Origin of the sequence: Carboxylicivirga linearis (assembly GCF_018271995.1) — a bacterium.
In the GTDB taxonomy this organism is placed as follows: domain Bacteria; phylum Bacteroidota; class Bacteroidia; order Bacteroidales; family Marinilabiliaceae; genus Carboxylicivirga; species Carboxylicivirga linearis.
Genome location: NZ_JAGUCO010000011.1, coordinates 1 through 115,343 on the forward strand (window position 1 = coordinate 1; position 115,343 = coordinate 115,343).

The following is a 115,343-nucleotide window of genomic DNA, read 5'->3' on the forward strand; positions in this document are numbered from 1 at the left end:
TTGGGTAATATAACGAAATTGAAAACAAGCTAATGAGCAGTAAATGAACCATTAAGCAATATTAAGAAATAAAAAGTAAGTAGTGTACAATGTATTAAGAACAATTCTGTTCTTTTGCTTTATTCTTTTAGTAAATAACATCATTTGCGGAACTACTGAACCATCGAAGATTTTATATATACATTCATATGATTATAGTTTCCCGACTGTTCAGGATGCCATGAATGGAATCCATTCTGTTTTTGACACTTGCAACATAATTGTAGATGTGGAGTTTATGGATTCTAAAAGACATGCGGAAGAAGAAAACATCCATAACTTTTATAAATCTATTGAATACAAATTACAAAATAGAAAAAAGTACAATGCAGTTATTGTAAGTGATGACATAGCACTACATTTTGCTTTAAAATACCAACATGAATTATTTCATCAACTACCTATTATATTTACAGGTATAAATGATGATCATCTGGCAACACAGCAGATTCAAAATGAATTAATTACAGGAGTAACCGAAGTCATTTCAATAAAAGAAAACATTGATTTGATGCTTGACATATTTCCAAATACTAGACAAATTCACTGCATTATTGATAATAGAATAAGTGGTAAAAGTGATTTTAAGTTATTAAAAAGCTACCAATCACATTACCCTAAGGTCATTTTTAATGCATTAGACCTATCCCACTTGTCATTTGAAGAATTGGCAAATAAACTAAGACTTATCCCTAATAACGAACCTACTCTGCTCATATCTGCTTATCAGGATAGTTTAAATCAGAACTTAAGTTTTTATGAAAGTTTACATCTAATTAAAACTAACCTTTCTTCTCCTTTATTTCATATGTATCAACATGGATTGGGCAAGGGTATTTTAGGAGGAAAAATGGTTTCTCATCTGGATATGGGAAAAGAAGCAGCCAATATTACCTATAAAATACTCAAAGGTAAGAACATCAAGGACATTCCTATTCAAAACCACGGACATAACAAGTTCTATTTCGATTATAACCAATTGAATAAATATAACATTTCACAGAACAACCTCCCTCGCCACTCAATCATTATTAATTCTCCTAGTTTGTTCTATAAAGTTAGTAAGAATTCACTAATCTTAATTGGCATTTTTCTCACTCTTCAAGGTGTTGTAATTATCTTCTTATATAAGAGTAATAAAACGAAAAAAAGAGTAAAGCAAGCATTGAGGAGTAATGTACAAGAATTAAAAAACTTAAATGAAGAACTTTCGAATTCTTTAAAAATATTAGAAATTCAAAAACAAGAGATTAAGAATAGTGAAGAAAGATACCGATTAGTTTTAAAAGCATCGAACGAAGGTATTTGGGAATGGGATTTATTAAGCAATGAAGTGTTTTTTTCTGAAAGATGGAAATCAATGTTGGGCTATAATAAAGATGAGCTAATCAATTGTTATCAAACCTGGGAAAACCTTCTTCATCCAGAAGATAAGAAAAAAACAGTCCAACAAGTTCAAGGCTTCATTGAAGGAGACAATCTTAAATATGAAGTTGAGTTTAGATTAAGGCATAAGAAGGGTACCTATGTTAATATCGAATCACGCGGCCTGTTAATGAGAAATGAAAAAGGGAAAGTATTTAAGTTAATAGGTGTACATAAAGATATCACTGCCCAATATAAATACGAGGAAAACCTAAGAACCCAGGCAAATAAAAATTTAGCCTTATACGAAAAATACAAAACGATAAGTGATGAATTATTGACTAAAAACAATGATTTATTGGCTATTGAAGAAGAATTAAGAGCTAGTAACGAAGAACTTTATACAACGAATGAAATCATTTCAATAAGTGAAGAAAAATACAGGATGCTTTTTGATAATATGTCTGAAGCATTTGCATTAATAAAAATGGTATTTGATAAAAATAACACCCCAGTTGATTATATAATAAAAGAAGCAAATATTAAGTTCTTTGAAACTTTCACTTATCTGGATGATACCATTATTAATAATAGTGTAAAACAAATTGATCAATTAGATCCAGAAAGGGCTAAATTATTTGGCGATGTTGCAAAAACGGGTATTCCCAATCAGTTTTGTGCATATTACTATCAAATTGATAAATATTTGAATGTAAACGTGTATTCTCACAAAAAGGGATATTTCGCAGTTGTTTTCACCGATATAACTAATTTAAGGTTATCGACCGTAGAACTAAAAAATAGCCTAAAACAATTAAAACAAAAGGAACAACTCTTTCAATCAGTTTTTAATCAATCACCTGTTATTATGCTGATTATAAACAACGACCTAACAATCACAAACATTAACCATTCAGGAATCCAACTTGCCCAAAAAGATTTAGCAAAAGCCCTAGACCAGCAACCGGGTAATTTTCTCTCATGCATAAAGGCCTCTTTACATCCTAAAGGTTGTGGGCATTCTGAAGAATGTCATCAATGCGATCTTAGAAACAGTGTCAAAAAAACATTCAAGCAAAAAAGAAATGTGAATAAATTGGAAACGAAAATCACTGTTTACAATCAGTCTAATCACCCCAGAACGCTAAATGTTCTGATCTCTACCCTATCATTACCCATTGAAAATGAAGACAGAACTTTGATTTACATAGAGGATATTACCGAGTTAAAGTGCAGAGAGATTCAACTTCAACAAATAAACACAGAATTAAATAAGGTAAACCAACGCTTTAAGGGGCTTGAGAATATAGTAAGTTATAAATCTAAATCTATTGCTGATCTCTTAGATTTTACTCTTAAAAACATAATTGACTTTACTGAGAGTGATTTGGGGGCAGTATATCATTACAATCAAAACTCGAAAGTATTAATTCTTAATAATGCTTCGCATGATTTTGAACTTACCTTGAACATAGAAGAAAACAAGATGAATTGTTTATATGATGCTATTCAAACTAAAGAACCTGTAATACTAAATGATCAAAGCATTAAATATTCATTTATCGACCAAAACCAAAAAGAGAAAAAGTTGAATTCTTTAACAATTCCAATTCTTGAGAATAAAGAAGTGGTTGCGATATTTTGGGTTGCCAGTGAAAACAACACGTATCATAATTTTTACGCACAACAAGTCAGACTACTTCTTGAAACAACTTGGATTATAGTAGAAAAAGAAAAACTAAGAACTAAAAACTTTATGAATTAAAGCGGTTTTCCTTTTGGTTCCAATTTATTTTAGGAAAATAACTAGAATTTGCTAAACAGAACTTCTAACTTTGGAACAATCTTTTCAAGCAATTCATCCGGTACTTTAAAGTCTCCTTCTCCAACACCTAATTTAATATGAGGTCTGTTTGCACCATGAAAATCTGTTCCCCCTGACTTAATAAAATCAAAATCCTTTATATAGTTTTCACATCTAAGTTGGTCATATTGCGAAAAAGAAGGATAATAACACTCTAAGCCATCCAAGCCCAAATCCTTTAGCTCTTTTAATTTTAATTGAACTTCTTCTTCTGAATAACCTTTTAAACCAATAGGTAAATGATAATGAGCTAAAAAAGCCTTTCCACCAGCGGCATGAATAGCTTTGAATGCATCTTCGGGTTGTATCAACTCTCCTTCAGTGTATACAATCTTATCTAAATATTTTATCCACGACTCTTTTACACTTGAAGTATAACCTTGAGCAACCAAACATTTAGCTATTGCCTGCCTATCCATATATCCACCCGAAACAAAGAGTTGTACATCATCAATTCCGATTGCAACTCCCATTGATTGTAGCTTTTCAAAGACGGTAGCAAGTTTTTCTGATCTTTCTTTCCTGTAATTACTGTAAATCTTGTCAAAACCATCATTATGAATATCAATACCTAAACCGAGAATATGAATCAAACGATTTTCACCAAATTTGGCACTAAATTCAATTCCGCTTACTAATGTAATTCCCAACTTATCAGCTTCTTCTTGTGCTTCAGCCAGTCCTGCAATACTATCATGATCGGTTATAGCAACTGCCTCCAAACCTGTTTCTTTAGCCAGATGAATAAGCTCTTTGGGAGTTAATGTTCCGTCAGAAATGGTTGTATGCGCATGTAAGTCAATCATGATATATTTTTGTGAAGAATCAAAAAACTAGCCGCAAAAATACATTATGATTCTCAAACAGATAAGTAAGTCAATTTAATTTTTTATTAAGTCGGCCTACAAAAGCAGCTAGAACTAGATAGTCAACTTTTAACTTAATACTCAACTACAGTTGTTTAGAAGAGATTATTAATCTTAGCAGCCAAAATAAAGTCATTGTCGTGCAAACCATCAATTTTATGAGTCCAAATACGGATAACTACCTTGCCCCATGTAAAGCAGATTTCGGGATGATGATTTTCTTGCTCGGCTACTTGTCCTACCTGATTAACAAAGTCCAGAGCTGACTGAAAATCCTTAAATTTTAAAGATCTTTGAAGGTGATGATTATTCACGGCCTTCCACCTCTCTAACTGTTCCATTCGCTTTGTAACCTCTTCTTCATTCAGCGGGGGTATTCCTCCTTTACAAGGAACACAGTTTCTATCGATAAAATCTTTCATTTTTATTAAAAGATAAGGAAAATGAAATAGTCATTCAACTTTAAAAACCGGATCGATTAAACCAATATTTGATCAAAAAAAAGAATGAATATGGCATACTCATTAAATAATTGAATGAATTCATAAAATAGTATGTTCTATCAAAAAACAATTATCCATCATAATTGTAAACTGTTATACAATTAATCAAAACTAACCATATAATATCTCTTTCAAATGGAAAGATCAGAAAGCAATACTATACCTGTTTCCAAAAGCATTGTAATAGTTGATGACCAAAATCTATTTGCAGAAGGAATATCAAAAATAATAAGCGGAATAGATCATGTAAAAGTCATTGCAACTTTAGATTCGGGTGAAAATATTGCAGATAAACTGTCAATCTTAAATCCTGATGTTCTTTTTCTGGATTTAAACCTGCCAGGTAAAAATGGTCTGGAAATATTAAAAGATATCAGATTTCGATTTCCTAAAATTGTTATAGCCATTTTAACCATGTATGAAGATGCCTACCTGATTAAAAAAATCAAAGAAAATAGAGCCAATGCCTACCTTTCAAAAAAAGCGAGCATTGATGAATTAAAGCAGGTAATATTCTCCTCTACAGATGATTCATTTTTCACCAGTGGCAATGTTGAGACACCTGATAATAAATCTTTTGAATTGGCAGAAGATTCCTTTACCATTAAAGCTCAAATAACCCAGCGCGAGAAGGAAATTATTCGATTAATTGTTGATGGCAGAAGTACCGAGGAGATTTCTGAAATGCTTATTATTAGTTATGAAACGGTAAAGTCACATCGGAAAAACATTTTTCGTAAACTCAACCTTAATAAAGTTACCGAACTTATTAAATATGCCTATGAACATCAGCTTTTATAAGTATACTTTAGTCGGTAAGAAAATACCTTTGATACTATTGATAGTGTCACTTTTTGCGTGTACCCCACAGTTTACTTCAAATAAGAACCAACCCATCAATCTTACAGAAGAATTTACGACTCAATCGCTTAACGACCACTATTTACTATACTCTTCTGTTGAAGATATATCAATTGAAAAAAGTATTGCAATTTTCGATACCATTAACCGCCCTTTTGATAAAATAAACTTCAATGAATACCAATGGATCTATTTTCAATTGAAGAATAGATCGACTCACAATAACTTTACATTTGAAATAAATAATAACTACCTGCATAAATATGAACTCTATCAAATATTTAATGACAGTATTCAATTAAAAGCTGAAGGAGGAATAGCTTATCCCTATCATCATCGAAATATTGAAAACAGACGCTTTATTGAAAAGCTGTCTATCCCCTATGACTCAACTTACACATACATACTAAAGATAGATGATAGAGAAAGAGAAACCAGCTTATCATTAAGAGTTTGGGATCAATCAGCCTTTAATAAAAATGAAGCTAAAGATTTATTGTTCTACAATTTGTATTTCGGAGGATTGGTATTTATCGCCTTATTTAGCTTGTTAATTGGCTTGATATTAAGGATGAAGGTTTTTTATGCATATAGTTTTTATACCTTAATTATGGCCTGGTTTATGTTTGACAACCTTGGGTTTGCCTATGAATTTTTCTATCCTACCCACCCAAATATCAAACGCTTTTTGGATACAATGTTAATTTCTCCTTTGCTATTCTCATTTTTAAACTTTGGAGCAACCTATTTTAACATACCTCAAAAACACCCTGTTTTGTTTAAACGCATTAAAGTGTATTATTGGGCCATGTTGGTATACATTATCTTTTGGGTTTTAAGTGGAGCTCAATTAACAATACATTATTATCTGCTTGCCAACTACACCTTTGTACTCATCACTTTTAGTTTACAGATTATTATTGTAATCCAAGGCGTAAGATACCAACGCCAAAAAGCATACTTTTTTATGTCTGCCGTTTTGGTATTATTGGTAGGTGCCATATTATTTGCCCTGTCATATGCAGGTCATATCCCCTACGAATGGTTTCCAACCAACCCACTTTTGATGGGATCAGTAATCGAATTCGGTATTTTTTCAATTGCCTTGATTTTTGAAGTACACCAGATTAATAAAACCAAAAATGATTTGCTGATTGCCAATGCCGAACATCAGAAAAAATTACTGGCTGCCTTTGTTGAAGGTAGCGAAAAAGAACGTGCCCGATTATCAGCTGAGTTGCACGATAATGTGGGCAGCCGACTGGCACTACTTAAACACAAACTTAACAACACTTCAAGCCAACCCAGTGAGGTAAATGATGATTTGGATAATCTATACAAAAATGTGCGCTCCATGTCACATGAGTTATCTCCTCATGAATTTGAAATAGTTAGCTTGCAAGAATACCTGGAGATTTATTTAAATGATTTTCAGAAAAACACATTCATTACAACTAAATCATACTTTAATAACCTACCACAACAGTTAAATGCTGAAATTACCCGACAAATATTCCGCATAATACAAGAAGCTTCACTCAATGTGCAAAAACATGCTCTGGCAAACTCTCTGGAGGTTCAATTAATAGGGCACCCCCACGAATTGATTCTCACCATTGATGATGATGGTAAAGGTTTTGATCCTCATACTGTGGACACTAATAACTCAAACGGCTTATTTAATATGAAGACTCGCGTTCAGGCATTGGATGGTACCTTCGAAATTTCATCTCAGCCTCAAAAAGGAACACATATCCTGATTTCAATCCCTCTGCAAGACCAATAAACAGAACTTTTTTCTCTTTTATGGTAATTTCCCCCTTTCGGGGGATAGCGCTTGGTTAGGTACTGATTTAATTTTGACTTAACAACAAGTATAAATTATGATTCTAATACACTAACTATGAAAAAACTTTATCTTTTTACAATTTTACTAGTCATATTACCAAATCTGGCAAAGGCTCAGGACTATACAATAAATTTCACAGCAGGAGGAGATGCTTCAGGCATTGATGAAATTACAGCTACTAACTTAACTACTAATGAAACGATAACCGTACCAGGAAGTGACGCAATTATTCTAAGAAGTGTATCAACTCAAATAGATGGTATATCAGCTTCAGAAACTTTACAAATTGCGTCCAATCCATACAATAGTAGTACAACTTTGAAATACCAATCAAAGAGTATTACAAGCGGCATAATTTCCATAAATAGTTTATCCGGAATGGTCATACAATCATTAAACGTATCTCTTAGTGCCGGGGATAACCAATTTAAAATTGCTGCCAATAATCCCGGAATTTATATTGTTACCTTAATTACCGAAGAGAGTCGAAACAATATAAAAGTAATACAAACAGGATCTGGGGTTGGGCAAATTACCTATGAAGGGTCGATAAATAGTATTCAAAAGGTCTTAAAGTCATCGCAGGCAGAAAATGTATTAAATATTTCTCCAGAAGATATAGTTTCCATGAAAATTAGACAAGGCAACCTGGTTACAATATTAAATGACGTACCTGAAGCATCAACAACCATTGATGTAGAACTTTACGAATGCAAAGATGGTGATAATAACACCTATCCCATTGTTCAGATTGGTAATCAATGGTGGATGGCAGAAAATTTAAAGACAACCACCTATTCAAATGGAACTCCTATCCCAAATATTACCAGTGATAATGATTGGAGTAATCTGGAGAATAGTAATTCAAACAAAGCTTACTGTTTTTTTAATAATAATGCCGATTTAAACTTTGGAGCACTCTATACTTATGGTGCTGCCGTGAATGGAGAAACTCAGGTTGGTGACAAACCGATTCAAGGTGCATGCCCTACTGGTTGGCATGTTCCAAATGACAAGGAATGGAATGAAATGTTGACCTATTTGATAAATAATGGGTTTAATTATGATGGTTCAACCGATGAGAATAAAGTAGCCAAGGCATTAGCTTCCAATCGTGAATGGGAATCATACTATTATGAAGAAGGATTTATCGGCATAGATTTATCGAAAAACAATAAAAGTGGATTTACGGCTTTATCAGTGGGAGTTCGTTATAATGATGAAGGGTTTTCTGGTCCTGATGGTGCATCTTGGTGGAGTTTTACCGAATCAGATAGCCAATATGCCTACAATTGGTATCTAACCTCTGATAGTTATGGATTGGGAACAGAAGACACTCAGAAGTCTCATGGACTATCTGTTCGCTGTATCAAAGATTAGAAATATCATCATTAATCAAACAACCGATTCAATAACATAAAATAAATCGATACAATTTCCTGCTTTTAATCTTATAACCTATTTACATTTTAGAGATATGAAAAAAAGATCAATCTTATTTTACCTGATCATTAGCATTATTGCATTGCAATCTAATGCTCAAAAAGGGACACAACAGATAAGTAAAGGTTTCATTCCTGGTGAAAATGATACGAAATCAGCATCTAACACCATACTTGAAATTAATGCTGCTGAAATTCATCAAGACAAAAAAAACACCTTACTTAAATCAGCAAACAGTACAGCTGAGTTACTTGATAGTATTGTGAGAACATATGATAATGGAGATTTTCGCTCAAAAACAATTTATGAGTATGATGAAAACGGGAATAGAACCCTTATTCAACACCATAATTGGGATATTGAAAATAAGGCCTGGTTAAATACCAACAAATATGTCTATGATTACAATTCAAACGGAGATCAAACTTTATATGAAACATATAAATGGGAAGATTCATGGATATGTACTCATAAAACAGAACGAGAATGGGGTGTTGATTCAGAAGGCAATACAACCTTGACAACCACTGTTTACGATTGGGATTCTGAATTAGAACAGCTTACCCCTACTCAAAAGCAAGACTTTGTATATTATAACAATAGTAATACCATCAAGCAACGAATTGGCTATTTATGGGGAAATGATACTTGGGAGCCTTATAGTAAACTTGATCAATTATATGATAACGAAGGATATGATTTAACAAGTACTGAATATTATTGGGATTCCGAAATTAATAGCTACCGAGGCAGTAAGAAAGTTGGATACATCTATAGTATTGATAAAGATTATACAAAAATCATGGCTAATTTCCACTGGGATGAAAATAAATGGGATTGGCTGACTAAAACAGAGCGAGAAAATAATGAATTTGGATCCATTTTATCGAATACTGAATTTATAAAAGAAGGTGATGTTTGGGTTCCTGTGAGTAAAATTGGATATGATGGAGGCTATATTGTATACTATAAATTTATTGACCAAGACTTTATACCTGATTATAAAGAATCCACTTATTATGAAAATAACAATTTAATTAACAGAATAATATACAACTGGGATAAAAACAACCAGGAATGGTATCTAGCATATTACTTAAGCAATTATTGGGATTATTATTACTCTTCAGAAGACGCCTCAATGGATACCTGGAAAATTATTCAAAAAGTAGAATTACAGTACGATAATAATGGCAATGAAATAGCACGTGTTCAATTAGTTCGTAACAGCCCATATGATCCATGGACAGAAAACTACACATATAAACAAATTTCTGAATATAATGAAAACAATCAAACCTTGTATAGTCTGGTATACCATTGGGCGGAAGAAGATTGGGATGATGAAAATCCAAATAAAGATAGTTGGATATATATTTACAGAAGTGACTATTATTACTCAGATCAAATGGCAACTAATACAGGTGAAACCTATGCTATTCAGTTTCAAACTTATCCTAATCCGGTAAAAAACAACCTAATTGTTTCAGGTACTAAAGAAGGAGAGTCAATCCGTATTTTTGATCTAAATGGTGGTATAATTGGAGTATATAAAGCCTCTACCAATGAAACATCAATAGAATTAGGGCACTTGCCCAATGGCATATATATGATTAACATTGACGGAACAAGTATTAAAATAGTTAAAGAATAAACTGTTGTATTCTTCAAATGAGAGGTGGACCGAATCAATTATCAAAAAACCTTTCTCATTAATAAATCACTTAATTATTTTATATTATCTTACTTGATATCATCTTTGATTTGGACTTTAAACAACAAGCAAAAATAATAAGCAATCAGAGTATCTATTTTATAGAAATTCCCTCGACTGCAAACAAAAAGGAAATACATAAAATCAATAAACACTAACCCTATTTTTAAATTTTCAGATGCAGGATACTAAAATAATTGTATCCTGCATTTGTATTTCTTAAAAATACCCTCTTACATTATTGATTATCATTTATCAGATTCTCATTTAAATAGTTTGCTTGAGAAATACTGTCACACTGCACATTTTCCAACACAACATTTCTAACCGGCAACTCCTCTTGCCCCTGAATACGTGATACGAACTTACCTTTTTTGGCACTAATATTCTTTAGGTAAATGTCAGATATAGGCGTTAATCGTCGTTCGATGGTAGGCACCAAATTTCGCCACTGATACAACACATCGGTTTCTATCCCCAACAATCCTTCACGCATTGAGTCGGCTGTTATATTACTAACATGTATATTTTTCACATATCCTCCGCGTCGCTCATTGGTTTTAATAAACACCAGATGAAACATACTGGCACCGTCAGCTACCTCGCAATTATCCATAAATACATTTTCAATACCTCCAGATAATTCACTTCCTACAGCTAATAACTGATGACCGTTTTTCACCTTGCAATTTCGGATAACAAGATTTTTGGTAGGAGTATCTAAACGCCAAGCATCTTGGTTACGACCCGATTTTACAGCTATGGCATCATCACCCTGATCAAACACGCAATTTTCAATCAGCATATTCTGCGTCATCTCCGGATCTACACCGTCGTTATTATGTCCGTGTGCATACACTGTGAGGTTACGCAACACCACATCTTTACACAAATATGGATGAATGGTCCAGAAAGGGCTGTTGGTGATCTTCACACCGTCGAGCAACACATTTTCACATCGGTTAAACTGAATAAAATGAGGACGAAGATGAGACGTATCATTCACCATTACTCTTTCTTCCACAGGCGCATATTCCGAAGCTCTCATATATAACCATTTCAAACTGTTCATGTGAGCTGGCGGACGCTTATACCAAACCTTCCAGGTATCCAGTTTAGCCTTCAACTCCCCCTCTCCTGTAATGGCTACATTCTTACATTCGTAAGCATATACCAATGGCGAATAATTATAACATTCCATACCTTCCCAGGTAGTATGAACAGCCGGCAAATAATCATCCGGATCATCCGAGAATAAGAGAACCGCATCTTTTTCGAGATGCAAATTTATATTACTTTTAAAATGAATGGTTTTAGTCAGCCACTCACCTGCAGGAATCAGCACTGTTCCACCGCCTGATTCATTTGCTTTGGCAATTGCCTGAACAATAGCTGCCGATGTCTTTTCTTTATCTCCGTGAACGGCTCCGAAGTCTGTAATCGGGAATACTTTACAACTGCCAAAATCGGGAATTGTTATATCAGGCATCTCAAAAGGAGCCTCAACCTGAACTTTCTTCAACAATACAGTATTCTTATCTTGCAGACAAGAAACCAACAAACCATTCATTAATACAGAAAGAGTTACAAGAAGCATTTTTATTCTTATCTCTTTAATGAGTAAGCCTTTAATCTTAACAAAAAATCTTTTCATAAAACTGTTTTAAGGATTTTTAAAGGTAAAAACCTAATAATCTAATAGCTATTAAAATTGTTCAATTTAATGTAAGATAGTACTTCGCACCTGCCCATATTATATATCGCAAAATCTAATAATTCTGTACTTTCAGATCATGCATCAAATACTTTTAATTAAATTATTGTCCATTTATTAAGTATTATATTCCATTCCACTTGTTTTTAGCATTCCTAATTTTATCCAATATATATCAATAAGCTTAAATTCATCAAAAAAAGTAAAGGTGGCAGCAATATGAAAAATCCAATAGCATTTATACTCATCCTGGTATTATCACTCTGCAGTTGTCGAAAATCAAATGAATTACAGATAGATTTAAATGGAGAATGGACCTATCAACTGGATGAAAAAGAAATTGGAATTAAAGAAAAGTGGTTTAATACCAATTTTAATAATACCATTTCACTCCCCGGAGCTCTTCGCGATTATGGCATAGGTCATGAACCTGATTTGCATACCAACTGGACGGGAAGTATTTATGACAGCTCATGGTATTTCAATCCTGCGATGGAAAAATATCGTCAGGCGGGCAATGTTAAATTCCCGTTCTGGTTAACTCCTGACAAACACTATGTAGGGAAGGCATGGTATCAGAAAGAAGTTGAAATACCTGCCAAATGGCAAGACAAAGATATTGTCATTTTTCTGGAACGTCCTCATTGGCAAACAACGGTTTGGTTTGATAAAGTAAAAATCGGATCAGACAACAGCTTATCTGTACCTCATCAGTTTATTATACCTGCTGAAGCTGTAACAGAAGGCAAACATCGTCTGACAGTGTTGGTCGATAATGCCATTCGTGATATTGATCCCGGAATTAATTCTCACAGTATCTCCGATCATACTCAGGGCAACTGGAACGGAATAGTTGGTGCCATGAAGATGTTTCCCAAATCAGATGTACGTATTCAGCAATTAAAAATCACTCCTAATTTACAAGGACAGTCAATAACAGCAGAGGTAATCCTGTCTTCAGCCTTGCCCAACGGTAAACTGACTTTTGAGGTCAAAGGAAAGAATCACAATCATCAGTTACCAGCACTGACTAAAGATTGTAAAGTTGAAAAGGATACGTTGGTTTACAACATTCCAATGGGTGATGATTTCAAAACCTGGAGCGAATTTTCACCGGATATTTATGAACTAAGCGTTCAATTATCTGATTCATCAGGATCTATCGATTCATTTGCATCATCATTCGGAATGAGGGAATTCACCATTAACGATAAACATTTCGAAATAAACGGCGTTCCTCTGTTTTTAAGAGGTACCACCGAATGCTGCGTATTTCCGCTGACAGGTTACCCGCCAACCGATGAAAAAGATTGGGATCGTATTTTCGAAATTTGTCAATCATTTGGATTGAACCATATGCGCTTCCATTCATATTGCCCGCCCGAAGCAGCTTTTAAGTCGGCTGACAGAGCCGGTTTTTATTTGCAGGTGGAAGGTCCGAGCTGGGCAAAATATTCCACTTCGCTGGGATATGGTAAACCCGTTGATCAATACCTGATGGACGAAACCAAGCGCATCATTGATACTTATGGTAATCATCCGTCGTTTTGCATGATGGCATATGGCAACGAGCCATCGGGTAAATATGTGCCATATCTCGAAAACTGGGTGGATCACTTCCGAAAATACGATCCACAACGGGTATTTACCGGCGCTTCTACAGGCAGAAGCTGGGCCATTATCGATAACAGCGATTTTATTGTTCGGTCTCCGCCACGAGGTCTGCAGTGGAAAACCAAACAACCCGAATCGGAATTCGATTACCGCGATAAAACCGAGAATCAAGAGCGCCCTTATGTAACATTTGAAATGGGACAATGGTGTGTATTCCCCAATTTTAAAGAGATTGAAAAATATACAGGATCGCTCAAAGCTAAAAACTTTGAGCTATTTCAGGAAGATCTGGCTGATCATCATATGTCTGATTTAGCCGATGATTTTCTGATGGCTTCGGGTAAAATGCAGGCATCGTGCTACAAACAAGAGATAGAAGCTACCATGCGAACGCCTAATCTGGCAGGATTCCAGCTGTTGTCATTGATTGATTTCAGCGGACAGGGAACTGCGCTAGTTGGTGTTCTGGATGCTTTTTGGGATGAGAAAGGTTATATTACAGCCAAAGAGTTTTCGTCGTTCTGTAACAAAGTGGTGCCATTAGTACGACTTCCAAAATTCACCTTCGAATCCAACGAAAATCTGGAAGCTGCAATCGAGATTGCTAATTTCAGTGGTAAAGCTATCAACAATGAACCCGTAAAATGGCAGTTGCTAAGAGATTCAGCCACCGTAGTTAAACAAGGAAGTATCAAAACCTCAACCATTTCGGTTGGTCACAACAATCCGATTGGTAATATTGAGGTCCCTTTAAGTTTTGCTGAAAAAGCCGAACAACTAACGCTTGCTGTATCTGTGGGCGAATATCAAAACCAATGGAATATATGGGTTTACCCTGTTGCTCAACCAGAAATTAAAACGGATGATCTGATTATTACCGATCAGATTAATGCAAAAACCTTACAGGCATTAGAAGATGGTAAATCAGTATTATTGCTTGCTGCAGGTAAAGTTGAGAATGGTAAAGATGTGGTTCAGCATCATACGCCTGTTTTTTGGAATACATCTTGGTTCCGCATGCGTCCGCCACATACAACGGGTGTATTAATTCAAAATGAGCATCCTGTGTTTAATGATTTCCCTACTGATTATTACAGCGATATGCAGTGGTGGGAAATTGATAACCTGCAACAAGCCATGAATCTGGAGTATTTCCCTGTAGATTTTCGTCCGTTGATTCAACCCATCGACACCTGGTTTATGAATCGAAGACTGGCAATGCTTTTTGAAGCAAATGTGGGAAAAGGTAAGTTGATGGTTTGCAGCATTGATCTATCAGACAATATGAATGAAAGACCAGTGGCACGTCAGTTGAAGCAAAGTATTCTCAACTATATAATATCCGATCAGTTTTTTCCTTCTTCTGATATTAATTATGAAGTGATAGAAGAACTTTTTGAGAAGAAAGAACGTGAGGGGTGGAAATCGTATGTACGGGAAGATCCTTAATACACCCAAATTAATAAGCTATGAATATGCGAAAGATAACAACATTTATACTGGCAGTTTTTCTGATATCGGGCATAAAAGCTCAAACCACCTATACCATCAATATTGATCAGCCGGAGCAGGAAATTATCCGTGGACATCTTGATTTAGGTGGTTCTAATCCTGCCGGAGAAGAAATTACAGTTAACAGTTATTATATCGAAAAAGACGGTAAACCTTTCTTTCCGATTATTGGGGAATTTCATTATGCTCGCTTTGATGAGAAATACTGGGAAGAAGAGGTCCTAAAGATGAAAGCCGGTGGTATCAATACCATTGCTACTTACGTATTCTGGAATCTTCACGAACGTAAGGAAGGTATTTTCGATTGGACCGGAGACCTGAACCTGAAAAAGTTTCTTGAGTTGATTAATAAACATCAGCTATATGCCATTGTTCGTGTGGGTCCGTTTTGTCACGGTGAAATGCGTAACGGAGGCTTGCCCGACTGGCTCTACGGAAGAACATTTGAAGTAAGAAGCAACGCTCCTGAATACCTTGATTACGTTGACCGTTTGTATGGAGAGATTGGCAAACAAACAGTCGGTCTTTTGTATAAAGACGGCGGACCGGTAATTGGCATTCAGCTCGAAAACGAATATCAGCATTCATCAGCTCCCTGGGAATTTATGTATCCAGGAAGTAAAAAAGACGGAACAGTTCCTGATCGTGAAGCTGCTTTTTCGCACACTCAAATTACCGTTACCGATGGTGTAAATCCATGGTCGGAATACGGAAAGCAACACATGGTCAACCTGAAAAAACTGGCTAAGAAGAATGGATTGGATACACCTATCTATACAGCTACTGGTTGGGGAAATGCCACCATAGTTGAAAAAGGAAGCTTACCGGTTACCGCTGGTTATGCCTACCCTTTCTGGTCTGATCCGCGACCTTCAAGCTTTTATCTCTTTAAAGACATCAGAAAAAAACCGGACTATAGCCCGGTAAGCTACAATACCGACCTCTACCCTTCCATCTCCGCCGAAATTGGTCCCGGTATACAGGTTAAATACTCACGTCGCCCGGTGGTTGATTACCGAAGTGTTAATCCTTTAATGACCCGCATTATCGGAAGTGGCTCAAATGGCATCGGATATTACATGTATCATGGTGGTTCAACCCCGGTGCTCGAAGGTAAATACTATAACGAAGAAGCAAACGGAATACCTCGGATCAATTATGATTTTCAGGCTCCCATTGGGCAATACGGACAAGTACGCTACCATTTTAAACATCTGCGTATGCTGCATCTATTTTTAGATGCATATGCTGATGTACTTGCTCCGATGAAGACTGTTTTACCAGAAACAAATACCGGTATCAAAGCTGATAACACAGAAACATTACGATATGCAGTCCGCTCATACGGTAATTCCGGATTCTTGTTTATCATCAATTTCCAGGATCATATCGATCTGAAGAATATTGAAGATGTACACATTGATATACATGCTAAAAACGAAACCTTCTCGTTCCCTTCTATAGGAACTTTTGATGTTAATGAAACCACCAGTGCCATACTTCCTTTTAATCTACAACTGGAAAAGGCACTGATTAAATCAGCTACCGTTCAACCGCTGACTATCCTTAAAAAAACGGAGATGAATTACTATGTATTCCATAGCATCACCGGAATAGATGCCGAGATTAATTTTCCAACAGACACTAAAATATCGAAACTAAATAACGCACGAGTTACAATGGTTAACGGTATACGTAAGGTAAGCTCCAATACATCGGGGCCTTTTTCGTTTACCGCAAATGAAACCAGCATATTAGTTATACCGGAAGATATGGCGGTTAATGCCACTAAAATAAACGAAGACTTATATATTTCGGATGCATTAATTCTGAAGGATACTAATAAATTGCAATTAATAACGCGCGAAACAGAAAATCAAATTCACATCTTTCCGGCTCAAAAAAGAGATTTAGCAGCTTCTTCGGCAAATATTAAAAAAGCGAACACTTTGCATAAAGGTTTTGATTCGTATACCGTGACTTTTGACGAAATAAAACCCGATGTAGTGATTGAAAAAGCAACCTCGCGAAAATATACTTTGCAACTGCAATCTATCATCTCCAACCTGAATGATGTATTTGTTGATATTGATTACATCGGCGATCGTGGTCTGGCATTTATTGACGGCAAAATGATTACCGATCATTTTTACCATAATCGCACATGGGAACTCAGCTTAAAAAACTTTGCTTCTGAATTGAATGATAATCAGATGGTATTTGTTTTTCACCCTATGTACTCCGACTATAGTTACTTGAAAGATCTGAATGAAGTTCCTGAATTTATAAAAGGGAAATATTTAGAGATAAAAGATTTTAAAGTCATTCCGGAATACAAAACAGTTATCTCTCTCTAAACCAATGATAAAAAACATGAATAACAGCATGCGGTAGGACTAATTATATTGTTGTTAGAAAGGTAGTTGTTGAACTATTGCATTTATTACTGTACCTTAAAAATCATAGTAATAACAAATTCTAACACAATGGAAAAATATCAAAATCTAATTGAGAAAGCTTATGAAGTAATATTAGTGTATGGCCCTAAAGTAATTCTGGCCCTTATTGTTCTTGTTGTTGGTTTGTGGGTTATCAATCGCTTCACCAAGATGGCTCGAAAGGTAATGACAAAACAAAATGTAAATATTTCATTAATTGGTTTTGTATCAAGCCTTACTAACCTTGGATTAAAAGCACTTTTACTGATTAGTGTAGCAGGAATGATAGGTATTCAAACCACCTCATTTATTGCCATTTTGGGAGCTGCGGGACTAGCTGTTGGACTTGCTCTTCAAGGTACCTTAGCAAATTTTGCTGGCGGAGTTATGGTTTTAATTTTCAAACCCTACAAAGTGGGTGATTTAATTAAAGCTCAAGGCCATCTGGGCGTGGTGAAAGAAATTCATATTTTTGTCACCATACTTTTATCTCCTGAGAGCAAAACCATTATTATACCTAATGGAGCTATTTCTAACGGTGATATTACCAACTACACAACCGAAGGTAAAATAAGGGTTGATATGACATTTGGCATTTCATACGAATCAAATATCAAGAAAGCCAAAGAACTATTATTAAATGTGATGAGTAATCATCCGAATGTATTAGAAGATCCCGCTCCTTTTGTTGGAGTCAGTGAATTAGGTGATAGCTCGGTAAATCTGGCTGTAAGACCCCATACTAAACCACAGGACTATTGGACTGTTTATTTTGACGTTTACGAACAAGGTAAAATTGCTCTCGATGAAGGTGGTATTACCATTCCATTCCCTCAAGTGGATGTTCATTTTGATAAAGATGCTCGTATTTCAAATTAGAATGATTACCAATAAACATAAACTAAGCCGGGTCCTCCGGCTTTTTTATTATCAGAATAATAAACACCTATAAAAATCTACTGACATACTGTTGTCACTACCGCCATGTTTCTTTGCATTATCAATCTAAAACAAACAAAAGATGGAAACAAAAAAAGTAGCACCCACAACAGTAGCAATTCACAGTATCAAAATTTCGTTATCAACCATTAGCAATGCCGTTGGAGTAATTCCGAATATGATAATGGAAGAAATTCAGAAGCAAAACATCAAGCCTACAGCTCCGCAAATCTGGCATTACATCGATTGTGATGGCCAGATGGATACTGAATTCAACCTTGATATTTGTGTGCCGGTAGCTGAAACCGGTAAGGAAAATAATCTGATATCCTTTAAAGAATTAAATGCCTTTAAATGTATTACAGATATGCATCATGGACCTTGGAGTGAGTTAGGTGCAGCCTACGAAAAACTATTTGGCAAACTGGCACAACAAGGCTTTAAACCAACAGGCCAATGTCGCGAAGTGTATCATCATTGCGATTTTGAAGATCAGAACAAATGTATAACCGAAATACAAGTAGAGGTACTCTAATTTAATTACATTTATACAGTCGAACGGTTTATTCTAGCCGTTTGGCTTTTAATCCAGACTAGAATGAAAACAGACAAACCAATTGTTAACAACCCTGAACTAGTAGCCTATTGCGGATTGTACTGTGGTTCCTGTTCAAAATTAAAAAATGGCAAATGCCCAGGATGTGCTGCCAATCAAAAGGCAACCTGGTGTAAGATACGTACCTGCAACATCGAAAATGGCTTTATCAACTGTGCTCATTGTACTATCACTGAACCTGAAAACTGTAAGAAAATAAACAATGCCATAGGAAAAGTCTTTAAATTTATCTTTAAAACCGATCGCATTGCCAGTCTGCAATACATTAAAACTAACGGAGAAGCACTTTATGTTGATAAGATGGCTGATCTAAAACAAATGTCAATCAAAACCAAACAAACTATTTAGAAGTGAACCGCATTGACCGCTTAAGTGCCATATTAATTCAGCTTCAGAGCAAAAGGGTTGTTACAGCTAAAGAAATTGCCGATCGATTCGAGATTAGCCTGCGAACGGTTTATCGCGACATCAGAGCTTTGGAAGAAGCTGGTATACCCATTGGAGCCGAAGCCGGAGTTGGTTACTTTATCAACCCGGGATTTCACTTGCCTCCTATCATGTTTACCAACGAAGAAGCTTGCGCCTTTTTACTGGCCGAGAAGCTAGTTGGACAGCTATCAGATTTAAATATAGCTGCATCGTTCGAGAGTGCTTTGTTTAAGGTTAAAGCTGTTTTGAAGCAAAATGATAAAGATCATCTTAATAATTTATCTGATAAAATCACCGTTTTTAATCATGGAAGTGAAGATTGTAAGCAAAACCTGTTTTTGCATGAGATACAGATAGCCTTAGCGAGTAAACAAATATTACAAATTGAATACACTGCCAATTATAATGGTAAACAAAGCGTTAGAACAATTGAGCCGATAAGTTTATGTAATTACGATATGCGATGGCATTTGATTGCCTATTGTCGATTGCGCAATGATTATCGAGATTTCAGACTTGATCGGATTTCTAAGTTAACCATACTTTCCGGAACCTATGATGAAAAGAACCATCTGTCGCTGAATGAATATTTCGAACGGATGACCAAAGAAACTGACCTAGTTACCATCGAAATAAGAGTTCATGAAAGTATTCTCGAAAAACTGGCTTCGTCGAAGTATTGGTTTGGTTTATTGGAAGAAACCAAAGAAGGCAACCATTACAAGATGCGATTTGCCAATTCCGATTTGGAATCGTTTAGCAAATGGACGTTAAGCATGGAGGATAAAGTGGAAATTCTTTCGCCTCCAGAATTGAGTGAAATGGTTATTAAGAATGTGGAGCTGTTAGCCAAACATTACCTTAAATAACCGGTAGAAAAGGCATTATTATTCCTCCTTTAATTTCTTCAGCGCCTTTATATCATCTCCCGTAAGAATTTGTACAGCTTGTGTTATCTTCTCAATATTCCAATCCCACCATTGTAGTTGTAAAAGAATCTCTATCTGTTCATCTGAAAAACGCTTTCGTATTGTTTTTGCTGGATTCCCTCCAACAATGGTATAAGGTTCAACATCTTTGGTAACAGTTGAATTGGATGCAATAACAGATCCATCACCTACTGTAACACCCGGCATAATGGTAGCATTATACCCAATCCAAACATCATTACCAATTATCGTATCTCCTTTTGTTGGATAACTCTTACCGTTCATAGCGTCTTTCCACGCACCACCAAAAATGGCGAATGGATAACTACTGATTGTATTACTTAAATGATTGGCTCCATTCATTATAAACGTAACATCTGAGGCAATCATACCGAATTTACCAATAATCAGTTTGTCACCAATAAAATCAAAATGGTACTTCACATTTTTCTCAAAATTATGCGGATCCTCAAAATCATCGTAATACGTATAATCACCCACCAAAATATTAGGATTGCGAATTATATTTTTAAGAAAAACCAGGTTTTGGTAATGTGCTAATGGATAAGTACTGTTTTTATCAGGAATATTCATTGTATTATCATGTTTTGTGAATGTTTTCATTTACTGAATTCATGACTTATGCCTTGGTAATAATCTTCCAATTTATGAACGCCATACTTAGGTGCAATCATATCCGAAGCCATAGCCGATAAGAAAAACTCAATTGGGCCATATATTTTCGAAGGTAAAAAAGTTCGTACCAAACCCAATGTAAAACTCCTTATCCAGTCAGATAAATGTACAATCTTTACTGGCTTATTTAGCGTTTTTAATGCCAGAGAAGCTATTTGATTTTGCGTAAAAACCTCGGGACCTCCCACTTCTATTTCTTCATCATCAACATGAATACTATCCAAACAAACTCTGGCTAAATCATCACCATGTATTGGATTTAAAGAATTTTCGCCAGTACCAAACAAATACACCTTGCCTTTTTGAGCCATATTCAAGAAATCCTTCATATCGGAGAAAAAGCCATTAGGCCGAATAATGGTATATTCTAGCCCTGAAGTTTTTAACTCATCAACAAACCGTTCTTTTGCCTCACATATTTTCAGATGCCTCATATTCTGACCATTTAGCACCGAAACATACACAAATTTTCTGACGCCTGCTTTTTTGGCTTCCTCCAGCAAATTATGATTGGCTCCATAATCAACATCCATATAGCTTAACCCATCTTTTTGCCGGGTTATACCTACAGTTGAGATTACAGTATCTACTCCATTCAACATCCCTTGTAAAGTTATGTTATCTGTAAACTCAACTTTTACTTTTGTAATATTTTCACCTTCGTAAACTGCTAACTTTTCCAGATTTCGGGCTAGCAATAAAGCATTGATGCTTTTTTGTGATACTACAGCTTCTGCAATGCATTTTCCTAAGTAACCGGTTGAACCGGCTATGGCTATCTTTTTCATATTACTGCAAGAAAGAATTTAAAATTCGTTATGTAAGATGGTTTCAATAATGGTATTGCGGATAATGGCTGTATTATCCTGCTCATTACTCAAAGCGATAATAACACCTTCCGATTCGGGTATAAATCCAATTAACGACGAAAAGCCATCAATATCACCTCCATGCCAAATAAAGGTTTTATTATTGATGTTGCTTACAAACCACGACATTCCGAAAACAGTTGTTTCTGCTGCAACATCTAATCCCCATATTACATTCTTCTCTTCTTCGGTTAACCATTCATCTTCCATCACAGCCTTGCACCATATTTCCATATCTTCAACACTACTGGTCCAGCAACCGGCTCCTATTGTAATGGCCATTGGATAATCAGAAACATTTTGGGTTCCATTATACCCTTGTGCATATCCTTGAGAAGGAATAGAGTTAGTACCCATTTCGGTATGCTGCATATTTAAAGGTTGTAAGATATTCTGATGAATGTAATTCTCATAACTACTACCGGCTAATTTCTCAATCAACACAGCCGCTAACAAATAATTAGAATTTGAATATTGCATTGAAGTGCCTGGTGTAAACACCAATCCTTCGGATGAAATGTGCTCTTCCAGCAACTCACAAATTTTTATTGGTGAAATAGCCTCACCTGTTTTTGCAGCATCTTCAACCATTGGAATATAATCAGGTATGCCACTTTGATGCATTAATAACTGACGAAGTGTAATTTCAGAGAAAGAAGAAAACAAAGGATCTAAATCGCTTAATGATTGATCAAAACTGGCAATTAAACCATCCCTTTTTAATTGAATAATACCCATTCCTGTAAGCGTTTTACTAACTGAACCAATCCTGAATTTTGTTGTAACAGTATTCGATTCACCTGTTTCGTGGTTTGCCATACCAAACCCTTTACGAATAATATCATTGCCTGATTTCGAAATCAGGACTGCTCCATGGTATTCCAATTCTTCAAAAAACAACTGCGGATTGGTATAATCTATACTATAGTTTGCCGGCACTTCATCCTTAGTACACGAAGCACAAACCAACAATATAGAGATAACTGAATATATGTACTTTTTCATAAGTTTATTAAGTAGCATGTTTATATTGCCTACTTTTTAATTTTTATTGAGTAACACTAATATCTTAACTAATAATTTCACCGACTCTTTCACCTCGTCAGTTTGATTCAATGTACCTGATAAATAAACATCTATCTCTGGACAATAGTACATAAACGAACCTGTAATACCCGAATGACCAATTAAAGTTAAATCAGGTAAGATGGGAAATAATTCTTTGAACACTATTCTTCTTAATCCGTATCCGTATTCCATCCCGTAGGTTTCCGGAATCCATTGTTGCATTGCCGCCAACGTATTTCCCTTAACTATTTTTCCAGAGAACAAAGTCTCCTGAAATCTAATTAAATCAGCACCTGTTGAAACCAATCCTCCACCTGCCCAGTCTGCACTTAAGCTTTTCATGCCTGACACCTCATTATCACCCACAAATATTTCGGACAACATCGCTGTTTGATTGATTGCTTTAGAGCGATATAACATGTAGGAATACTTCATATTCAAAGGAATGAAAAAATGCTCCCTGAAAAAATGATGCAAGGCCGTACTGCTTACTTTCTCAATAATAAGCCCCAATAAAACATATTCTGTATCGGTATAATGATAATCGGTACCGGGTTTAAATAACGGTTTCATCTTTGTTTTGGCAAACTCAATGGTTTCGGTTGGATACCAATATTTATCCGGATTAGAAAACAGTAATTCCATTACATTCGTACTTCCATCAATAGTTGAATCTTCAAAATAATCAGGCAGACCAGAAGTATGCTGAAGCAAATGCGCAATGGTTATTTCATGAGAATAATCGATACCCTTAAAATGATGCAGGTTTAACATTACCGAATCAGGCAAATACATATTTATCGGATCATTGAAACTGAGCTTTTGTTGATCAACCAACAGTGCTATGGCTGTTGCTGTAAATGTTTTACCAATGCTGGCGGTGTAAAATGGATTTGAGGCTGTTACCTCCCTCCCATCTGCAAAGTGACCTCCAGAAAAAGTCCAATCTATTTCTTTCGAAGGAGAATAAATAGTTAAGAATGCATTGTGTATATGCTTCTTCTGTAATTCATCACTGAAGTATTCTTCAGTTTTTGAATGGATCTCTTCCAGACTCATTCTATTTGTGCAACCGGAGAAGAGTAATGAAGTAATTGTGATTGCAAGCAACACCCAAATAATATGTACAAATATATTTCTCATTTTAGCCTGATTTACAAGATCTCCTAAAAGGCATATCCTAAGGAAAATTCTCCCAAAAAACCATTCATAAAAGTATAATCATCACGAAATACATCAATTGCATCCATGGCATCCTGACTGGAATTACTTACTGTTAAATTATCAATGGCATATCCATAACCCAGTGCGAAATTTAAGGTAATGCCACTTTTCCAAATCCATCTTTTTCCCACATTTAAACCAATAGTGTATTCGGGTAACGAAAAATTAAATTTACCGGACTCTAACGTTCCATCACCTTTTATTTTACGATAACGCGAGAAAATGCCTGCGTACGATGAATTCAGTCCTCCCCCAATATGGTAACGATAATTTAAAATCACGGCTTTGCCATTGGCGTCTATCTCAGCATCGGAATAGCTTTGCGGAATAGTTTCCAAATCACCTCTTAAAACCACCCCATGATTTTCACCAAATAAATGCTCTACATTAGCCGAATAAAATCCCATAAAAAAACCACCTGGACAAACATTAATGGCTGTTTTAGCAGGGCTAATCCATTTCTCTTTTTCTTCCTTATTTGTATTTAGCGTGCTTTGTGCATTTACTTTAACACTGAACAATAAAACAGCTAGTGCTACAACATAACTTCTTCTTACTTTAGTAAAACCTTTTTTCATCTGTGTTATCGATTAAATTAATAATTTTCTACTTATCAACGATACAAAGATGGCATGTAAATAAGAGTAATTCGTCTTAATATATGATTCAGGACGCATTTATGAAAATCAGTACTTTTAAACACAACACAAACTAACGCTAACAGAACAATAGCATCACTTTATTTCCTTTAACCAATTACCAGGGGTAATACCTGTGGCTTTTTTAAAGTAGGCGTTAAAAACCGATTTAGAGTTAAATCCACTTTCATAAGCCAAACCAATAATAGTAAGGTGCGCATACTTATTATCTTTTGCTATGCTTTTAAAATACCTGAGGCGATACTGGTTTATAAACTCATTAAAATTCATCTGCGTTCTTTCATTAATAAGAAAAGATAGTTTATTGGGATGAATTTGAATGGCATCAGCCAGGCCAGTTAAACTAAGTTGAGGATCAAGATAAGGCTTTTTAGTATGAATAAAATCCTCCAATCTCTGCATTTGAATATCTAAATCCTTATGATGACTATTTAATGGAGCTTGTAAATTAGCATTACTAACATCAGCACCTTCAATTGTTAAGTTGGATTGATGTAATTGATGAAATTCTCCAAAGACCTGCAAAGCCTCAAGAGATGGATCGAACCGATAATTAATAATTTGTCCTCGCTTCTGATCAACATATTGCCTCAGTAATTGCAATGCTTCTGTTTTATGGTTAGAATTAGCCATGATAAACAATTCATAAGGTACCATATGCGACTTTATAGCAGCATCTTTCCACTCATCAACCAATGTGCTGTTTAATGAATTCTTCCCATTGTTAATAACATCAAAAAAGATCCTTTTAAGGTCAGCATCCTCCATCCCTGCTACCATCATATCAAATGCATCTTTTTGATTTAACCATATCAAACAAAGAGTTTTTAACTCGTAAGCCAATACAAAATCAGGATTGATAAAAAGAGCCTGTTCAACTAATTGGAGTGCTTTCTTAAAAAACTTTTGATAATAGCAGATATGCGCCTGCGTATAGTAATGATTGGCCGACATGGGATCTACCTCCATGGCTCGTTTGATATATTCTTCGGCTTTTGACCATTTACCATGAGCAATAAATAACTCAGCCATGGCTTCCAGTCCGTCTGTATATTTAGGATGCAGATGTAAGGTTTCTTTTAGTTGTTTGTAGGTGGCTTTAAAATCCCACTCCATCCAAAAGGTTCTCCCTACAAATGACTGCCCGTACTCAGGCAATGATTTATTCAAATCCTGAGCTATCATAAAATATTCGATGGCTTTGGCAAACCCTTCTTCTGATGGCATATAACCCCAGGCAGCCATTAGACCATATGCCTGAACCAGCCCATAATACGCGCGGGCAAATTCAGCATCGTGAACGATGGATTGTTTATAATATTCTGTGGCTTTTTTTATGGAATCAGGATCCCATTTGAGTTGAAAGAAATGTCCTTTTAAATAAAGCTCGTAGGCTTTGATATTTTTTGTTTCGGTAGATACCAGCTGATCCTGAATATTAAAATGCCCGTAATTCTCCCTTATTTTATCGGCTATCAGTAAACTTATTTCATCCTGTAGGGCGAAGATATCATCTATTTCTCTATCGAAATTATGCGACCAAAAATGAGTACCATCACTGGCATTTATCAACTGAGCTGTAATACGTACCCGGTTCTTATATTTTCTTACACTACCTTCCAATACCGCAGCAACGCCCAGTTGGCGAGCTATTTCCCGAATATCAATATTCTTACCCTTAAACGAAAAAGAGGACGTTCGGGCAATTACTTTTAACGCTTCAATTTTAGTTAAAGCATTTATTATTTCTTCGGTTATACCATCGCTAAAATACTCGTTATCCTCATCGTTACTGATGTTGATAAAAGGCAAAACAGCAATCGATTTATCTGCTGCCTTGTGGGCTCCCCTAATACGATTCATTCACACAATTTACAATGTCAGGTTTTTCTATTAACAAATGTGAGGTTTTAATGTTGAATTTCAATAACCCATTGTATCAATTTTTAAGTCGAAATAAATCTGGAATCATATGCCATATATAGACATGACATGAAAAGTAGAGAGGATAATATTTACCTTTCGCATGTTACAGTATATGGTTATTAAGAATATGGAGTTATTAGCCAATCATTACCTGAGGCACTAACTCCAAATCATTTAAAACATCCTACTTAATAAGCATTTCTTCCACATATTCACGCAAATCATTCATATCAAAACCATAGTCACGTTTTAAACGTCCTAATCGTTCGTCAGCCATAGAAACAGGAACATCAATTGCATTAGCCAAATCGTTAACAGGGATATTATATTTCTCGGAAACTTCTTTTAATGTCATAGAACCATAAATATCAACACCATACTCCTCGTGCTGTTTTACATTTTCGTTATTCTTAATGACTTTACTTTCTATATGATTCTCCGAAGAACGATTACCTCTAACACCACCATTATGATCACCTTTTCCTCCTTCCTGTATTTCAGGTTTTACAAAAATGGGGGCAACTGCAAGTATTAGTGTCAGAAATAGTAAAATAATACCCAGAACGATTCTTATACTTTTGCCAGATATCATTCTTCTATAAATAGCAACAATTAGTTTCCAATGAAAAATTATATGAAGTAACAGCAAAAAGATTAGAACAAAACCAAAAATCAAGTGAATATTGCCCCATTGATGACGATCCATATTCCAGAATGATAATTCAACATTCCTTCCGTATACCTCATGTCTTTCGGAGCCAGGAATAAGCACATATTCCATTAGGAAACCTATACCCACCACAATCATCATGCTGAGATACATTAAAATGTCAATAATAAAATTCAGTTTAACTTTACTAATTCGAATTTCATTTGTTTGCATAATATTAGGTTTAAGTTAAAGCAATTATTCATTATAAATACACTCTAAATTAGGCATAATTATTTAGGTAAACACTATGCTTAATAATGGATTTATCAACTTATTGGTCATTACAATTATTTGTAATTTCTTAATCAATATTTAAACTGTTTGGTCGGTACATTTTATATTTTCACAGCTTAATAGTAAAAGAAATGAAAAGAAGAGAATTTTTAAATACAGGACTACTTGCAGCTGTAACAGGTGCATTTGCTGCACCTACCATACTAAATGCCAAAAGTCCATCAGCAAGAAAAAAAGCTAAGAATATCATTTTTATGGTGAGTGACGGTATGAGTTCCGGAACATTAAATATGGCTGATTTATTGCTTCAGAGGAAGGAAGGTAGAGGAAGTACCTGGATTGATCTATACCGACAAAACCGTGTTAAGAAAGCCTTTATGGATACAGCTTCTGCCAATTCATTAGTCACGGATTCGGCTGCAGGCGCCTCGGCATGGGGCGGCGGTAAAAGAGTCAAAAACGGATCGCTGAATGTTAATCCCGACGGAACGTTTAATAAACCTATTCTGCAAAAATTTAAAGAGGCCGGTAAAGCTGTTGGATGTGTTACAACTGTGCCTATTACCCATGCCACACCAGCAGGATTTAGTGTTAATTTCAAGCATCGTAATATGCAGGACAAAATTGCATCGAAGTACCTGGATTTAAAATTTGATGTAATGATGGGTGGCGGATTGGAATATTTTGATGGTACCAAAAGAGATGATAAAAAGAATATTTTTGAAGATTTTAATCAGGCTGGATTTCAAGTAGTGAGAGATAAATCTCAAATGAAAAATACAATTAAAGGGAAACCTGTGATAGGTGTATTTCATGAAGATGGACTTCCGTATGATTTGGATCTACAGAATAATGCAGAGCTAAAAGATAAAATACCAACCTTATCGGAGATGACAAAAAAAGCCATTGAGTTAATGAGTAGTAATTCTGATGGTTTTGTTTTACAGGTTGAAGGTGGAAAAGTTGACTGGGCTGCACATGCTAACGATACTGCTGCTTTAATTTATGAGCAGGTTGCTTTTGACAAAGCAGTTGCTGAAGCAATAAAGTTTGCAGAAGGAAGAAATGATACTCTGGTTGTCATCACCACAGATCACGGAAATGCCAATCCTGGACTAATTAAAAGCAAGAAGGTTGATAAGAAGTTTGAAACTTTGTTTTCGGCAAAATACACCAACGACAAACTATTATTTGAAATAACTAAAAACGACAAGCCATCTGATGTTATTGAGCGAATTAAACATGCGCAAAACATTGTCATTTCTGATTCGGAGGCCAAGGAAATACTGAAAGCCTATGATTCACATGAAGAAGGATTGTATAACGCATACAATTTACCTTTTGAACCGTTGGCACAGATCCAACAAAACTACACTTCCGTTGGGTGGTCAGGAATGAATCATTCCGCTGATTTTGTTGAACTGGCTATGTTTGGAGCAGGTAGCGAAAAACTCACTCCTTTTGTTAAAAACTACGAGTTACATAACTATATGCTGCAAGTGGCTGAAGTAAATGACCTAGCTTTGGTTTAAAACACTTAGTCAAGTCATGAATATATATCAAAGAGGCATCTTTAATGGGTGCTTCTTTTTTATTTGACGCGATACTTTATTATCAATATTTTTTGTATATTAACATCTACTTAATCGGAAGAAATAATTGCAGGGTCATTAATTACTAACAATAATTAATACCTCAATTATGAAATTTAGAGAAACACAAGAAGTTAACGCAGGCTCAATGGCCGATATCGCGTTTTTATTATTAATCTTCTTCCTAGTATCAACTACAATGGAAGCCGATTTAGGACTTGGAACGTTATTACCTCCTTACCAGGACGAAATTGATACAAAAACTCCACCTAAAAACGATCGAAATGTTTTTGAAGTGTTAGTGAATGCTGATAATCAATTAATGGTTGAGAAAAAGCTAATGAAACTGGAGCAATTAACTGATGCTACTAAACAATTTATAGTAAACCCTACCAATGATCCTAACCTATCTGCCAATGAAATAAAAGACATAACTTTTTTTGGGCCGATAGCAGTCAGCAAAGGAATCATTTCACTGCAAACAGCAAACGACACCAAGTACCAAGTATACTTAATGGTTCAAAACGAGATAGTCAGAGCTTTTAACGAGCTCCGAAATGATCTGGCAAAAAGTAAATTTGGCAAAGACTATCAGAAACTAAATACGAAAGAAAAAGAAGCTGTTCGTCAAGTATATCCAAAGTTAATATCTGAAGCCGAACCTGTTAGACTTGCATCCAAATAATAATAAAACAGGACATGCTACTCAAAAAAATAGTACCATGTCCTGTTCTATTCAAATATCAATATGTTATTACATCTTCCAGGAAATTGATAGACTATAGTTGTTTTTCAAGGCATTATCCGCAATTAAATAGGCTAAATCAATACAAAAACCGCCCAAACGGACACCTCCTCCTAAACTATAAAAACTAATTCCAACATCTTTATGACTATTGAAATAACCAGTTCTAACATTAAAACGGGACAGATATGCATATTCTAATCCAAGGCCAACCGCTTGTCCTTTTTCATTCTCATCTCCATTAATATATGATGCATCAAACTGAGCTCTTATACTATGATTTTCTGATAAATCTTTAGTATACCCCACACCTGCTGCAAAAGTTAGAGGTAGAACACTTTCACTTATTGGGTAACTCAGTTTAGCCCCCAGGTTACGAACCATCACTCCATAATCTAACTGCTTTACTTTACTTTTAAATCCCAAATCGACATAATAAGTGCTGGCCGAATAATCTTTACTTAAATCACTATTGATATAGTTAAAGGTAACAGAAAGTGCACTGGTTGAATTTAATTTATATGCATAACCCAAACCTATGCTATAATCTTGCGGAGAATAGCTTTCTAAAACATTTCCATAATCATCTGTCAGGTCAAAGTCTGGTTTAGTGAACTTTTTATATCCAATGGAAAAGTAATGTTTAAATCCTGCAGAATAACCAGCCGTAAAACTGTTAAAACTGTATCCATCAGATATATTAGTTATCCAAGGACGATAATTATACCCAACATCAATTTTATTATCCTCTAAAGCATAAGCAGCCATATTAGTATATATACCGTTAGAAGAAGATGAAGTCAGATAAGTATTACCCAACGAAATGCTACGAGTATCGATGGGCACAGATAAAATGGAACCCGATTGGGCTGATATATGCGTACCCATTATAATGAATAGGCATCCAACGAATATAGATCTGATCATAATTTTACAATATTTCTTTCAAAAGTTTGGGATTTGTAATGAATCTTTAGGTTATAGCTTCCTGCCGAAAGATTACTAAGATCTAATTGTGCCGGCGAAAAAGTTGAAATATCAGTATCTTTAGTATCTCGAAGCACACCATCACTGTTAAATATTTCCACTGATATAGATCCTTCAACCGAATTACCCATTCGAATATTTAGTTTATCAACTACAGGATTTGGAAATACATCCACATCGCTGGAATCATCACGAATCATAATCTGAAAAGTAAAAGAAGCTGATTCTTCCAACGCATCAGATGCTGTAACAGTAAAAGTTGACAGTCCATAAGAAGTTGGCTTAATTGTTAATTGACCTGAATTAACACTTGCCGACATCATCGACTCATTATAGCTTATTGAGTAGCTCAATGTCTCACCGTCTTCATCATTAAAATATTCAGTCAGATTAAATGTATACTCTTTATCCGGATCACCTATATAGGTATCTTCCATAGGTATAGTAACTACCGGAGCATGATTTTCTTCAACCGTGTATGTAAAATTATAAGTTGATGAAGCCCCCCACTCATCCTGTGCAGTAATCGATGCCGAATAGGTACCTGCTGGAGTTGTTAATCCATTAATATAAATTCTGGCAACATAAGAGGAACCAGAAGAAATAGCATATCCCGACGGGTCATTCAAAGACCAACTAACCTCATGTGCTTCCGGATCTTGAATATTAAATACCAGTTGTTTAGTTTCATGAGCCTTCAAGGTTAATTCGCTTTCTTGTTCTGCTATTATTTTCGGTGGATTATTATCATCGGTTAAAACGGTGACAACATTAGATAAGCCAGATGAAATTCCAACCAGGTCGGATGCTACTACGCCTACATAATATGTTGTACTAAAATCCAATCCTTCAATAGTATGCGTTATAGATTGGCCAATTTCTTTATGAGGCGAATATGACAAATCATTCTGTATATCAGACCTTTCACTTAGCACATCGTCCATTGAGAATGATGAGTTTGAATAATAAAAAGTGTAGTTGGTAGCCTTTAACAAATCAGTATTGCCTGTAACACTCCATCTACAATCAATTGTATTCTGATAGGACTCAACATATAAATCACTAACAATAGCTGGAGCCGGAGCATTTAGGTCTGCTAAAGCAGCAGCGGCATTTACAATACCTATTCCAAGCTTACCCTCATAATCTGGATTATATGAATCAATATCAACAGTTCCTTGAAAGAGACGATCCTTTAAATCGCTGGGAGTAAAACCATCTCCACCAAATTCTGAGGCAATTAGTGCCGCAACACCTGAAACGTGAGGACAAGCCATTGAAGTTCCCATATTCCATACATATTCATCATTGATTGAAGTACTGGCAATCATATAACCTGCATCAGCATATTTTCCATTATCATCGTATGTTCCACCGGGAGCAGAAATATCAACCCAGTTACCATAATTGGTATAATAGGTTGCTTTAAAATCAGGAGCCACAGCCGCCACTGCTACAACGGGCTCATAACTGGCTGGTAATCCAGTCTCCAATCCATCGTTTCCTGCAGCAAAAATAACCACTCCTCCTTTCATTGGACCAACCTGATTACCATGCTCGTCTAATCCAGCATATTTAATAAAGTAATCAATTGCTTCTTGCATATGTGTAGGAATAGAGGTTGCACCATCGTAACCCCAACTATTTTGTGAAATAATTGCACCATTATCTGCTCCATACTTAATTGCTTCGGCAAAACTTTGTGCACTAACATCATTTCCATCAGCATCTTCTTCAAACACCTGACATGACATAAGTCTAACACCTTGAGTGATTCCATCACCGCCGGCAATACCACAAACACCAATTTTGTTATTGTTAACTGCTCCAATGGTACCGGCAACATGAGTGCCATGAGAATGCGCTGCAATTGATCCTGTTCTGCTTACAAAGTTATAACCATAAACATCATCTGCATATCCATTGCTATCATCATCCATACCATTTTGTGATTCATTAGAATTTACCCACATGTTGGCTTCTAAATCCTCATGATCAAATTCAATTCCTCCATCTACAACTGAGACAATTACTTCAGGACTGCCCGTTTGAATTTTCCACGCATCAAACAAATTTATATCACATCCTTCAATTCCATCATCTAAACTTCCATCATTATAGTAATGCCATTGCAGACTCAAAAAATTATCATTAAACGGATAAGTAGTTGTCGTTGCTTTTAATGCAGCAGCTCTCTCAACAACTTTTTGAATTGATCTGAATCGGCTTCCGGTTGATTTAACATGCGGTACTCCTTCTGTTTTTACCACTTCATTAAGGTTGCTGAACCTACTAAGAACACTTGCTAATTTAACCTGAGTTGTATCATATATCACATCGTACCATAAATCTAACCCGCTTTCAACTGTTCTGGCCTCAAATTTACCGGCATATGGAAAAGTTCTCTTAAATGTGCGTACGCCAATTGAATTAAACAAGGTATCCATATTACTGATATCCGTCTTTACTTTTCCTGATTTTAAAGACACAGACATTGATTGGGAAGTTGTTCGCTCTAGTTTTATACGAACGAGTCCTTCCACCATTGCTTCTGAATGAATTTCCTCAACAACATTTTCATCTACCTCATTTGAAACTTGAATATCATCTCGTTCGCAGGAAAACATGAATAAAACAATAGGTAAAAGCCAGGGGATAGCTATTCGCAACTTTATTTTTTTCATTGATTAAGTATTATTTTTTTTGATGCTAAATCAGATTATTAGGGCAGCACATTATTTTATAGTTAAAAACAAAATTCAAAACTAGTATTTATTTGTATACTGATGTCAGAATGTATGTGTAAGTGAGAATAATTTACGTTAAAGTGGGAATTTTACTTATAGACCAATCGGTCGGAATGATTAGATGAAGAGAAATATTTTTACAATTTATTGCATATAAAAAAACCCCGGCAAAACCGAGGCTAATACATATACTTAATATTCAAATTAATCTTCAAAAACAAGATCTATTTGCTCTTCCGCTTCAGACTGTTTAATTGTATAGGTGCCTTTAAACACCAAGTTTAGTTTTTTAGCTTTAGGACTTTCAATGAGTTGTTTTTTTAAATCCTCACTTGCTCCTTTTTTTAATTCGCTATTAAAATGAATGAAATAGCTGAATTTTTTAGAATCATCAAACTGAATCAAAAAGGCATTACTATCAATAAAAACCAAATCATCGTATGGATACGAAATAGCAAATCCTAAATCTTCAATTAAATCTTTAATCTCGGTAAGAGAACGATATGAAACGTTAGTCATTTTCCAATTGTTTTAAGGTTAAACTTCTTTTTGATCTCCAAGCACAAGTTGCAATAGATGTAAAACATTATAAAGTCTGTCTGCCTGTTCTTCAAATTGGCATTCGGTATGCAAATGATTAAATGCTTCTTCAAATTCGCCCGGTGTATAAAATAAGTCGCGCTGATGAAGAAAGTTGTTTAATCCATCCCACCCCCCTTTAACACGATACAGCGATTTTCGAAAGCTATCATCTGTATCAACTGTTTTTATAAACTTAATGGCATTTCCAATTGACATAGGCTTCAATTTTACATTTTTGTTAGACACATCTCCAGTTTTCCTACAATAATGTAGGAAAGAAGTATTCCTGATGTTCGATTTATCAACAGATAGAGCCCAAACAACAGGAATCTAATAAATGTAATACAATAGCCTTGCCATTAATTGGATTAGGAAAACAGATCCTGAATATCATCAATACCGATATTCTTCATCACATTTTCATCGGTTTGTACAATATCGTTTGCAATTTTGGTTTTCTTCTCCTGAAGCTTTAAGATTTTTTCTTCCACTGTATTTTTACATATCATTCGATAAGCAAATACCTTTTTATCCTGACCAATACGATAACAACGGTCGATAGCCTGATTCTCGACTGCTGGATTCCACCAAGGATCGACAATATAAACATAATCAGCTGCCGTTAGGTTAAGCCCTGTACCTCCAGCCTTTAAACTGATAAGAAAAACACGTAATTCATCATCATCCTGGAAATTATTCACCGATGCTTCGCGCTGCTTGGTGGTACTTTGACCATCAAGATATTCAAACTTAATATTACGCTTTTGCAGTTCATCGCGAATCAATCCCAACATTTTAACAAACTGAGAAAATATAAGTAGTTTATGATTGGCCGTTTTTTCTGTGATATGCTGTACTAATTCATCGATTTTTACAGAAGCATTCGATTCAATACTTTCATCATTGATTAATTGTGGTGAATCGCAAATCTGACGCAAACGGGTAAGAGCCTCTAATACCATCATCTTTGACTTAGCCAGACCATCGGATTCAATCTGCCCCATCAGCTTATCGCGAAAATGATTACGATATGCATCATATACCTTACGCTGTGCAGGTTCCATCTCGCAATAAATCACATCTTCCGTCTTATCTGGTAACTCAGTTGCCACCATCTCTTTTGTTCTCCTTAATACAAAAGGATTAATGAGTTTTTGCAACTCTGCAGCTCGTATCTCATCTCCATCTTTATCAATAGGATTGGAATAGTTTTCTTTAAAAGCTGTTACTCCTCCCAGGAATCCCCGGTTAACAAAACTCATTTGAGCAAACAAGTCGAAAGTACTATTTTCAATAGGTGTACCGGTAAGTGCTAATCGGTTGTATCCTTGCAACAAACATGCTGCTTTATATCTTCTCGATGCCGGATTTTTGATGGCTTGAGATTCATCCAGAATGATATAATTAAAAGTAAATTCGCTTAACATTTGCACATCACGAAGCAGGACTCCATAACTCGTAATCACTACATCGTATTCCTTAAAAGCCTTAGCATCAGTTGAACGTCCCACTCCATAGTGATAATATGCATTTAACTCAGGAGCAAATTTTCTTATTTCGTTCTCCCAGTTAAACAGAAGTGAAGTTGGCACCACAATTAAGTTAGTAGTACTGTTTTTCTTTAACACATGCTGCAAAAAGGTAAGTACCTGAAGTGTTTTACCCAATCCCATGTCATCAGCCAAAATACCTCCCCATTTCATTTCGTTCAGGAAGTTTAACCAGTTTAAACCTTCCTTCTGATAAGGTCGTAACTCTGCGGTAATAGACTGTGGAATATTGGTTTCTTCAATATGCGTAAAATTAGACAAGCGACGGTGTTTCTCGCTCAACTCCTCCAGCACTTCGTTATTATCAATATTGTCAAATAACTCATCAACAATAGAAAAACCTAACTTTGAAACCGTTAACTTATTATCCTGCACCTCACCATGACGAAAATACTTCTCGAAACGATGAAACCATTCTTTAGGTAAAATACCTACCGATCCATCATTCAGCTGTATATAGCGTTGATTATTTTTAACCGCTTTTCTGATATCATTCAACTGCACAAAGTTATCTCCAAAACTAACCTGCACATCTACCTCAAACCAATCTAAACCAGAAGATATAGTAGTACTGATTTTACCTTTATGAGGCGAATATTTAAATTTCTTTAGTTCATTCAGTCCAAAAACTTCAACATCATTTCGTATCAAAGCATCATAGAAACGATAGAACCAAAGGCCATCAACAAACTCATTAAACTGAAGATAAAACTTACGTTCGGCAACCTGCTCCTCAAACTGAGGGTGAAGAGTGCTTAAAAATTCAGCAAATCCTTCTTCCAACTCAAAGTTTCGCTTGTACTGAATCCATTTACCATCTTCCTCAATAAGAATATCACCTGTATTTACCAGTGGCACTGAAACCATGTGATGATACTCAACCTCTGGTGTAATTATCAGGTAATTCTCTTTCTCGCTCAGATATACTCTTTTATTATGAAAATCAAGCTCAATAACTTCAATACCGTATGCTCCAGAAGTAAAGTCAATTTCAACATGCTGTGCCATCGGTCGAATAACATTCTCCCAAAACAGTCCCTTTTGACTGCGTACCATTTTCACATCATGAAGATGATTATTAATAAGGTTAGCAACCCTGAAATCGCGCGGTATGCAAAATAAATTATTTATTTCGTAAACATATTGTCCTTCATATACTTTACTTACAACCTCCTTAGGCAGGACCTTGCCATCCATTCTTAGCTTCAGCTGAAGCATGATGAAATCGCTATCTTCAACAACCTTATAAAAAGCATCAATTGGTTTAGGCGAAATCTTTATTACCCGAAGATCACTTTTTCGTATTTTATACGAATCGGAAGTTTGCATATACACATATGGCTCCAGAGCCAACAGTTGCATCACTTTGCTTTGCCATTGGAAATATTCGTAAGGAACATCTTTTGATTTTTCTGCATCAAGTAATTCCAATAGCTCATTGGTGGTTTCTTGCTTCTCTACATTAAAAGATCCGTCATTACCATCATAAAAATCGAGGTTAGATGAGATCTGAGTGCGCGCTTTATTTGGCTTACCAATTATGGCCTTTACTTCAAAATAAGGTTGTTTGTTCCACTCCGAAGTCTCTTCACGCAGCTCCATTAAAAAGCCAATCACTCGCTCCTGCTTCAAGTCAATTTCGGTACTCTGCAGCTTTAATTTTTGCGGTTGAACACCACTTAACAACGGCTGAAGAAAACTATTAATTGGATTATTAACAGGCAACAAGCCAATAGTAGTGTCTTTATTAATTGGTGTTAATCCTTTATCTGGATGAAAATGGAATTTAAAAAACTGATTAAAACTTGAATGTGAAGGTAAACCATACCTTTCCATCAACTGCTGACTATTCTCGATGTATTTTTGATTCAACAACTGATCGAGCATGTCAGGAGTTTTTGATTTTGCCATCTTTAGCAAACAGATTATTTCAGACTCTCCTAATCCTTTACCAGTTTTCTCGTTCTCGGAATTAACATATACTTTATCTTGCTTTTTCTCAAACCATACGGTATCTTCTTTGTATCCGTAATTGAGAGTAAACTCCACTTTTCCTTCTTCTATCTCACCAATTCCCATTAAAATAGATCCGTAGGCATACCGAAAGCGATTAAATAAACTTGGCAATGTATTTTTACGGATAACATCCAAAGTAATATTTTCATAACTCTCTAATATATACCCATCCGAAGTACGCAAAGGCAATGCCTCGGTTTTTCCGTCAGAGCTATCCTGCACCGTTTGAGTTCCTCCAAAATCCATCAGATGATAAATAGATGCCACACCGTGCTTACAAATATTACCCCATATAAATGGACATGAACAGCTACACTTAAGATTACGTGTGCTAAGATTACTTAACTGTATCTTGTAATTCTGACCGCCTTTTACCGAGTAGATGTAAGTATCCGTTTCTTTATTGTACAACCTATAATTGACTTTACCGTCTAAATAAAGCTGTTTACCCTTCGCCTTAATCTCCTCATTGGCGTATAAATCAATCTGTTCTTGTAAGTAGTCTATTTTGCCTTGCTCCACTATCTATTTATTTTCAAATTGGTCAATCTTCAAAAATAACAAATGCTGGTGGTAATCCAACAACTTTAAAGAGGTTAATATTGAAACATTTTTAGATTATTACTGACCAAAGGCCATCAAGTGCATAGTATCAGGCTATAACATTCTAAAAGTATATTTACTTCCTCGTTCATAGGAGTGCACTATCTGAATCATCATCCCTTGAACTTCCCTCTTCTGTGTTGTTTTATTAACTTTGCGCGAAAAACAGGCCATTATGAAATTAAAAAAGCTGCTACCTGAACTAGCTTCAAACCTGATTGATCTGGGTTATGAGAAAGCCCCGCGTGAAATTCAGACATTAGCTATTCCTAAAATTAAATCGGGTGCCGACTTAGTTTTAATTGCACCGGATAAAAATGGAAAAACTAACGCTTTACTAATAGGTCTGATTCAACAGTTAAAACAACCTTTTGAAGAAGCTCCACGTGCCATAATGATAGTGTCATCAAGAGAAAAAGCTTTTGAAGCAGAAGAACAATTTCAAATTCTTGCAAAAGGAACCAAACTACGCAGTTTTGTTGCTTTTGACCAAGGCATTCTTCAGTATCAAAAAGATGAGATTTATGATGGACTGGATATTTTATTTGTAACACCCAAGCGATTAACGGAATTGGTTAATATAAATGGTGTTCCTATGACTAAAATTAAAATGTTAGTTGTGGATGATGCTATAGAATTTCTTCGTCATTCAAATCACGCTATTCTTCATCGCATTGCTGACGGAATTAAAAATCCACAAATTATTTTAGCAGCTAATGAATGGAGCAATAAGTTTGAAGACCTGGAAGAGCGTCTCATGAAAAACCCAATGATAATTGAAGCAGAATGATGAATTGTTACTGTGGATCGGGTAAGCCATACGAAGTCTGTTGTCAACCATATATTACAGGATCAATGGTTGCTCCAACTGCCGAAGCTTTGATGCGATCGAGATATTCGGCATATGTAGTGGCTGATATCAATTATCTGATGAATAGCCATCACCCATCAACACGTCCAACCAAAGAGCGTAAAAGTATTTTACGATGGACCAAATCAGTGCAATGGATTAAACTTGAAGTTAAAAACACCATTGCAGGCAATATAAATGACCCCGAAGGTTGGGTGGTATTTATTGCTTATTTATCCGATGGAGGAAAAATCGAAACTATTCATGAGAATTCACGATTTGTTAAAGAAAATGGCAAATGGTATTATATTTCAGGCGAACACCAGTAACCAATCTTTACCCAATAGCCTATTAAATAAAAGATGACATGAATACAGACCCTAAGCATTATCAATTAAACTCAAGAACTAAATTGGAGGAGTTGGGCAATAACCATATTGGCATTGTAAAACTAATTAAGAGTAGAATCATTAGAAAAGATGCCGAAAAGATTGTGGAAGCAGCAAAACAAATTCAAAGCATCGATCCCAAAGTTAAAGTAAGCTTAGTGTGTACATCTAATATTTGCTCTAAATCGATTGCTCTTCTGGCTGAAGAAAACATTGACGTAATTAAAAAGCCTTTAACTAATAGCCTCTAGATCTTTCCATACCTCTTTTATAATTTTTAGCGTGAACCTTTTTTTCGTAAAAGCCTTAAATTAATATACATTTGCAGTCCAAAAAAATTAGGTAAGTATGTCGTCAACAATGCAGAATTACGAAAAACTAAAAGCCTTACTTCTTGAAAATAAAAAGTGGCCAATGGTTTATATGTTTAAATTTATTGTGCCCAATAAAGATGGTATGGTTGATAATGTTAAAGATAAGTTACCCAAACATGGTACCTTCAGTTATAACCATACAAAAAGTCTTAGCCATGTAGCAATTACTTGTAAGGCAAGCATGAAAAGTGCCGATTCTATTATTAAAGTAACCGAAGAAATTGCTTCCATAGAAGGAGTTATTAGTTTATAGAAGTTTCTCAACTTATTATATAAAAGGCCGCAAATTGCGGCCTTTGTTTTTATCTCCTAATTCACTCCTATTCAATCCTTAAAACTAATGATTCTAAAGGATCTAGCTCAACGTTAATTATTCCTTTACTTTCGGTAACTTCTAACTCTGATTCGCTCCCATAAAGTTGATCAGTCATAATGTAAAAACTATCCGGCAAATCCCATTCTCCAATTAACTCAGATGGTATTTGTAAATCAAACGATTTTGTCTGCACATCAAAATTAGAAACAACTATCAAATGCTCATCTTCACTCCATCTCGCAAATGAGAATACTTTTGAATCATATCCATTTGAACGATTTCGGTTATAGGAATGAATTTCTTTGTATTCGCCCATCAAAGCTTTGCTATTGGTTGTGAAATTCAATAATCGTTTGTAAAAATCACGTAAATCCTTTTCTGCCGGGGATAATCGTCCTCCATCGAAAGCTCCGTCATTCATCCATCTCTGATGATGGGGTACTCCAATATAATCGAAGATGGAAGTACGCGATGGATCACCAAAACCAGCATCTTCAGCTCCAGGTTCACCCACTTCCTGACCAAAATAAATCATGGTAGGCGAAGTACTGATTAATGCTGAAACCACCATAGCCGGTTTCCCTTTGGCAGCATCACCTGCAAATTCGGGGCTGGCAATTCGCTGCTCATCATGATTCTCCAGAAAATGTAACATATGATGTTCAATATCTTTCAATCCGGTTTGAATAGCCGGAATATTATCGGTAAGCCCATAACCTTGCATCACATGCTTTAATGTATCGTATAATTCCACTTTATCGTAGAGATAATCCATCTTACCTTTGTGGATATACTCTCGATACAATCCGGGATTATACACTTCAGCCAGCAAAAAGGCATCAGGATTAGCATGTTTGATGGATGAATTCATATAACTCCAAAACTCAACCGGAACCATTTCAGCCATATCAAACCTGAAACCATCAATTCCAAAATCAGTCCAGTACAATGCAATATCTCTAAACTTTACCCACGAATCAGGAACCTCTTTACCCTTCCAAAACTGAAAATGATCTTCAGTACTCATTAATTCATAACCGTCAGGAAGTGAATCAAAATCATGCGTTCCATCCGGATGAACTCCATAATTAATTTTCACGGTTTCGTACCAATCATAAAAATGTGGTTGTGCTTTTCTCGATCCGTTACCTGTCCATTTAGCTGGATTTTCATCAAATTTCCCATCAACCATCTGATTTTCTTCCCCTCCCAGTGGTTGATATCCATTTAATGGTTCAGGCACCTCAAACGGTTTTCCAGGGATATAGTAGAAATTGTTATCCACTGCATATTCAACCGATGTATCATCTGCAGCACCAAAATCCTCCACCCCATTAGGATTGTTTAATCCTTCGTAATGACGGGCAACATGGTTAGGTACAATATCTATAATTACCTTCATCCCATGCTGGTGAGTACGTTGAACCAAGGCTTTAAACTCTTGCAAACGATTGGCAGGATCAATAGCCATATCAGGATCTACCTGATAGTAATCCTTTACAGCATAAGGAGAACCGGCTCTTCCCTTCACCACATCCGGATCATCCAATGAAATGCCATATTGTGTGTAATCGGTCACGACTGCATGATGCGGAACACCCGTGTACCAAATATGAGTAACGCCCAAATCTTTAATTTCACTCAGGGCTTTATCTGTAAAATCGTTAAACTTACCTACCCCGTTTTCCTGAATCGTTCCCCAGGGTTTATTGGTTTCGTTGGTATTACCAAACAAACGGGTGAATACCTGATAAACCACTGCTTTGCCTTTAAACTCTTCATCTGTTTTTGAAGGTTGAGTGGCACAGCTAATCAACGTAGCAATAAAAGCTAAAATAAACAGTAATCTGGATTTCATATAAGTGGAATTTAATATTCTGATTCGGGTAAATATCAGGAAGCAAGTTACAAAGCAAAGTCATCAAAAAGAAAAGAATCAAATGGTTATGGAGTCTCTCTACACTCAATAGGATAACACTATATCACTAAAGAACAAACCTTTACCAACTACAAACAGTAACCATTTTTGATCTTTCCTCTGCTGAATAATTCAAAATACAAGATTCGAAAACGTTTTCGGAACGTGGCTAGTATCAAAACTTTATTCTTATTTATGATTAAGATTTGATCCGAATTTTATCAATAAGGTACATTTTAAATGATTATCCTATATTTGCGCTGAATTTTATTTGAAAATAACAACGTTCAAAATATAGAAAGATGAGTAAAGTAATCATCAAAAGTTTCGATGAACTGGAAAAACTAATTGGTAGCGAGCTGGGTATTTCCGAGTATCACCAATTTACACAGGAACAAATTAACCTTTTTGCTGATGCGACATTAGATCACCAATGGATTCATGTTGACGAGGAAAAAGCAAAAGAAGGACCTTTCGGATCAACTATTGCACACGGTTATCTAACAGTATCAATTCTTCCACATCTATGGAATCAGATTGTTGATGTTCAGAACCTAAAAATGCAAGTAAATTATGGTATTGAAAAGTTGAAATTCAATGCTCCGGTGAAAGTAAACGACAAAGTACGTTTGCATGCATGGGTGGTTGATGCTAAAAATCTGAGAGGTGTAACAAAAGCAACCATTGGTATTAAATTGGAAATAGAAGGTGGCCGCAAGCCAGCTTACGAAGGTGAGATTGTTTTCTTATATCACTTCAACGCTTAAGAAAGTATTAATATTATATAGTAAACGGCAGCCAATTGGTTGCCGTTTTTTTATATCCTGAGATTAGGGAACGGTTCTTTATTACCAAATCGTAATTAAAGAACCATTCCTTAAAAATATTTATTTCCACTCCTTCAAAGCTTTTTCCAATCGAATCAAACCTTCTTCCAGTTCAAAGGAAGCTAATGAAATTCTCAGGTATTCGGGCGCTCCAAAAGCTTCTCCCGGAATGACCACCACTCCATTCTCCTCTCCTGCGGTTTGGATGCAGAACTCTTTTACCTTATCACCCAATATTCCTGAAACCTTTGGAAAAATATAAAAGCTCCCTCTAGGCGCATTGTAAGTAATATTCATCTTCTCAAGAAAAGAAACAACCTTGTTTCGGTTTTCAAGTAGGGTTTTATTATAATGTTTAATGGTTTCTTTGGTATCACCTTTTACAATTGGTATGGCAGCCCACTGGTTAGGAGTAGGCGGTGTACTAATAACAGTTGCATTATTTGAGATAATGGCCTTTGCCAATTTTTCGTTTTGAGTAATTACCCACCCCACACGTAAACCTGCCACAGCACCACTTTTTGAGATTCCATCAACCACAATGGTTCTGCTGAAATATTTCGAAAACGAATGAAAGTCCTCGCCATCGTAAACCAGTTGACCATATATCTCATCAGAAATTACATAACCTTCTGTTAGTTTTGACTTCAGTAGATCGGCTAATGCTTGTAACTCTTCATCAGAATAAACTCTACCCGTTGGATTAGATGGTGAATTAAGAATCATCACATCATCCTTTTGCAGCATTGATTCCAGCGATTGCAGGTCAATACTAAAATCATCATATAAAGGATACGTAATTACTTCTAACCCAAATTCTGCTGGTATTTTTTTGTAAATACCGAAATGAATCGATGGAATTAAAACACGTTTAGCGCCCAGTTTTGCGAGCGTTTTTATGCTTGAATAAACAGCATTCTGAACACCAATAGTTATAATAACATTATCGACTGTATACGAACATCCATCTTCATGATGTTGACGATCAGCCACCTCTTTTCGCAATTGTGGCAAACCGGCATTTTGAGTATAACAGGCAGCACCATCATCCCAGCTTTCTGTCATGGCTTGTTTTATTTTGTTATCAACTTCAAAGCCTTTCAACTCGCCCAATCCCAGGCTTATGCCTGTTGCATGTTTTGCCATGTTAACTTGCCTTATTGCAGGTAAAGGAAAATTGGTATTCGCCAAACGCTCATCTATACTCATTTCTTTAATTCTCTTGATTTGGCGCAAAGATAAAAATTAAGATTCTGACAACCACTTTAAACTTAAATTATCATCTTTTGCAGGTATTCATGTTTACTGCAGTTATGTGACTTGAAAATAATCGAAATCAACCATCTACTGACACTTACTAAACATTTTTAAATTATTGTTCATTTTAATATATTGCAATAACCTAATATCCTAGCTATGTATAAATACATTTTCATCTTTGTATTGATTGCAATTTCCAACAACATTTTAAGTCAGAGATTTATCTCACCTCTACAATTTGAATATACAGAGGCAAGTTTCGAAAAAGTTGCTGATTATATTGATTTCGATGTCAACAGAAGCGTCAGTCTGTATGACAAAGATGACAGCTTAACCATCAAAACATTAACCAATTATTCTTGGGAAGCTTTTTATAATCTACTCGTTGCAAGCGATACTTTATTAATCAGACAAATCTCTCAACAAGACCTCAACATTTTGAAATACCAAAGTATCTGGAGCTCTTATTATCATGTAAAGTCCAACGGTATTACCTATTCCTACGGAGACCATAAAAACATTAATTACAGATACCTAACAGAAAGCCTATTGGATGCAGAAAACATTACACTTGACTACTAATATTCTATCTGAACGAATGATAGAAAGTTCAAGTTTTAAGCTCTGTATTATCCATTTTCAAGACATTAAACAGAAGAAGTATCCAGCCTGTTATCATCAATAATCCTCCCAAGGGTGTTATTGGGCCCAAAAATCCCAGAGACATCCCCAAAGTATCGGCCAGGCTTAAAAAGAAAATACTAATTGAAAATAAAAATGTTCCAACTATAAAACTCCACCCCATCGATTTTTGCAAGCGTGTTTGATAATCAAAAACAAAACCAACTATCAGTAATACCAATGCATGAATTATCATATATCGAACACCGGTTTCAAAACTTTGCAATTTATCTACACTCAAAACACTTTTAAGAGCATGAGCGCCCATTGCACCTAAAACAACCGACAAACTTCCGTATACAGAGGCTATTATTAAAACGAATCTTTTCATTCTAAACCATTAAATTAACTTATATGAAGACAATTATTTAGTTGGATAGTTCAGAATATACTATTGATGTTACATTTTCACCTTTACCAAATCCCTGATTTCGAATTGGAGTTCTTTGGAGAAATCAATTTTAAGTGATTCAAATTCTTCGTCCATTACAAACTTATAGCCTTTGATTTTTTGGCTGGGAAGAGGTTTCTTTCCTTTATTGGCTTTATGATAGGCTTTAATTTGTTTACAATCATCACGATTAATTGCTACAAAGCACTCCTGGCTTTGATTTTCGTACATTTCGTAATCGCTCTTTATTGTTCGTAGTATTCCCATTTTTTTAGTATTCATTTTTTTATAATGGGGCTTTGCCCCAAACCCCACCTCATTTTTTGTCTTGACACAAAAAACGGAAGCAAAAAAAGTCAAGACTGCACTTGAAACATTCTCTGAACTTAACACCTCTTAAGTTCGGCCGCGTGATCTTCGAACAAGTTCTCAGCTTCACGGTCTTACTAAAGAGTTGCTACACTTCAGAAAATATTTCAACTGAGGTCATTCTTGGTATTCCATATTTTGTATTTAATCTACAAGATTTCTTCCAATTCGTTCTCATAATCCAATCTTAAATCCTCATGCATTGAGGCCATGGCTTTTGAGATGGCTACTATCTGTCGATCGTATAAATTCTTTAAAACCTTGCTTCGTTTATAGCTCACTTTGCAGGCTCTCATTTGTTTGCAAAAGTGAATCAACAAATCAACCTGCGTGGTTTTCTTACCTGAGTAGCGAATGTATTTTGTCAACATCCGATGCACCCGCTGAACTCCTTTTTTAGCATAATACACAGATGAATAATTGATTGAAGCAAGCTCTTTTTCTATCTCCTCTTTTACTTCTTTTATATAATTGGCCTCGTCATCAGCTTCAAACAAAAGGTAACTCAACAGCTCTTTACTCTCTTTCTTATACTTGGCTAATCGTAATAAGTGATCAACTAAAACCTCTTTGGGCAATCGTTTTAACTCCTTTTTAATTATGCTGATGCTACCTGTTTCTAATGCCATAAATAATTTAGTTTGACAAATATCCTAAGAAATCGAGTTTATCTGATGCAGCCATTCCATTGGGATTACACCCTGGTTTTCCTTCCGGAATATCAATTCCCATTTTCTGATAATGATCAATCCATCCCTGATGATATTCTCCAGTTTCCGGATTTTTAAACGTCATTGGATCCAATACAAATACACTGTCTTGTTCAAAAATTGTATAAACAAACTCTGAGCAATAAAAACCCTCACTTTCCATTATGTAAGTATAATCGTATGGCTGTCCTTTATACTTATTTGCCAGTTCCAAAGCTTCTTCAATTGAGTGGTTGGCAATACCCTTAATTCTGAAATGACCAACAACCACTGAATCTTTTCCATTTCCAGAGGTAAAATCTTCCAAAGATTCACATATAACTCCTTTTTCCGGGGCAGCGTGCCAAACCATAACTTTTCCATCCTTCACTTCAACCACCCCAATATGTGTAAAATGAAAATCATGCCCTGTTTGAGTTACCTCATCAATGGCAGACGACAAACTACCATTGCTTTTCCCTCTAAAAATGATATCTCCATTTTTTAAGTCTGTTGGGGCCTGACAGGCAGTTAAAAGAATTGTCATCAGTAAAATTATAATTCTCATCACTTAAAATCTATTGTAATTTTAATGGGCTTTGTACTAAAATCATTCATCATAAATCGTAACCCTTTCATTGATTTCGATTTTATCTCTGGCAGCCACTTCTCCAGGGGTTTACCTTTTGCTTTTCCTTCCTGATCAATAACCTCCAGAAGCACATCCTTACAATTACTTCGCGATACTCCAATTTTCACCTTTGATGTGCCATCAGGCAATGTCACTTCTTTGATTCTGTTCTGAACATTTAATTCAAATTCCATACTACAAAACAACAGCTTATTATTGGTAAATCGAAATTAATTCAAGTAATACTTCGTAGCAGTCACGCCCTTGAAGCTTGGCTTTTAACCAGGCATAAAACACCGAGGCATGCAAATCTTCTTCGGCAATCGGCTGCCAATCAAACGACTCTTCCACCTCATCATAAAAAATCTCAGATTTAGCTACTTCCGGATCTTCAACAATCTTGCCAATCAGCTTGATAAAAACCTCTACCCGCTCATACTGTTGATGATTTTTGAACAATGCTCTTTGACGCAACAAAGCCCTTACTCTATTGGAAGCAATCTCATAGTGTCCCAACTCAAACTGAATAAAGATATCTAACAAATCTTTTTTAACCACCCACTCTATACCTGCAAACTTGGCACACCACGCATTAGAATGTCCAATGGAAGCCAGCAGTTTTGCGGCCTGTCCATAATCCCGGTTAAAAAAATGATAGATAGATTGATTGAGCTTTAGATTCAGACTTTCTTCCTGTTGAATACTCAACTTCTCAGTAAAATTGGCATCCACAACCCTTATCGCCTCAGCTATTTTCCCCGTAAAAAACAAATTAGCTCCATACAGTTGTGTTAACTTTGGCAACATGCGTGCATATTCAGTTTTAACCAACAAACGCAGAGTTTCTCGTAATATCTTCAAGTATTTAATGGACTCGGCAAATTTCTTATTTCTGAACAATGTATGAGCAACCATATATTGCAAACGAGCCAACATTACACGATTTGACTTTTTTTGAGCTGCTTCTTTATCTATCTGACTGTAATAGCTTACTAGTATGGGTTCGAAATGATAATAATCTTTGTTTGATGCAGCCACACTGCGTAAAATAGACATCAGCTTATAAACAACAGAAGGACGATTCGAAAGGGCTTTATTCAACTGATACTCATCAAAAATCCATTCTACTTCTTTCTCCAAATCCACTTCTTCCTTTGATATTTTGGCCTCTCGATGCAAGTGCTTGATGATTTTGTACGCCGTATCTGCATTTTCATCTTCAACAGCAAGACGTAAATAGTTTTGCTTGCGAACTAATAACTTTCTCAAATCCTGATTGAGATCTTTAAGTGGCATATCCAGTTGGAGACTAATAATATTGTTAGCCAAAGCAAAATGCTCAGCACTCACAGCCATATTTTCAGCTTTTTGCAAATACTTCCAGGCCGTAGTTGTAATATTATGCTCTTTCAGGTAACGAGCCATGCTCACTTGAGCGTTTATCTGTGATTCCAACGTATAATCGTTTCGGATCTGTTTGTGATAAATAAAATCATTCAAATGCTTGTACAACTTCTTACGCAAAGCATGATACGCCTCCTTATTCCCGTCAGGATATAAATGATTGATGATTTCACCTGAATCAGCTTCCTTATTTTTATACAAAAGCTGAAAAAGCTGTAAATCTTTCCGTCCTTCTTTCTTTTTCATCCGATGAATAAAAGCTGAAAAATCACTTACATCATTCTTCGAAAAGGTATTTATTAACTGAACCAACGCATCCATTTACCACCTTTCTAAAGTCCGTTATTATATTTAAATATCACTATTTATTGCGTAATATATAAAATCCATTCATATTTTCAAAAGTCCGTTAGTAATTCATATTGGTTTGATTTCACTAGCAGATCACACCTAAGTTTGTATCGTCAATTAATTTATAACCTAAATTTTTAATCATGATTGACCTGATAAAAAAGCATTGGATTACGTCACTGGGAATTTTGTTTTTGTTTTCGGCATTTACCTATTTCCTGAAAATAGCCTTTGAAAGCGGATGGTTTCCACCTGAGATTCGCGTCCTTTCAGGCTTTACCATTGGAGTGACCTTGCTATTTAGCGGATTTACCTATTACCGCAAAAGCGCTCTTTACACCTATCAGATTCTGTCAGGCTCAGGCATCAGCATTATTTATGCAACCTTTACCTACATTGCCTTTACCGATAATCTGAACTGGCCTTACAATGTAATGCTCATCTCTGTTCTGGCTCTATCAGCCCTAACAACTTTAATCAGCTATAAGTATGAACTGAGAGGTTTAATATTCATTAGTGTGTTGGGAGGTTTACTTTCCCCCATTTTGATGAAAGCCAAGCCCGAGCACGACATGGTTTTGTTTGCATATGTATTGATTCTTAACCTTGGATCGCTTTACGTGAGTATTGCTAAAAAATGGCAGGAATTAAGAGTGATGACCTTTATTGCAACTGTTTTAGTATACGCCACTTACTACATCTATTTCGATCCAACATCATGGGGACGACCATTCTTTTATGCTGCATCATTGTTTATGGTATATATGGCCGGAATCATCTTTGCCTCTCATAAAGAAAAAGATCAGTTTACTGGCTGGAACCTTTATCTGAGCTTGCTGAATGCCATGTTGTTTATCTTCTGGTCGATATTTATTCTGGGTAGTTTCGACATCTCTTTTACCGTGCCTTTGTTGGTGGTTGGTTTCACCTTTATGATTGCATCGGTATTTGTTTACCTTTTATCGGGTAAAAATATCTTTCCCGGGTTGATTTATGTTTGTTTGGGATTGGTCCTTTTCGCCATTTCAGCTGCTAACATCAAACCCATGAGCATCTATGGAATGGAATATGTTGTAACCACTTTACTTTGGTTTATGGTTGTTACAGGTGCTTATACCATCGGACAATTTGTGAAATCATACGAGCTACGTTATGTCAGCTATGCCGCCTGGATGCTGCTAATTATTTATTGGTTTACCGTTGCATGGGATGTTCAATGGATTACCATTTGGGGAATAAAATACATTCCTTTTATTAATGCAGGTGCCTTTACCTGGATGCTACTGGCTAGTTTTGGATTTTACATGGGCAAAAAAGAACAAAAAGAGAATCCGGTATTGAGTAATCTGTTTGCCATTGTATCAAATATTATTTTAGCAGGATTATTTACAATTCAAATCCGAAATATCTGGACTGCCTACGACATTGATCATTTCAGTCGACCATTGGCTATTTCTATTTCATACATTGTATATGCTTTATTGATTTTCCTTTGGGGAGCTCATACTAAAGCCAAGTCTTTCAGAATTATGGGAACCATTGTGATTCTTTTCACTTCGGCTAAAGTATTTTTCTGGGATTTATCAGGAGCTGCTAACATCAGCAAAATGATTTTTCTTATGATTATTGGTGTATTAACCTTGGGTATTGCCTACATAAATAAACGCTGGATAGATAAAGAAGAAACAGAACTTCCAAACCCAATAAAAGAAACAGAGGATAATACTGAAAATGCATAAGCAAGTTAATGGGTTATTTCCTATTTTAGCTAAATACGCAAGACGATTGATTTATTCAGTCGTCTTGCGTATAATAAAAAGCATAAAACTTTTGTTATGGAACATTCAAAATTCAGATGGATACCTTTGTTTATCACCAATTTCTTAGGTGTATTAAACGATAATTATCTGAAATACCTTATATTTTTTATTGGAACAACCTGGTTAGCTGCTGATAAAGAATCAATAATTATATCATTGGCTTCGGGGCTATTTGTTATTCCTTACATCTTATTTTCGCCATTAGCTGGTAAACTGGCCCGCGATCATTCCAAGGCCAGAATTATTCAGAAAGCTAAGCTATTTGAAATCCCAATTATGGCGATTTCTGCAATTGGATTTATATTACACAATGTTCCTATTGCCATGTCTGGTATTTTTCTGATGGGATTGCAAAGTGCGTTATTCTCTCCTGCCAAATACGGAATTATTCGCGACATTGGAGGAAAAGAAGGAATCCCTTACGGTACAGGAGCCATGGAAATGCTAACTTTTATTGGTGTTTTGATCGGAACTTTTGCCGCAGGTGTGGTCTCTGATACCATACAAAATGAAACCTTAGCACCCTATCGCATCGTTATTGTTTGTTCAACCATCATCCTGTTTGCCTTTCTAGGCTGGTTAACCAGTTTAAAAATTCATCCAAAAGAAACGGTACCGGATGAAGAAGCAACATCTTTGAATCCTTTTGTTTTTATAAAAGATTCATTCAAATGGAGCAAACAAGTTAAAGGATTAAACACCGTAATATTTGGATTAGCAACTTTTTGGGCCATTGGCTCATTACTACAAATGAACATTATTCCGCATTGTCGCCAGGTTTTAGAACTATCTGACACTGCCACAGGAACCATTATGGCACTAGTTGCGATAGGCATTGGGGCAGGTTGTTACGTCACGGGAGTGATTTCGAACCATAAATTAAAAATGTATTTAGTTCCGATAGGTGGATTAGGGATGGGAATCAGCGTTACCCTTATATTTTTATTAAATCCGTCAACAACCTTATTTACAATTTTAATTGTACTGACAGCCTTTTTTGCAGGAATTTTTAAAATACCATTAAACTCATTTATTCAATCAAAAGTTGAGGGTAGAAAACTGGGAGTAATTCTAGCTTATAATAACCTCGTTCTATTTACGTTTATTTTAGCATCAGCAGGAATTTTCGGATTAGTGGAATCAGCCACCAACTCTGTTGTTGTTTTTGCAACCATTGCAGGTATAATTTGGATAATTACTCTCATTACCTGGTTGAAAATACCGGGTGCAAAACAATTAAAGGCAGAAGAAGTAGACAATTAGATCATTAGATACTTAGACTTCTAGAATACTGAATGTAGATTTTCTTATAAAAAGTTTTTCTACTGACTTCTGCCCACTGACTAAAAAATATAAAAATGAAACAACATCATCCATTAATTATAAAATTCGCCAGAATATTTTTCAGTTGGTTAAGAGCTATTTTAAGCTTACGCTACACCATTGAAGTTAAAGGTGAAGAGGTATTGAAACAGGATTCTCCTAAACTAATATTGCCCAATCATCAGGCTATAATGGATCCGATTGTTTTGTTTGCTCATTTATATAAATACACAACGGCTGTGCCAGTAGTCACCTCCGGCTATTACGATATGCCGGTAGCCAAAACCATGTTCTCGTCGTGGGGAGCGGTTCGCGTGAGTGATTTGGAAGCAGGCAGCCGTAACACTAATGTTCTGGAAGAGATAGTTAAATCGGTGAATCATGGATTTGAGCTAAAAAAGAATATCGTCATTTACCCAAGTGGTCAGATTGCCACACAGGGATATGAGAAGATTTTGAACAAACAAAGTGCCTATCGGGTAGTTAAAGAACTGCCTCAGGATGTTGAAGTCATTGCAGCACGAATTAGAGGTTTTTGGGGAAGTCGCTGGTCAAAAGCCTGGACGGGTAAATCGCCCAATTTCTTCGGTATGCTTTTGAAAACAATTGGTTTTCTTTTTGTCAATCTGCTATTTTTTATGCCTCGAAGAAAAATTACCATTGAATTTGTAAACGTTTCTGAGCAAACAAAAAGCAATAGTCAATTAGGTAAAAATGAGTTTAATACTTTTCTGGAAGAAACATACAATGTTCATGGAGAAGAACCGGTTAATTATTTAAAAGCACACTTTCTGGCTACAAAACTCAATCGTGATTTACCAGCCAGAATAAAGAATGCATTAAAAAAAGTAAAACACAGAAAACAAGAAACCAAAGAAGACGAAATACCTGCCAACACTTTAAAATTAGTGTGCTTATGCGTGGGAGAAGTTCTGGATATTCCATCAGAACAGATAAAAGAAACGGATTATTTACAGGTTGATCTGGGTGCTGACTCGTTAAATCTGGTTGAAATTTTATCTGAAGTAGAAAACAGCTTCCCTACATTTTCGGCTCCTCAAATAACTGAAATCAGAACTATTACTGATTTATGCATGGCCGCCATGGGAAAGTTTCAAAGTGACTCAGATCTTCCCCAAAGTAATCTGGATAAAGATTTAACTCAGATAGAGAATATTAAAATCAATCCTTACAAAAGTATTTCGGAGTTATTTGTTAGTACTTTCAGTAATAACAAGCAAGATTCGTTTACCTACGATGCCATGTTGGGATCAACCAATCGCAAGGATTTCTTTCTGAAAGCATGCGTTGTTGCTGAACTATTAAAAAATAAAGTACCCGAAAAACATGTTGGTATCATGCTTCCTGCTTTACAAAGTACTACTTTGTTAATTGCAGCCTGCTACCTTTCCGATAAAATACCTGTAATGCTCAACTGGACAGTTGGAAACAAGGTTTTAGAACATTGCATAGAAACAGCAGGGATAAAAAAAATACTTTCAGCAGGATCTTTTATCGACAAGGTAAAAGAAATGCTTCCTGAGAGCATTCATTCTAAAATTATTCTGCTTGAGAAAGAAGTTCCTAATATCAATCTAATCACAAAGCTGAAAGGTGCATTTAAAGCCACCTTTCCAGCATTTACACAAACCAATCAACCCGATGATACTGCTGTAATTCTTTTTACATCAGGAAGTGAGGCTCTGCCCAAAGCTGTGCCCCTATCGCATAAAAATATTGTGAGTGATTTATCTTCTGTTTTTGATATGATTGAGGTTAGCAATAATGAGATCTTCCTTTCCTTCTTGCCTCCTTTTCACAGCTTTGGTTTTACTGTTTTAAGTATTCTACCGCTAATTACAGGAGTAAAGATTGCCTATACTCCAAATCCAACGGATGCACGCGAAGTGTTGAAAATATTGAAACACGTACAAGCCAATGTACTTATTGGAACGCCAGGCTTTCTAAAATTACTTTTATCGCAAGGAACATCTTACTTTTTTAAATCAATTCATTACGCCATATCAGGTGCCGAAGCCATGCCATTAGAAGTAAAAGAAAAATTCGAGAGCATGACTAAGGATGGACTGATATTAGAAGGGTATGGCATTACAGAGTGTTCGCCTGTTATTTCGCTAAACCCGGTAGAAAAACAAAAATTGAATAGTGTTGGTAAGTTACTTCCTGGATTATCAGGTTTGATTATTGATATTGAGACAGGCAAGAAACTGGCAACAGGTGAAACAGGTATGATTTACATCAGTGGTGACAACGTTTTTGGCGGTTACCTTGATCAACCTGAACTAAAACCTTTTAAAACTATCGATGGCAAGCAATATTACAAAACTGGCGACCTGGGTTATATAGATGATGAAGGATACTTGTTTATAACAGGTAGGTTGAAACGATTTATTAAAATTGCCGGTGAGATGATTAGTCTGCCTTTTATCGAGAATATTCTGTTGGAAAAATATGGTGAAGAAGATCAACAGGTGCTGGCAGTGGAAGGAAGCGACAAAGTCTCTCCTGCCGACATTGTATTATTTACAATCAAAGATATTGACCTAATGGAAGCCAATAATTATTTATTAAAAAACGGAGTGGCAGCCATTGCCAAAATCAAACGCATTGAAAAAGTGGATGAGATTCCTTTGTTGGGAACAGGAAAAATTAACTATCGAGTACTAAAGGAAAAAATTGAAAAATAGTCCGAGGCGTTAAGTTCAAATTCCGTCAATCACTCACAATATTCCTTTCGGACTGCGGTCTATGCACTTCGGACTTAATAATTATCATCTAACTTCCCAATAGGAATATTAATACCAAAATACATTTCACCTCTTCCTGCTTCAGGTTTAAAAAGGTTACTCACAAAAGTGCTTGAACCTATAAACAAATACTTCCATCTCATAGCCAATCCTACTTTAGTAACAATAGTGCTGCTGGTTATTGGCAAATAAGCGCCCCATGTTTTATTTTCGAAACGAGGAGTTAAATTCACTTTCCAAATATTATTATTGACAACGTTTAACAGGTTTTGATAATAACCCGGCTGATAAGATATTAAACCATTTATATACCAATTAGGATGAAAACAATAATCTGCTGTAACCGCAAATGTGGTTGAAAGATTCATCCTATATGCCTTACTATTTATCTCTTGAATATCCACCGAATTATGAAGCGAATCAACCAAGGCTTCAAAACTTTCAATTCCTTCAAAACGCGAATACGGTACATCATGTACAGACACCTTGAAAGTGGACCTTTCAACATCTTTGCTATGCTTTATATAACCAAGGTCGCCTATTAGCAAGCCTAACTTATACTTATAAGGAATATTAACTTCTCCTTCAGGCTTGTATCGATAGGCCACCCCTAAATCAATCCCAAGTCCGTTATCACCAAACAAATCAACCTTACCGTCATCAATGGTTTCACGAAGATTATTATTAATGGCATAGGAAACATTAACTTCAAAATAATCTATTTTTTCTTTCCCATACATCACCTTTATCCCATCTAAATCAACATAGCCCGATCCTCCTCCAACCAAATACTTAAGATTTGCTCCGCCACTGACTATATGCTCGCCTTTATCCCAAAGAATGCCTGACCAGGATAAAGAATACTCCATCCATTGATTTACTACCGATTGGAAATGCTCATCTGATAAATCATTTAATATATCAGGATTATCATATCCTCTGAATAGATTGGTAATCTCATCATTTGATGACTTATAAATACCATCAACACGCAGGTTGGTCGAAAAAGCTACAGCATGTTTTGAGTTTATCCGATACGAAACGGAAGGTAACATCATATGCCCTGTTGCCAATAACAAAGTTTGATCGGAAGCTAAAAAATATTTCAAATCATTAAACCCAACCCTTCCTAAGGCCTTCAGAAAATCCGACTCATTAAATGCAATGTTGTTTACCAAACTCACTTGAGGTGATAAAACATTAATGTTCCATTTATAATTAGAGAAAATTAAATCGGCAGGCTGATTGTAAATATTTTGTAAAGGATAATAACAACTTGTATGCACACCTTGATACACCTGTGCATAGGCATAAGCACTGAAAAATGCAGCAAGCAGGATTATCAATGTTTTTTTCATTGGGCTATGATTGAAAACGCAAGTTAATCAATTCGTGAGTTTAAATTTAAATCAACTTGCCGTTTTTTTATAATTAATACAAAATAGTATTTTAGGATTTTAAAACTGAATTTTACACAGTATCTAATGAACCTTATTTTAATAGCCACCGCGCCAGTTCTTATCATTCTGTTCTATATTTACTATCGCGATAAATACGAGAAAGAACCTTTTGGATTATTGATTAAATCTCTGATTGGCGGAATGCTAATTTGTATCCCTATTATATTTGGTGAACAATGGACGGCTTCTATGCTTCTTCCTTACAAAAACAATCAGTTTATCGATGCTTTTATGGATGCCTTTTTTGTGGCCTCGTTTTGGGAAGAATCATTTAAGTTGACAGCAGTTATGTTATTGGTATGGCGAAATAAAAATTTTAACGAACGCTTTGATGGTATTGTTTACGCTGTATTTGTTTCTTTGGGATTTGCCTTAATTGAGAACATCATGTATGTGGTGAATACTGATAATGGATTGCATACAGGTATTGCCCGTGCATTTACAGCTGTACCGGCCCATGCCATGTTTGGTGTAATGATGGGATATCATCTGGGCTTGGCTCGTTTTATTGGTAAGCATCAGAGCTTTCATTTGTTTAATGCATTCTTTTACCCATTCCTGTTTCATGGATTATACGATTTTATTCTGATGAGCCAAAGCAAATGGTTACTACTTACTTTTGCACCATTAATGGTTTATTTATATATCCGCATAAAAAAAAGATTGCTGCAGCACTCCAACGACTCTGTTTTTAAACCCTTAAATTTGTCGGATGACTGAGCAACAATTAAAGAACAGGGATTTTTCGTCAGAACTGAAATTTTCTGCATCGCGCAGTGGTGGTCCTGGCGGTCAGAATGTGAATAAGGTGAATTCTAAAGTAGAACTTCGTTTTCATATTGAATCATCACAGCTTTTAACTGATCATGAAAAGTCAATCCTCATTCATAAACTGGCAAATAAACTCAGTCAGGAAGGTGAATTGATATTAACAGCACAAACCGAACGCTCTCAACTGAAGAATAAACTAATTGTAACCGAACGGTTTTATAACATACTGGCATCTGCATTAACGCCTCAGAAAAAACGAAAGCCAACACGAAGAACCAAATCATCCATCGAAAAAAGATTGAATAGCAAACGCAAGCAAGCTGAGAAAAAAGCTAACAGGCGGTTCACATCTTAAAAGCATTCTGTACCTTTGCCCCAAAATAAAAAAATAGCCATGCAAGAAATAACACTTGGACAAGGATTTGGTCAATTGACCTTTGGAATGAGCAGAGACGAAGTAAAAAAGTTAATGGGTGAGCCAAGTGAGATTGAAATGATTGATGGCGATGAGGAGTCGGGTGCCATGGAAGCCTGGCATTACGACGAAGAGGAATTATCTCTTTCGTTTGAAGAAGACGGCGAATGGAAACTGTTATCTATCACCACAGCATCGCCTGATGTAATGTTCGAAGGCATCGACCTGATTGGATTAAGCCAGGGTGAAGTGATGGAACAAATGGAAGTCTTTAATCTGGGCGAATTTGAGATGGAAGACCTTTCTGACGATGGCAGTGCAAAAGAAATGGTGGCCACTAACAACGACTTCAGTCTGAACCTGTTTTTCGAGAATGATTTGCTGGCCGAAATTCAATGGGGACCTTTCTTTGATGATGAAGAAGGAGAAGTAATCTGGCCTGAAGAAGAATAAAAAGCGACTAGTTGAGAGCCTTAGCTATTAGCTTCTTGTTTCTGCACTTTCAACTTATATAAATCTAAAAGCTATCGAATAGTTTTATGGCTGTTTAATATAGTTTATAATTGAAGCGTCCAATTATTGGGGCGTTAGCATTTGTTTATTCGTCCGCCTTGTGTTGAGAAAGCAATTATTATTTACAAATTCACTACTTACTCGGAAACAATCAATTAATAAATGCTAATTCGCTCTTTACTCAAGGAAACGCCCTATTAACATTTACTTATTGGCTCACCTGGCCCGGAGTGAAGCTTTTAATATTTACATATTTGTCCAATCCTGCAGAAATTGACAAATTAGCATTTACATATACCTCCACCCCGAAAGTCTCTGATATTATTTATTAACGCCATATCGGTTCAACTACATTATATCAAATCATTATTTACTATACTAATACAATTATTATCACCAAAAACTGATTTACATACCTCTTTCTACAGGCTATTGCCTGTTTACCTAAATCTTTAGCCTTTCTTAACACCAAACAATTCATTAAATCAATTAATTGTATTATTTTTGCGCCCGCAAAAACGCTTAATACAATGATTACAGTATCAAATCTGGCCATACAATTTGGCAAAAAACCACTATTCTCTGATGTAAACCTAAAGTTTACTCCTGGTAACTGCTACGGCTTAATTGGAGCCAACGGCGCAGGAAAATCAACTTTCCTAAGAATACTAGCCGGCGACCTCGACTCAACTCGTGGAACAGTTAAGATGGAACCGGGCGAACGCTTGTCTGTTCTAAAACAGGATCACTACGCTTTTGATGAATTCACTGTACTGAATACCGTATTGATGGGTCATAAAGAGATGTGGGATGTGATGCAGGAAAAAGATGCATTGTACATGAAACCTGATTTCAGTGAAGAAGATGGTATGAAAGCTGCCAAGCTGGAAGACGACTTTGCTTCGATGGGTGGATGGACAGCCGAAAGTGATGCAGCAGGATTATTAAGCGGTTTGGGCATTAAAGAAGATTTGCATCAGCAAAGCATGGCTAACCTTTCGGGTAAAGAAAAAGTACGTGTGCTATTAGCACAAGCTTTATTCGGAAATCCGGATAACTTATTGCTCGATGAGCCAACCAACGACCTTGACCTTGAAACAGTTCTTTGGTTGGAAAACTACCTGGCTAACTTCGAAAACACAGTGATTGTGGTGTCTCACGACCGTCACTTCCTTGATAATGTTTGTACCGATATTGTTGATATCGACTTCAATAAAATACGTAATTTCTCAGGTAACTACACATTCTGGTACGAATCAAGTCAGTTAGCTGCCCGTCAGCAAGCAATGCAGAATAAAAAGGCCGAAGAGAAAAAGAAAGAGCTACAGGAGTTTATTTCGCGTTTTAGCGCTAACGTTGCTAAGTCGAAACAAACAACCAGCCGTAAGAAAATGATTGACAAGCTGAACATTGAAGAAATTCAGCCATCTACTCGTCGTTACCCTGGTATCATCTTTCAGCCTTCACGCCAGTCAGGAGATCAGATTTTGAAAGTAGAAAACCTGAGTTATTCAATCGATGGACAAACTCTTTTTAATGATGTAAATTTTAATATCGAGAAAGACGAGAAAGTAGTATTTATCTCACGCGATAATCGTGCGGTAACAGGATTTTTCGAAATCATCAACGGTAACACTAAAGCTGACTCTGGTGAATTTATCTGGGGACAAACCATTACTACAGCTTATCTTCCAATGGATAACACAGAATTCTTCCAAAAACAAATTAAGTTGTACGATTGGTTAGCTCAGTTTGCCAAAGATACTTCGGAAGATTACATGCGTGGTTTCTTAGGTAAGATGTTGTTCAGCAACGATGATATTGAAAAGAATGCTACGGTACTTTCCGGAGGTGAAAAAATGCGTTGTATGATTGCCCGTATGATGATGGAAGAACCTAATGTGTTGATATTAGATCACCCTACCAACCACTTGGATTTGGAATCGATTCAGGCGTTTAACAACAACATGAAAACATTCCCGGGGCAGATTTTAATGGCTTCTCATGACCACGAATTTATTCGTACTACCTGTAACCGAGTTATTGAATTAACACCAAACGGTATTGTTGATAAATTAATGGATTTTGAAGAATACCTGGAGAGCGAAGAAATCAAAGCTGTTCGTGATTCGAAATACTAACAGCAAGTAACAACTCATATATATTTCAAAGGGTCAGTTCTATTTTTGAGCTGGCTCTTTTTATTTGTATCAGATTATTATTTATTTTTAAAACTATAAATACTAACTAATCTATGAAGAAAATATTCCTATTGTTTTTGCTAATTCTTCCACTTACTGCCTATTCGCAGGAGAGCCATACAATTAAAGAACTGGGATTAATATTTGGAGAAGGAAACAGTCCCGGCATTACATTTAGAGTAGGAAAACCAAACTCTTTATTTCGATTTAGCAGTTTACTGATAAACGGAGAAAAAACTACTTTATCTACTGCAAGTAATGATATTGATCAAAAATACTATGGTTTGGGATTGATGGTTGGTAAAGAATTTAGAATTCAATTAACTGATAATTTATGGGCTCGTCAGGGTATTGATCTTACTTTTCGTTACCAGTATGAGGAAGTTTATTATCCAAATGGATCCTACAATCAGACTGTTTACGGTTCATACTATTCTAACTCAGGTGATTTGACAGAAGAAACTAACACCTACATACCCGGGTTTGATTTGGTATTCGGATTAAATTATGAGCTAACCGATAATTTAATTGTTGGTATCGAATTACTACCTTACTTCCAAATGATTAAATCAAAAGAATCAATTACCCAAGGAGATAATCCTACGGAAGACATAAAAACGAGACAGTTTAAATATGGAATTGATAGCAATTCCGCACTGTTATCCATAGTTTTAAGGCTAAATTAGTATTGAATTCTCAAAATAAAAAGGATGCAGATTCTAAATCGAAAAAAGATTAATCCGGCCATAGCCCATTATACAGGTAAAGTTCACCACGAAGAAATAAGTATTCAACTCTTTAATTATAATGCCGATCAACATACTGAAAACATTGAGTTTGACTACAAAGCTATAAAAGAATTTCCTCAGGATAATCAATCGCACTGGTTGAATATACATGGCATTCACGATGCTGAAAAAATACAGTTTATATGCCAACAATTAGGTATTCATCAACTGGCCATGCAGGATATATTGGATATCAATCAGCGACCTAAATTTCAGGAATACGACGAATACTGGTTCTTCTCGCTCAAATCAATTCTTCCATCGGATAATAACCATGTTGATCTGGAGCAAATCAGTTTTATTCTTGGTGATAACTTTTTGATTTCATTTCAGGAGAAAAAAGCTGATTATTTCGATCATATCCGGTCGCGCATCAGACAAAACATTGGAATTGTTCGGCAACGAAAAACCGATTATCTACTTTATCTATTATTAGAATCCATACTGGATAATTATTTTAAAACCTTAGCTCGTATTGACGAAAAGATAAATGAAATTGCTATTACTGATAAAAAAATAGACCTGAGTCCTGACTTATTGGAATACATTGAATCCTTTAAGCGTCAGATTTATCAAATAAAGCGGAATGTTACTCCCATTAGAGATTTTGTTTCAATGATTGAGCGTGAAGAATTTCAGATGATAGAATCGAAACACGTTAAATATTACTTCGAAATAAAAGATCTTTGCCTCACTATAATTGATGATTGCGAACAAATTAATATGCGTTTAGAAAGTAATATCAACTTATTCTTTTCTGTTCAGGGAGACCGCATGAATCAGGTAATGAAAACACTCACCATAGTAGCCACTTTCTTTATTCCTCTCACATTTGTTGCCGGTATTTATGGTATGAATTTTAACAATATGCCCGAGTTAGGCTGGAAATATGGTTATTTAAGTGTTTGGATACTAATGATAGTATTGACCGTTATAATGATTGCTTACTTTAAAAGAAAAAGATGGTTCTGATTTATACCTGTATAATCATTCATACATTTATCAAAACACGATCAAATCAAATGTTAAATATTTTTTAACACCCATTATCTCCCTAATTATTCTACAATTACTCACAAGTGCTTCATTTTTCACATAACCTTAACTTAACAACTTAACTTTTAAAAAGCATTGTAATCATCTAATGTTGATATTGGTTTAATTTCCTGCTTACCTCCCACCTCTACATTTGCGGCAGAATTACTTAAACCTATTAGCAATCATGAAAAAAATGAAACAACTTGCCTTGTTGTTAGTAACATTGGTAAGTATCTCAACTTATGCTCAAAGTGGATTTATACACGGACGTGTTACTGACTCTAAAAATTTTCCACTACCCGGTGCAGCTGTGTATGTTCAAGGACAAACAGAAACCGGAACAATAACTAATGTGGATGGATTTTATCGTTTAAAAAACTTATCAGATGGAAGTTATACTTTAGAAGTTAACTACATTGGATTTGAAAAGGCATCCATTACGGTTGAAATAAAAGGAGGTAACGGAACAGAAGCAAATTTTGTTTTGAAAGAAGGAATTGAACTTCAGGAAATTAAAATTAACGGCCAGCTACAGGGTCAAACCAAAGCTTTAAACCAGCAAAAAAACAGCATTAATGTAACCAATATTATTGCTGCTGATCAGGTAGAGCGCTTCCCTGATTCAAACATAGGTGATGCTTTAAAGCGTATACCGGGTATTAATGTTCAGTACGACCAGGGTGAAGCACGCTTTGGTAACATCCGTGGTACTGCACCTGAATTAAACTCGGTTACCATAAACGGAGACCGAGTTCCTTCTGCCGAAGCTGAAACACGCTCTATACAGCTCGATCTTATTCCTGCCGACATGGTTCAATCCATTGAGGTAAATAAAGTAGTTACAGCCGATATGGAAGGAGATGCCATTGGAGGTTCAGTTAACCTGGTTACCCGATCTAAGCCAGGCGGACGACGTATTTCTGGGTCGTTAGGTAGCGGATACAATTTCCTTACTCAAAAACCTATGGCTATTGGATCGATTGTTTACGGAGAAAGATTTTTCAATGATAAGCTGGGTATGGTTATTTCCGGATCTTATTTCAATCATCAGTTAGGTTCTGATAACATCGAAGCCGAATGGGACGAAAATGGTAATATGGTAGATTTCCAGGTTCGGACTTATGAAGTTCAACGCGAACGTCAAAGTTATTCTGCATCATTCGATTATGCTATTAATGAAAATCACACATTAGAATTCAAAGGTATTTATAATCGTAGAAAAGACTGGGAAAATCGTTACCGACTTCAATACAAAGATATTGAATTAGATGATGACGGAAATATGGTAGCTGAAATTCGACGTCAAACCAAATCAGGTACCGAAGACAATAAATATGCCCGTTTGGAAGATCAGTCAACTATGAACTTTTCATTAGGCGGTGAACACCATTTCGGCATTGTAACGGCTGATTGGAAAGCTTCTTACTCAAAAGCCAAAGAAGAACGTCCAAACGAACGTTACTTAACCATGCGCTATAAAGATGTAAGCGTTAGTCAGGACCTGAAAGACACAGAAAAACCAAATGTAATTGTAAATGATGCCGATGCGCGGAATTTAAACAGTAACTGGGGCTTTAAGGAGTTATCTGAAGAATTTCAATACACCGATGACATTGATAAAAACTTCAGAATGGATTTTGAGTTACCGGTAATGACTAATTCAAACCTTAAGTTTGGTTTCCGTTACAAAGGCAAAGAGAAAAAACGCGAAAACGAATTTTATGAGTACGAACCTACAGATGAAGATGGTTTTATTATTGATGCAACAAGCTCAGCAAACACAGTAGATAAAACCAAAGACAATTTCCGTGCTGGAGATTATATTGCAGGTAATTTCGTTTCCAAAGAATTTGTTGGAAAATTGGATTTAACTGGTTCTAATTTTGAAGGAGAATCGGTTCCTGAAGAAATTGCAGGTAACTTTGAAGCAACTGAAAATGTAACTGCCGGTTATGTACGTTGGGATCAAACCATTACATCGAGATTAAAAGCTGTAGCTGGTCTTCGTTACGAAAAAACCAATATTGAGTATTCTGGTTTTAGTTATGATGCCGATAACGATGAATTAACACCAACAGACAAAGAAAGCAGTGACTATGCTAATTTCTTACCAAGCATCTTGTTGAAATATGACATTAGCGAAAACACAAAACTAAAGACTGCCTGGACCAACACCATGGCTCGTCCTAAGTATTATGATTTGGTACCATATGTAATATACAGCATGGATGATTTGGAAGTATCTTACGGTAATCCTGACTTGAATGCCACTAAATCAATGAACCTTGATTTGATGATAGAGCATTATTTCACTTCTATTGGTTTGGTTTCCGGAGGTGTTTATTACAAAGCCATCACTGATTTTATTGAAAGTCAAACAACCTACGAAGATGTTAATGGCGAAAGATGGGAAAACATCCAGCCTATTAATGTGGGAGATGCTGATTTATTTGGTTTCGAAGCTGCCTTTCAACGTCAGTTAACTTTCTTACCCGGATTTTTCAAACATCTTGGTTTCTATGCTAACTATAGCTACAACTACAGCAAAGTAAGCAACATCAAACTGGAAGATCGCGAGGATGAAGACATTAAATTACCGGGAACACCTGAGCATACCATTAATGCATCATTATTCTACGAAAGTAAAAAACTTACTTTACGTGCATCGTTAAATTACGCCAGCGACTTTTTGGATGAGTACGGAGGAGAAGCATTTGAAGATCGATACTACGATAAAGCCTTATATATGGATTTAAGCGGATCATATGATATAACCAGCAATCTTAAATTCTTTGCAGAGGTTAACAATTTATTAGACCAACCGTTACGATACTATCAAGGCGAATCGAAATACACGATGCAGGCTGAATATTACGGTATAAAAATGCAAGGAGGTATCCGCTTTAACTTTTAATATCTATGAAGAAACAAATAACAATCATTTTCACGTTACTTATATTTGTTATTGGGGGGTGTCGTCATAAAAGCGACACCTCATCAACAACAAAAACAGACCTTGAAAAAATGGATGGTGAATTGGAAGCCATCGAAGACTCTATTAAATATGCCAATGCACTGGCACTGCAATCTCAAATTGGTCGAGCTGTCTCACCTAAAGCCGAAACTCAGCCTGTTGCACAGGAAAATGGTGTAGATGCAGCTGATGATCCGGCCATTTGGTATAACGAAGAAAACCCGGCTGAATCAAGAATTTTAGGAACTGATAAAAAATCGGGATTGGCGTTGTATAACTTGCAAGGAGAATTGGTTTCCTTCAACCCAGTGGGCAGAGTCAATAATGTTGATTTGAGATACAATTATCCAATTGATGGAAGAACCATAACTATTGCTGCTGCCTCGGAACGAAATGCTAACGGCGTTATACTTTTTGAAGTAACAGCCGATAGTTTAATTGCACTTCAGGCCGAGCCTACCCGTTTGGATTCTAATATAATTGATGATGCATACGGTTGCTGCATGTATTACAGTCGTAAATCAGATAAGTATTATGCATTTGTATGCGGTAAAAATGGTAATACTCAACAATTACTCATCAGCAATAAGGATGGACAGGTTCAACTTACACCTGTTCGTACCATTAGCCTTTCATCGCAATGCGAGGGCATGGTTGCCGATGACGAAGAAGGAATATTGTACATTGGAGAAGAAGGCAAAGCTATTTGGAAACTCGACGCTGATGAGGAAGCAGATACAAACATGACTATACTTGCCAATAGCGACAGCACAAACATTAATATTGCTTTTGATATTGAAGGCCTGGATATTTATTATGCCGGCAACAACAAGGGCTATTTGATTGCCTCTATACAGGGTAACTTCTCATATGCTGTTTTTGAAAAAGAAGGTGACAACAAATATTTGGGCAACTTTACCATTAAAGGAAATAACAAAGTTGACGGAGCTGAAGAAACAGATGGTTTAGCTGTTACTAATATGGCACTGGGAGATGCTTTTCCAACAGGGTTATTAGTAGTTCAGGATGGTTTTAACACCGATAATGGCACAGATAAACCTCAAAACTTTAAATTGGTTGACTGGGCTGACATCGCCAAAATTTACGAAACAGAATTAACAGTAACACCTAATTTTAAATGGTGGACAAAATAATTTAGAACAATCATCATTTTTTAAAAAGAGCCACTTCGAACGTTTTCGAGATGGCTCTTTTTTATCGATGAATTATTGTTTACTCTTTAAGAATTTTAAAGGCCTTATACTCATTTTCATTCAACGTTAATTCCATCAAATAAAATCCTGCCTTCAAATGACTTACTGGCAATGATATCTCATTCACCTTTTTATGTTTTGAACTCAAAACCTCTCTACCCGACATTGTATTAATCTTTACTTCAACTACATCGTATTCGTCATTTAAATCAATATGTAGATTGTCTGATACAGGGTTTGGATAAACCTCAATTTCTGATAAGTCAGTATTATTAATTCCTGTTGATGCCGTAACGTGTAATACCCCATCTTCAAAATACCATTCCAATCCTTCTCCGGGAGAAGCAGGGATTATCTCGTCAAAGTTTCCACTATGACTGGATCCTGAAAACAGAGTTATTGAGTTACCGGCTTTCAGTTCTCCGGTTAAGTTTACGATTAAAGTTCCTCCATAAGTAATGGCTCCCGAACTATTAATCAAATCCTTACTTTTTGCAACAGAGTTTATATCCATTGTAATGATACTTCCACTATTCAGGTTTAACCCACCTACCGAAAAAGCACTAACATCATCATCTCCGGGTTCTAACCCAGCTCCTTCTCTAACATAGACTTTTCCGTACAAACGACCTTTACCCGCCAATGTACCTCCTTCAACTACAGTGTTGGCTGTTGATGTATGCGTGCCATTTACAATTAGCTTACCATCAGTAATAGTAGTTGTTCCTTTATAGGTATTGTATCCTGTTAATCGCCAAACACCTGTGCCCTCCTTAACAATGGTTGTAGTACCATTATACCTTTCATTGGAGCATTCGTTATTAATCACTCCATTAAAAGTTTCATCTGTTCCGGCACCACCAACAATCCATTTCATGGTTGATGCATTATTTTGCTTATCGGCTCCACATAGCTTTGTACCAGAGTCACCTGATAAACCACCCAGACGCATTGTACTGGCATTTTTCCAACATATAACTTTGGTTGATCCGGTAGTTACTAAAACTCCATTGGGTATTCCATTGGTATTATTTAGCATAAACTGAGTACCATCGCTGGTACTTCCTACTCCATTTGCATATAGGGTACCACTAAATTGAGACCAGTCTCCCTGTATATATTCACGAACGTAGTAAATATCATAATTTAATGTTCCTTCGCCACTAACTGCTCCTTTTAAGTAACATGTTCTATCCATTTGAAAATAGCTTGTAGTTCCAGCTGCTACTTCCATATTGAAATTATAGGTCTCGTAGTTGGCACTCTCGCCACCCCAAAGTTTTAATCTTCCACCATTCAAAACAACGGTTCCTGAAGTTCCCATTCCAGCTGTATTCGTTAAGGCTGTCATACCATTTAATTCAAGTATTCCTCCTGAAACTACTGTCTGACCAGCATATGGATTTTGATTAGTTAGAACCAAAGTACCATCACCTGTTTTTGTCAAACCTCCTTGTCCTGCTAAACTACCATTAAGTGTTACAGACGTACTGTTATTATTTACCGAAAAACTTGTTAAACCATCCAATGCAACATTCCGATCGGTACTAACTGATGATCCGGTATATCTGATTTCTCCGCCAAGCCAAACCCAGTTAAAATCGTAGTTTTGAGATGCGCCAATTGAACTGGCCACTCCACCATTAGCCAGGCTACTAATTTCCATTACTCCATCATGAATTACAGTTGCTCCGGTATAGGTATTTGAACTATTTAAAGACAGAGTTCCGGTACCTGCTTTATTAACGGAAGTGGCGCCTCCAATTGCACTGCCCGAAAACGAATAATCACTTTCAGCACTCACTACAACTATTGATGGATGTACTTCTTCGGTAATATTAATAGATTGCGATTCGGACTGAGTACCAAACAATACTTTGCTATCGTTTGTAAAACTAACTGGATTAGTAGAACTCATCCAGTTTAATGATGTAGAATTCCAATTTTGATCTTCACCGGCAGTCCAGTTCATATCTGGTTCGAAAGCATCCAAATCAACAACATCAACCGGTACAGGCTTTGTTTTACATATAAGAACCACAGAATATTCCGATTCTATTTCTGAATTAAAGGCTTTCACCCGGTACTCACCTTCCTCCTCTGGCTCCAACCCTTCCACTACAAAAGTATCTTCATTTACTCCGGTTGTGCCTATTTGTGTAAATACACCATCAACCTTACGTTCAATAATATAACCATCTTCCTGCTCGGTATAATCGTACCACCTCAGCGTAAGAGTGTTTTGAGTTGATTCAGCCAAACGCAGGTTTAATGGCTGACGAAGATAACCCTGTGTATTAGATACATCAATGCTATTGATGTAATTTTCGATATTGGCATAACCATTTTCAGCAATTTCCATTGCATCGGTTGCCAGATTAGCATTTAAGCCATTAGCCTCTTCCCACCAATCGGGTATTCCGTCACCATCGGTATCTACAGGATTATTGCCTGCCCATAACGACCAAACTTCTGGCGCTCCAAATGGCAGTTCTTCTTCTGATGTAATAATTTTCCCTTCCTCACCCAGTGATTCAACTTCATTTATAAGATAATAATCTATAAAGTCGCGACAAGGCAATGAAGCTCCTACATCAGGTAATAATGAGCCGTACACTTCTTGTGAGCTGATGATCGGCAATACTGGGTAATCATATCGTTCGTTCTGAAAATCGGGTCCTCCGAAATAATCAGAATAAGGAACTAAAGCACCATTTAAACTTCCATCCTTATCTCCATCATACCAATTATCATCGGCATAAATATGAAAATTTGAATTAGCCCCACTCAATGGAACATCGCCATCGTTAGGCCCTTTTATAAAATAATTACTCACACAATTGGCATATGAGTGTCCTTCGGAATCACCTCCCATAATATATGCAGCACTCCTCCAGTTATACACCATATTATTGGCATACTGATTAACTCCTTTTATTTTACAATTTCGGGTGTCATTATCAACATATAGATTTCGATACAAAGTTACACCTCCATTAGTTTGGATTAAGCCTCCTGCCGAATGACTCATCAAACCTTGTGCAACAATACAGTTTTGGATTGTTATGTTGTTGGGCTCTGTACCTTTTCCATCCCAGTTGATTGAGAATGTTTCGTCGCGTCCCCACGAAACGGAACAGTGGTCAAATATCATATTAGAACCATTGGCAATACCAACAGCATCTTTACCGCTATCACCGTACTTTTCGCCCATGCGGAATTTCATATACCTGCAAATACTATTATCAGCTCCTGAAAAAGTAACTCTGTTTCCATAAACAGTAATTCCTTCCCCGGGAGCAGTTTGTCCTGCAATATATAAATTGGATTTAGCCGATAGTGTTGAATTAATTTTAATAACACCCGCAACATCAAAAACAATAATACGGTTACTCTGGCTCATGGCATCACGCAATGATCCTGTACCTGAATCATTTAAATTGGTTACATGATAAACGGATCCATTTCGGCCACCAACAGCATATTTACCAAAACCTTCGGCTCCGGGAAAAGCTAATTGTTGAGCATTAGAATGTGAAGTAAGAAAAGTAACCTGCAAAAGCAGGAACAGTAAGTAGAATTTTTTCATTGAGAATTTGTGTTAGCTGATTTTATAAAATCAAACATACACCATTCTCTATTTTATGACTACTGCTAATTTTCCAAATACATGGAAATTTGTACTAATTAGGCTTTGACAATTTCTTTCCTCGCGCCTTTAATTCCATAGGCAAGACACAGTTATATACAAATCGGTTAATCGGAACATCTACCCCCAACTTCTTAGCCAACTTAACTACTGTACCGTTTTGATACTCTATTTCAGAAGGACGACCTTCCCAAACATCACGCGTTAATGATGAAGTTGAATTGTATGGAAAAGAATCTAAGAAGGCTATTGTTTTATCAATAAAATCAGACTTGATATTCACACCTTTTTTCTTCGACAAATCATAAATCTCATTTAAGAGATCAATCATCATTTGACGAGTTTCTTTTATCTCGCGTATTTCACCATAGGTAGTTTTTGTTACAGCTAACAAAGCACTCACGCAGATAGATATAAACTTCTTCCATAAATCGACTTCAATATCCCGAGATGCTTTATTAGTAATACCAGCATCATCAAATAATTGAGTCAATGCTGCTGTTCGTTTCGTTTCGGTTTTATTCAACTCACCAAAAACAATTTCAGGCTTTACACCAAAATGATTAATTACACCCGGGCCATCAATTTTACTAATAATACGACACAAACCGTTCAAAACATGCGATGGATTAATTACTTCACTAAGCTCTTCTGCTGCCATTACTCCATTTTGCAACGGTAAAACCATACTGCCAGGATGTAGAATCTTATTAATATCTTCACGCACTTCTTTTATTTGCCAGGCTTTTACGGCTGTTATAACCAAATCAGGAGAATCTATTTCAAGAATAGCATCGGTTGCTGCAACTTCTTTTACATGAAAATCGCCATGGATGCTTTTAACCATCAATCCATTTTCTTTGATGGCTTTTAAATGCTCACCACGAGCTAAAAAAGTTACCTGATTGCCGGCTTGGGCCAGTTTAGCTCCAAAATAACCTCCTACACCACCGGTTCCTATTATTGCTATGTGCATGTCTATCTCATTTGCCATTCAAAATTAATGGAGTTTAAGAATATAGAAACTGTTTATTTACATTTTTATAAAATCATGAACCATCAACTTGTCCTTTTGTTGAACTTTCAATTAGTTTTGCAATTAATAAGTAAGGAGTAGAAGATATAATGGAGTACAGACGATTCGGGAAGACCAACAAAAAAATTAGTGCAATAACAATGGGTGGTATGCGGTTTAAGAAGGTTTGGGATAATCCCAGACAAGAAATACCACACGAAACACAAGACCATTGCAATAACTTAGTTGATTTAGCCATTAAAAACGGCATTAATCATTTCGAAACTGCTTACGGATATATTAAAAGTGAGACCGTTTTTGGTCGTACTTTAAATGATGAATTAAAAATTGACCGATCGTCTTATCACCTTATGACAAAAGGTAATCCCCAAACGGCTGAAGAAACACGTAAGCTGGTTGAGGAACAACTAAAAACTCTTAAAACCGATTACTTCGACTTTTATGCATGGCATGGGATTAACACAGACGAGCTGGTTCAGGCGTCATGCAAAACAGGCGGCCCTGTTGAAGAACTGCTTAAGATGAAAGAAGAAGGGATTATTCAGCATGTTGGTTTTAGTACACATGGTCCGTTAGGTGTTATACAGAATGCTATAAATACCGATTTGTTTGAATTTGTAAATCTGCACTATTATTATTTTTATCAACGAAACGAAGCCGCTGTTAAGCTGGCTCAGAAAAAAGATATGGGCGTTTTTATTATTTCGCCTAACGATAAGGGTGGACAACTCTATAAAGCTCCCGAAAAAATAAAGAAAGCCATTCCTCATGCCACACCCATTCAATGGAATGCCCGTTTTTGCTTAAGTAATCCTGCCATACACACCTTATCTTTTGGCATGACTGAAATGGCGCATTTCGAAGAGATGAAAGGCATATTCCCAAGCTCTATTCCTTTAAATGATAATGATCAAAAGGCAAAATATAAACTTGATCAGATGGTTCATGATGATCCTTATGCAGCCATTGACTCCTGGCATTTAGAAGAGGATCCTTCGGATATGGATATTCCTTTGTTATTGCATTGGCGTAAACTATGGAAATGCTATGATTTGCTTGATTTTGCCAAATACCGTTATAAAGAATTAAAAACACCTAATCATTGGGTTCCGGGAGTATTTGCCACTCCTGAAGCAATTGATAAAATTGATTTTTCAAAAGTTCCATCGGATCTACCTCTTCGCGAAATGCTTACAGAGGTACACAAAACGTTATATCAGCCTCCTGTTGAGTTTAATTTACTCAATCCTAAAAAAATAACACTGGCAAAGTAACTTATTGTTACTCTGCCACCCGCATGGTATGAAAGGCTGTAAAAGTTCTTCCATATCTGTCTTCAGCCTTCACTTCAATCATATATCTGCCTACCGGAAAATCGCTTCCTATATTTGCCTCCCAAATATGTGTTGATTTGGCAGGCCCCATTAACGGCATTCCGGGAAAATCCTGAACGGTAAGAGTTGAATCTGCCAGCCAAACTTCATCCAGTTTAATCTTTTTGAAATTCTTCCACCTTTGAGCTATCTTTTCATAATAAGGATCAAACTTTACAACTTTTGTCATTTCTTTCCAGTCTGTCTGTCCCTTTATCCGGTATTGTAGTTTCGAATTCTCACATCCGTTAAAGAAATTAACCGTAAGTAAAGTCGTATCTGACGAACCCGCCAATATTCCACGTGGCACATGAATATTCATCTGATGATCTTTAGAACTTCCTGCAACTTTCCAATCAATTTTATAATCGGCACCATTAAAAGAAATAAATGCATATCCATTAGGCGTGCCATCACGCATCATCGTATGTGGAATATCTGTTTCATTTCGCAAACCGCACCACCAGCTACCGCACGAAGTACCCACATTAAAATGATGATGAGGAACGGCTTGTTGCCAATCGGTATTTTCCTTATGAAAAAAACGATTCTCCTGCATATGAGTATGAGCTGATAACGAAAGTGTATTTGGGAAATCTTTCAGCAGATCGAATAGCTTTTTCTGATCATCTTTTCGAAAACTACTATCATCAATAGCCAATGGAATATGCATATTAAGAACAACTATTTCATCCTTTGGTACGGTATTTAAATAGTTCTCAACAAACTGTAACTGATCATTTCTCAAGCCGCCTTCGTATTTTGTTGAACCGGCTTCTTCGTGATGAAGAATGTCATCCAGTACAATAAAATGCACTTTGCCATATATAAATGCATAGGTTGAAGGTCCGTAGATACTTTTATAGGTATCATTAGATTGCATATCATCTGGCGACATATAATTAACATCGTGGTTACCGGTAACATTATACCATGGAATTCCAATTTGAGCGACAGCCTGATTTAAAGGAGTGAACAAGCTTAGATCATCACCCACAATATCTCCCATGGTTATTCCAAACAAGGCCTCATCGTTATCGACCAATTCCGTTATTATATCTTCAGCAAGAAAATCAATCTGCTCAATGCTATAAGGTTGCGTATCGCCAAAAACCAATAATTTAAATTCATCCGAACTGTCAACTTTATATAAGGGGAAATTAATCTGATAGGGCAAATCACCTGTGGGTTTGATTCCAGCATATTTATAATCACTTGGCGATCCCGATGGTTTGTACAAATAATAAAATTGGGGTAAATTTTGTTGATTTAAAGGAGTCATCCATCCGTCAGGTTTAATGATGAATATAACTGCATCATTGGAAACTGAGATTTCGTATTTTCCTTTTTTATTGGTTTTAACAATATCAACACCATTAGAAATTAAAACACCTTCAATTCCTTTCTCGTTTTTATCTATTACTCCGTTTTTGTTCTCATCATGAAAAACATAGCCTTTAGCTTTTTGATATTCGTCATTACTACCATTAAGCCTTATAGCCTCATCTCCTATTATGGCTTTACTACTAAATACTGCAAATAAAAAGGATAAAGTAAGAATCAGGTATTTCATTTTTTCAGGATTAAAGTTCATAATGCAACTTACACAATTTGAAACACATATCGTTAAACTTTGGTTTAATATTGTTTTATTTATCCCTCAATTACTAATGTGTAAAGAATCATCCCTTCTTTCCAGATACAAAGAAAGGTCAAGCTTATAATGATAAGACTCAACCTTCAACACCTAACTAATGCCCATTACTTTAAAAGCTATACTTTAAAATAGGAAATTGTATTTCTTAATTTTTGCATCTCTGATTCAATATCCGAAGAGTTGTTTAGCATTTGATCAGAAACCATTAAGGCACCCTGAGCTTTTTGAGATAAAGTCTGCATTACCTCATTTATTTGTTCCACACCTGCATTTTGCTGCATATTAGCAGATGATATTTCCTGAATTGAATCAGTTGATTTCTGTATTTTTGGTAAAACATCACTAAACCTTTCTCCGGCATACCTTGTCATCTGCAGACTATTTTCTGCCTCATTAGAGATGGAAGAAGCTACCTCTTTACTCTTTTCCGCTAGTTTACGCACCTCTGCAGCCACCACTGAAAATCCTTTACCACTGACACCGGCATTGGCCGCCTCCACTGCCGCATTTAAAGATAGTATATTCGTTTGCAGTGCAATATCAGAAATCATATTTATTTGTTCGGTAATGGAAGTTACTGCGTGTAAACTTTTTGAAGCTGCGTCATGTACATCCTTTATTTCTTGCTGAGTTTCGGATGCATACTTTGAAGCACGTTGAGAATTTACATTGTTATTGGCAATATTACTGGCCATCTCTTCCATTGTTGATGAGATTTCCTCCAGGGAGGATGCTTGCTCATTAATGCCTGACGATACATTTTCCGATACTTTTCGTAACTGATAAGCAAGATCTTCAAATTTAGTCATACTCTTATTGGTATCGGAAATAATATTAAGTAATTGAGTTTTTAGATTAAATAATGAGTTGGTAAGTATCCCCAATTCATTCTTCTTCTTACTCTGTTCTATTTGAATATTTAACTCTCCTTTAGCCAATTCATTGGCTTGTTCGATGGCTTCATCCAATGGTTTACGCAGTATTTTATTAAGGTAACTGAAAACAAAAAATCCTACTGCAACATTTAATAATGTTATCATTAACGACTGCCATCCTTCCACTGAAGATTTAAAATAAGAAGTATAGCTTACAAATAAAATGAAGATTACAATGTATAAACTAAAAGTAAACATTATTGATTTTCGAAAAATCAATTTTAATAACAGGTATGCAACCGGCATTGTTGCTAAAGCAACCAAGCCTTGCTTTATAAACTCATTCATATCTCAAATACTATAATTAGTTTTTATTTTCTTGAGGCAGTTAGTTTGATTTCTTGAGGAAAAGCAAATTGTGATTGAACAACCTTACCCAAAACCACTCCTAATTGATTGGCAATATGAATCTTACTCACAAACCCCCTGAATCCAGAGCTTATTAGATCATTTAGATATACCTGATCGTTATACAAAGAAACAGCAACTAACTTTACTTTTGGGCTGATGAAATTTATCTGTTTACCAACATCAATACCATTTAAATCAGGCATATTTATATCAATAATAGCAATATCTGCCCTATACAATTGTGGATGCTCCAGTAGCTCTTTTCCACTGTTAGCTTCTCCAATTAGTTTAAAACTTTTATGCTTTAATAATAAAACTTTAATCCCTTCAATAAAGTCCTGATGATCATCTGCAATAATAATATTAAATTGTCTTTCCCCTATCATATTAGCTTTAACGACAGGCAAAAACGTTTGTTGGAAGGAGAACGCTAATTATCCAGGAAAATCACCCTAGTTTACAGGTAGGGAAAACCCTAATCTTAAATATTTACTACTTTATTTTTAACTGCCCACACAATTAAACCAGCATTATTATTGGTATCCGTTTTACGCATTAACTTACTCTTTTGCTTCTCAATAGCTTTTACACTGACAAACATTTTATCGGCAAGTTGTTTATTTGAATATCCTTTACAAATGTTGCCCAGTAGCTTTCGTTCATCATCGGATAATTCTATCTTCTGATTTTTTTCTCTGATTGTTTCCTTATCTATAACAGCCCTGTATAATAGTTCTTCAGAAAAGAATGTTTGATCATTGAATACTTTTCTAATCCCTTTTTCTAAATCAGAAGAAGAAGACTGTTTTAGAATAAACCCTTTGGCTCCGGCTAGCAAAGCATCATAATAATAATCACTTTCGGGATGCATTGACAACATTATTACTTTAAGTTGAGGCTGGTCTGCCAATGCTTGCTTTGTAGCTTCAATACCATTTAGTTCTGGCATATCAATATCGCATAGTACTACGTCGGCCTGCACTTTATCTAAGTTATTTATCCATTCCAAGCCATTGGCATATTCCCCAACTATAACAAAATCACCTATCTTATTTATAATTAACCGAATACCTTCCCTTACAATAGAATGATCTTCTACCAGTAAAATACGAATCATATTTATTGATTTTCTTCCATTTGAATAATTACTTGAACACCATTGCCCGGAGATGTAATATATTTTATAGTTCCACCTACATTATTAATTCTGTTTTGTATATTTATTAGGCCGTTTCCCTTAGTAATACCTTCTTCAAAATCAAATCCAATTCCATTGTCGGAATACATTACATTAATCCGTTCTCTTACTTGTTCAATACGAATCGTTAATTCATTGGCTTTACTATATTTCAACGTATTATTAATCAACTCAAGGATAGCCCTATACAAAGCAAATTCTACAATATCTTTTTGAAACTTTAATGGTGTTGCATTCAAGCTTACACTAATATCAGAAATATCTTTGATATTTTGCAGAAAAGATCGGACAGCTTTCTCTAATCCATATTGTTGTAATAAATGAGGACTCTCATTATTAATTAATAACCGCAGTTCGTTTAGTGCATTTTCCAGTAATTCATCTAACCGTTTAAGATATTCTTCATTAACTTCCTCTTCATCTCTAAGACTATGTGCATAAATTTTTGCAGTAGTTAAGAGAGGTCCTAATCCATCGTGTAATTCTCTTCCTATTCGTTCTTTTTCCTTTTTCTCTGTACGTAAAGTACTTTCAATTATTTCTTGTCGTTTTTTGAGCCTTTCTGTCTGATCTATAAAAGTACAAATCACTTCATTTTCCGTTAAAGTATGGTATACTCGCACATATTTTTTTAAACCTTTTCCTGTGGTAACATGGTAATCAATTATATTAGATTTTAAAGGATCAAATGTTTCTACAATATTCTTGACCTCTATCAATTTTTGTTTTCGTTCTTCCTCATCTAAATATGTTTTATTCAACCAGGCTTTCACTGTTGGCGTGTCTTCCAACTTTAAACCAAAATAGTCCTCATATGCTCTATTCACCATAGTTACTTCTCTTTTTTTATTGAAGGTTGAAACTGGAACAGGCATGAATTCTAAGGTGTGTTTTATCCTCTTTTCGCTGTTAATGTGATTCATCAATTCTATATTATATGCTTTAAAAACCTTAAAAATTGAGATGAGAGACACATAAGAAATTAGAAAAACAATCATTAAATCAATAATCCAATTGATAATATTGTTCGAAAAAAAATCTCTATTTAAACTAATTTCAAGTATTCCATTCACAAATAAGTACATTAAAACTAAATAACTTGAACTGATTAAAAGAACAGAAAAGATAAACCAGTGTAATCTAAGATAGAAAAAAGAAACGCATATGTAAGCTATAATAAAAAGACTGGAATTGCTATAAAAACCAAATTGATAAACACCTGAAACAATGATAAGATATAAAACAACTAAAAAAGAAACAACTCTAAGGTTTATTAGAACATATCTACCCCACAGAGCCATTGATGCAGTTAAAACAATAAAACCCATTTTCAAACCAGCAACAACTGATAGCCCTGACCAAAATAAGGCTATATCATATATCATAATTGGTATAAAAAAAACCGCCAATCCAATCCAGGCATGGTTAATTATCGAGCTTTTTATTTCTTCAAGCGAATCTGCAAACCCCTTTGGAAATGTAAAGTAATTTTTAAGCATAGATATTCCCCTTATATCTTATATTAAAAAGTTATAACGATTTATATAATCCTTAAATCATTATTAATAAGGCCGTAATGGTTAAAAGCAAAGTTAGGTATATTATATTAGTATTTAATTATACTATTTGATTCAAATGTAGTGCTTCCTTACAGTTTAGTGATTGAAATCCACTTTTTAGACATTTTGATAATAAGTATATATTCCTGTAAGAAAGAACACTATGCTTATCAGCTTTAAGTAATATTTTTCCTTGCATTTAAACAAGTTAAAACACTAGATATTAGAAATTAAGTCAAAGGTGAATTTCAAAATCATATCAGACTTATCATTAAGCTCATAATCGGGTTTTACTCCCTTATTAACATCAACACCTCCAAACTGAGTGAACTTTTTAGGAGAAATATAAAACGATAGATTCATTACAGGTGTTTGATGCATCCAATAATCGCCATAGTATTCAATGGTTCCTCCCGTTTCTTCACCAATTAAAGCACCCAGGCCCCACTCTTTAATAACACCTGCAAATGTTGCTGCGGCACTGTATGTACCTTTATCTGTTAAAACATATAGGTTGCCTTTAAATCGATTATTTTTGGGTGGAGGAAGCTTTATCTGAACAGGTAATAACTGAAGACTGTCAATCGGGGTACTTTTTATCTGCTCATACGTTTCAGGATACTTTGTTTTATAATATTCAAGCAGATCTCTACTTATCCTGGTTTCTATTAATTGATATTGAGCATAGCTCTGATCTGTTAGATAATTCATTAAAGAGTCGACAACAACACTTCTTCCACCACCATTTTCACGTACATCTATTATTAGGTTTTGGATATTCTGTTTACCTATTAAAGAGAATGAAGTATCAGCAAAAGTGCAGAATTCATCAAGATCACCAAAGAATTTAATCTTCATCAAAGCAGTTGATTTTGATTCATCAATGGTTAAATCAAACTGTTGATATTTTTTAGATGAGCTTCTTTTTACACTTTTAAGAAATTCAGTACTTGAGATCCCATCAACTTGCACTCTTTTTAGGGGATGAGATCTGTCAGTAATCAACATATCGTAATTTGCTTCCCAACCGTAAACGATCCAAGTCAGAAATCGGAAATAATAAGCTACCTGATTTTGTCGAATATGGGAAGAAGCATCTCCAAACAAACTTTCCATTTCAGAAATCATATCCTTCACATCTTCACCATTTATCTGCAATATTTCCTCTCCGCCTTCAAACAAAGTGCTATCATTACCCAGGTAGTAATCTATAAATAATGAACCATCTTCAATGCTTACCAAAAATGGAAATGATAATCCTCCTGACTGGGAATATTCTTTTCGTTGATCAAACGGTATTTGAATGCCAGTATGTCCGTCTTCAATATTAGCTATTAACCTTGAAAATAATAAATAACAATCATTCTTTGTAAGACTGTCGGGCAAACTGCTTTTTAATTCTGCCACTTGGTTCTGCCACCAGTTACTTTTCTCTTGATCCAACATTATGGGGTGAATAGCACTAACTTTTTCGGCAAGATAATCCAGATCTGATTCTACTTCCGCTTTTAAAAAGTATTGATAATTTATTTGCCCATAGGCAATTGACGAAAATAAAATAACTAACAGCGTAAGCAGATTCTTCATAATTGGATTCAATATTTTTCTAATAACTTAAGGTGCCGTAAATATAGACACTTAATAGAAAAATAAAGAATTACAGAAAAATATTGAGAACAAATAACAATAGCAATTATTGGCTTAAATGAGCCAGCACCAGCTTTATATCGCCATAACTTATTTTTGCCCCCATTGCCTGTTTAATTTCATTTAATAAAGGCATTTCATTGTCTTGGCAGTATTTAGTTATTTTCTTCACTACTTTTTCACTTACTAAATCAAACACATCAATTTCCCCAATCTGTACATAATGAGCCAAATGACTTTCAATAGTTGAAACAACAAAGCCACGTTCTTCGGCTATCTCTTTTATGGTTTTTCCGTCTTTATATAAGGCGTAAGTGATTTCCTTTGTTGGTATTTTCTTTGGCTTTTCTTCTTTGGCTTTTTTTCCTACTGTTTTCTTCGATCGACTTTGTGTTGATTCAAACAAAGGCATATCTTTTAATGAGTCTTTGTTAACCTCTGTTTTTTCAATGGCTGATTTTAAAAGAATCTCAGCTTTAAAAATATGTTGTAACTGACGGGCAAATAATCGATCTACTTCATCCAGTTCTTTCAAATATTTCTTTAACCCTTTGGTTCCTTTTAAATCCTCAACATGATCTTTTACCTTTTGTGATAAAGCCGTTAACTGAGGCTCAAAATATGATTTGGCATCTCCCACTCTTTTATACAGATGTTGCAACATATCTTCCTTATTCTCAAAAACAATCTTACGGATCTGTAATTTAAACTGATCGCTGACCTTACGAAGAGGTAAAAACTCCTGCAGTAAGTCTTCAGCCCATTTCTGATATTGCTGCTTTGCTGATCGTTTCGCATCCTTGTCATACGAATCGGCATGGAAAGCCAATCCACTATTCAGCCAGGCAAAATCAAATGCATCCAACGCCGCTTCTGAAACATATTGGATGGTAGCCGACTCTAACTCACTTTCGAGAGTACCAACAGGCTGAATATGGCTTGTAAATTCAGTTACCTGCTGATCGCATGATAAGCCTTGAGTTGGCAAAGGAGCCGTTAGTGTTAATCCTTCCAAACCTGTCAGTCGCGATAAAGCCACATAAATCTGACCTGGTGCAAAAGCCTGCGAAACATCAATAACTGCTTTATTAAAGGTCAAGCCCTGACTTTTATGAACCGTTATAGCCCATGCCAGTTTTAATGGGTAATGCGTAAAGGTTCCAATCACCTTTTCTTCAATATCACCCGTTTCGGCATTCAGCGAAAAACGTTTATTTTCCCAACCATACGGCTCAACGATTGCAGATGGTGATCCATCTGGGAAACTCACCTCAATCAGATCATCATCCAAAGCACTTATCGAACCAATCTTACCGTTGAAATAACGCTGTTCGCCCGAGTAATCGTTCTTTACAAACATTACCTGGGCACCTTTTTTCAGCACCAGCTTTTCTTCTATCGGATAATTATACTCGTTAAAATCCCCCGTTACCTCAGCATGAAAGAAAAACGACTCGCCAGATAACTCAGCCAATGCTCTGCGATTGATATCATCAGCCTTATAGTTATGCGTGGTTAAAAAGATGTTTCCTTTATCGCTCAAATAATCAAAACCGGGTCGATAACATTTATTCAACAACTCAACATCTGCCTTGGTAATTTTATTATCGCGCAGGTTATTAAGCAAACTCACAAAATCAGCATCCGATTGACGATAAATCTTCTCCAACTGAATAACAATGGGAGATTGCTGCTTTAAAGCCAGGGAATGAAAGAAATAGTACCCTTTATAATAGTTGGATAAATAATTCCATTCATCATCTTTTACAACAGGTGGAAGCTGCAATAAATCACCTATAAAAAGCACCTGAACACCGCCAAAAGCCATGTCGCGTTGCCTTCGTACTGATCGTAAAATAGTATCAATGGCATCCAACAAATCGGCTCGTAGCATACTTACCTCATCAATAATTAACAGCTCCAGCTCTTTAAGCATATTTCGCTTTACCTGATGAAGTTTTGTCTTCCCTAATAAACTTTTAGGTGTATTTATTTGAGTACTTGTTCCCCCTGAAAAACCAATATTATTATCTGGAACAAAAGCACCATATGGCAACTGAAACAATGAATGCAATGTTACTCCTCCAGCATTAATCGCAGCAATTCCGGTTGGTGCAGCCACAATAGTATTTTTGTGGGTATTTGCAGTGATCTCGCGTAGCAAGGTTGTTTTACCTGTACCTGCTTTACCTGTTAAAAAAATGCAACGATTGGTATTATTGATGTAGCGCTTGGTTAATTCAGCTATCGGATTATATTCAATTGTCTTTTTCTCTTCCATTGTTTGGCAAAGGTCATCATTTTATACGAATGATAAAATTTGCACATCCATAAATCTAATAATTGGTTTTAATAACACTTAATAATTAATTCATCCCCTTTATCATTATAATGTATCATTTATCTTTACTAAAGGATATTGGGGGATACACATTTTAACTATCTTGCACAACCTAACAAAATAGAACATCAATGATTTGGATCTTACTTTTTCAATTAATTTTCGGAGGTTCTAACAACCCTTTAATGTTTCCCAAATTTGAGAAACATGCTAAACATATCATACAAGATAAAGAACGCCTTGACAAGGTACTGACAGATCATAAAGAAACTAAATCGAATGTAAAGACTTTCACTAAGGCTGAAAAAAAGTACAATAAAACCATTCATAAACTGGAAAAAGATGAAAATATTTCCAGAGATAGTATTGAAGTCGTAATACAAGAATACCTCGATTTTAAAAAAGATGTACTATTAACAGAAATAGATACTTACACCAAAACCAAGCAAAATATCAAAGAGGAAGAATGGAATCTTATAATCCAAGAATCCATTAAAGGTTTTAAGAAATTTAAAAAGTTTCAGGATAAACAAACTGAAAAAAACCACGACTATTGGGTGAAGCTAGAAAAGAAATTCAAGTCAAACGATGAAGATATAAAAAATGAAATAACATCGATGATTGATGATTACAACAAATACAAGAGCAAGGTAATGTTACTAAGATCACCGTCGAACAAGAAACTCACAGGTTATTACACTACTAAAGATGAGCTTATAAAAATGGTTGATGTGGCAATTAGTGCGCAACGAAAATTATTTGATGTTCGTCTTGACCTTCGTGAGCTGATTTTTAATAATCCTGATAAATTTAAAGTCAATAAGGCTATGAATAAATTGAAAAAGGTAACTTATTAACTTTATAGTTGTTATAGTTGGATTAATGCATCGTTGACAATAACTGTGCTTACCCCATCATCCACTAAAACGGCTTGCACTCCCAGTGAGCCAACATCATGAATATTGCGCATCTCATCATCAAAAAACACCATCCTTTCAAAAGGTATACCACTGTCTTTTTGTAATTGATTAAAATGGGCAATCTTACTACTTGGATAAATCTCCTGATAGGTGAAATAATTTTCAATATCTAATAGTTTAAGAAGTTGCCTGGCCCACGAAGGAGAACTTGTTCGGGATGCCAAAGCCATTGTAATATTTCGCTCTTTTAAATCATCCAAAATTGATCTTACATCGGGATACAAAACAATCTCAGATCCATATGAATCGACCACATGATTATTGACTCTTTTATATGGCGGATTCGTACAATCGCACCAGGTTCCACCTGCATCCCAAAGGGTAAAATCCAAATCAAAAACAACTAATTTATCCATAAGGCAAAAATAAAGTTTTTATAGAAACTTAGACTTATAGATTATTAGACAATAGATATTCTTCAACTATCAAATGCTCTGTGTTTTTTTTGTATAATACCCAAAGACTCTATCTTTACTTTTTCAAAAAAGTAATACTGTATTATTTAATTAAGATGCACATCAACTACTGCCTACTGACTAAACAACTAACGAACTAACATGTATGGATTATCGCGATAAAGTATTTATAAGCGTTGCTGAAAACCTGAGCTTTTCAAAAGCTGCCGATGAATTATTCATCAGCCAGCCCGCTATCACCAAGCATATTAAAGAGTTGGAACGCAAACTCAACATTACTTTATTCGATAGAAAAGGAAATAAGATTTACCTTACTGAGGCTGGAAAACTCACTTATAGCCATCTGAAAAAAGTTGAACAGCAGTACCGCGAACTGGAATTTGAGATTGGCAGAATTAACGATACATTTTTAGGAGAATTAAAAGTGGGAGCTAGTTCAACCATTTCGCAATATCTTCTTCCAAAAGCCATGGCCAGTTTTCATAAGCGATACCCACAAATTGAACTCTACTTGACAAATGGCAACTCCTTTGAAATGGAGCAACTATTATTAAAAAATGAAATTGATATGGCATTGGTAGAAAATGGTTCATCGCAATCAAGTATCAAATACCTTCCTTTTATGAATGATGAACTGATTGTGGTAACAGGCTCAGACAGTATTTATGCCAAGCAAAAAAACATTTCGTTAGCTGATTTTCAAGAAATCCCGCTTGTTCTTCGTGAAAAAGGATCGGGAACATTAGATGTAATTAAGAAAGCCTTGCAAAATAACGGTGTAAGTATCGAGCATTTGAATACTTTGATTCACCTTGGGAGTACCGAAGCAATTAAAAATTTTTTAAAAGATTTTGACGGCATTGCTGTTCTATCCGACAAAGCCGTAACAACTGAAATATATCTGAATCAACTGGTTCAGTTATCAGTGAAAGGCTTTGATATTCCTCGTCATCTAAGGTTTGCTCTGCACCAGGGACAACCTACTCATTTAGTAGAATTATTTATGAATCATCTTCTTCAGTATAACTTTTAATTATAGACTATAAATATTTACTATTTGTTTTAATTATACACTCGAGCTATTTTTGTTTCAAAATTTAGCTTATGGCTGATGTAAAAAAATATAGTCGTCCACTAATTCTATTAATTATAATACTATGCTTCACCCCAATAATGTCACCAGCATTGGCATTGTTGTCAGGTATAGCATTGTCGGCATTAGGCATCAAACTCGAAAAAGTAAAAAAATACACATCATCAGTTTTACAATATTCAATTGTATTGATGGGGTTTGGAATGAGCTTATCTGAGGTAATTAAAGCATCAAAAAACGGCTTTATCGAAACAGCTATTTCAGTTGTTGTGGTAATGACAAGCGGGCTGCTTTTAGGTCGCTTATTAAAAGTTAAGAGTAAAACTGCTATACTGATCTCAGCTGGTACAGCTATATGTGGCGGAAGTGCTATTGCAGCTATTTCTCCCGTTTTAAACAGTGAAGAAAATGAAAGCTCAATGGCTTTGATTGTTATATTTATTCTTAATGCTGTTGCCTTATTAATATTTCCTTCAATAGGGCATTATTTTAATCTAAGTCAGGAAACCTTTGGCAATTGGGCAGCCATTGCCATTCATGATACGAGTTCTGTAACAGGTGCCGGAGCCGCATATGGTTCTGAAGCCTTACAAATAGCAACCACCGTAAAACTAATTAGAGCATTATGGATTATTCCATTATCTGTAGTTATTGCATTATTTAATAAAAAAGAGGGCAGTAGAAAAATTACCTTCCCATGGTTTATAGTATTGTTCGCCCTAGCCATTGCAATTGCTAATCTATTTCCATCCATGAGTGAAACGTACACTCATTTAAACTGGTTGGGTAGACGAGGAATTGTAGTGGCACTTTTTTTAATAGGTTCTGGCTTTTCTGTTAAAAGCATAAAACAATCGGGTTCACGCAGTTTTATTTTGGGCATTGCTCTTTGGTGTATTATTGGTGTTGGTTCATTCTTAATCTTAACTTCATAATTATGCTTAATATCGGAGGTTTTTTGGTTATACTATTAGCTAGTCTGATAAAAGGTATCACAGGCTTTGGTTTTGCATTGATTTCATTGCCTTTGTTGATGATTTGGTATTCGCCTAAAGAACTAATTCCGATATTAATGATGTGTAATCTGATTTCGTCCATTCTGATTGTTCTTCAGAAGAAGGAGAAAAAACTGGTAAACAAAAAATTCAGAACCTTAATTATATACGGAGGTATCTTCACCATTTTAGGAGTCATCACATTAAAAGCAATATCTGAAGGTTTCCTAGTTAAGTTTTTGGGAGTATTCTTTATCCTCTTATCAATCATCACCCTGCTCAACCGAAGTATGACTTTTGATATTTCGAAGAAATGGTACAAGGTGGCAGGAGCATTTATCGGATATCTCACAGGCAGTATCTCGGTTAGCGGTCCGCCTTTGGCATTATTCTTAAACATGGCTAATGTAAGTAATCGCGAGTTTCGTGAGATCTTCTCATGGTTTAATATTGTATCGGCTTTCATAGCCATTATTGGATATTATCATTTGGGTATGATAACGAATCAAATGCTGTTAACAACATTATATATAATACCTATCCTGCTATTGGGAACAGTAGTAGGAAAACATTTAAACCAAATATTACCTGCTGCTTTATTTAAGAAAATAAGTCTGTATATCACCATTATGGTCAGCATTTTTCTATTGATTAAGTAGCACGTAAACTATTCATTTTTAACCTTCCTCGTATAGGAGCTATAATATGACAGTTTTTGTACTGTCATATTATACCCTGTCGACCACTATCTGCCTATTGACATTTTTCGTTTAGCAAAAAGACAAGCAATATTTTTGCTTCAACAATTTTATTTCATCCACTCCGACGGTGGAATTGATAAAAATTCGGTTGTACCTTTTGTTAAAAAAAGATTATGAAACCAGAAGCAGATAAACATTTTGTAGTATTAGGTGGAGGAATTGCAGGTGTTGAGGCAGCCATTAAACTCAGAGAAAAAGGTTATAGAGTAACACTGGTATCAAACCGCGATTACTTTTTTGTGTATCCTATTTCCATATGGATTCCCGTTAAAGGTATTAGTTTTGACGACAGCTCTGTTAAACTCGACAAGCTTCAGAAGAAACATGGATTTGGACTAATCATCGATTCTGTTGTTCATATTGATCCGAAAAATAATAGAGTTCAACTGCAGAACAGTGAAATTACCTACGATTATCTGTTTATTGCTTTAGGTATGCATAAGGTAAAAGCCAAAGGCATCGAAAACACTTTATCTATTTGTGGGGCTCCTGAGCAAGCACTTGATATTAAGGATGAGCTTGAAAAACTGGTTCAACGCGGCAGTGGAAAAATTGCGATCGGCTTTGGTGGTAACCCCAAAGATCCCAAAGGAACCGTTGTTAGAGGTGGACCTGCCTTTGAATTGCTGTTTAATATCAGCACTTACCTAAAGAAAAAAGGATTATTGGATTCTTTTGAGCTGAACTTTTTTGCCCCGATGGCTGAGCCGGGTAAAAAAATGGGTACCAAAGCTTATGGGAATCTTAGCAAGTTTTTTAAACGATATAAGGTCAACCAACATGTTGGCAAAAAAATTCTTGGTTTTAATCAAGGTGAGATATTGTTTGAAGGCGATAAGAAGCTCGAAAGCGATCTAATCATTTTTATAGCAGGTGGATCAGGCCATTCTGTTCTTCAGAATGCAGATCTACCGTTGACTGAATCGGGATTTGTAAAAACACACCCAACCTGTCAGGTAGAAGGATACGAAAACATTTATGCTATTGGCGATTCTGCAGACATGATTGGACCTAAATGGGCTGCCAAACAAGGACACATGGCAGAAATAATGGCTGATGTAGCAGCTTATAATGTACATCAACAGATTTTAGGAACAGGTAAATCAAAAACATACACCGATAAAATCAGCATTATTTGTGTAATGGACTCAGGTGATGGCGCTGCTTACGTTTCAAGAACCAATAAAAAAGAAACTATGATAATGCTGCCCATTGTTGGGCATTGGTTGAAAAAAGCCTGGGGATTTTATTTTAAGAAATCTAAACTGAAACTTATTCCTCGCATTCCGGGAATGTAAGAAATGACATATCACCCCAAACCCCTAAAGGGGCTTACTATGAGGGTTGATCCCTTTAAAGATTCCAGATACAGAGAGGCAGATATGAATTAAACAACATTTTATCTCAAGGTGAGGTGGAATTTACGTCAAAAGAAAGATTAAATCGGTTGAATGGAAAATCAAGATTATATAAAACTTTACAACGAAAAGGATAAATCAATTCTGAAGATTGCAGAAGACTCGCTGAATCCAAAAATTGACAGAGTAAGTGAAATAATTGCTTATTGCCACGAGGCAGGGATTAAGAAAGTGGGAATTGCCAATTGCATTGCTTTTGAAAAGCAGGCTCATGCCTTGGAACAAGTTCTTACTTTAAACAACCTAGAGGTTGCTAAAGCAAATTGCAAGCTGGGAAAAGTAAAGTTTGATGCTTTGGTTCCAGGTTACAAAGGCACATCGTGTAATCCTGCTGGTCAGGCTGATTTTCTGCATCAAAACAAAACAGAACTCAACATTATGATGGGACTTTGTGTAGGCCATGATATGATTTTCAATGCTAAATCAAAAGTTCCGGTAACGCCATTAGTTGTAAAAGACCGCAAGCTAAAACATCATCCATTAGCTGCATTAAACACTGAAAAATAAAAATAATGAGTACAACCTTAATAATCATCGGTATTGTTGTTTTGGCATTGATTGTTTACGTGGCAATCAACTATAAAAAAATGAAAAATATGCCTGACACACCCGCTAGTTCAAAGATTAGAATTTTGGACAATAAGAATTTTAAAACTCAGATCAGATCCGGAGTTACGTTGGTTGATTTTTGGGCTCCCTGGTGCGGACCATGTAAAATGATGTCACCAGTTTTGAACGACGTTGCTGAATCGTTGGAAAATGGCTCTAAAGTAGCCAAAGTAAATGTAGATAATCATCAGCCAATAGCTGCCAAATACAAGGTTAGAAACATCCCAACCCTTATTTTATTTAAAGATGGAAAAGAGGTTGACCGCTTTGTGGGCATTAAAACGCATAAGTTTTTATTGAAAGAAATTGAGAAGCACCAACAATCAGCTTAGTTATCTATTTAAAAGCATTATTAATTATGCAGAAACGGTTCTATTCTTATTATTTGAAGAAAGAATATTGTAAATTACAACGATCGTTACACTGCAATTATTAGCATTTCTTGTTAATCAGAACATTTTAAAAATATTCATATGAATACCCAGAAAATTGAAATCAGATATTCAGAACTGGCTGAAGGAAATTGTTGCCTTTCATGTGGATCAGCCATTGAATATTCAAAAGCTAAACCAGGTGAAGTTTGTGTTGATTTAGGCAGCGGACGTGGAACCGATGTTATTCGTCTGGCTCAGGAAGTAGGTGAATATGGTTTGGCAATCGGCATTGATGTGTCGGGGGGCATGCTTAAAAAGGCTGAGAAAAATGCGGCTAAGCTGGGTGTCACTAATGCTGAGTTTCGTAAATCAGAATTAGAAGATATAAAAGTTGATTCGTCTACCGTTGATTTAATAATTTCAAACTGCACCATTAATCACGCCAAAGATAAATTTAAGGTTTGGAGCGAAGTAGAACGAATATTAAAAAACAGTGGTCGTTTTGTGGTGAGCGATATTTACTCAACAATTGAAGTACCCGAAGAGTACCGAAACGATCCGCAAGCGGTTGCTGAATGCTGGGCAGGTGCTACTACTAAAGACGATTATCTGGAAACTTTACAAAAGGTTGGGTTTGTTGACATTGAGATTATCGAAGAGTCAAAACCCTATCCGAAAGGACAGATTGAAGTGGTGAGCTTTACCATTGCCGGACGCAAAAAGTGCTGCGGTTAAATTTTAGACCGTTAGAATAGTAGAGTTTAGACTGATTTACAATATTAAACTCTTTCTATTTATAGAACTGATTGATTTCAGTAACAAACAAGAATTCTTAATTTCTAAATAATAATAAACATGAAGTCATTAGTTAAGAAAGCTAAGAAAAGTGACAACAAAGTTGCACAATGTTGTGCTAAAAACTCGAAAATAGTTGCCGGTTGTCACGACTAATTTAATCGGGACCGACTTGTTCTTCAGGTCGGTCCTGTTTAACCAAATTATCAAAAATGGAATTCTCCAAACACAATATATTTTCCAAAATTGCCGACTCCGACAATTACTTTATCGTTAACCCCCTTTCGGGCAATGCCGATATTCTGGAGCCTCAGGAGGCTGAAGCCTTTAAAAATAAAACAGGCGACAACTTAAACGAATTCATCGAGAAAGGTTATCTGGTTGATTTGCAAAAGGAAGAACAGCTCTTCAAAAGCAAATATCTCGATTTTATCGACGACCGTGACGAAGACGAAGTACAGCTTTTCTTCACACCATGGTACGCCTGTAACTTCAACTGCTCGTATTGTTTTCAGGATGAATATACCAATCCCAACGAAGCAGTTAAACACGAAGTAATTGATGCTTTTTTCAACTATGTTGATCGTCAATTTGCAGACCGTAGAAAGTACATCACCATTTTTGGAGGTGAACCTCTACTGAATAACTCAGCTAAAAAAGAAAGTATTGAACGCATCATCAGCGAAGCCAATAAGCGAGGTTTGGACATTGCTGTTGTTACCAACGGATATAACCTGATTGATTTTATTGATGTACTGAAAAAAGGTAGCATCCGTGAAATTCAGGTAACAGTTGACGGAACTCAGAAAGTGCATGATGCACGCCGAATGTTACGCGGTGGCAAAGGCAGTTTTGATCGGATTGCGGAAGGTATTGATGACTTGTTACAGAATAATATTCCTGTCAATCTGCGTATGATCATCGATAAAGAAAACGTGCATAATCTGCCAGAGTTCTCAAGATATGCCATTGAAAAGGGCTGGACCAAGAGCCCATTGTTTAAAACGGCTTTGGGCCGCAACTACGAGTTGCATCATTGCCAAACCAACAATAAAAGGCTTTTCTCGCGTATAGAAATGTATAAAGAGATTTATCAGATCATCAAAGAAAATCCGGAAGTATTGGAATTTCATAAACCAGCTTTCTCCATTGCCAAATTCATTTTCGAAAACGGTGAGTTACCTAATCCTTTGTTCGATTCGTGTACAGGCACTAAAACAGAATGGGCATTTGATTACACAGGTAAAATATACTCGTGCACAGCAACTGTTGGAAACGATGGTGACGAACTGGGAACTTTTTACCCCGAGGTTAAACTTGATGAAGAAAGAATTGAAGAATGGGAAGAACGTGATGTTCTATCCATCACCGAATGCAGCAATTGTGCAGTTCGATTGGCATGCGGAGGCGGCTGTACAGCTGTAGCCAAAACGCAATCTGGCAAAATCAATTCGCCCGACTGCAGACCCGTTCAGGAGTTATTGGAATTAGGAATAGGATTATACTCAGAAATAAATATTTGAACAGATGAAAGAAATTACCCAAAAAGAATTTGATCAGGAGGTAATTAAAGGCGGTAAAGTAGCAGTTGATTTTTACTCTACCGAATGCCCTCCATGCGAAGCTCTTGCCCCTAAATTTGAAAATCTTTCAAATCTGTATGGCGATGAAATTAAGTTTGTAAAAATCTTCCGTCAAGAGAATAGAGAACTTGCCGAAAGTTTGGATGTGAACGGCTCACCAACTGTTATCTTCTATGAAGATGGTAAACTGGTGGGTGATAAATTAACAGGAGGAATCAAGCGATCTGACCTTGTTAAAAATTTGGATGCACTGATTCATCACGAAAAAGTAGCCGAAATTAAGGGTAAGATTGAGCCTAAAGTATCGGAATATGATGTGCTGATTTTAGGCGGTGGTCCTGCAGGTCTTACAGCTGGTTTATACCTTTGTCAGGCTCGTATAAAAGCGGCTTTGGTTGATATTCAGCTACCTGGTGGGCAGATTTCAACCACACATAAAATATCGAATTACCCGGGTTTTGTTGATCCTCAGCCGGGTTATATGCTGGCTCACTACATGTCGGAGCAAACCAAAATTTGCGGAACCAAATATAAGGTAGCTGTTGATGTGGCTAAGGTTGATTTACAAAACAAAACCATTGTGGTCGACGAATATGAGACCATTCATGCTAAAAAAATTATACTTGCCACAGGTGCTTCACCTCGATATTTGAATGTACCCGGCGAAAGAGAGCTGAAAGGTAACGGCATTTCGTACTGTGCTACCTGCGACGCAAAGTATTTTAACGATAAAGACGTTATTGTTGTTGGCGGAGGAAACACAGCTATCGAAGAGGCTGACTTCATATCGAAATTTGCCAAGAAGATAACCATCATTCACCAGTTCGATAAGCTTCAGGCCAATAAAGAAGCTCAGGAGAAAGCTTTTGCCAATCCTAAAATCAACTTTGTATTTGATACCGAACCTCGTGGCTTTGAGAAGAACGGTAATAAAATGTTTGTAAAGACTGAAAATGTTAAAACAGGCGAAACCAACACGCTACAAGGAGATGGGGTATTTATTTTTGTGGGCATGAAGCCTAACACCGACTTCCTGAATGGAGATTTGGCAACCGACGACTGGGGATACATCACTACCAATGAGGATATGATGACCAGTCTTGAGGGTGTATATGCCGTAGGTGATATAAGAAGTAAAAAATATCGTCAGATAACCACTGCTGTTGCTGATGGTACCATAGCAGCCATTGCTGTAACGCGAGAAATGGACGTATAGACTATTTATAAATTACATTTATCAGAGAAATCCGCTTTTGAAAAGTCAGAAGCGGATTTTTTTATCTCTCTAATTAAATAGGACAAAACTATCTTTTTTAAATCCTTTTCATTAAATTGTGCTAATCAGCTAGAGAATAACCATTTATTAACTTATCACCTAAAAAATAATCAATGAATTCTTTTACGAAATTAACATTTACGCTAATGCTTCTAGCAGGATTAGCAGTCAACACAATTGCACAAAAACCTTTAATGAACGACTCCACTTTTAGTGGATTAAAACTCCGAAATATTGGACCGGCCTTGATGTCGGGCCGAATTGCTGATATTGCCATCCACCCAAAGAATGATAATGTCTGGTATGTGGCTGTTGGTTCGGGCGGAGTTTGGAGAACTGTAAATGCCGGTACTACATGGCAACCGTTATTCGATAAACAAAAAGTATATTCAATAGGATGTATCACCATCGATCCGGTTAATTCACATACTATTTGGGTAGGAACAGGTGAAAATGTGGGTGGTCGTCATGTTGGTTTTGGTGATGGTATTTACAAAAGTGATGATGATGGTATCACCTGGAAGAATATGGGCCTAAAGCATTCTGAGCATATATCTAAAATAATTGTACATCCCAAAAACTCTAATATTGTTTGGGTGGCGGCTCAAGGCCCACTATGGAATAAAGGAGGTGAAAGAGGATTGTATAAAACCATTGATGGTGGTAAAACCTGGAAGAAAACACTAGGTGATGATGAATGGATTGGCGTTACTGATATTACAATTGATCCTCGGAATCCTGATATTTTGTATGCTGCAACTTGGCAGCGTCATAGAAATGTAGCTGCCTACCTGGGTGGAGGACCTGGCACCGCACTATATGCATCAAATGATGGCGGCGATAACTGGACTAAACTAACAAAAGGACTTCCTACTTCTAATATGGGTAAAATCGGTTTGGCTATCTCACCTCAAAACCCGGATGTTTTATACGCTGCCATTGAATTAGACCGAAGAAAAGGAGGGCTATATCGTTCGACAAATAGAGGCCAATCGTGGAATAAAATGTCTGATGCTGTTTCCGGAGCAACTGGCCCACATTATTACCAGGAATTATATGCCAGTCCGCATCAATTCGACAAGCTTTACCTTATGGATGTGAGAGTGCAGGTTTCGAATGATGGAGGTAAAACATTCAGCGTAATGAAAGAACAATACAAGCATTCCGACAATCATTCCTTAGCATTTACCGACAATCCGGGTTATTTACTTATTGGGACTGACGGAGGCATATATGAAACAAAAGACGGCACACATTCATGGAGATTCATATCTAATCTACCCATTACTCAGTTTTACAAACTTGCTGTTGATGACTCTGAGCCTTTCTATAATATATATGGAGGTACACAAGATAATTCAACTCAAGGCGGGCCTTCCAGAACAGATAACGCTATTGGAATTGCTAACCGGGATTGGAATCTTACTTTATTTGCCGATGGCCATCAGCCAGCAACTGAACCCGGAAATCCAAATATTATTTACAGCGAATGGCAAGAAGGAAATTTGGTAAGAGTAGATAAAACAACCGGTGAAATTGTTCATATCCAACCTCAACCTGGCAAAGGAGAAACATATGAACGTTTTAACTGGGATGCTCCGATATTAGTAAGCCCACATCTGCCAAGTCGTATTTATTACGCCTCGCAACGAGTTTGGCGGTCAGACAACAGGGGTAACAGTTGGGTAGCAATATCCGGTGATCTAACCCGAAATCAGGAACGTATGAATCTCCCCATAATGGGTAGTACTCAAAGTTGGGATAATGCATGGGATTTCTTTGCCATGTCAAACTATAACACCATAACTTCTTTAGCCGAATCACCACTAAAAGAAGGTATTATTTATGCCGGAACCGATGATGGAATTATACAAGTAACGGAAGATGGAGGTAATAACTGGCGTAAAAAAGAGGTAGGTTCAATAAATGAAATCCCTGCCACAGCATTTGTCAATGATATCAAAGCTGATTTATATGATGAAAATACGGTTTATGCTGCTCTCGACAACCATAAATATGGAGATTTTAAACCTTATCTGATAAAAAGTACTGATAAAGGTAAATCATGGAAATCAATCAAAGGAAACTTACCAGATACAACACTGGTTTGGAGGATTGTTCAGGATCATGTAAAGAAAGATCTTCTGTTTGCAGCCACCGAATTTGGAATTTATTTTACAGTTGATGGCGGAGTTATTTGGATAAAGCTGATTGGTGATGTTCCAACTATTTCGTTCCGCGACCTGGCTATTCAACGTCGTGAAGAAGACTTAGTGGCTGCATCTTTTGGACGAGGTTTTTTTGTTCTTGATGACTATAGTACTCTTCGGCATATTAATGAAGAACAATTGCAAAAAGATGCATTGCTATTTCCGGTTCGCAAAGCCTGGCGTTATATACCGCGTCCAACGGTTGGTTTCGATGGCAAAGGATCGCAGGGAGCAAACTACTATGTAGCTCCCAATCCTCCGTTTGGGGCCGTATTTACATATTATTTGTCAGAAGGGTTGACTACTATGAAAGATCAGAGAAAGAAACAAGAAAAAGATTTGACAAAAAAGGGAAAAAAGGTTTCTTTCCCCGGATGGGAAACTGTTGAGACAGAAGCTAATCAAGATTCAGTTAATTTATGGTTAATTGTAAAAAACAGTGATGATAAGGTTGTAAGCAAAGTAAAAGGAAATACCGGCAAAGGATTTCATCGTGTAGCCTGGAATTTGCGCTACCCTGCACCAGATGCTATCCCCTTAACAGATAAATCAGATGAAGGATTTTTTCTCTCAGATCAAATGGCCCCTGAAGGCTCCTATACGGTTACATTAACTAAAGTTGAAGATGGTCATGTAACGAACCTTTCCAATCCGGTTTCATTTGAGGTTGTTGACCTCCGAAAAGGATATCTACCTGCTCAGAGTTCTGAATTGATTAATGCTTTCAACAAACAATTAAATGAAGTGAAACGTCAACTGAGTGCTGTTAACTTATCATTAAACCAATCGCTCAAACAAGTAACAGCCATGCAAAAATCTCTTCAACAATCTGATTTGGATATGGGAGAAATAAATACTCGTCTTGAAGAGGTTAGAACCTCTTTGCTTGCACTGAGAAAGCAAATCAGCGGTAACAAAGCTAAAAATGAGGTGGGTGAAAAATCAATGCCGACTATTGGTGACAGATACACTATGGCAAGTTATGCAGCAATCAACACATACGGACCTACCTCAACTCAGAAAATGAGTCTTGAAATAGCTGAAGAACAGCTTTCCAATTTAAAAGAAGAACTTCTTAAAATTCAAAAAGAGGATATAAAAGATATTTATAAGAACCTTATCAGTAATGGGGCACCTTTTATTGAAGGAATGCCATTGAATGAATAAATTAATGGAGGCTGGCACAATTGTGTTAGCCTCTTTTAATCTGTATTCTACAAATACGATTGATAATGTATCATTTATAAATTACATTATTCTGAGAAATCCGCTTTTGAAAAGTCAGAAGCGGATTTTTTGTAAGTCCTTACTCTTTTTTAAATAAGGCAAATTACAATTTCAAATTGCCGTGCACAAACGTGCAAGGCTAGTCCGCTTCCATTTGAAGGCTTGCACAACTGTTTAAGCCTTCCCTAAAGCTAAAAAAGTGGCTTGCACCAACCTTCAAGCCTCCAAATATTGGTTGGGGAAGCCTTGCACAGATCTTCAAGCGTTCCCGCGAACCAAAAGAAAGGCTTACACAAGCGTGCAAGGCACTTTTTTTCCAAAGTGAAGGCTTGCAGCAATCTTCACGCCTTCCCCAGGTTTTGTTTGAAGGCTTGCAGAAGTCTTCACGACTTTCTCAACAAGAAGTTTGCCTTGCACAGCTGTGCATCAGCCAAAAAACGTCAGCGCGAAGTACAAATTCGCACCAACACTATTAGCGCAGATTTGTAATCTGTGCTTTTTATTAATCTACTTACTATCACCATTAGCGCGGATTTGTAATCCGCTCTAATGGTGATACTTTATAAAGTATTTATTGTAAATTTAAACTATGAGCAGAAAATACAAATTCCACAATCCTGATGGTATTTATTTTATAACCTTTGCCGTACAAAATTGGGTAGATGTATTTACGCGCAATTCTTATAAGAACATTCTGATTGACAACCTTACATATTGCCAAAAGAACAAAGGCCTTGAATTATTTGCTTGGTGTATAATGACTAATCACGTACACTTCATTGCCGGATCTAAGGAAGGCTTTCTACTACAAAACATATTACGCGATTATAAAAAATTCACCTCTAAAGCAGTAATATCTGCCATAAGAGAAAACATACGAGAAAGCAGGAAAGAATGGCTACTGAAACATTTTATCACAGATAAAGGAATCCGATTCTGGCAAAATCATAATATGCCTATCGAACTCTGGAGTAATAAAGTAATCGATCAGAAATTAAACTATATCCATCAAAATCCGGTTAAAGCAGGTATAGTATTCAGGGCAGAAGATTATGTCTATAGCAGTGCTGTTGATTACAGCGGAAGAAAAGGATTACTGGATATTATAGTTATAAAATAACATGGCGCGAATTACAAATTCGCACCAGCAACGGAAGGCACTATTAGCGCGGATTTGTAATCCGTGCTTTACTATTTTTACAACCGTCAGCGCGGATTTATAATCCGTGCTTAATACTTTATTTTACTTAATCTTTTCCTGAAAATTAACTCCGTATTCCTTCAGCTCTTTTAATACAGGCTCGTAAATCTCTTTGATTGTTGGAATATGAACACCCGTGAGTTTGATTTTACCTTCGAGATAAAGTCTTACTGCAATAGCCAATGGCAAGCCCACTGTTTTGGCCATGGCTGTTCTGATATTATTTTGCCCTTCCACCACCAGCGACGAAGTCAGACAGGTATCTTTTTCTTCGCCATCAACCCGATAAAGAAACTTATGCCACATCACCACCATATCTTTTTCATCAGGTTGAAGCACCCACTTCTCCGTCAATAATTTTTCGAGCACCTGCGCAGGCGTGGCCTTTTTTAATCCGATGGGTTTATCATTCAGTATCTCGAGCCAATCGAGCTTTTCAATAATATCCGAATCCTGATCGATGTGCATATAATGATACAACTTGGTATCAACCGAATCGGAAGGATGGTAATACAGAAATGAGTTGATGAAATCGCGATATGTCATTCCATCCTTCAGCATCATCTCGTAAGAATCGTCGGTAATGCCCAGTTGTACAAACACATTCCAGGCACGGCAAAATCCTGGTCGACGCAAAGTACCCCGATAAATAGTTGGTATTCCCTGCAGGTTGTATCGTTCGATATACTTAAGCGAATCACGGTTAGCATAGCCTTCAAACTTACCATAGCCTTCAATCTCGATCAGCTCGGTACGACGAAAAAGCCGATTATAAGGAATGTATTTATATTTTCCTTCCTGAATAAATTTGGCAGTTCCTCCCTGCCCTGCTACCACCACATTGCGCGGATTCCACGAGAACTTATAGTGCCACGGATTATTATCTGAATCTGGAGCTACCAGTCCGCCGGTAAACGATTCAAAAGCCTTCAAATCATACCCTTTATCCTTAATCCGGTCCAGTATTTGCATTGCCGACATATGATCAATACCTGGATCGAGCCCTGTCTCATTTAAAAAGAGTAAACCCTTTTCTTTTACTTCGGGCTCCAGCTTTTTAATCTCCTCCGACTCGTACGAAGCTGTAAAAAGTGATTTTCCCTCGTCAACACACACTTTTGCCACCACTGAATGTAATCGGGCAGGCAATAACGAAACCACCACATTACTATTTCTCACCTCTTTCACCAAACGTGCAGCATCAAATAAATCGAGCCTGATAATATTGGTTTCACTGCTTACTTGGTCGTGAATATGGGAAATATCCTTATCAACTACCGTTACTTGCCATTGATTATCCGTTGCATAAGTCTCGAGATAATTAATTAATGCAATAGCCGACCGTCCTGCTCCTATGATAAGTATGTGTTGCATAATTTAAATTTATTAGGTGTGATGATGTTTCTGCTGCGCTGCAAAACCTTCCAGATACTTAAATCTCTCAGTCAAATCACCGTCTTCTGCAATTGTAGCACGTTCAATCACTCCTTCCCTGTCGCTCTTAATCACAAAATCAAGAATTCGATTCATTAAATGAGCTCCAAACTCCCGCGAGGCATCTTTGGGTAATTCGTTGGGAAGATTATCAACTGTCATCATTGTTACATTCCGCTCATCTGAAAAAACAGGTTCCTCAGTCATGGTAAACGGATTAAAGTCATAGATAGGATCACCGATTCGGCAGGCTCGTATAGTCGACGGAATGGATCCTCCTATATCACAGGTTATATCTGCAATTACTTTAATTTTAAAATCATCTTGCTGCATATCCGTCATTGTAAATAAAACAGGTGCCTGCGGATCCCAAAATGCTGCCGAAATCAGCATATCGGTATGCTTGCAAAAACGCTTAAAGTTGCCTTTATACTCTTTAGGGTGCTTAAAGAAATGGAATAGATCAAAATCGGCCATGCCTTTATGCAGATTGTATTCTGCAGGAGATAACTGCACATAACAAACCTCATTATATTGGTTATTCAAATATTCATCCACAGATAATCTTCTGACGGCAAGCTCCTCCATCACTTCCAACACACCATTGGCCACACGTCCGTTGCCTGTAACCGCTATTTTGATGGCAGGCAACTGCACACGTTTCAATTCTTTCATCATCTCAGCTTTATCAGCACATTCGTGAGCAGGTTTAAGATCATAGAAACCGTAGCGTTTACCATAGGTTAAAAAAGAATTGTAAGCACCCACCAATCCGGCAAACTTGCCAAAACCAATCAGGCGCATCCCTTTCTTATCAGTCAACAGCTCATAATCTATCAGCCTGATATGTTTTTCTAAAACAGCCTGCAGTAGCTTACGGTTATGTTCTTGCTTTTTAATGGTGTGCGAAAAAAACATGTACGATTTTCCTTCGATGAGAAGATCCACAGGAACTTCCTTCACGCCCAAAAAGAAATCGCATGTGCTGATATCGTCTTTTACTGTCACACCCTGTCTGCGGTAATCCTCATCAGTGAAACAACGTATCGGACTCGATTCCACTTCAATCTTCAGCTTCGGATACAAATTCAACAACGTCTTGCATTGTTGAGGAGTTAACGGCACCCTTTTATCGGGTGGTATCTTTCCTTCTTTCAGAATTCCCAGTTTCATGATGTGTGTTTTTAATGTTGTTTTTTACATAGTCCGGAGCAATCAGTCCGTAGTCCGTACTATATTCGGACTACGAACTCTGGACTTCGAACTTTTAGTCTCTTCTGCTGAAGATTCTTTTTCGGACTTCGAGCTCTGGACTTCGGCCCCTTCTGTCTTCTATCATCTTCAAATCTTAAACTCAATTCCCTGCGCCAAGGGCAGGTCGGTGCTGTAATTAATGGTATTGGTCTGACGACGCATATATGCTTTCCATGCATCAGACCCTGATTCGCGACCGCCACCTGTATCTTTCTCACCACCAAAGGCACCGCCAATCTCGGCTCCCGATGTACCTATATTCACATTAGCTATACCACAATCCGATCCTTCGTGCGATAGGAAGCGTTCTGTTTCCAGCATATTTCTTGAGAAAATAGCTGATGACAAGCCCTGAGGCACATCGTTATGAATAGCTATTGCCTCATCCATATCTTTATATTTCAACAAATACAGAAGCGGAGCAAAAGTCTCTTCCTGAACAATCTGATAATGATTTTGCACCTCGGCAATGCAAGGAACCACGTAACATCCCGATTCATATCCCTTGCCACTCAACACTTCGCCTCCATAAAGGATGGCTCCTCCTTCGGCTTTTACTTTTCCGATAGCATCCTGATAAGTCTTAACGGCTCCCTTATCAATCATTGGTCCTACCAACGTACTAGAATCAAGCGAATGACCAATGCTGATGCTTTTATACACATTAACCAGCTTCTCTTTCATTGATTCATAAACCGATTCGTGAATGATGATTCGGCGTGTTGATGTGCAACGCTGACCGCAGGTACCAACGGCTCCGAAAACAATGGCTCTTAAAGCCATCTCCTGATCAGCTTCGGGAGTAACAATGATGGCATTATTTCCGCCCAACTCAAGGATGTATTTGCCCAATCGTTCGCCCACCAAACGTCCCACTTTTTTACCGATGCGTGTTGATCCTGTGAACGAAATCAGTGGTATATTTCTGTCGCTGAATAATTCATCACCCAGGTATTTCGAACCCGTTGCCACCAGGTTCATCACGCCTTCCTGAATATTATTTTCTTTCAACACCTTCTGTACAATCTTATGAACCGCTATGGCGCATAACATTACTTTAGATGATGGTTTCCATACCACCACATCACCGCAAACCAAAGCGATCATTGCATTCCAGGCCCAAACCGCCACAGGGAAGTTAAATGCCGAAACCACTCCCACTATTCCCATAGGATGATACTGATCGTACATGCGGTGTTTAGCCCTCTCTGAGTGCATGGTAAATCCATATAACTGACGCGATTGTCCAACAGCAAAGTCACAGATATCAATCATCTCCTGTACTTCACCCAGACCTTCCTGATAGATTTTTCCCATTTCGTACGAAACGAGTTTACCCAAAGCCTCTTTATGCTTTCTGAGTTCCAGCCCTATTTGACGAACCAACTCACCCCGAACAGGAGCAGGAACCATACGCCAGTCGTTAAAAGCAGTTTTTGCCTTCAGTATCACCTGGTCGTATTCTTCTTTGGTTGCCTGTTTAATACCTGCTATAGCTTCTCCGTCAGTCGGTGAATAACTGGTAATTAAATCCCCGCTGGTATCGGTCCATTCAGTACCCGTGCATATACCGTTGTTTATTTTATCTATTCCTAGTTCCTTTAGTGCTTCTTTAATTCCGTACATCTTTCTATGTTTTATATTTTTTGATTTTTAATATCTATTTCACTTAAAGTCTTTACCAAACCTCCTTTGTTTAGTATTTCCATCAGTTTATCAGGTAACGGTGTAAATACAAATTCATTATTACCTACCATCACTTTGCCTTCTTTGAAATTTACATTTACCACATCCCCTTTTTGATAAGCCTCTACTGCTTCAGGCAATACAATAATGGGTAAGCCCTGATTAACAGCTGAGCGGAAGAAGATACGCGACACCGACTTCACCAGAATGGCTTTTACGCCCACATATCTCAAACCAACTGAAGGATGCTCGCGCGAGCTGCCACAACCGAAGTTGGCTCCGCACACCATAATATCGCCTTCGTGAACAGATGCAGCAAATGACTGATCAAAGTCCCTGAACAGATAAGGAGCAATCTTGTCTGGCTCCGAACTGTTTATCTCATAAGTGAGGCTGCCAGCAAACATTTGGTCAGTATTCAGGTTATCAGCATCCTGATAAGCCCACACACCATTGATTCTCCGCTGATCACCCTTTTTTATTTCTACTGTAGGAGTTTTCTTTTTCTCGTATGAGAATTTATGATTCTTCTTGCTCATGGGTGATAAAATTCGCCCGTGAATGGCCGATAACGCAACTGTTGCAGGTGATGCCAGATAGATCGAAGCATTCTTGTTTCCCATTCGTCCCAGGAAGTTTCGGTTTGCCGTGCTGATGACGGTAACATCATCGGCTGGAATGCCCTGTCCGGTTCCCAGACACGGTCCGCACGACGCCGCCAAAACACTTGCTCCAGCTTCCATAAAAATATCAATCAGCCCTTCTTTATTGGCTTGTCGGTATATTTCTTTCGAAGCAGGCGTAATCAATAACTGAAAACCATCAGGCACAATTTGTCCTTTCAGAATAGCGGCTGCTTCTCGTAAATCCTCAATACGACCGTTGGTGCATGTTCCGATCAATGCCTGTTGAACCTCAGTACCTGCTACCTCATCCACACTTTTTATATTATCCACATGATGAGGGCAAGCCACAACAGGAAACAATTCATCCAGTTGAAGAGTAATTTCTCTGGCATAGATGGCGTCTTTATCTGCCCAAACTCCTTCGCATTCTTCATTCAGATGCTTTGCCAATACCTCATCATAAGGAAAAACAGCATTCTTGGCACCCATCTCCGATGCCAGATTAGCAATGGTCATTCTGTCGGCAATACTCAGGTTTTTAACTCCGTCGCCATGATATTCAACCGACATATAATCAGCCCCTGCTGCACCTATCATACCAATAATATATAGAGCCACATCTTTGGCAAAAACACCTTGTGGAAGCATACCATTTAGGGTGATTTTTAACGTTTCAGGCACTCTGAACCAGGTCTCTCCCTGCTTCCACAAACCAGCAGCTTCTGTCCGATCGATTCCTGCGGCAAAAGCATTGAAAGCACCAGCCGTACAGGTATGACTATCGCTTCCTACAATACACATCCCCGGTTTGGCATACTCCGCCATCACCTGATGACAAATACCATTTCCCACATCGTGGAAACACTTTACCCGTTGTTTATAAGCAAAAGTTCGGATCTGCTGATAATCGTTTGCCAGCTTGGCATTGGTTGGGGGCGCATTATGATCGAGAACCACCATCAACTGATTACGATCCTTCAAGGCTGAACCTCCCATCTTACGAAAGATCTTTTCGATGGCAGCCGTATTATCGTGAGACAACACAATATCAGGCTTCTTAAAAACGATAGCCCCTTGTGGTGCATCAAATATCTTTTCAACAAACGTTTTTCCTGACATACCTTTAAGCTTATGGCTTATAGCTAATAGCTTTCAGCTGATTATTAATATATTTCTATCTGCTTATTGCCAGCAGATCTCCTTTCTGATAAATCTTCATCTGCACTTCCGAGAAAGGATGAATCATCAAATTCTTGTTATTTCTCAGATTGGTTATCCTTCCTTTTTGCAAATCAATTCTGATCGTGTCCCTGTTTTCCAGATCCAGTTCTGACAGATCATTATAAGTTAAAATGGGAAAGCCGGCATTTATGGCGTTTCGCTCGTAGATGGCTCCGAATGACTTTGCCAGAATACATAAATTACCCAGCGACTTAAAGCAATCAACCGCCTGTTGACGTGAGCTTCCCGCACCAAAATTCTTTCCCGTAATAACGATGTCACCATGTTCTGATTTACTTGCATAATCTTCCCAACCTTTCAGGTTATCAAAAGTGTATTGACCCATCTGACTGATATCGGTTATAGCCAGATAACGATTATGGAAAATCATATCAGTATCGATATTGTCTTCATCAACCAGCCAAACCTTACCTTCCAGCACCATAGGTTTTTCTTCTTCTTTCTCCTCCCTTACCTTGATTTGATATTTTAATTCTGATGATGGCTTAAAAACACTGGGATCAGCTGGCAATGCTTCAGGCGTTGTTATATGACCTGCAACAGCCGAGGCCGCAGCAACAGCTGGCGATGACAGATACACTTCACCCTTTCCTTGTTTACCTTCAAAATTGCGATTACCAGTGCTGACTGTTTTTTCGCCCGGTCCGTTTTGCCCTATCTGCCCGCTGGCGCAGCCTGCACAGCCTGCATTTCCTAATAAAGCACCTGATTCTTTGAAAATCTTGATCAAACCTTCTTCCATACAGGCATTCCAAATCTCGTCGGTGGATGGCACAATCTTCAGCACAATGCCAGGAGCCACTTTTTTACCATTCAAGATTCTAGCCACTGTGCGCATGTCCTCCATTCGTCCATTGGTACAACTTCCGATAAAAACCGAGTCTATCTTGGTGCCCTGAACTTCTGTAACAGGAACCACATCATGAGGCTTACCGGGCAAAGCTATTGCCTGATAGAATTCAGATACATCTATTTTTTCAATTAGTTTGTATTCTGCATCTTCATCAGCAAAAACAGGACTTACAGGTCTACTGCATCGTTCTTTTGTATATTCAATCACCTTATCCGATGGAGAAAAGAAAATGGCAATTGCTCCCATTTCTGTTGCCATGGATGAGATAGTCACTCTCTCATCCAAAGTGAGTTGATCAGCCACTTTTCCAACCAACTCAACAGACAAACCGAGTAACGAATTAGCTCCAAAATGATGAAGCAGATTCAGAACGATATCCTTTGCTGAGATATTGGAAGGTCTTCTGCCTGTCAATTCAATTTTAGCTGATTCGGGAACCTTAAACCAAACAGCTCCCCTCGCCCATGCGGCAGCAATATCCCTATCGCCCATGCCCTGACCAAAGGCGCCGATTGCCCCCAGAATATTTGCATGCGAATCGGTTGACACAACAGTGGAACCTGGCGTGGCCATACCTTTATCAATTGCCAGGTGTGTTCCAATACCACTGTTAATGTCATAAACACCCACCCTTTCCTCGCGCGCATACTGACGACACAACTGTTGATTGGCAGCATATTTCTGATCTGAACCTGTTGGATTACAATCAAAAGTGAAAAATGTCTTTTTCGGATCAGCCAGACGCAGTCCGTTATCCTGAAGATTCTTAACCACATTTGCTCCTCCAAAATCTCGTGCCAGACGAACATCAATATCAATATCAACAATGTCTCCAGGTTTAACCGAAGTCAAGTTGGCATGATTGGCTAATATTTTTTCTATGAGAGTCATTTGAAATGGTTAATTATTAGTTGGTAATTGTAAATTCATTCACATCCTTCATTAATAATTGATAATTTATCATTAACAATTAGCTTATTTTAATCTGCTCTTAAATGGAAGAAAGGTCATAAAATCAGCATGGTGAACAACGTAAGCTTCTGTTGAACGCTTCACCATATCTCCTTCGCCTGCATGCGTAGCAATGATATGACACACCTCGGGCGGCACCTTGCATTCCTCAGCCAATGAAACACCTGAAAACGGATGACGCAGGTATTTTCCATACATACCCTGAACAGCTTTTCCGTTTTCATCCAGTTCATACTCCAACAGTTTGCCCACATCAGCCAATATTGCACCAGCTACCAACACATCCATATCAACGGGTAATTCATCTTTAAAGAATTCGTTCATCTTTAAGCCACTTTCGTAGGCGATATGAACCACGACTCTTTTATGATCCATAAAACTGACTTTTAAATCGGGTCCACATAGAAGAGTAAATGGAATATTATTCAGATCATCAGTTTTTAAAACACTACGTTCCAAAGTCAATTCCCAAGTTCGGGCCACTTGATAGCGCAACACTTCATTGTTAATCCAATTTAACTCAGGCCAAAGCTTTATCACTTCTTTAAAATTATCCATTGCATCTTTTTTAAATCATAATCGGGCAATAATGGCATCAGTCATTTGTTCGGTTGTGGCAGCTCCTTTTTCAATCACATCGGGTCGTCCTGCCATCTTAAGCATATCGTAAGTCCGCACCTTACCGTCCTCAATCACTGCTGCTACAGCTTTACGTATTTTTTGAGCCATCTCATTTTCATCGATATAATCAAGCATCATACAAGCCGATTCAATCATTGCAATCGGGTTGACAATTGAATTCTCATAACTGGCATATTTAGGAGCTGAGCCATGTGTAGGTTCAAAAACAGCCACTCCGCTTTCGCCCATCTGAGCGCTACACGCAAAGCCCAAACCACCAATCAAACCAGCAAATCCATCAGAAAGAATATCGCCAAACATATTACCAGCCACCATCACTCCGTAGGTCTCAGGATTTTTGGTTAACCACATCATCTGCGCATCAATATTGGTATTCCATAATTCAATTTCAGGATAGTCATTCTTTTGAAGTTGTTGAGCCATTTTGTACATCATGCCTGATGTTTCGCGTATTACATTAGGTTTTTCACAAACCGTGACCGATTTATAACCATATTTTCGTGCATGATTAAAAGCCGCCCGAAGAATTCGTTCTGTGGCGTGTTTGGTGAAAATCCTTGTTGATACCGATAATTCCTCTTTAGGCACATCTCCAAAATTCTTCACAAACTGTGGATGCGTCATCAAAGCATCGTATACAATTCCGTCGGGAGAACTCCATTCCACACCGCCATACAATCCTTCGGTATTCTGACGAAAAATAGGAACATCCACCATTGGTTCTTCCACCTCACCATTAGCTCCTCTTCGGATAAAATTCAGCGGATTACCTTTATAAGTCTTGCAAGGACGCAGACAAATATCCATTTTAAAATGTTGACGAAGGGCCACAATCGGACTTTTATAAACCAAACCTTTGCCCTGCAATTCAGCACTCAATTCGGCACTGGCTTCATCCTTGGGTTTAGAGGTAATGGCTCCGAACAAACCTATTTTATGTTTTTCAAGAAGTTGAATGGTTCTTTCAGGCAGAGGATTACCCTCGTTACACCAAAACTCCCAGCCAATATCGCCTTCCACATAATCAGCTTCGAAGCCAGCCGCATCTATAACTCTTATGGCCTGATCCAAAACAATACGCCCGATTCCGTCGCCTGGCATTGTAACTATTGTTCGTTTTTTCATAATATGGATTGTTAGACTTATTTTACAATCGTTGTCCTCTAGCCGGACAGGCTTTTGGCTGCGCCGATTTTCAATTCATTTTTGTCTTGACACAAAAACGAAACAAAAAAGTCAAGGCTGCCTTTAAAAAGCAATGGATTTAATATTATTCATCAGCCACTTGCCGGACCACGTCTATCACCGTTCCATCTACCCATTTAATAGCTGCCACAATTTTATCTTTGGGCGCAGGACGCTCAGGCTTACCACATATATGTTCTGCTTCCTCTTTTAGTTGATGAATGGTTTTTATCGGTAATCCTGAACCTTTAGCTTTCTCAATCAGATCGGTTTTGAGCGGATTAATGGCAATACCTCTTTCTGTTACAATCACATCGATGAGTTCACCTGGTCCGCAAAGCGTTGTTACTTCATCCACAACAACAGGAATACGATCACGGAACAATGGCAACGGAAGAATCACTGTCTTCGAAAACAAACAGTTTTGCCATCCGCCGATTCCGTGCATCAGGTAACCATCAGAATGAGTTACCACATTTGCATTGAAATTGACATCCACCTCGGTAGCACCCAGGATAACAACATCAACCATTCCTGCAAAATTTCCCTTGCCATGATAGTTATAACTGGTAAAAGGACTTGTCCATACATGATTGGGATTTTCGCGCATCGATCGGACTCCTTCTAAATCAAAAGTCTGTCCGTCGAGAATATACTCTACCAAACCTTCTTCCAAAAGATTAACCAGGTATTGATTACTTCCTCCTCGGGCAAAACGAGCTTTTATTCCCTTCCTCCGTATGATATCACCAAAGAAAATTCCGATTGACAGAGAGGTTCCTCCCGCCCCTGCCTGAAACGAGAAGCCATCATGAATAATACCTGTTACCTCACAAAATTTAGCTGTCATTTCGGCAATCAAAAGTCTATCAGGGCTTTTGGTGACCTGTGTGGTTCCTGACACAATTTTTTCAGGAATTCCCACCTTATCAACCAAAACTGTGTAATCCACATAATTTCCCTGTATCTGCCATGGAACGCAAGGAAAAGGAACCAAAGTATCGGTTACCACAATCACCTTATCGGCATATTGCGAATCGGCAAGAGCAAATCCCAGCAATCCGCTGTTTGACTCGCCACTGATACCATTGGCATTGCCAAAAGCATCAGCACAAGAGGCCGCTATCACTGCAATATCTATCTTCACATCTCCATCCTGCACCGCCTGGTAACGACCTCCGTGAGAACGTAAAACAGCTATTTTCGACATTTTACCTTCGCTGCAAAACTTGCCCAACGGTCCGTTCATACTACCTTCAATATGACTGATAGTTCCATCCTCGAGATAAGGAATCAAATGAGCATGGCAAGGAAAAGATGCCGAAGGAAACCAGCGAAGATTTTTAGCTCCCATCTGCTTTGCTACATCAAATACCCTATTGGCAACCAAATCACCATTACGAAAATGATGATGAGTAGAAATGGTCATTCCGTCTTTTAAACCAGCCTTTTGCAAGGCTTCTTTCAAATCGCTCACCTGCTTGTTTCCATCCGACGAAAAGTCAGCGCAGGAAGAAATCTTCGGAGCCATTTTATTTCCCGAAGGCTTATATCTCCCCACTCCCATAAAAGGAAATACTTTCTCACCGTTTATGGTTTCAGGCACCCAACGACCTCCTGCATTTTTTATTAATTTATCAGACATACACATTCCTCCAATCTTTTGCCAGCTGACCTGTAGAAATGGCCATATCAATAAGATTTTGCGCACGTTTTACAACGGGAGGATCAATCATCTTTGAACCCAAAGCCACTACTCCACTTCCATTCTCCAAAGCAATAAGAAAGGCGTTAACTATCTTTTTTGCTTTCTCAATTTCAGTTTCATTGGGAGCATATCCCTGATTGATATAAATAATCTGGCGTGGATGAATGCAGCCCATCCCAGTAAATCCGAGGGATTTGGATTCAGTCACATTTCTGCTTAAAGCATCCATATCCTCTATATCGGAGAAAACAGAATCGATTGCTTGCTTCCCGGCGGCTTTAGCTGCATTAACAATGGTAGAGCGGGCAAAAAACGATTCTTTGGCTTTGTTAGTACGTTGAGCTCCTATATCAGCGGTATAATCTTCCAAACCAATGGCAATAGCCACCACATTTTCTGATGCTGATGCAATCGCATATGCATTTTGCACTCCCAAAGCACTTTCAATTATCGGCATCAAATGAATCGGAAAATCTTTATCCTTTTTTACCTGCTGAATTCTTTCCTCAACATGATGGACATCTTCAGCACTTTCGCATTTAGGGATTAAAATCAGATTCACTCCTTCCCTGGCAATCCAATCCAGATCATCCAAACCTAAAGGCAGTTGATTAATACGAACCATACGTTCAGCCCCATAGAAATTAACTAACCTTAAAGCATTCCTTACTAATATTCGGGCTTCATCTTTTTTATCAGGAGCCACACTGTCTTCCAGATCCAGAATTATACCATCAGCCCCGTAAATACCTGCATTGAGCATTAACTTAGGATTATTTCCGGGCAGGTATAATCGAGAACGACGAATACGATCAGGAGATGTGGCCTTTTTATTAAATTCTTCGAGATTGGTGAGATATGTTTTATCGGTGATGATAAGCTGATGAACGACAGCCTCAATGCGGGCTGCAATCACAAAAGGAAGAGCTCCTTTATCATCAATGGTAAGAACAGCATGCTTAATGCTGAAATACTGCAAAACCACGAGGCTCAGTTTACTTATTTGATTACCGTAAAGCTTATCGACTTTGCTTTTTACATTTACAATTATCCCGCCGCTCTCTTTAAGTTCGAGATTCACAAAACAATCAGAACGAACTGCATCACCTTTATTTCCTGCATGTGCAACCATAGTGATTTTCTTTATAAATTTGCCATCTACAGGACCGATCTCTCGGTCACCAATCAACGAAACATCCTTTCCCAAATTCAGCTTCAACAAAAAAATGACCTTAAAATTCAAATGTTACTTACATTTGAATGCACTACAATATATGTTTATTTTAAAACCTTTGCAATGCTTTTTGTTTTATTTTTAACTTTATATGTCTTTTAGTTATTTTCTTAACTTTATTTCTTCTTTAATTATTTCTTCTTTAATTATTTCTCGGGATGGTTATCTTTGTTGCTAAAAGCAACACAATGAATCCGGAAATATTAGTTAAGCTTACCAAAATGAGAATGCCTTATGGCAAATATCAAGGCAGAATATTATGCGATCTGCCTGAACCATATTTGGTATGGTATCATCAAAAAGGATTTCCGGAAGGACAATTGGGAATGTTACTTCACACTTTGTATGAGATCAAACTTAATGGCTTAGAGTATTTATTAAAGCCTTTGCGCTAAACTCAACTTTTTTCTTCTCGTGATGTTTTCTTAATACTATAAAATAAGAATTCATCATGCAACATACCATTCATAGAGCAGAAGAACGAGGACATGCCAATCATGGCTGGTTAAACTCGTGGCACAGTTTTAGTTTTGCCGGATATTATAATCCTTCAAAGATACATTTTGGAGCCTTACGGGTCATCAATGACGACACTGTATCGCCAGGAATGGGTTTTGGAACACATCCTCACGAAAACATGGAGATTATTACCATTCCGTTGGAAGGAGCAATAAAACATGCCGACAGTGTAGGTAATGAAAAAGTACTTGGCGTTAATGAAGTACAGGTTATGACGGCAGGCAATGGTATTCAACATTCTGAATTTAACGCCTCACAATCTGATGTGCTAAAGTTCCTTCAGATATGGATATTCCCTGATGAGAAGAATCTGACACCAGATTATGCCCAACATCAATACTCCGATAACGATTTCAAGAACAAGTTACACACCATTGTGGGTGGTAGAAAAGTCAATGCTCCTCTTACCATACATCAGAATGCGGTTTTGAGCATGGGCAAATTTGATATTGATAAAACCATCAACTATACCCTTAGTGATACATCTAACGGTCTGTATGTTTTTATTATTGAAGGAGAAGTAATTATAGACAATATAGAACTAAAACGCCGTGATGCAATTGGCATTTGGGAGGTAGATCAGTTAGATATGAATATTAGTAAAGATACTCATGTGCTGCTTTTAGAAATACCAAGATAAAAAGAGAGGTAATGCCATGCATTACCTCTCTTTTATATTTTTTATATCAATTACTTTCCAAAAGCATAACTTAAACCAAAACCAAACAACTGTTTAAACTGTGTTTGAGGTCCCTTGTTAACCCCTTCCGAATCGATGTAATCAATATCATCATCATAAATAAGATTGAATGATGCAATGGCACTTAAGAAATCATTCACCTTAAGATTAAAAACCAGTTCCCAGTTAACATCTACATTTTGTGGCTTCTCAGTAAGATTCGAAAACAAATCTAATCGAGTTGAAACATTCACATTCTTAACCAGATTTTCCTTCTTCGCTGTTAGTTTTACCGAAGCACCATATTCCGAGCGAAGATTTTTACCTTCATCAACACCATAAGCACCCGCCAACGAAAGCGAATCGTCTAACACAATAGTCATTTTAGAAGTAACCGGTGAAATGTATAGCGAAAAATTATCATTTGGCTTGTAATCCATACCTAACGAAAGGTTTAAATATCCAGGAGACATAAATTCCGATACCTTGTTGGTATTTTCAGGTGTATCGCTAAATCCGTAATCAAACTGAGTTTTAAAATCTAGCAATGCTGAATAAAACCACTTTTTACCAGCCGAATAACCATACTTGGAAACAACATAAATTTTATCTTCCGACTTAAACGGATTGTCTCCTCCTTGTTTGGTTAAACCATATCCTAAATCAATAAGGTTATCCCAGTTAACCTTGGCTTTTTTATAATTAAAATGGGAGTTAAACAGTGCAGTACCTGCCAGTGAGTTTTCACCTCCCGCCGACCAATTAGTAAGTGATACCTGATTAAAAGTAAAAGAGGAGGTTCCTCCAATTGTCCAATAAGTTGTGTCTTTTTCTGTGTTCTGTGCCATCACCGAGACACTAATGAATGAAAGTAATCCAAACAGAATTCTCTTCATAAGATAGATAGGTTTATTAGTAATAAGTAATAGTTTGCAAAGATATACGATGCAAACTATTACCAATAATGCTTATTGTTTTTTTTAGTCTTCTTTTATAATATGAATATCTCGCTGAGGGAAAGGAATAGACACGCCTTGTGCATCAAATTCTTTCTTAACATTCTCCATCATAAAGAAATATACCCCCCAATAATCAGCTGTACTTGACCATACGCGAGTTACCAAATTAACAGAGTTATCGCCATGTTCAATCACCCCTACAAATGGTTCGGGATCCTTTAGTATCTTATCATTTTTTGCAATTACACCCAGTATCACATTACGTGCCTTGTCAATATCATCACCATAACCTATACCAAAGGTAAAATCAACACGTCGGGTGTCCTGAGCTGAAAAATTAATCATGGCACCGGTTGACAATCCTCCATTAGGAATAATAACCATTTTATTATCTGGTGTATGCAAAATAGTATTAAAAATTTGAATTTCTTTAACGGTACCCATGTAGCCTTGTGCTTCAATAAAATCGCCAACTTTAAATGGACGAAGAATCAAAAGAATAACACCGCCAGCAAAATTCTGAAGGGTTCCTGAAAGAGCCATACCCACAGCCAAACCAGCAGCACCCAGTATAGCAATAAATGAAGTCATGTTAACACCCATGTAGGTAATAACACTTATTACCAACATTATTTTAAGTGTAACACCAATAATACTTACCAGAAAAGGCACTAATGTAGGATCGACACTTCGTGCCTTCAATACTTTTTTAAAACCTCTAACTATAAATCCAATAACCCAAAGACCTACAATTAGAATCAATAAACCGATAATTAGTTTTGTACCGTAGGTAATAACTAAATCCTGGATCTTTTCCGTCTCGATTGTATACCCAAAAATTTCCATACTTTTGAAAGTTAAGTTTGTATTAGCAATTAAAATAAACTACAAAAATGGTTGATTGTTCTAAATAGATCAAGTACTAACATTAATTTAATAGAAATTAATTCAGAATAATTACCTTCGCAGCCCAAAATTCAACATATGAAGCTTAACAAAACATCATTGCTTGATACAGTGCTGGAAGACAAGGATATTGAGGCGCTTATTTTTGATATGGATGGCACATTGGTTGACACTTTACCCGTTCATTACGCTGCTTGGTTAAAAGCATGTAATAATGAGGTTAATTTTTCAATGGAATATTTTATCAAATTAACCGGAAGACCCGCTTTAGAACTTAGCAAAGATATTATTCGTGACTTTAATGTAGCGATGGATCCCAAGGAGTTATTAGAGAAAAAAGAAGCTTTAGTGAAGGGACAATTTAATAAGATGAAAGTTTTTCCGGGTATATCAGAGGTACTAAATCATTTTCATAGTAAAATACCAATGACCGTTGGAACAGGAGCTACTAAAGAGATGGCTAATAACATACTGGAATTAACTCAACTAAATCAGTATTTTGACTATATTGTAACTTCAGATGATGTTCAAAACTATAAGCCACATCCTGAAACCTTTTTAAAGTCGGCCAATTATTTAGGCATTGATCCTTCAAAATGTCTGGTTTTTGAAGATGGACAGTTAGGAATAGAGGCAGCCCAGAAGGCAGGCATGAAGGTTGTTGATGTAAAACCATTTTATTCACAATCGTAAATAGGTTGTTAATGGATCCAATAGTATTATTCGATTATATCGGAACCATGGTATTTGCAATTAGTGGCACCTTAACAGCTGCTCAAAAACGCCTTGACTTATTTGGTGCCATGTTTATTGGTTTTGTAACAGCTATTGGCGGAGGTACTGTTAGGGATGTAATGCTTGGCAACATGCCTGTAACATGGATTAAAACTTACGATTATTTTTTAATTATCCTTTTAGGTATAGTTCTTACTGTTGTCTTTAAAAAGATTGTTATCAAACTAAAAAACACACTGTTTCTGTTTGATACTATTGGAATAGGTGTTTTTACAGTGTTAGGAATGGAAAAAACACTGGAGCTAGGTATTTCGCAACCTATTGCTGTAATTATGGGATTAATTTCGGCTGTGGTAGGTGGTATTATAAGGGATACTTTATGTAACGAACTACCTTTAATTTTCCATCGAGAGATTTATGCAACGGCTTGTATAGCCGGATCTATAGTATACTTGATTTTACGCAATATTGGATTTCCACCTTTGGCTTACACCTGGATTACAGTAGGTACGATAATTACCATTCGATTAATAGCAGTGAAATATAGTTTAGCCATACCATTGCTCACTATTACTGAAGATCAGTCTTCTTCAAACCCTAAATAATCAGCAATTTCTCTGTATTCTGAGGCTTTATCATCTTCACCTATTCTATAGCATGCCTCACTCAAATAATAGTAAGCTTCTGCACTTTTCTTTTTAATATTAATACACTGGATAAAATCGTTATATGCACCTTCAAATCTTTTCAACAGTAAACGATTACATCCTCTATTAAAAAGAACCTGGTAAGATCGTCTTTTTAAAGAATGAGCTTTGCAATAATCCTGTTCAGCCCCATCAAGGTCGCCAATTTCACTTCTTAGTTGCCCCCTCCGAATCAAAGCATCGAAATACGTAGGATTCAGTTTCAGAGCTTTATCCAAGTTTGCCAATGCAGCCGTACGATCTTTATATTTAGCTATACATTCATTGGACAACAAGTAATACTCATAAGCAAAATCCTCAACACTCTCCTGCCTTTTAGTTATCTCCTCCTGAAGATCGTTAATTCGCGATTTGAGCTGATTAATTTTTGATAGTTTAATCCCAATTAATCGTTGCACCGACTCAACAGATAAAGCCTCCTGCTTTTCGTTAGCCAAAGCAAAGCGTTGAACAGCCTCTGAGAACTGATCTTTATTGAACATTTGCATGGCATCCACAAAAAGGTCTCTGGCCTCTGCTCTATTCATTTCTTTTTCGATCAACACCTTATCATTGGCTGTTTTTGAAAACCTGATAACCTCAGGCTTAACAATAACATCGCGTTCACTAACTCTGGTTTTCAAAACTATTCCATCCAATGAACGACAACGACTGAGCGCCACATAAAGTTGACCTCCG

At 36.7% G+C, this 115,343-nt stretch carries 93 protein-coding genes (1 of these 93 running past the window's edge); 47 read left to right on the plus strand and 46 right to left on the minus strand.

From position 1 onward, the window contains the following. The first annotated feature begins 277 nt into the window (after positions 1-277). Entirely contained in the window at positions 278-3,169 is a 2,892-nt protein-coding gene (locus KEM10_RS14010; protein ID WP_212216650.1) for an ABC transporter substrate binding protein, read from the plus strand. A 41-nt stretch (positions 3,170-3,210) separates the two neighbouring features. Here the strand turns inward: KEM10_RS14010 and KEM10_RS14015 are convergent, their stop codons facing one another. Both KEM10_RS14015 and KEM10_RS14020 read right to left on the minus strand, forming a co-directional pair. Next, a complete protein-coding gene (locus tag KEM10_RS14015; protein ID WP_212216651.1) occupies positions 3,211-4,074 on the minus strand; it encodes a PHP domain-containing protein in 864 nt (287 codons plus the stop codon). Between the two features lie 155 nt (positions 4,075-4,229). Continuing rightward, positions 4,230-4,556, minus strand: a complete 327-nt coding sequence (locus KEM10_RS14020; RefSeq protein WP_212216652.1) for a 4a-hydroxytetrahydrobiopterin dehydratase — start codon at positions 4,554-4,556, stop codon at positions 4,230-4,232. A 216-nt stretch (positions 4,557-4,772) separates the two neighbouring features. Here KEM10_RS14020 and KEM10_RS14025 point away from each other — a divergent pair, with 216 nt between their 5' ends. From KEM10_RS14025 to KEM10_RS14040, 4 genes are all read left to right on the plus strand, one after another. Next, on the plus strand, positions 4,773-5,438 hold the full coding sequence (locus KEM10_RS14025; protein ID WP_212216653.1) for a response regulator: 666 nt from the start codon (positions 4,773-4,775) through the stop codon (positions 5,436-5,438). After that, on the plus strand, positions 5,419-7,284 hold the full coding sequence (locus KEM10_RS14030; protein ID WP_212216654.1) for a sensor histidine kinase: 1,866 nt from the start codon (positions 5,419-5,421) through the stop codon (positions 7,282-7,284). Before KEM10_RS14025 ends, KEM10_RS14030 begins: the two co-directional genes overlap by 20 nt. A gap of 117 nt (positions 7,285-7,401) precedes the next feature. Beyond that, positions 7,402-8,727 (plus strand): fibrobacter succinogenes major paralogous domain-containing protein, encoded by a 1,326-nt coding sequence (locus tag KEM10_RS14035; RefSeq protein WP_212216655.1) that lies wholly within the window; start codon positions 7,402-7,404, stop codon positions 8,725-8,727. 97 nt (positions 8,728-8,824) lie between these two features. Beyond that, positions 8,825-10,444: a T9SS type A sorting domain-containing protein gene (locus tag KEM10_RS14040; RefSeq protein WP_212216656.1), complete on the plus strand. Its 1,620-nt coding sequence runs from the start codon at positions 8,825-8,827 to the stop codon at positions 10,442-10,444. 298 nt (positions 10,445-10,742) lie between these two features. Here the strand turns inward: KEM10_RS14040 and KEM10_RS14045 are convergent, their stop codons facing one another. Next, on the minus strand, positions 10,743-12,158 hold the full coding sequence (locus tag KEM10_RS14045) for a glycoside hydrolase family 28 protein (RefSeq protein WP_244825861.1): 1,416 nt from the start codon (positions 12,156-12,158) through the stop codon (positions 10,743-10,745). Between the two features lie 279 nt (positions 12,159-12,437). Between KEM10_RS14045 and KEM10_RS14050 the strand changes: the two genes are divergently transcribed. From KEM10_RS14050 to KEM10_RS14075, 6 genes are all read left to right on the plus strand, one after another. Further along, the gene (locus KEM10_RS14050) at positions 12,438-15,281 is read left to right on the plus strand and encodes a sugar-binding domain-containing protein (protein WP_212216657.1); all 2,844 of its coding nucleotides are present in this window, start codon (positions 12,438-12,440) and stop codon (positions 15,279-15,281) included. A 26-nt stretch (positions 15,282-15,307) separates the two neighbouring features. Beyond that, entirely contained in the window at positions 15,308-17,701 is a 2,394-nt protein-coding gene (locus KEM10_RS14055; RefSeq protein WP_212216658.1) for a beta-galactosidase, read from the plus strand. Between the two features lie 129 nt (positions 17,702-17,830). Further along, positions 17,831-18,661, plus strand: coding sequence for a mechanosensitive ion channel family protein (locus KEM10_RS14060; protein ID WP_212216659.1), 831 nt, complete (start codon positions 17,831-17,833; stop codon positions 18,659-18,661). Positions 18,662-18,803: 142 nt separating this feature from the next. Then, positions 18,804-19,256: a GyrI-like domain-containing protein gene (locus tag KEM10_RS14065; RefSeq protein WP_212216660.1), complete on the plus strand. Its 453-nt coding sequence runs from the start codon at positions 18,804-18,806 to the stop codon at positions 19,254-19,256. A gap of 63 nt (positions 19,257-19,319) precedes the next feature. Continuing rightward, positions 19,320-19,685, plus strand: coding sequence for a DUF3795 domain-containing protein (locus KEM10_RS14070; protein ID WP_212216661.1), 366 nt, complete (start codon positions 19,320-19,322; stop codon positions 19,683-19,685). A gap of 2 nt (positions 19,686-19,687) precedes the next feature. Then, positions 19,688-20,635, plus strand: a complete 948-nt coding sequence (locus KEM10_RS14075) for a helix-turn-helix transcriptional regulator (RefSeq protein ID WP_212216662.1) — start codon at positions 19,688-19,690, stop codon at positions 20,633-20,635. A gap of 18 nt (positions 20,636-20,653) precedes the next feature. Here KEM10_RS14075 and KEM10_RS14080 read toward each other — a convergent pair whose 3' ends face one another. The 7 genes from KEM10_RS14080 to KEM10_RS14110 all read right to left on the minus strand — a co-directional run bounded on the left by KEM10_RS14080 (position 20,654) and on the right by KEM10_RS14110 (position 28,020). Next, on the minus strand, positions 20,654-21,289 hold the full coding sequence (locus KEM10_RS14080; RefSeq protein ID WP_212216759.1) for a CatB-related O-acetyltransferase: 636 nt from the start codon (positions 21,287-21,289) through the stop codon (positions 20,654-20,656). 26 nt (positions 21,290-21,315) lie between these two features. Beyond that, entirely contained in the window at positions 21,316-22,179 is an 864-nt protein-coding gene (locus KEM10_RS14085) for an SDR family oxidoreductase (RefSeq protein WP_212216663.1), read from the minus strand. Between the two features lie 18 nt (positions 22,180-22,197). Then, a complete protein-coding gene (locus tag KEM10_RS14090) occupies positions 22,198-23,265 on the minus strand; it encodes a serine hydrolase domain-containing protein (protein WP_212216664.1) in 1,068 nt (355 codons plus the stop codon). Positions 23,266-23,301: 36 nt separating this feature from the next. After that, entirely contained in the window at positions 23,302-24,471 is a 1,170-nt protein-coding gene (locus KEM10_RS14095; protein ID WP_212216665.1) for a serine hydrolase domain-containing protein, read from the minus strand. Between the two features lie 23 nt (positions 24,472-24,494). Then, positions 24,495-25,130, minus strand: a complete 636-nt coding sequence (locus KEM10_RS14100) for a hypothetical protein (protein ID WP_212216666.1) — start codon at positions 25,128-25,130, stop codon at positions 24,495-24,497. Positions 25,131-25,286: 156 nt separating this feature from the next. Next, the gene (locus KEM10_RS14105; protein WP_212216667.1) at positions 25,287-27,074 is read right to left on the minus strand and encodes a helix-turn-helix domain-containing protein; all 1,788 of its coding nucleotides are present in this window, start codon (positions 27,072-27,074) and stop codon (positions 25,287-25,289) included. Positions 27,075-27,321: 247 nt separating this feature from the next. Next, positions 27,322-28,020 carry a DUF4405 domain-containing protein gene (locus KEM10_RS14110; protein WP_212216668.1) on the minus strand — a complete coding sequence of 233 codons (699 nt, stop codon included), beginning with the start codon at positions 28,018-28,020 and terminating at the stop codon, positions 27,322-27,324. Between the two features lie 194 nt (positions 28,021-28,214). Between KEM10_RS14110 and KEM10_RS14115 the strand changes: the two genes are divergently transcribed. Continuing rightward, positions 28,215-29,615, plus strand: a complete 1,401-nt coding sequence (locus KEM10_RS14115; RefSeq protein ID WP_212216669.1) for an alkaline phosphatase — start codon at positions 28,215-28,217, stop codon at positions 29,613-29,615. 169 nt (positions 29,616-29,784) lie between these two features. Continuing rightward, positions 29,785-30,360, plus strand: a complete 576-nt coding sequence (locus tag KEM10_RS14120; RefSeq protein ID WP_212216670.1) for an ExbD/TolR family protein — start codon at positions 29,785-29,787, stop codon at positions 30,358-30,360. 69 nt (positions 30,361-30,429) lie between these two features. On the opposite strand, the gene KEM10_RS14125 is transcribed toward KEM10_RS14120, so the two are convergent. The 5 genes from KEM10_RS14125 to KEM10_RS24770 form a co-directional block, all read right to left on the minus strand. Next, positions 30,430-31,308 (minus strand): PorV/PorQ family protein, encoded by an 879-nt coding sequence (locus KEM10_RS14125; protein WP_212216671.1) that lies wholly within the window; start codon positions 31,306-31,308, stop codon positions 30,430-30,432. A gap of 35 nt (positions 31,309-31,343) precedes the next feature. Then, a complete protein-coding gene (locus tag KEM10_RS14130) occupies positions 31,344-34,091 on the minus strand; it encodes a S8 family serine peptidase (RefSeq protein ID WP_212216672.1) in 2,748 nt (915 codons plus the stop codon). A gap of 267 nt (positions 34,092-34,358) precedes the next feature. Further along, positions 34,359-34,673, minus strand: coding sequence for a hypothetical protein (locus KEM10_RS14135; protein WP_212216673.1), 315 nt, complete (start codon positions 34,671-34,673; stop codon positions 34,359-34,361). A gap of 18 nt (positions 34,674-34,691) precedes the next feature. Next, on the minus strand, positions 34,692-34,952 hold the full coding sequence (locus KEM10_RS14140; RefSeq protein WP_212216674.1) for a hypothetical protein: 261 nt from the start codon (positions 34,950-34,952) through the stop codon (positions 34,692-34,694). Between the two features lie 152 nt (positions 34,953-35,104). After that, positions 35,105-38,824, minus strand: a complete 3,720-nt coding sequence (locus tag KEM10_RS24770; protein ID WP_212216675.1) for a DEAD/DEAH box helicase — start codon at positions 38,822-38,824, stop codon at positions 35,105-35,107. A gap of 256 nt (positions 38,825-39,080) precedes the next feature. Between KEM10_RS24770 and KEM10_RS14150 the strand changes: the two genes are divergently transcribed. The 4 genes from KEM10_RS14150 (at position 39,081) to KEM10_RS14165 (ending at position 40,771) form a co-directional block, all read left to right on the plus strand. Then, the gene (locus KEM10_RS14150; RefSeq protein ID WP_212216676.1) at positions 39,081-39,695 is read left to right on the plus strand and encodes a DEAD/DEAH box helicase; all 615 of its coding nucleotides are present in this window, start codon (positions 39,081-39,083) and stop codon (positions 39,693-39,695) included. Beyond that, complete coding sequence (locus tag KEM10_RS14155; RefSeq protein ID WP_212216677.1) at positions 39,692-40,084, plus strand: YchJ family protein; 393 nt, start codon at positions 39,692-39,694, stop codon at positions 40,082-40,084. The genes KEM10_RS14150 and KEM10_RS14155 overlap by 4 nt, the downstream gene beginning before the upstream one ends. A 38-nt stretch (positions 40,085-40,122) precedes the next feature. Then, positions 40,123-40,395 carry a hypothetical protein gene (locus KEM10_RS14160; RefSeq protein WP_212216678.1) on the plus strand — a complete coding sequence of 91 codons (273 nt, stop codon included), beginning with the start codon at positions 40,123-40,125 and terminating at the stop codon, positions 40,393-40,395. A 97-nt stretch (positions 40,396-40,492) separates the two neighbouring features. Next, complete coding sequence (locus tag KEM10_RS14165) at positions 40,493-40,771, plus strand: DUF493 family protein (RefSeq protein WP_212216679.1); 279 nt, start codon at positions 40,493-40,495, stop codon at positions 40,769-40,771. A gap of 67 nt (positions 40,772-40,838) precedes the next feature. On the opposite strand, the gene KEM10_RS14170 is transcribed toward KEM10_RS14165, so the two are convergent. Further along, on the minus strand, positions 40,839-42,692 hold the full coding sequence (locus tag KEM10_RS14170; RefSeq protein WP_212216680.1) for an alpha-amylase family glycosyl hydrolase: 1,854 nt from the start codon (positions 42,690-42,692) through the stop codon (positions 40,839-40,841). A 362-nt stretch (positions 42,693-43,054) separates the two neighbouring features. Between KEM10_RS14170 and KEM10_RS14175 the strand changes: the two genes are divergently transcribed. Further along, positions 43,055-43,519: a MaoC family dehydratase gene (locus KEM10_RS14175; protein ID WP_212216681.1), complete on the plus strand. Its 465-nt coding sequence runs from the start codon at positions 43,055-43,057 to the stop codon at positions 43,517-43,519. Positions 43,520-43,639: 120 nt separating this feature from the next. On the opposite strand, the gene KEM10_RS14180 is transcribed toward KEM10_RS14175, so the two are convergent. Then, positions 43,640-44,815, minus strand: a complete 1,176-nt coding sequence (locus tag KEM10_RS14180) for a pyridoxal phosphate-dependent aminotransferase (protein WP_212216682.1) — start codon at positions 44,813-44,815, stop codon at positions 43,640-43,642. 180 nt (positions 44,816-44,995) lie between these two features. Between KEM10_RS14180 and KEM10_RS14185 the strand changes: the two genes are divergently transcribed. After that, on the plus strand, positions 44,996-45,421 hold the full coding sequence (locus KEM10_RS14185) for a hypothetical protein (RefSeq protein WP_212216683.1): 426 nt from the start codon (positions 44,996-44,998) through the stop codon (positions 45,419-45,421). A 28-nt stretch (positions 45,422-45,449) separates the two neighbouring features. Here the strand turns inward: KEM10_RS14185 and KEM10_RS14190 are convergent, their stop codons facing one another. From KEM10_RS14190 to KEM10_RS14215, 6 genes are all read right to left on the minus strand, one after another. Next, positions 45,450-45,851 carry a DUF423 domain-containing protein gene (locus KEM10_RS14190; RefSeq protein WP_212216684.1) on the minus strand — a complete coding sequence of 134 codons (402 nt, stop codon included), beginning with the start codon at positions 45,849-45,851 and terminating at the stop codon, positions 45,450-45,452. 69 nt (positions 45,852-45,920) lie between these two features. Further along, entirely contained in the window at positions 45,921-46,193 is a 273-nt protein-coding gene (locus tag KEM10_RS14195) for a hypothetical protein (protein WP_212216685.1), read from the minus strand. A gap of 236 nt (positions 46,194-46,429) precedes the next feature. Beyond that, a complete protein-coding gene (locus KEM10_RS14200; protein ID WP_212216686.1) occupies positions 46,430-46,909 on the minus strand; it encodes a hypothetical protein in 480 nt (159 codons plus the stop codon). 7 nt (positions 46,910-46,916) lie between these two features. Then, on the minus strand, positions 46,917-47,516 hold the full coding sequence (locus tag KEM10_RS14205; RefSeq protein ID WP_212216687.1) for a YiiX/YebB-like N1pC/P60 family cysteine hydrolase: 600 nt from the start codon (positions 47,514-47,516) through the stop codon (positions 46,917-46,919). Positions 47,517-47,536: 20 nt separating this feature from the next. Beyond that, the gene (locus KEM10_RS14210) at positions 47,537-47,794 is read right to left on the minus strand and encodes a hypothetical protein (RefSeq protein WP_212216688.1); all 258 of its coding nucleotides are present in this window, start codon (positions 47,792-47,794) and stop codon (positions 47,537-47,539) included. A 19-nt stretch (positions 47,795-47,813) separates the two neighbouring features. Next, positions 47,814-49,325 (minus strand): hypothetical protein, encoded by a 1,512-nt coding sequence (locus KEM10_RS14215; RefSeq protein WP_212216689.1) that lies wholly within the window; start codon positions 49,323-49,325, stop codon positions 47,814-47,816. A gap of 173 nt (positions 49,326-49,498) precedes the next feature. On the opposite strand from KEM10_RS14215, the gene KEM10_RS14220 reads away from it, so the two are divergent. The 3 genes from KEM10_RS14220 to KEM10_RS14230 all read left to right on the plus strand — a co-directional run bounded on the left by KEM10_RS14220 (position 49,499) and on the right by KEM10_RS14230 (position 55,206). After that, complete coding sequence (locus KEM10_RS14220) at positions 49,499-51,094, plus strand: DUF2339 domain-containing protein (RefSeq protein ID WP_212216690.1); 1,596 nt, start codon at positions 49,499-49,501, stop codon at positions 51,092-51,094. 96 nt (positions 51,095-51,190) lie between these two features. Beyond that, positions 51,191-52,438: an MFS transporter gene (locus tag KEM10_RS14225; protein ID WP_212216691.1), complete on the plus strand. Its 1,248-nt coding sequence runs from the start codon at positions 51,191-51,193 to the stop codon at positions 52,436-52,438. A 95-nt stretch (positions 52,439-52,533) separates the two neighbouring features. Then, positions 52,534-55,206: an AMP-binding protein gene (locus KEM10_RS14230; protein ID WP_212216692.1), complete on the plus strand. Its 2,673-nt coding sequence runs from the start codon at positions 52,534-52,536 to the stop codon at positions 55,204-55,206. Between the two features lie 74 nt (positions 55,207-55,280). Here KEM10_RS14230 and KEM10_RS14235 read toward each other — a convergent pair whose 3' ends face one another. After that, the gene (locus tag KEM10_RS14235) at positions 55,281-56,624 is read right to left on the minus strand and encodes a DUF5723 family protein (RefSeq protein ID WP_212216693.1); all 1,344 of its coding nucleotides are present in this window, start codon (positions 56,622-56,624) and stop codon (positions 55,281-55,283) included. A gap of 126 nt (positions 56,625-56,750) precedes the next feature. Here KEM10_RS14235 and KEM10_RS14240 point away from each other — a divergent pair, with 126 nt between their 5' ends. The 8 genes from KEM10_RS14240 to KEM10_RS14275 all read left to right on the plus strand — a co-directional run bounded on the left by KEM10_RS14240 (position 56,751) and on the right by KEM10_RS14275 (position 66,580). Then, the gene (locus tag KEM10_RS14240; protein ID WP_212216694.1) at positions 56,751-57,446 is read left to right on the plus strand and encodes a PrsW family glutamic-type intramembrane protease; all 696 of its coding nucleotides are present in this window, start codon (positions 56,751-56,753) and stop codon (positions 57,444-57,446) included. Beyond that, entirely contained in the window at positions 57,439-57,852 is a 414-nt protein-coding gene (gene arfB, locus KEM10_RS14245) for an alternative ribosome rescue aminoacyl-tRNA hydrolase ArfB (protein ID WP_212216695.1), read from the plus strand. The genes KEM10_RS14240 and arfB overlap by 8 nt, the downstream gene beginning before the upstream one ends. Before the next feature lie 39 nt (positions 57,853-57,891). Further along, on the plus strand, positions 57,892-58,365 hold the full coding sequence (locus KEM10_RS14250) for a hypothetical protein (RefSeq protein ID WP_212216696.1): 474 nt from the start codon (positions 57,892-57,894) through the stop codon (positions 58,363-58,365). Between the two features lie 590 nt (positions 58,366-58,955). Next, on the plus strand, positions 58,956-60,566 hold the full coding sequence (locus KEM10_RS14255; RefSeq protein ID WP_212216697.1) for an ABC-F family ATP-binding cassette domain-containing protein: 1,611 nt from the start codon (positions 58,956-58,958) through the stop codon (positions 60,564-60,566). Between the two features lie 113 nt (positions 60,567-60,679). Beyond that, positions 60,680-61,312: a hypothetical protein gene (locus tag KEM10_RS14260; protein WP_212216698.1), complete on the plus strand. Its 633-nt coding sequence runs from the start codon at positions 60,680-60,682 to the stop codon at positions 61,310-61,312. Positions 61,313-61,336: 24 nt separating this feature from the next. Further along, positions 61,337-62,386 (plus strand): magnesium/cobalt transporter CorA, encoded by a 1,050-nt coding sequence (gene corA / locus KEM10_RS14265; RefSeq protein ID WP_212216699.1) that lies wholly within the window; start codon positions 61,337-61,339, stop codon positions 62,384-62,386. Positions 62,387-62,636: 250 nt separating this feature from the next. Next, positions 62,637-65,366: a TonB-dependent receptor gene (locus tag KEM10_RS14270; protein WP_212216700.1), complete on the plus strand. Its 2,730-nt coding sequence runs from the start codon at positions 62,637-62,639 to the stop codon at positions 65,364-65,366. Positions 65,367-65,371: 5 nt separating this feature from the next. Then, positions 65,372-66,580 carry a phytase gene (locus KEM10_RS14275; protein ID WP_212216701.1) on the plus strand — a complete coding sequence of 403 codons (1,209 nt, stop codon included), beginning with the start codon at positions 65,372-65,374 and terminating at the stop codon, positions 66,578-66,580. A gap of 79 nt (positions 66,581-66,659) precedes the next feature. On the opposite strand, the gene KEM10_RS14280 is transcribed toward KEM10_RS14275, so the two are convergent. Both KEM10_RS14280 and KEM10_RS14285 read right to left on the minus strand, forming a co-directional pair. Beyond that, positions 66,660-70,229: an autotransporter-associated beta strand repeat-containing protein gene (locus KEM10_RS14280; RefSeq protein ID WP_212216702.1), complete on the minus strand. Its 3,570-nt coding sequence runs from the start codon at positions 70,227-70,229 to the stop codon at positions 66,660-66,662. Positions 70,230-70,323: 94 nt separating this feature from the next. After that, the gene (locus KEM10_RS14285; RefSeq protein WP_212216703.1) at positions 70,324-71,265 is read right to left on the minus strand and encodes a ketopantoate reductase family protein; all 942 of its coding nucleotides are present in this window, start codon (positions 71,263-71,265) and stop codon (positions 70,324-70,326) included. Between the two features lie 200 nt (positions 71,266-71,465). On the opposite strand from KEM10_RS14285, the gene KEM10_RS14290 reads away from it, so the two are divergent. Continuing rightward, complete coding sequence (locus tag KEM10_RS14290) at positions 71,466-72,599, plus strand: aldo/keto reductase (protein WP_262897931.1); 1,134 nt, start codon at positions 71,466-71,468, stop codon at positions 72,597-72,599. Between the two features lie 7 nt (positions 72,600-72,606). Here the strand turns inward: KEM10_RS14290 and KEM10_RS14295 are convergent, their stop codons facing one another. The 7 genes from KEM10_RS14295 to KEM10_RS14325 all read right to left on the minus strand — a co-directional run bounded on the left by KEM10_RS14295 (position 72,607) and on the right by KEM10_RS14325 (position 82,326). Continuing rightward, complete coding sequence (locus tag KEM10_RS14295; protein WP_212216705.1) at positions 72,607-74,271, minus strand: calcineurin-like phosphoesterase C-terminal domain-containing protein; 1,665 nt, start codon at positions 74,269-74,271, stop codon at positions 72,607-72,609. A gap of 200 nt (positions 74,272-74,471) precedes the next feature. Further along, positions 74,472-75,578 carry a methyl-accepting chemotaxis protein gene (locus tag KEM10_RS14300; RefSeq protein ID WP_212216706.1) on the minus strand — a complete coding sequence of 369 codons (1,107 nt, stop codon included), beginning with the start codon at positions 75,576-75,578 and terminating at the stop codon, positions 74,472-74,474. 23 nt (positions 75,579-75,601) lie between these two features. Then, complete coding sequence (locus tag KEM10_RS14305; RefSeq protein ID WP_212216707.1) at positions 75,602-76,027, minus strand: response regulator; 426 nt, start codon at positions 76,025-76,027, stop codon at positions 75,602-75,604. A gap of 95 nt (positions 76,028-76,122) precedes the next feature. After that, complete coding sequence (locus tag KEM10_RS14310; protein ID WP_212216708.1) at positions 76,123-76,758, minus strand: response regulator transcription factor; 636 nt, start codon at positions 76,756-76,758, stop codon at positions 76,123-76,125. A 2-nt stretch (positions 76,759-76,760) separates the two neighbouring features. Then, complete coding sequence (locus tag KEM10_RS14315) at positions 76,761-78,338, minus strand: sensor histidine kinase (RefSeq protein WP_212216709.1); 1,578 nt, start codon at positions 78,336-78,338, stop codon at positions 76,761-76,763. A 276-nt stretch (positions 78,339-78,614) separates the two neighbouring features. Further along, positions 78,615-79,985 (minus strand): S41 family peptidase, encoded by a 1,371-nt coding sequence (locus tag KEM10_RS14320; RefSeq protein ID WP_212216710.1) that lies wholly within the window; start codon positions 79,983-79,985, stop codon positions 78,615-78,617. A 106-nt stretch (positions 79,986-80,091) separates the two neighbouring features. Next, positions 80,092-82,326: a helix-turn-helix domain-containing protein gene (locus KEM10_RS14325; RefSeq protein ID WP_212216711.1), complete on the minus strand. Its 2,235-nt coding sequence runs from the start codon at positions 82,324-82,326 to the stop codon at positions 80,092-80,094. A gap of 245 nt (positions 82,327-82,571) precedes the next feature. Here KEM10_RS14325 and KEM10_RS14330 point away from each other — a divergent pair, with 245 nt between their 5' ends. Next, positions 82,572-83,243, plus strand: a complete 672-nt coding sequence (locus tag KEM10_RS14330) for a hypothetical protein (RefSeq protein ID WP_212216712.1) — start codon at positions 82,572-82,574, stop codon at positions 83,241-83,243. Between the two features lie 11 nt (positions 83,244-83,254). On the opposite strand, the gene KEM10_RS14335 is transcribed toward KEM10_RS14330, so the two are convergent. Further along, on the minus strand, positions 83,255-83,722 hold the full coding sequence (locus tag KEM10_RS14335; RefSeq protein WP_212216713.1) for a magnesium-dependent phosphatase-1: 468 nt from the start codon (positions 83,720-83,722) through the stop codon (positions 83,255-83,257). Between the two features lie 205 nt (positions 83,723-83,927). Here KEM10_RS14335 and KEM10_RS14340 point away from each other — a divergent pair, with 205 nt between their 5' ends. From KEM10_RS14340 to KEM10_RS14390, 11 genes are all read left to right on the plus strand, one after another. Then, positions 83,928-84,815 carry a LysR family transcriptional regulator gene (locus KEM10_RS14340; protein WP_212216714.1) on the plus strand — a complete coding sequence of 296 codons (888 nt, stop codon included), beginning with the start codon at positions 83,928-83,930 and terminating at the stop codon, positions 84,813-84,815. Between the two features lie 71 nt (positions 84,816-84,886). After that, on the plus strand, positions 84,887-85,810 hold the full coding sequence (locus KEM10_RS14345; protein ID WP_212216715.1) for a YeiH family protein: 924 nt from the start codon (positions 84,887-84,889) through the stop codon (positions 85,808-85,810). Between the two features lie 2 nt (positions 85,811-85,812). Further along, positions 85,813-86,529 (plus strand): sulfite exporter TauE/SafE family protein, encoded by a 717-nt coding sequence (locus KEM10_RS14350; protein WP_212216716.1) that lies wholly within the window; start codon positions 85,813-85,815, stop codon positions 86,527-86,529. A 215-nt stretch (positions 86,530-86,744) separates the two neighbouring features. Continuing rightward, on the plus strand, positions 86,745-87,929 hold the full coding sequence (locus tag KEM10_RS14355) for an NAD(P)/FAD-dependent oxidoreductase (protein ID WP_212216717.1): 1,185 nt from the start codon (positions 86,745-86,747) through the stop codon (positions 87,927-87,929). A gap of 153 nt (positions 87,930-88,082) precedes the next feature. Further along, on the plus strand, positions 88,083-88,556 hold the full coding sequence (locus KEM10_RS14360; protein WP_212216718.1) for a DUF1847 domain-containing protein: 474 nt from the start codon (positions 88,083-88,085) through the stop codon (positions 88,554-88,556). A 5-nt stretch (positions 88,557-88,561) separates the two neighbouring features. After that, positions 88,562-88,990 (plus strand): thioredoxin, encoded by a 429-nt coding sequence (gene trxA, locus KEM10_RS14365; RefSeq protein ID WP_212216719.1) that lies wholly within the window; start codon positions 88,562-88,564, stop codon positions 88,988-88,990. Between the two features lie 141 nt (positions 88,991-89,131). Beyond that, positions 89,132-89,767, plus strand: coding sequence for a methyltransferase domain-containing protein (locus tag KEM10_RS14370; RefSeq protein WP_212216720.1), 636 nt, complete (start codon positions 89,132-89,134; stop codon positions 89,765-89,767). Between the two features lie 272 nt (positions 89,768-90,039). Continuing rightward, the gene (locus KEM10_RS14375) at positions 90,040-91,350 is read left to right on the plus strand and encodes a radical SAM/SPASM domain-containing protein (RefSeq protein WP_212216721.1); all 1,311 of its coding nucleotides are present in this window, start codon (positions 90,040-90,042) and stop codon (positions 91,348-91,350) included. A 4-nt stretch (positions 91,351-91,354) separates the two neighbouring features. Then, a complete protein-coding gene (locus tag KEM10_RS14380; RefSeq protein WP_212216722.1) occupies positions 91,355-92,626 on the plus strand; it encodes an FAD-dependent oxidoreductase in 1,272 nt (423 codons plus the stop codon). A 206-nt stretch (positions 92,627-92,832) separates the two neighbouring features. Next, positions 92,833-96,063: a VPS10 domain-containing protein gene (locus KEM10_RS14385; RefSeq protein ID WP_244825864.1), complete on the plus strand. Its 3,231-nt coding sequence runs from the start codon at positions 92,833-92,835 to the stop codon at positions 96,061-96,063. Positions 96,064-96,712: 649 nt separating this feature from the next. Next, on the plus strand, positions 96,713-97,243 hold the full coding sequence (locus KEM10_RS14390; protein ID WP_212216724.1) for an REP-associated tyrosine transposase: 531 nt from the start codon (positions 96,713-96,715) through the stop codon (positions 97,241-97,243). Positions 97,244-97,366: 123 nt separating this feature from the next. On the opposite strand, the gene KEM10_RS14395 is transcribed toward KEM10_RS14390, so the two are convergent. The 9 genes from KEM10_RS14395 to KEM10_RS14435 all read right to left on the minus strand — a co-directional run bounded on the left by KEM10_RS14395 (position 97,367) and on the right by KEM10_RS14435 (position 110,148). Beyond that, positions 97,367-98,698 carry a saccharopine dehydrogenase family protein gene (locus KEM10_RS14395; protein ID WP_212216725.1) on the minus strand — a complete coding sequence of 444 codons (1,332 nt, stop codon included), beginning with the start codon at positions 98,696-98,698 and terminating at the stop codon, positions 97,367-97,369. A 12-nt stretch (positions 98,699-98,710) separates the two neighbouring features. After that, positions 98,711-99,931 carry an NAD(P)-dependent oxidoreductase gene (locus KEM10_RS14400; RefSeq protein WP_212216726.1) on the minus strand — a complete coding sequence of 407 codons (1,221 nt, stop codon included), beginning with the start codon at positions 99,929-99,931 and terminating at the stop codon, positions 98,711-98,713. A 168-nt stretch (positions 99,932-100,099) separates the two neighbouring features. Next, entirely contained in the window at positions 100,100-101,638 is a 1,539-nt protein-coding gene (gene amaB, locus KEM10_RS14405; protein ID WP_212216727.1) for an L-piperidine-6-carboxylate dehydrogenase, read from the minus strand. Between the two features lie 11 nt (positions 101,639-101,649). Beyond that, entirely contained in the window at positions 101,650-103,443 is a 1,794-nt protein-coding gene (locus KEM10_RS14410) for an aconitase/3-isopropylmalate dehydratase large subunit family protein (protein ID WP_212216728.1), read from the minus strand. A gap of 55 nt (positions 103,444-103,498) precedes the next feature. Next, the gene (locus KEM10_RS14415; RefSeq protein ID WP_212216729.1) at positions 103,499-105,310 is read right to left on the minus strand and encodes an aconitase/3-isopropylmalate dehydratase large subunit family protein; all 1,812 of its coding nucleotides are present in this window, start codon (positions 105,308-105,310) and stop codon (positions 103,499-103,501) included. Between the two features lie 84 nt (positions 105,311-105,394). Continuing rightward, on the minus strand, positions 105,395-105,949 hold the full coding sequence (locus KEM10_RS14420; RefSeq protein WP_212216730.1) for an HDIG domain-containing metalloprotein: 555 nt from the start codon (positions 105,947-105,949) through the stop codon (positions 105,395-105,397). 15 nt (positions 105,950-105,964) lie between these two features. Next, positions 105,965-107,158, minus strand: a complete 1,194-nt coding sequence (locus KEM10_RS14425) for an isocitrate/isopropylmalate dehydrogenase family protein (protein WP_212216731.1) — start codon at positions 107,156-107,158, stop codon at positions 105,965-105,967. Positions 107,159-107,303: 145 nt separating this feature from the next. Next, positions 107,304-108,929 (minus strand): citrate lyase subunit alpha, encoded by a 1,626-nt coding sequence (gene citF / locus KEM10_RS14430; protein ID WP_212216732.1) that lies wholly within the window; start codon positions 108,927-108,929, stop codon positions 107,304-107,306. Then, positions 108,856-110,148: an aldolase/citrate lyase family protein gene (locus KEM10_RS14435; protein ID WP_212216733.1), complete on the minus strand. Its 1,293-nt coding sequence runs from the start codon at positions 110,146-110,148 to the stop codon at positions 108,856-108,858. The genes citF and KEM10_RS14435 overlap by 74 nt, the downstream gene beginning before the upstream one ends. Positions 110,149-110,348: 200 nt before the next feature. Between KEM10_RS14435 and KEM10_RS14440 the strand changes: the two genes are divergently transcribed. After that, on the plus strand, positions 110,349-110,555 hold the full coding sequence (locus KEM10_RS14440) for a DUF3820 family protein (RefSeq protein WP_212216734.1): 207 nt from the start codon (positions 110,349-110,351) through the stop codon (positions 110,553-110,555). 56 nt (positions 110,556-110,611) lie between these two features. Continuing rightward, the gene (locus KEM10_RS14445; RefSeq protein ID WP_212216735.1) at positions 110,612-111,319 is read left to right on the plus strand and encodes a pirin family protein; all 708 of its coding nucleotides are present in this window, start codon (positions 110,612-110,614) and stop codon (positions 111,317-111,319) included. Positions 111,320-111,369: 50 nt separating this feature from the next. Here KEM10_RS14445 and KEM10_RS14450 read toward each other — a convergent pair whose 3' ends face one another. Continuing rightward, entirely contained in the window at positions 111,370-112,254 is an 885-nt protein-coding gene (locus tag KEM10_RS14450; RefSeq protein ID WP_212216736.1) for a DUF3078 domain-containing protein, read from the minus strand. A gap of 84 nt (positions 112,255-112,338) precedes the next feature. Beyond that, positions 112,339-113,163 carry a mechanosensitive ion channel family protein gene (locus tag KEM10_RS14455; protein ID WP_212216737.1) on the minus strand — a complete coding sequence of 275 codons (825 nt, stop codon included), beginning with the start codon at positions 113,161-113,163 and terminating at the stop codon, positions 112,339-112,341. 138 nt (positions 113,164-113,301) lie between these two features. Here KEM10_RS14455 and KEM10_RS14460 point away from each other — a divergent pair, with 138 nt between their 5' ends. Together KEM10_RS14460 and KEM10_RS14465 are read left to right on the plus strand one after the other, a co-directional pair. Then, complete coding sequence (locus KEM10_RS14460; RefSeq protein WP_212216738.1) at positions 113,302-113,916, plus strand: HAD family hydrolase; 615 nt, start codon at positions 113,302-113,304, stop codon at positions 113,914-113,916. Positions 113,917-113,927: 11 nt separating this feature from the next. Next, positions 113,928-114,563 (plus strand): trimeric intracellular cation channel family protein, encoded by a 636-nt coding sequence (locus KEM10_RS14465; protein ID WP_212216739.1) that lies wholly within the window; start codon positions 113,928-113,930, stop codon positions 114,561-114,563. On the opposite strand, the gene KEM10_RS14470 is transcribed toward KEM10_RS14465, so the two are convergent. After that, positions 114,539-115,343: the final stretch of an AAA family ATPase gene (locus KEM10_RS14470; protein WP_212216740.1), read on the minus strand. Its footprint extends 1,202 nt past the window's final position; only the last 805 of its 2,007 coding nucleotides appear in the window; its start codon lies off the right edge, out of view; its stop codon occupies positions 114,539-114,541. The genes KEM10_RS14465 and KEM10_RS14470 overlap by 25 nt on opposite strands.

What these genes read in the sequence shown, in the direction of transcription:
- KEM10_RS14010 (WP_212216650.1), top strand. Translation starts at nt 278, where the DNA reads ATGGATTCTAAAAGACATGCGGAAGAAGAAAACATCCATAACTTTTAT.
- KEM10_RS14015 (WP_212216651.1), bottom strand. Translation starts at nt 4,074, where the DNA reads ATGATTGACTTACATGCGCATACAACCATTTCTGACGGAACATTAACT.
- KEM10_RS14020 (WP_212216652.1), bottom strand. Translation starts at nt 4,556, where the DNA reads ATGAAAGATTTTATCGATAGAAACTGTGTTCCTTGTAAAGGAGGAATA.
- KEM10_RS14025 (WP_212216653.1), top strand. Translation starts at nt 4,773, where the DNA reads ATGGAAAGATCAGAAAGCAATACTATACCTGTTTCCAAAAGCATTGTA.
- KEM10_RS14030 (WP_212216654.1), top strand. Translation starts at nt 5,419, where the DNA reads ATGAACATCAGCTTTTATAAGTATACTTTAGTCGGTAAGAAAATACCT.
- KEM10_RS14035 (WP_212216655.1), top strand. Translation starts at nt 7,402, where the DNA reads ATGAAAAAACTTTATCTTTTTACAATTTTACTAGTCATATTACCAAAT.
- KEM10_RS14040 (WP_212216656.1), top strand. Translation starts at nt 8,825, where the DNA reads ATGAAAAAAAGATCAATCTTATTTTACCTGATCATTAGCATTATTGCA.
- KEM10_RS14045 (WP_244825861.1), bottom strand. Translation starts at nt 12,158, where the DNA reads ATGAAAAGATTTTTTGTTAAGATTAAAGGCTTACTCATTAAAGAGATA.
- KEM10_RS14050 (WP_212216657.1), top strand. Translation starts at nt 12,438, where the DNA reads ATGAAAAATCCAATAGCATTTATACTCATCCTGGTATTATCACTCTGC.
- KEM10_RS14055 (WP_212216658.1), top strand. Translation starts at nt 15,308, where the DNA reads ATGCGAAAGATAACAACATTTATACTGGCAGTTTTTCTGATATCGGGC.
- KEM10_RS14060 (WP_212216659.1), top strand. Translation starts at nt 17,831, where the DNA reads ATGGAAAAATATCAAAATCTAATTGAGAAAGCTTATGAAGTAATATTA.
- KEM10_RS14065 (WP_212216660.1), top strand. Translation starts at nt 18,804, where the DNA reads ATGGAAACAAAAAAAGTAGCACCCACAACAGTAGCAATTCACAGTATC.
- KEM10_RS14070 (WP_212216661.1), top strand. Translation starts at nt 19,320, where the DNA reads ATGAAAACAGACAAACCAATTGTTAACAACCCTGAACTAGTAGCCTAT.
- KEM10_RS14080 (WP_212216759.1), bottom strand. Translation starts at nt 21,289, where the DNA reads ATGAATATTCCTGATAAAAACAGTACTTATCCATTAGCACATTACCAA.
- KEM10_RS14085 (WP_212216663.1), bottom strand. Translation starts at nt 22,179, where the DNA reads ATGAAAAAGATAGCCATAGCCGGTTCAACCGGTTACTTAGGAAAATGC.
- KEM10_RS14090 (WP_212216664.1), bottom strand. Translation starts at nt 23,265, where the DNA reads ATGAAAAAGTACATATATTCAGTTATCTCTATATTGTTGGTTTGTGCT.
- KEM10_RS14095 (WP_212216665.1), bottom strand. Translation starts at nt 24,471, where the DNA reads ATGAGAAATATATTTGTACATATTATTTGGGTGTTGCTTGCAATCACA.
- KEM10_RS14100 (WP_212216666.1), bottom strand. Translation starts at nt 25,130, where the DNA reads ATGAAAAAAGGTTTTACTAAAGTAAGAAGAAGTTATGTTGTAGCACTA.
- KEM10_RS14105 (WP_212216667.1), bottom strand. Translation starts at nt 27,074, where the DNA reads ATGAATCGTATTAGGGGAGCCCACAAGGCAGCAGATAAATCGATTGCT.
- KEM10_RS14110 (WP_212216668.1), bottom strand. Translation starts at nt 28,020, where the DNA reads ATGCAAACAAATGAAATTCGAATTAGTAAAGTTAAACTGAATTTTATT.
- KEM10_RS14115 (WP_212216669.1), top strand. Translation starts at nt 28,215, where the DNA reads ATGAAAAGAAGAGAATTTTTAAATACAGGACTACTTGCAGCTGTAACA.
- KEM10_RS14120 (WP_212216670.1), top strand. Translation starts at nt 29,785, where the DNA reads ATGAAATTTAGAGAAACACAAGAAGTTAACGCAGGCTCAATGGCCGAT.
- KEM10_RS14125 (WP_212216671.1), bottom strand. Translation starts at nt 31,308, where the DNA reads ATGGGTACGCATATATCAGCCCAATCGGGTTCCATTTTATCTGTGCCC.
- KEM10_RS14130 (WP_212216672.1), bottom strand. Translation starts at nt 34,091, where the DNA reads ATGAAAAAAATAAAGTTGCGAATAGCTATCCCCTGGCTTTTACCTATT.
- KEM10_RS14135 (WP_212216673.1), bottom strand. Translation starts at nt 34,673, where the DNA reads ATGACTAACGTTTCATATCGTTCTCTTACCGAGATTAAAGATTTAATT.
- KEM10_RS14140 (WP_212216674.1), bottom strand. Translation starts at nt 34,952, where the DNA reads ATGTCAATTGGAAATGCCATTAAGTTTATAAAAACAGTTGATACAGAT.
- KEM10_RS14150 (WP_212216676.1), top strand. Translation starts at nt 39,081, where the DNA reads ATGAAATTAAAAAAGCTGCTACCTGAACTAGCTTCAAACCTGATTGAT.
- KEM10_RS14155 (WP_212216677.1), top strand. Translation starts at nt 39,692, where the DNA reads ATGATGAATTGTTACTGTGGATCGGGTAAGCCATACGAAGTCTGTTGT.
- KEM10_RS14160 (WP_212216678.1), top strand. Translation starts at nt 40,123, where the DNA reads ATGAATACAGACCCTAAGCATTATCAATTAAACTCAAGAACTAAATTG.
- KEM10_RS14165 (WP_212216679.1), top strand. Translation starts at nt 40,493, where the DNA reads ATGTCGTCAACAATGCAGAATTACGAAAAACTAAAAGCCTTACTTCTT.
- KEM10_RS14170 (WP_212216680.1), bottom strand. Translation starts at nt 42,692, where the DNA reads ATGAAATCCAGATTACTGTTTATTTTAGCTTTTATTGCTACGTTGATT.
- KEM10_RS14175 (WP_212216681.1), top strand. Translation starts at nt 43,055, where the DNA reads ATGAGTAAAGTAATCATCAAAAGTTTCGATGAACTGGAAAAACTAATT.
- KEM10_RS14185 (WP_212216683.1), top strand. Translation starts at nt 44,996, where the DNA reads ATGTATAAATACATTTTCATCTTTGTATTGATTGCAATTTCCAACAAC.
- KEM10_RS14190 (WP_212216684.1), bottom strand. Translation starts at nt 45,851, where the DNA reads ATGAAAAGATTCGTTTTAATAATAGCCTCTGTATACGGAAGTTTGTCG.
- KEM10_RS14195 (WP_212216685.1), bottom strand. Translation starts at nt 46,193, where the DNA reads ATGAATACTAAAAAAATGGGAATACTACGAACAATAAAGAGCGATTAC.
- KEM10_RS14200 (WP_212216686.1), bottom strand. Translation starts at nt 46,909, where the DNA reads ATGGCATTAGAAACAGGTAGCATCAGCATAATTAAAAAGGAGTTAAAA.
- KEM10_RS14205 (WP_212216687.1), bottom strand. Translation starts at nt 47,516, where the DNA reads ATGACAATTCTTTTAACTGCCTGTCAGGCCCCAACAGACTTAAAAAAT.
- KEM10_RS14210 (WP_212216688.1), bottom strand. Translation starts at nt 47,794, where the DNA reads ATGGAATTTGAATTAAATGTTCAGAACAGAATCAAAGAAGTGACATTG.
- KEM10_RS14215 (WP_212216689.1), bottom strand. Translation starts at nt 49,325, where the DNA reads ATGGATGCGTTGGTTCAGTTAATAAATACCTTTTCGAAGAATGATGTA.
- KEM10_RS14220 (WP_212216690.1), top strand. Translation starts at nt 49,499, where the DNA reads ATGATTGACCTGATAAAAAAGCATTGGATTACGTCACTGGGAATTTTG.
- KEM10_RS14225 (WP_212216691.1), top strand. Translation starts at nt 51,191, where the DNA reads ATGGAACATTCAAAATTCAGATGGATACCTTTGTTTATCACCAATTTC.
- KEM10_RS14230 (WP_212216692.1), top strand. Translation starts at nt 52,534, where the DNA reads ATGAAACAACATCATCCATTAATTATAAAATTCGCCAGAATATTTTTC.
- KEM10_RS14235 (WP_212216693.1), bottom strand. Translation starts at nt 56,624, where the DNA reads ATGAAAAAAACATTGATAATCCTGCTTGCTGCATTTTTCAGTGCTTAT.
- KEM10_RS14240 (WP_212216694.1), top strand. Translation starts at nt 56,751, where the DNA reads ATGAACCTTATTTTAATAGCCACCGCGCCAGTTCTTATCATTCTGTTC.
- arfB (WP_212216695.1), top strand. Translation starts at nt 57,439, where the DNA reads ATGACTGAGCAACAATTAAAGAACAGGGATTTTTCGTCAGAACTGAAA.
- KEM10_RS14250 (WP_212216696.1), top strand. Translation starts at nt 57,892, where the DNA reads ATGCAAGAAATAACACTTGGACAAGGATTTGGTCAATTGACCTTTGGA.
- KEM10_RS14255 (WP_212216697.1), top strand. Translation starts at nt 58,956, where the DNA reads ATGATTACAGTATCAAATCTGGCCATACAATTTGGCAAAAAACCACTA.
- KEM10_RS14260 (WP_212216698.1), top strand. Translation starts at nt 60,680, where the DNA reads ATGAAGAAAATATTCCTATTGTTTTTGCTAATTCTTCCACTTACTGCC.
- corA (WP_212216699.1), top strand. Translation starts at nt 61,337, where the DNA reads ATGCAGATTCTAAATCGAAAAAAGATTAATCCGGCCATAGCCCATTAT.
- KEM10_RS14270 (WP_212216700.1), top strand. Translation starts at nt 62,637, where the DNA reads ATGAAAAAAATGAAACAACTTGCCTTGTTGTTAGTAACATTGGTAAGT.
- KEM10_RS14275 (WP_212216701.1), top strand. Translation starts at nt 65,372, where the DNA reads ATGAAGAAACAAATAACAATCATTTTCACGTTACTTATATTTGTTATT.
- KEM10_RS14280 (WP_212216702.1), bottom strand. Translation starts at nt 70,229, where the DNA reads ATGAAAAAATTCTACTTACTGTTCCTGCTTTTGCAGGTTACTTTTCTT.
- KEM10_RS14285 (WP_212216703.1), bottom strand. Translation starts at nt 71,265, where the DNA reads ATGCACATAGCAATAATAGGAACCGGTGGTGTAGGAGGTTATTTTGGA.
- KEM10_RS14290 (WP_262897931.1), top strand. Translation starts at nt 71,466, where the DNA reads ATGGGTGGTATGCGGTTTAAGAAGGTTTGGGATAATCCCAGACAAGAA.
- KEM10_RS14295 (WP_212216705.1), bottom strand. Translation starts at nt 74,271, where the DNA reads ATGAAATACCTGATTCTTACTTTATCCTTTTTATTTGCAGTATTTAGT.
- KEM10_RS14300 (WP_212216706.1), bottom strand. Translation starts at nt 75,578, where the DNA reads ATGAATGAGTTTATAAAGCAAGGCTTGGTTGCTTTAGCAACAATGCCG.
- KEM10_RS14305 (WP_212216707.1), bottom strand. Translation starts at nt 76,027, where the DNA reads ATGATAGGGGAAAGACAATTTAATATTATTATTGCAGATGATCATCAG.
- KEM10_RS14310 (WP_212216708.1), bottom strand. Translation starts at nt 76,758, where the DNA reads ATGATTCGTATTTTACTGGTAGAAGATCATTCTATTGTAAGGGAAGGT.
- KEM10_RS14315 (WP_212216709.1), bottom strand. Translation starts at nt 78,338, where the DNA reads ATGCTTAAAAATTACTTTACATTTCCAAAGGGGTTTGCAGATTCGCTT.
- KEM10_RS14320 (WP_212216710.1), bottom strand. Translation starts at nt 79,985, where the DNA reads ATGAAGAATCTGCTTACGCTGTTAGTTATTTTATTTTCGTCAATTGCC.
- KEM10_RS14325 (WP_212216711.1), bottom strand. Translation starts at nt 82,326, where the DNA reads ATGGAAGAGAAAAAGACAATTGAATATAATCCGATAGCTGAATTAACC.
- KEM10_RS14330 (WP_212216712.1), top strand. Translation starts at nt 82,572, where the DNA reads ATGTTTCCCAAATTTGAGAAACATGCTAAACATATCATACAAGATAAA.
- KEM10_RS14335 (WP_212216713.1), bottom strand. Translation starts at nt 83,722, where the DNA reads ATGGATAAATTAGTTGTTTTTGATTTGGATTTTACCCTTTGGGATGCA.
- KEM10_RS14340 (WP_212216714.1), top strand. Translation starts at nt 83,928, where the DNA reads ATGGATTATCGCGATAAAGTATTTATAAGCGTTGCTGAAAACCTGAGC.
- KEM10_RS14345 (WP_212216715.1), top strand. Translation starts at nt 84,887, where the DNA reads ATGGCTGATGTAAAAAAATATAGTCGTCCACTAATTCTATTAATTATA.
- KEM10_RS14350 (WP_212216716.1), top strand. Translation starts at nt 85,813, where the DNA reads ATGCTTAATATCGGAGGTTTTTTGGTTATACTATTAGCTAGTCTGATA.
- KEM10_RS14355 (WP_212216717.1), top strand. Translation starts at nt 86,745, where the DNA reads ATGAAACCAGAAGCAGATAAACATTTTGTAGTATTAGGTGGAGGAATT.
- KEM10_RS14360 (WP_212216718.1), top strand. Translation starts at nt 88,083, where the DNA reads ATGGAAAATCAAGATTATATAAAACTTTACAACGAAAAGGATAAATCA.
- trxA (WP_212216719.1), top strand. Translation starts at nt 88,562, where the DNA reads ATGAGTACAACCTTAATAATCATCGGTATTGTTGTTTTGGCATTGATT.
- KEM10_RS14370 (WP_212216720.1), top strand. Translation starts at nt 89,132, where the DNA reads ATGAATACCCAGAAAATTGAAATCAGATATTCAGAACTGGCTGAAGGA.
- KEM10_RS14375 (WP_212216721.1), top strand. Translation starts at nt 90,040, where the DNA reads ATGGAATTCTCCAAACACAATATATTTTCCAAAATTGCCGACTCCGAC.
- KEM10_RS14380 (WP_212216722.1), top strand. Translation starts at nt 91,355, where the DNA reads ATGAAAGAAATTACCCAAAAAGAATTTGATCAGGAGGTAATTAAAGGC.
- KEM10_RS14385 (WP_244825864.1), top strand. Translation starts at nt 92,833, where the DNA reads ATGCTTCTAGCAGGATTAGCAGTCAACACAATTGCACAAAAACCTTTA.
- KEM10_RS14390 (WP_212216724.1), top strand. Translation starts at nt 96,713, where the DNA reads ATGAGCAGAAAATACAAATTCCACAATCCTGATGGTATTTATTTTATA.
- KEM10_RS14395 (WP_212216725.1), bottom strand. Translation starts at nt 98,698, where the DNA reads ATGCAACACATACTTATCATAGGAGCAGGACGGTCGGCTATTGCATTA.
- KEM10_RS14400 (WP_212216726.1), bottom strand. Translation starts at nt 99,931, where the DNA reads ATGAAACTGGGAATTCTGAAAGAAGGAAAGATACCACCCGATAAAAGG.
- amaB (WP_212216727.1), bottom strand. Translation starts at nt 101,638, where the DNA reads ATGTACGGAATTAAAGAAGCACTAAAGGAACTAGGAATAGATAAAATA.
- KEM10_RS14410 (WP_212216728.1), bottom strand. Translation starts at nt 103,443, where the DNA reads ATGTCAGGAAAAACGTTTGTTGAAAAGATATTTGATGCACCACAAGGG.
- KEM10_RS14415 (WP_212216729.1), bottom strand. Translation starts at nt 105,310, where the DNA reads ATGACTCTCATAGAAAAAATATTAGCCAATCATGCCAACTTGACTTCG.
- KEM10_RS14420 (WP_212216730.1), bottom strand. Translation starts at nt 105,949, where the DNA reads ATGGATAATTTTAAAGAAGTGATAAAGCTTTGGCCTGAGTTAAATTGG.
- KEM10_RS14425 (WP_212216731.1), bottom strand. Translation starts at nt 107,158, where the DNA reads ATGAAAAAACGAACAATAGTTACAATGCCAGGCGACGGAATCGGGCGT.
- KEM10_RS14440 (WP_212216734.1), top strand. Translation starts at nt 110,349, where the DNA reads ATGAATCCGGAAATATTAGTTAAGCTTACCAAAATGAGAATGCCTTAT.
- KEM10_RS14445 (WP_212216735.1), top strand. Translation starts at nt 110,612, where the DNA reads ATGCAACATACCATTCATAGAGCAGAAGAACGAGGACATGCCAATCAT.
- KEM10_RS14450 (WP_212216736.1), bottom strand. Translation starts at nt 112,254, where the DNA reads ATGAAGAGAATTCTGTTTGGATTACTTTCATTCATTAGTGTCTCGGTG.
- KEM10_RS14455 (WP_212216737.1), bottom strand. Translation starts at nt 113,163, where the DNA reads ATGGAAATTTTTGGGTATACAATCGAGACGGAAAAGATCCAGGATTTA.
- KEM10_RS14460 (WP_212216738.1), top strand. Translation starts at nt 113,302, where the DNA reads ATGAAGCTTAACAAAACATCATTGCTTGATACAGTGCTGGAAGACAAG.
- KEM10_RS14465 (WP_212216739.1), top strand. Translation starts at nt 113,928, where the DNA reads ATGGATCCAATAGTATTATTCGATTATATCGGAACCATGGTATTTGCA.